Source organism: Allobosea sp. GW821-FHT12C12, from assembly GCF_058807355.1.
This window is the reverse complement of record NZ_JBXAQP010000005.1, coordinates 1-106,903: the sequence shown is the minus strand read 5'-3', so window position 1 is coordinate 106,903 and position 106,903 is coordinate 1. Positions and strand designations below refer to the sequence as shown.

General features: G+C 67.9%; 116 protein-coding genes, 3 tRNA genes and 2 pseudogenes (1 of these 121 cut by a window edge). 50 read left to right on the top strand and 71 right to left on the bottom strand.

From position 1 onward, the window contains the following. Positions 1 to 956, bottom strand: the 5' portion of a protein-coding gene (locus AC1RRW_RS09020) for a 4-oxalomesaconate tautomerase (RefSeq protein ID WP_492900364.1). 154 nt of this gene lie to the left of the window's left edge; 956 of the gene's 1,110 nt are visible here — the first part of the coding sequence; its start codon is at positions 954 to 956; its stop codon lies beyond the left edge, outside the window. 140 nt (positions 957 to 1,096) lie between these two features. Beyond that, positions 1,097 to 2,002 (bottom strand): LysR family transcriptional regulator, encoded by a 906-nt coding sequence (locus AC1RRW_RS09015; RefSeq protein WP_492900363.1) that lies wholly within the window; start codon positions 2,000 to 2,002, stop codon positions 1,097 to 1,099. Between the two features lie 139 nt (positions 2,003 to 2,141). On the opposite strand from AC1RRW_RS09015, the gene AC1RRW_RS09010 reads away from it, so the two are divergent. After that, on the top strand, positions 2,142 to 3,044 hold the full coding sequence (locus AC1RRW_RS09010; RefSeq protein ID WP_492900362.1) for an NAD(P)-dependent oxidoreductase: 903 nt from the start codon (positions 2,142 to 2,144) through the stop codon (positions 3,042 to 3,044). Here the strand turns inward: AC1RRW_RS09010 and AC1RRW_RS09005 are convergent. The 7 genes from AC1RRW_RS09005 to AC1RRW_RS08975 all read right to left on the bottom strand — a co-directional run bounded on the left by AC1RRW_RS09005 (position 3,002) and on the right by AC1RRW_RS08975 (position 9,863). Next, entirely contained in the window at positions 3,002 to 4,417 is a 1,416-nt protein-coding gene (locus AC1RRW_RS09005; protein ID WP_492900361.1) for an MmgE/PrpD family protein, read from the bottom strand. The genes AC1RRW_RS09010 and AC1RRW_RS09005 overlap by 43 nt on opposite strands. Next, positions 4,414 to 5,271 carry a nitrilase-related carbon-nitrogen hydrolase gene (locus tag AC1RRW_RS09000; RefSeq protein ID WP_492900360.1) on the bottom strand — a complete coding sequence of 286 codons (858 nt, stop codon included), beginning with the start codon at positions 5,269 to 5,271 and terminating at the stop codon, positions 4,414 to 4,416. Before AC1RRW_RS09000 ends, AC1RRW_RS09005 begins: the two co-directional genes overlap by 4 nt. 46 nt (positions 5,272 to 5,317) lie before the next feature. Then, positions 5,318 to 6,208 (bottom strand): glycine betaine ABC transporter substrate-binding protein, encoded by an 891-nt coding sequence (locus AC1RRW_RS08995; protein ID WP_492900359.1) that lies wholly within the window; start codon positions 6,206 to 6,208, stop codon positions 5,318 to 5,320. 36 nt (positions 6,209 to 6,244) lie between these two features. Continuing rightward, positions 6,245 to 6,997: an ABC transporter permease gene (locus AC1RRW_RS08990; RefSeq protein ID WP_492900358.1), complete on the bottom strand. Its 753-nt coding sequence runs from the start codon at positions 6,995 to 6,997 to the stop codon at positions 6,245 to 6,247. A gap of 1 nt (position 6,998) precedes the next feature. Next, positions 6,999 to 8,105 carry an ABC transporter ATP-binding protein gene (locus AC1RRW_RS08985; protein WP_492900357.1) on the bottom strand — a complete coding sequence of 369 codons (1,107 nt, stop codon included), beginning with the start codon at positions 8,103 to 8,105 and terminating at the stop codon, positions 6,999 to 7,001. After that, complete coding sequence (locus tag AC1RRW_RS08980; RefSeq protein WP_492900356.1) at positions 8,102 to 8,761, bottom strand: ABC transporter permease; 660 nt, start codon at positions 8,759 to 8,761, stop codon at positions 8,102 to 8,104. The genes AC1RRW_RS08985 and AC1RRW_RS08980 overlap by 4 nt, the downstream gene beginning before the upstream one ends. 106 nt (positions 8,762 to 8,867) lie before the next feature. After that, on the bottom strand, positions 8,868 to 9,863 hold the full coding sequence (locus AC1RRW_RS08975) for a GlxA family transcriptional regulator (RefSeq protein WP_492900355.1): 996 nt from the start codon (positions 9,861 to 9,863) through the stop codon (positions 8,868 to 8,870). A 236-nt stretch (positions 9,864 to 10,099) separates the two neighbouring features. On the opposite strand from AC1RRW_RS08975, the gene AC1RRW_RS08970 reads away from it, so the two are divergent. Then, positions 10,100 to 11,338 carry an aromatic ring-hydroxylating oxygenase subunit alpha gene (locus AC1RRW_RS08970; protein ID WP_492900354.1) on the top strand — a complete coding sequence of 413 codons (1,239 nt, stop codon included), beginning with the start codon at positions 10,100 to 10,102 and terminating at the stop codon, positions 11,336 to 11,338. Further along, complete coding sequence (locus AC1RRW_RS08965; protein ID WP_492900353.1) at positions 11,335 to 12,387, top strand: FAD-binding oxidoreductase; 1,053 nt, start codon at positions 11,335 to 11,337, stop codon at positions 12,385 to 12,387. Before AC1RRW_RS08970 ends, AC1RRW_RS08965 begins: the two co-directional genes overlap by 4 nt. 23 nt (positions 12,388 to 12,410) lie before the next feature. Here the strand turns inward: AC1RRW_RS08965 and AC1RRW_RS08960 are convergent, their stop codons facing one another. Then, a complete protein-coding gene (locus AC1RRW_RS08960) occupies positions 12,411 to 13,814 on the bottom strand; it encodes a sensor histidine kinase (protein WP_492900352.1) in 1,404 nt (467 codons plus the stop codon). 72 nt (positions 13,815 to 13,886) lie between these two features. Here AC1RRW_RS08960 and AC1RRW_RS08955 point away from each other — a divergent pair, with 72 nt between their 5' ends. After that, entirely contained in the window at positions 13,887 to 14,096 is a 210-nt protein-coding gene (locus AC1RRW_RS08955; RefSeq protein ID WP_492900351.1) for a hypothetical protein, read from the top strand. 156 nt (positions 14,097 to 14,252) lie between these two features. Here AC1RRW_RS08955 and AC1RRW_RS08950 read toward each other — a convergent pair whose 3' ends face one another. The 7 genes from AC1RRW_RS08950 to AC1RRW_RS08920 all read right to left on the bottom strand — a co-directional run bounded on the left by AC1RRW_RS08950 (position 14,253) and on the right by AC1RRW_RS08920 (position 21,547). Next, the gene (locus AC1RRW_RS08950) at positions 14,253 to 15,419 is read right to left on the bottom strand and encodes an NAD(P)/FAD-dependent oxidoreductase (RefSeq protein ID WP_492900350.1); all 1,167 of its coding nucleotides are present in this window, start codon (positions 15,417 to 15,419) and stop codon (positions 14,253 to 14,255) included. Positions 15,420 to 15,428: 9 nt separating this feature from the next. Next, the gene (locus AC1RRW_RS08945; protein ID WP_492900349.1) at positions 15,429 to 17,060 is read right to left on the bottom strand and encodes an FAD-dependent oxidoreductase; all 1,632 of its coding nucleotides are present in this window, start codon (positions 17,058 to 17,060) and stop codon (positions 15,429 to 15,431) included. 103 nt (positions 17,061 to 17,163) lie between these two features. Then, positions 17,164 to 17,916, bottom strand: a complete 753-nt coding sequence (locus AC1RRW_RS08940) for an amino acid ABC transporter ATP-binding protein (RefSeq protein WP_492900347.1) — start codon at positions 17,914 to 17,916, stop codon at positions 17,164 to 17,166. 4 nt (positions 17,917 to 17,920) lie between these two features. Then, the gene (locus AC1RRW_RS08935) at positions 17,921 to 18,775 is read right to left on the bottom strand and encodes an amino acid ABC transporter permease (RefSeq protein WP_492900345.1); all 855 of its coding nucleotides are present in this window, start codon (positions 18,773 to 18,775) and stop codon (positions 17,921 to 17,923) included. Continuing rightward, positions 18,772 to 19,512: an amino acid ABC transporter permease gene (locus AC1RRW_RS08930; protein ID WP_492900344.1), complete on the bottom strand. Its 741-nt coding sequence runs from the start codon at positions 19,510 to 19,512 to the stop codon at positions 18,772 to 18,774. The genes AC1RRW_RS08935 and AC1RRW_RS08930 overlap by 4 nt, the downstream gene beginning before the upstream one ends. A gap of 158 nt (positions 19,513 to 19,670) precedes the next feature. After that, positions 19,671 to 20,492, bottom strand: a complete 822-nt coding sequence (locus AC1RRW_RS08925; RefSeq protein WP_492900342.1) for a transporter substrate-binding domain-containing protein — start codon at positions 20,490 to 20,492, stop codon at positions 19,671 to 19,673. An 86-nt stretch (positions 20,493 to 20,578) separates the two neighbouring features. Then, complete coding sequence (locus tag AC1RRW_RS08920) at positions 20,579 to 21,547, bottom strand: GlxA family transcriptional regulator (RefSeq protein WP_492900341.1); 969 nt, start codon at positions 21,545 to 21,547, stop codon at positions 20,579 to 20,581. 100 nt (positions 21,548 to 21,647) lie between these two features. Between AC1RRW_RS08920 and AC1RRW_RS08915 the strand changes: the two genes are divergently transcribed. The 5 genes from AC1RRW_RS08915 to purU all read left to right on the top strand — a co-directional run bounded on the left by AC1RRW_RS08915 (position 21,648) and on the right by purU (position 27,852). Then, positions 21,648 to 22,898, top strand: a complete 1,251-nt coding sequence (locus AC1RRW_RS08915) for a sarcosine oxidase subunit beta family protein (protein WP_492900340.1) — start codon at positions 21,648 to 21,650, stop codon at positions 22,896 to 22,898. 114 nt (positions 22,899 to 23,012) lie between these two features. Next, positions 23,013 to 23,288: a sarcosine oxidase subunit delta gene (locus tag AC1RRW_RS08910; protein WP_492900339.1), complete on the top strand. Its 276-nt coding sequence runs from the start codon at positions 23,013 to 23,015 to the stop codon at positions 23,286 to 23,288. After that, complete coding sequence (locus AC1RRW_RS08905; RefSeq protein ID WP_492900338.1) at positions 23,285 to 26,275, top strand: sarcosine oxidase subunit alpha family protein; 2,991 nt, start codon at positions 23,285 to 23,287, stop codon at positions 26,273 to 26,275. The genes AC1RRW_RS08910 and AC1RRW_RS08905 overlap by 4 nt, the downstream gene beginning before the upstream one ends. Further along, positions 26,268 to 26,906 carry a sarcosine oxidase subunit gamma gene (locus AC1RRW_RS08900; protein WP_492900337.1) on the top strand — a complete coding sequence of 213 codons (639 nt, stop codon included), beginning with the start codon at positions 26,268 to 26,270 and terminating at the stop codon, positions 26,904 to 26,906. The genes AC1RRW_RS08905 and AC1RRW_RS08900 overlap by 8 nt, the downstream gene beginning before the upstream one ends. Positions 26,907 to 26,988: 82 nt before the next feature. After that, a complete protein-coding gene (gene purU / locus AC1RRW_RS08895) occupies positions 26,989 to 27,852 on the top strand; it encodes a formyltetrahydrofolate deformylase (RefSeq protein WP_492900336.1) in 864 nt (287 codons plus the stop codon). A 71-nt stretch (positions 27,853 to 27,923) separates the two neighbouring features. On the opposite strand, the gene AC1RRW_RS08890 is transcribed toward purU, so the two are convergent. From AC1RRW_RS08890 to AC1RRW_RS08865, 6 genes are all read right to left on the bottom strand, one after another. Beyond that, positions 27,924 to 28,014, bottom strand: a tRNA-Ser gene (locus tag AC1RRW_RS08890). Positions 28,015 to 28,134: 120 nt separating this feature from the next. After that, positions 28,135 to 28,341, bottom strand: coding sequence for a hypothetical protein (locus AC1RRW_RS08885; RefSeq protein ID WP_492900334.1), 207 nt, complete (start codon positions 28,339 to 28,341; stop codon positions 28,135 to 28,137). A 195-nt stretch (positions 28,342 to 28,536) separates the two neighbouring features. Then, positions 28,537 to 28,612 (bottom strand) — tRNA-Phe (locus AC1RRW_RS08880). Positions 28,613 to 28,760: 148 nt separating this feature from the next. Further along, entirely contained in the window at positions 28,761 to 28,970 is a 210-nt protein-coding gene (gene yacG, locus AC1RRW_RS08875; protein WP_492900332.1) for a DNA gyrase inhibitor YacG, read from the bottom strand. Then, positions 28,963 to 29,784, bottom strand: a complete 822-nt coding sequence (locus tag AC1RRW_RS08870) for an SDR family NAD(P)-dependent oxidoreductase (protein WP_492900331.1) — start codon at positions 29,782 to 29,784, stop codon at positions 28,963 to 28,965. The genes yacG and AC1RRW_RS08870 overlap by 8 nt, the downstream gene beginning before the upstream one ends. A gap of 109 nt (positions 29,785 to 29,893) precedes the next feature. Next, positions 29,894 to 30,502 (bottom strand): Maf-like protein, encoded by a 609-nt coding sequence (locus AC1RRW_RS08865; RefSeq protein ID WP_492900626.1) that lies wholly within the window; start codon positions 30,500 to 30,502, stop codon positions 29,894 to 29,896. A 309-nt stretch (positions 30,503 to 30,811) separates the two neighbouring features. Here AC1RRW_RS08865 and AC1RRW_RS08860 point away from each other — a divergent pair, with 309 nt between their 5' ends. After that, complete coding sequence (locus tag AC1RRW_RS08860; protein WP_492900330.1) at positions 30,812 to 31,192, top strand: hypothetical protein; 381 nt, start codon at positions 30,812 to 30,814, stop codon at positions 31,190 to 31,192. 13 nt (positions 31,193 to 31,205) lie between these two features. Here the strand turns inward: AC1RRW_RS08860 and AC1RRW_RS08855 are convergent, their stop codons facing one another. From AC1RRW_RS08855 to AC1RRW_RS08845, 3 genes are all read right to left on the bottom strand, one after another. Then, positions 31,206 to 32,042 carry a CDP-alcohol phosphatidyltransferase family protein gene (locus AC1RRW_RS08855; RefSeq protein WP_492900328.1) on the bottom strand — a complete coding sequence of 279 codons (837 nt, stop codon included), beginning with the start codon at positions 32,040 to 32,042 and terminating at the stop codon, positions 31,206 to 31,208. Between the two features lie 103 nt (positions 32,043 to 32,145). Beyond that, positions 32,146 to 32,547 (bottom strand): DUF2059 domain-containing protein, encoded by a 402-nt coding sequence (locus AC1RRW_RS08850; protein WP_492900327.1) that lies wholly within the window; start codon positions 32,545 to 32,547, stop codon positions 32,146 to 32,148. A gap of 140 nt (positions 32,548 to 32,687) precedes the next feature. After that, positions 32,688 to 33,389, bottom strand: a complete 702-nt coding sequence (locus AC1RRW_RS08845; protein WP_492900326.1) for a phosphatidylserine decarboxylase — start codon at positions 33,387 to 33,389, stop codon at positions 32,688 to 32,690. A 238-nt stretch (positions 33,390 to 33,627) separates the two neighbouring features. Here AC1RRW_RS08845 and AC1RRW_RS08840 point away from each other — a divergent pair, with 238 nt between their 5' ends. Next, positions 33,628 to 34,671: an SDR family oxidoreductase gene (locus tag AC1RRW_RS08840; RefSeq protein ID WP_492900325.1), complete on the top strand. Its 1,044-nt coding sequence runs from the start codon at positions 33,628 to 33,630 to the stop codon at positions 34,669 to 34,671. 151 nt (positions 34,672 to 34,822) lie between these two features. Continuing rightward, a complete protein-coding gene (locus tag AC1RRW_RS08835) occupies positions 34,823 to 35,188 on the top strand; it encodes a hypothetical protein (RefSeq protein ID WP_492900324.1) in 366 nt (121 codons plus the stop codon). Positions 35,189 to 35,272: 84 nt separating this feature from the next. Here AC1RRW_RS08835 and AC1RRW_RS08830 read toward each other — a convergent pair whose 3' ends face one another. Continuing rightward, a complete protein-coding gene (locus AC1RRW_RS08830; protein ID WP_492900323.1) occupies positions 35,273 to 37,186 on the bottom strand; it encodes an ABCB family ABC transporter ATP-binding protein/permease in 1,914 nt (637 codons plus the stop codon). Positions 37,187 to 37,363: 177 nt separating this feature from the next. Here AC1RRW_RS08830 and AC1RRW_RS08825 point away from each other — a divergent pair, with 177 nt between their 5' ends. Further along, a complete protein-coding gene (locus tag AC1RRW_RS08825) occupies positions 37,364 to 37,714 on the top strand; it encodes a hypothetical protein (protein ID WP_492900321.1) in 351 nt (116 codons plus the stop codon). A gap of 28 nt (positions 37,715 to 37,742) precedes the next feature. Here AC1RRW_RS08825 and cimA read toward each other — a convergent pair whose 3' ends face one another. The 3 genes from cimA to cysS form a co-directional block, all read right to left on the bottom strand. Next, positions 37,743 to 39,341 (bottom strand): citramalate synthase, encoded by a 1,599-nt coding sequence (cimA, locus tag AC1RRW_RS08820; protein ID WP_492900320.1) that lies wholly within the window; start codon positions 39,339 to 39,341, stop codon positions 37,743 to 37,745. A 103-nt stretch (positions 39,342 to 39,444) separates the two neighbouring features. Beyond that, complete coding sequence (locus tag AC1RRW_RS08815) at positions 39,445 to 40,062, bottom strand: hypothetical protein (RefSeq protein ID WP_492900319.1); 618 nt, start codon at positions 40,060 to 40,062, stop codon at positions 39,445 to 39,447. Further along, the gene (gene cysS, locus AC1RRW_RS08810) at positions 40,059 to 41,585 is read right to left on the bottom strand and encodes a cysteine--tRNA ligase (RefSeq protein WP_492900317.1); all 1,527 of its coding nucleotides are present in this window, start codon (positions 41,583 to 41,585) and stop codon (positions 40,059 to 40,061) included. The genes AC1RRW_RS08815 and cysS overlap by 4 nt, the downstream gene beginning before the upstream one ends. Before the next feature lie 302 nt (positions 41,586 to 41,887). Between cysS and AC1RRW_RS08805 the strand changes: the two genes are divergently transcribed. Further along, the gene (locus AC1RRW_RS08805; protein WP_492900316.1) at positions 41,888 to 42,217 is read left to right on the top strand and encodes a hypothetical protein; all 330 of its coding nucleotides are present in this window, start codon (positions 41,888 to 41,890) and stop codon (positions 42,215 to 42,217) included. Positions 42,218 to 42,224: 7 nt separating this feature from the next. Here AC1RRW_RS08805 and AC1RRW_RS08800 read toward each other — a convergent pair whose 3' ends face one another. The 4 genes from AC1RRW_RS08800 to AC1RRW_RS08785 form a co-directional block, all read right to left on the bottom strand. After that, positions 42,225 to 42,707: a CreA family protein gene (locus tag AC1RRW_RS08800; RefSeq protein WP_492900624.1), complete on the bottom strand. Its 483-nt coding sequence runs from the start codon at positions 42,705 to 42,707 to the stop codon at positions 42,225 to 42,227. 111 nt (positions 42,708 to 42,818) lie between these two features. Continuing rightward, the gene (locus AC1RRW_RS08795; protein WP_492900315.1) at positions 42,819 to 43,352 is read right to left on the bottom strand and encodes a hypothetical protein; all 534 of its coding nucleotides are present in this window, start codon (positions 43,350 to 43,352) and stop codon (positions 42,819 to 42,821) included. Positions 43,353 to 43,388: 36 nt separating this feature from the next. Continuing rightward, positions 43,389 to 43,607, bottom strand: a complete 219-nt coding sequence (locus AC1RRW_RS08790) for a DUF2783 domain-containing protein (RefSeq protein WP_492900314.1) — start codon at positions 43,605 to 43,607, stop codon at positions 43,389 to 43,391. Then, the gene (locus tag AC1RRW_RS08785) at positions 43,604 to 45,220 is read right to left on the bottom strand and encodes an FAD-dependent oxidoreductase (RefSeq protein ID WP_492900312.1); all 1,617 of its coding nucleotides are present in this window, start codon (positions 45,218 to 45,220) and stop codon (positions 43,604 to 43,606) included. The genes AC1RRW_RS08790 and AC1RRW_RS08785 overlap by 4 nt, the downstream gene beginning before the upstream one ends. 51 nt (positions 45,221 to 45,271) lie before the next feature. Between AC1RRW_RS08785 and AC1RRW_RS08780 the strand changes: the two genes are divergently transcribed. Continuing rightward, complete coding sequence (locus AC1RRW_RS08780) at positions 45,272 to 45,553, top strand: type II toxin-antitoxin system RelE/ParE family toxin (RefSeq protein ID WP_492900623.1); 282 nt, start codon at positions 45,272 to 45,274, stop codon at positions 45,551 to 45,553. Positions 45,554 to 45,567: 14 nt separating this feature from the next. After that, complete coding sequence (locus AC1RRW_RS08775) at positions 45,568 to 45,849, top strand: HigA family addiction module antitoxin (RefSeq protein WP_492900622.1); 282 nt, start codon at positions 45,568 to 45,570, stop codon at positions 45,847 to 45,849. Between the two features lie 404 nt (positions 45,850 to 46,253). Here AC1RRW_RS08775 and AC1RRW_RS08770 read toward each other — a convergent pair whose 3' ends face one another. Both AC1RRW_RS08770 and AC1RRW_RS08765 read right to left on the bottom strand, forming a co-directional pair. Next, positions 46,254 to 47,231 carry an MBL fold metallo-hydrolase gene (locus tag AC1RRW_RS08770; protein ID WP_492900311.1) on the bottom strand — a complete coding sequence of 326 codons (978 nt, stop codon included), beginning with the start codon at positions 47,229 to 47,231 and terminating at the stop codon, positions 46,254 to 46,256. Then, entirely contained in the window at positions 47,221 to 48,234 is a 1,014-nt protein-coding gene (locus AC1RRW_RS08765; protein ID WP_492900310.1) for a fumarylacetoacetate hydrolase family protein, read from the bottom strand. Before AC1RRW_RS08765 ends, AC1RRW_RS08770 begins: the two co-directional genes overlap by 11 nt. Positions 48,235 to 48,297: 63 nt before the next feature. Between AC1RRW_RS08765 and AC1RRW_RS08760 the strand changes: the two genes are divergently transcribed. Further along, positions 48,298 to 49,383 carry a TRAP transporter substrate-binding protein gene (locus AC1RRW_RS08760; protein WP_492900309.1) on the top strand — a complete coding sequence of 362 codons (1,086 nt, stop codon included), beginning with the start codon at positions 48,298 to 48,300 and terminating at the stop codon, positions 49,381 to 49,383. Between the two features lie 143 nt (positions 49,384 to 49,526). On the opposite strand, the gene hmgA is transcribed toward AC1RRW_RS08760, so the two are convergent. Next, positions 49,527 to 50,885, bottom strand: coding sequence for a homogentisate 1,2-dioxygenase (gene hmgA / locus AC1RRW_RS08755; RefSeq protein ID WP_492900307.1), 1,359 nt, complete (start codon positions 50,883 to 50,885; stop codon positions 49,527 to 49,529). Positions 50,886 to 50,999: 114 nt separating this feature from the next. On the opposite strand from hmgA, the gene AC1RRW_RS08750 reads away from it, so the two are divergent. Next, the gene (locus AC1RRW_RS08750) at positions 51,000 to 51,476 is read left to right on the top strand and encodes a MarR family winged helix-turn-helix transcriptional regulator (protein ID WP_492900306.1); all 477 of its coding nucleotides are present in this window, start codon (positions 51,000 to 51,002) and stop codon (positions 51,474 to 51,476) included. 97 nt (positions 51,477 to 51,573) lie between these two features. Here AC1RRW_RS08750 and AC1RRW_RS08745 read toward each other — a convergent pair whose 3' ends face one another. Beyond that, on the bottom strand, positions 51,574 to 52,533 hold the full coding sequence (locus AC1RRW_RS08745) for a phosphoribosylaminoimidazolesuccinocarboxamide synthase (protein WP_492900305.1): 960 nt from the start codon (positions 52,531 to 52,533) through the stop codon (positions 51,574 to 51,576). Between the two features lie 324 nt (positions 52,534 to 52,857). On the opposite strand from AC1RRW_RS08745, the gene AC1RRW_RS08740 reads away from it, so the two are divergent. Further along, the gene (locus AC1RRW_RS08740; RefSeq protein ID WP_492900304.1) at positions 52,858 to 53,997 is read left to right on the top strand and encodes a DUF2865 domain-containing protein; all 1,140 of its coding nucleotides are present in this window, start codon (positions 52,858 to 52,860) and stop codon (positions 53,995 to 53,997) included. Here the strand turns inward: AC1RRW_RS08740 and gltX are convergent. After that, positions 53,994 to 55,334 (bottom strand): glutamate--tRNA ligase, encoded by a 1,341-nt coding sequence (gene gltX, locus AC1RRW_RS08735; RefSeq protein ID WP_492900303.1) that lies wholly within the window; start codon positions 55,332 to 55,334, stop codon positions 53,994 to 53,996. The two genes, AC1RRW_RS08740 and gltX, sit on opposite strands and share 4 nt — an antisense overlap. Before the next feature lie 172 nt (positions 55,335 to 55,506). Here gltX and AC1RRW_RS08730 point away from each other — a divergent pair, with 172 nt between their 5' ends. Beyond that, the gene (locus AC1RRW_RS08730; protein WP_492900302.1) at positions 55,507 to 56,349 is read left to right on the top strand and encodes an outer membrane protein; all 843 of its coding nucleotides are present in this window, start codon (positions 55,507 to 55,509) and stop codon (positions 56,347 to 56,349) included. 82 nt (positions 56,350 to 56,431) lie between these two features. Here AC1RRW_RS08730 and AC1RRW_RS08725 read toward each other — a convergent pair whose 3' ends face one another. Further along, the gene (locus AC1RRW_RS08725) at positions 56,432 to 57,814 is read right to left on the bottom strand and encodes a class II 3-deoxy-7-phosphoheptulonate synthase (RefSeq protein ID WP_492900301.1); all 1,383 of its coding nucleotides are present in this window, start codon (positions 57,812 to 57,814) and stop codon (positions 56,432 to 56,434) included. Between the two features lie 123 nt (positions 57,815 to 57,937). On the opposite strand from AC1RRW_RS08725, the gene AC1RRW_RS08720 reads away from it, so the two are divergent. The 3 genes from AC1RRW_RS08720 to AC1RRW_RS08710 are packed head-to-tail and all read left to right on the top strand — an operon-like array spanning position 57,938 to position 58,883. Then, complete coding sequence (locus tag AC1RRW_RS08720; protein WP_492900300.1) at positions 57,938 to 58,240, top strand: hypothetical protein; 303 nt, start codon at positions 57,938 to 57,940, stop codon at positions 58,238 to 58,240. After that, on the top strand, positions 58,237 to 58,476 hold the full coding sequence (locus tag AC1RRW_RS08715) for a type II toxin-antitoxin system Phd/YefM family antitoxin (protein ID WP_492900299.1): 240 nt from the start codon (positions 58,237 to 58,239) through the stop codon (positions 58,474 to 58,476). The genes AC1RRW_RS08720 and AC1RRW_RS08715 overlap by 4 nt, the downstream gene beginning before the upstream one ends. Then, complete coding sequence (locus AC1RRW_RS08710; protein WP_492900298.1) at positions 58,476 to 58,883, top strand: type II toxin-antitoxin system VapC family toxin; 408 nt, start codon at positions 58,476 to 58,478, stop codon at positions 58,881 to 58,883. The genes AC1RRW_RS08715 and AC1RRW_RS08710 overlap by 1 nt, the downstream gene beginning before the upstream one ends. A gap of 3 nt (positions 58,884 to 58,886) precedes the next feature. On the opposite strand, the gene gor is transcribed toward AC1RRW_RS08710, so the two are convergent. Both gor and AC1RRW_RS08700 read right to left on the bottom strand, forming a co-directional pair. Next, positions 58,887 to 60,254, bottom strand: coding sequence for a glutathione-disulfide reductase (gene gor, locus AC1RRW_RS08705; protein ID WP_492900297.1), 1,368 nt, complete (start codon positions 60,252 to 60,254; stop codon positions 58,887 to 58,889). After that, positions 60,254 to 61,540: an O-antigen ligase family protein gene (locus tag AC1RRW_RS08700; RefSeq protein ID WP_492900296.1), complete on the bottom strand. Its 1,287-nt coding sequence runs from the start codon at positions 61,538 to 61,540 to the stop codon at positions 60,254 to 60,256. Before AC1RRW_RS08700 ends, gor begins: the two co-directional genes overlap by 1 nt. 211 nt (positions 61,541 to 61,751) lie before the next feature. On the opposite strand from AC1RRW_RS08700, the gene AC1RRW_RS08695 reads away from it, so the two are divergent. From AC1RRW_RS08695 to AC1RRW_RS08675, 5 genes are all read left to right on the top strand, one after another. Further along, positions 61,752 to 62,717: a Bug family tripartite tricarboxylate transporter substrate binding protein gene (locus AC1RRW_RS08695; RefSeq protein WP_492900294.1), complete on the top strand. Its 966-nt coding sequence runs from the start codon at positions 61,752 to 61,754 to the stop codon at positions 62,715 to 62,717. A gap of 114 nt (positions 62,718 to 62,831) precedes the next feature. After that, positions 62,832 to 63,311 carry a tripartite tricarboxylate transporter TctB family protein gene (locus AC1RRW_RS08690; RefSeq protein WP_492900293.1) on the top strand — a complete coding sequence of 160 codons (480 nt, stop codon included), beginning with the start codon at positions 62,832 to 62,834 and terminating at the stop codon, positions 63,309 to 63,311. A 14-nt stretch (positions 63,312 to 63,325) separates the two neighbouring features. Then, positions 63,326 to 64,825 carry a tripartite tricarboxylate transporter permease gene (locus AC1RRW_RS08685; RefSeq protein WP_492900292.1) on the top strand — a complete coding sequence of 500 codons (1,500 nt, stop codon included), beginning with the start codon at positions 63,326 to 63,328 and terminating at the stop codon, positions 64,823 to 64,825. A 34-nt stretch (positions 64,826 to 64,859) separates the two neighbouring features. Continuing rightward, positions 64,860 to 65,273: a VOC family protein gene (locus tag AC1RRW_RS08680; protein ID WP_492900291.1), complete on the top strand. Its 414-nt coding sequence runs from the start codon at positions 64,860 to 64,862 to the stop codon at positions 65,271 to 65,273. Between the two features lie 42 nt (positions 65,274 to 65,315). Beyond that, entirely contained in the window at positions 65,316 to 65,810 is a 495-nt protein-coding gene (locus tag AC1RRW_RS08675) for an amino acid permease (protein ID WP_492900290.1), read from the top strand. A gap of 24 nt (positions 65,811 to 65,834) precedes the next feature. Here AC1RRW_RS08675 and AC1RRW_RS08670 read toward each other — a convergent pair whose 3' ends face one another. The 4 genes from AC1RRW_RS08670 to AC1RRW_RS08655 all read right to left on the bottom strand — a co-directional run bounded on the left by AC1RRW_RS08670 (position 65,835) and on the right by AC1RRW_RS08655 (position 69,094). Beyond that, positions 65,835 to 66,356, bottom strand: a complete 522-nt coding sequence (locus AC1RRW_RS08670) for a DUF2059 domain-containing protein (RefSeq protein WP_492900289.1) — start codon at positions 66,354 to 66,356, stop codon at positions 65,835 to 65,837. 74 nt (positions 66,357 to 66,430) lie between these two features. After that, entirely contained in the window at positions 66,431 to 67,147 is a 717-nt protein-coding gene (gene rpiA / locus AC1RRW_RS08665; RefSeq protein WP_492900288.1) for a ribose-5-phosphate isomerase RpiA, read from the bottom strand. After that, positions 67,144 to 68,595, bottom strand: a complete 1,452-nt coding sequence (locus AC1RRW_RS08660; protein WP_492900287.1) for an NAD-dependent succinate-semialdehyde dehydrogenase — start codon at positions 68,593 to 68,595, stop codon at positions 67,144 to 67,146. The genes rpiA and AC1RRW_RS08660 overlap by 4 nt, the downstream gene beginning before the upstream one ends. A 118-nt stretch (positions 68,596 to 68,713) precedes the next feature. After that, positions 68,714 to 69,094 (bottom strand): hypothetical protein, encoded by a 381-nt coding sequence (locus tag AC1RRW_RS08655; RefSeq protein ID WP_492900286.1) that lies wholly within the window; start codon positions 69,092 to 69,094, stop codon positions 68,714 to 68,716. Between the two features lie 160 nt (positions 69,095 to 69,254). Between AC1RRW_RS08655 and gph the strand changes: the two genes are divergently transcribed. After that, a complete protein-coding gene (gene gph, locus AC1RRW_RS08650) occupies positions 69,255 to 69,935 on the top strand; it encodes a phosphoglycolate phosphatase (RefSeq protein WP_492900285.1) in 681 nt (226 codons plus the stop codon). 258 nt (positions 69,936 to 70,193) lie between these two features. Here the strand turns inward: gph and AC1RRW_RS08645 are convergent. Then, positions 70,194 to 70,268: transfer RNA gene (locus AC1RRW_RS08645), tRNA-Val, on the bottom strand. Positions 70,269 to 70,404: 136 nt separating this feature from the next. Here AC1RRW_RS08645 and AC1RRW_RS08640 point away from each other — a divergent pair. Continuing rightward, on the top strand, positions 70,405 to 70,764 hold the full coding sequence (locus tag AC1RRW_RS08640; protein WP_492900284.1) for a RidA family protein: 360 nt from the start codon (positions 70,405 to 70,407) through the stop codon (positions 70,762 to 70,764). A gap of 352 nt (positions 70,765 to 71,116) precedes the next feature. After that, complete coding sequence (locus tag AC1RRW_RS08635) at positions 71,117 to 71,695, top strand: L,D-transpeptidase (RefSeq protein WP_492900283.1); 579 nt, start codon at positions 71,117 to 71,119, stop codon at positions 71,693 to 71,695. A 63-nt stretch (positions 71,696 to 71,758) separates the two neighbouring features. On the opposite strand, the gene AC1RRW_RS08630 is transcribed toward AC1RRW_RS08635, so the two are convergent. Then, complete coding sequence (locus tag AC1RRW_RS08630; protein WP_492900282.1) at positions 71,759 to 72,058, bottom strand: EamA family transporter; 300 nt, start codon at positions 72,056 to 72,058, stop codon at positions 71,759 to 71,761. A 193-nt stretch (positions 72,059 to 72,251) separates the two neighbouring features. Between AC1RRW_RS08630 and ilvD the strand changes: the two genes are divergently transcribed. Further along, positions 72,252 to 74,093, top strand: a complete 1,842-nt coding sequence (ilvD, locus tag AC1RRW_RS08625; RefSeq protein WP_492900281.1) for a dihydroxy-acid dehydratase — start codon at positions 72,252 to 72,254, stop codon at positions 74,091 to 74,093. 17 nt (positions 74,094 to 74,110) lie between these two features. Here the strand turns inward: ilvD and AC1RRW_RS08620 are convergent, their stop codons facing one another. Continuing rightward, the gene (locus AC1RRW_RS08620; protein ID WP_492900280.1) at positions 74,111 to 74,476 is read right to left on the bottom strand and encodes a gamma-butyrobetaine hydroxylase family protein; all 366 of its coding nucleotides are present in this window, start codon (positions 74,474 to 74,476) and stop codon (positions 74,111 to 74,113) included. A gap of 163 nt (positions 74,477 to 74,639) precedes the next feature. Between AC1RRW_RS08620 and moaA the strand changes: the two genes are divergently transcribed. The 4 genes from moaA to AC1RRW_RS08600 all read left to right on the top strand — a co-directional run bounded on the left by moaA (position 74,640) and on the right by AC1RRW_RS08600 (position 78,615). Continuing rightward, entirely contained in the window at positions 74,640 to 75,641 is a 1,002-nt protein-coding gene (gene moaA, locus AC1RRW_RS08615) for a GTP 3',8-cyclase MoaA (protein WP_492900621.1), read from the top strand. A 142-nt stretch (positions 75,642 to 75,783) separates the two neighbouring features. Then, positions 75,784 to 76,383 (top strand): hypothetical protein, encoded by a 600-nt coding sequence (locus AC1RRW_RS08610; protein WP_492900279.1) that lies wholly within the window; start codon positions 75,784 to 75,786, stop codon positions 76,381 to 76,383. Then, positions 76,373 to 77,854, top strand: a complete 1,482-nt coding sequence (locus AC1RRW_RS08605; RefSeq protein WP_492900278.1) for a hypothetical protein — start codon at positions 76,373 to 76,375, stop codon at positions 77,852 to 77,854. Before AC1RRW_RS08610 ends, AC1RRW_RS08605 begins: the two co-directional genes overlap by 11 nt. After that, positions 77,851 to 78,615 carry a hypothetical protein gene (locus AC1RRW_RS08600; protein ID WP_492900277.1) on the top strand — a complete coding sequence of 255 codons (765 nt, stop codon included), beginning with the start codon at positions 77,851 to 77,853 and terminating at the stop codon, positions 78,613 to 78,615. Before AC1RRW_RS08605 ends, AC1RRW_RS08600 begins: the two co-directional genes overlap by 4 nt. Before the next feature lie 18 nt (positions 78,616 to 78,633). Here the strand turns inward: AC1RRW_RS08600 and AC1RRW_RS08595 are convergent, their stop codons facing one another. Then, positions 78,634 to 80,409, bottom strand: coding sequence for a methyl-accepting chemotaxis protein (locus tag AC1RRW_RS08595; RefSeq protein ID WP_492900275.1), 1,776 nt, complete (start codon positions 80,407 to 80,409; stop codon positions 78,634 to 78,636). A 170-nt stretch (positions 80,410 to 80,579) separates the two neighbouring features. On the opposite strand from AC1RRW_RS08595, the gene AC1RRW_RS08590 reads away from it, so the two are divergent. From AC1RRW_RS08590 to AC1RRW_RS08580, 3 genes are read left to right on the top strand one after another with little or no spacing between them, the layout of a single operon-like run. Continuing rightward, positions 80,580 to 80,882: an FAD-dependent oxidoreductase gene (locus AC1RRW_RS08590; RefSeq protein ID WP_492900274.1), complete on the top strand. Its 303-nt coding sequence runs from the start codon at positions 80,580 to 80,582 to the stop codon at positions 80,880 to 80,882. A gap of 28 nt (positions 80,883 to 80,910) precedes the next feature. Then, positions 80,911 to 81,813, top strand: coding sequence for a DMT family transporter (locus tag AC1RRW_RS08585; RefSeq protein ID WP_492900273.1), 903 nt, complete (start codon positions 80,911 to 80,913; stop codon positions 81,811 to 81,813). Beyond that, entirely contained in the window at positions 81,810 to 83,012 is a 1,203-nt protein-coding gene (locus AC1RRW_RS08580) for a multidrug effflux MFS transporter (protein WP_492900272.1), read from the top strand. The genes AC1RRW_RS08585 and AC1RRW_RS08580 overlap by 4 nt, the downstream gene beginning before the upstream one ends. A 14-nt stretch (positions 83,013 to 83,026) precedes the next feature. Here AC1RRW_RS08580 and AC1RRW_RS08575 read toward each other — a convergent pair whose 3' ends face one another. The 7 genes from AC1RRW_RS08575 to rocD form a co-directional block, all read right to left on the bottom strand. Then, positions 83,027 to 83,893 (bottom strand): NAD(P)-dependent oxidoreductase, encoded by an 867-nt coding sequence (locus tag AC1RRW_RS08575; RefSeq protein WP_492900271.1) that lies wholly within the window; start codon positions 83,891 to 83,893, stop codon positions 83,027 to 83,029. Positions 83,894 to 84,017: 124 nt separating this feature from the next. After that, the gene (locus AC1RRW_RS08570; protein WP_492900620.1) at positions 84,018 to 84,269 is read right to left on the bottom strand and encodes a type II toxin-antitoxin system RelE/ParE family toxin; all 252 of its coding nucleotides are present in this window, start codon (positions 84,267 to 84,269) and stop codon (positions 84,018 to 84,020) included. 26 nt (positions 84,270 to 84,295) lie between these two features. Beyond that, entirely contained in the window at positions 84,296 to 84,568 is a 273-nt protein-coding gene (locus tag AC1RRW_RS08565; protein WP_492900270.1) for a CopG family ribbon-helix-helix protein, read from the bottom strand. A 64-nt stretch (positions 84,569 to 84,632) separates the two neighbouring features. Further along, a complete protein-coding gene (locus AC1RRW_RS08560; protein ID WP_492900268.1) occupies positions 84,633 to 85,349 on the bottom strand; it encodes an ABC transporter permease in 717 nt (238 codons plus the stop codon). After that, positions 85,346 to 86,074: an ABC transporter permease gene (locus AC1RRW_RS08555; RefSeq protein WP_492900267.1), complete on the bottom strand. Its 729-nt coding sequence runs from the start codon at positions 86,072 to 86,074 to the stop codon at positions 85,346 to 85,348. The genes AC1RRW_RS08560 and AC1RRW_RS08555 overlap by 4 nt, the downstream gene beginning before the upstream one ends. Before the next feature lie 77 nt (positions 86,075 to 86,151). Further along, a complete protein-coding gene (locus AC1RRW_RS08550; RefSeq protein ID WP_492900265.1) occupies positions 86,152 to 86,928 on the bottom strand; it encodes a transporter substrate-binding domain-containing protein in 777 nt (258 codons plus the stop codon). 223 nt (positions 86,929 to 87,151) lie between these two features. Further along, positions 87,152 to 88,372, bottom strand: coding sequence for an ornithine--oxo-acid transaminase (gene rocD / locus AC1RRW_RS08545; protein WP_492900264.1), 1,221 nt, complete (start codon positions 88,370 to 88,372; stop codon positions 87,152 to 87,154). Between the two features lie 175 nt (positions 88,373 to 88,547). Between rocD and AC1RRW_RS08540 the strand changes: the two genes are divergently transcribed. After that, positions 88,548 to 89,219, top strand: coding sequence for a spermidine synthase (locus tag AC1RRW_RS08540; RefSeq protein WP_492900263.1), 672 nt, complete (start codon positions 88,548 to 88,550; stop codon positions 89,217 to 89,219). Positions 89,220 to 89,229: 10 nt separating this feature from the next. Here the strand turns inward: AC1RRW_RS08540 and AC1RRW_RS08535 are convergent, their stop codons facing one another. Continuing rightward, positions 89,230 to 89,715, bottom strand: coding sequence for an Lrp/AsnC family transcriptional regulator (locus AC1RRW_RS08535; RefSeq protein WP_492900262.1), 486 nt, complete (start codon positions 89,713 to 89,715; stop codon positions 89,230 to 89,232). After that, positions 89,712 to 90,764, bottom strand: a complete 1,053-nt coding sequence (speB, locus tag AC1RRW_RS08530) for an agmatinase (protein ID WP_492900261.1) — start codon at positions 90,762 to 90,764, stop codon at positions 89,712 to 89,714. The genes AC1RRW_RS08535 and speB overlap by 4 nt, the downstream gene beginning before the upstream one ends. Positions 90,765 to 91,095: 331 nt before the next feature. On the opposite strand from speB, the gene AC1RRW_RS08525 reads away from it, so the two are divergent. The 3 genes from AC1RRW_RS08525 to AC1RRW_RS08515 all read left to right on the top strand — a co-directional run bounded on the left by AC1RRW_RS08525 (position 91,096) and on the right by AC1RRW_RS08515 (position 94,123). Beyond that, positions 91,096 to 92,181, top strand: a complete 1,086-nt coding sequence (locus AC1RRW_RS08525; RefSeq protein ID WP_492900260.1) for a TRAP transporter substrate-binding protein — start codon at positions 91,096 to 91,098, stop codon at positions 92,179 to 92,181. 316 nt (positions 92,182 to 92,497) lie between these two features. Next, a complete protein-coding gene (locus AC1RRW_RS08520; RefSeq protein ID WP_492900259.1) occupies positions 92,498 to 93,592 on the top strand; it encodes a TRAP transporter substrate-binding protein in 1,095 nt (364 codons plus the stop codon). A gap of 138 nt (positions 93,593 to 93,730) precedes the next feature. Further along, positions 93,731 to 94,123 (top strand): hypothetical protein, encoded by a 393-nt coding sequence (locus tag AC1RRW_RS08515; protein WP_492900258.1) that lies wholly within the window; start codon positions 93,731 to 93,733, stop codon positions 94,121 to 94,123. On the opposite strand, the gene AC1RRW_RS08510 is transcribed toward AC1RRW_RS08515, so the two are convergent. From AC1RRW_RS08510 to AC1RRW_RS08490, 5 genes are all read right to left on the bottom strand, one after another. Continuing rightward, a complete protein-coding gene (locus AC1RRW_RS08510; RefSeq protein WP_492900257.1) occupies positions 94,114 to 94,752 on the bottom strand; it encodes a uracil-DNA glycosylase family protein in 639 nt (212 codons plus the stop codon). The genes AC1RRW_RS08515 and AC1RRW_RS08510 overlap by 10 nt on opposite strands. Beyond that, complete coding sequence (locus AC1RRW_RS08505; protein ID WP_492900256.1) at positions 94,749 to 95,222, bottom strand: hypothetical protein; 474 nt, start codon at positions 95,220 to 95,222, stop codon at positions 94,749 to 94,751. The genes AC1RRW_RS08510 and AC1RRW_RS08505 overlap by 4 nt, the downstream gene beginning before the upstream one ends. 8 nt (positions 95,223 to 95,230) lie before the next feature. Beyond that, positions 95,231 to 95,698: a hypothetical protein gene (locus tag AC1RRW_RS08500; RefSeq protein WP_492900255.1), complete on the bottom strand. Its 468-nt coding sequence runs from the start codon at positions 95,696 to 95,698 to the stop codon at positions 95,231 to 95,233. Continuing rightward, a complete protein-coding gene (locus tag AC1RRW_RS08495) occupies positions 95,698 to 96,309 on the bottom strand; it encodes a glutathione S-transferase family protein (protein WP_492900254.1) in 612 nt (203 codons plus the stop codon). The genes AC1RRW_RS08500 and AC1RRW_RS08495 overlap by 1 nt, the downstream gene beginning before the upstream one ends. Positions 96,310 to 96,418: 109 nt before the next feature. Then, the gene (locus tag AC1RRW_RS08490) at positions 96,419 to 96,892 is read right to left on the bottom strand and encodes a thermonuclease family protein (RefSeq protein ID WP_492900253.1); all 474 of its coding nucleotides are present in this window, start codon (positions 96,890 to 96,892) and stop codon (positions 96,419 to 96,421) included. Positions 96,893 to 97,055: 163 nt separating this feature from the next. Between AC1RRW_RS08490 and AC1RRW_RS08485 the strand changes: the two genes are divergently transcribed. After that, positions 97,056 to 98,573: a sensor histidine kinase gene (locus AC1RRW_RS08485; protein ID WP_492900252.1), complete on the top strand. Its 1,518-nt coding sequence runs from the start codon at positions 97,056 to 97,058 to the stop codon at positions 98,571 to 98,573. A 19-nt stretch (positions 98,574 to 98,592) separates the two neighbouring features. On the opposite strand, the gene AC1RRW_RS08480 is transcribed toward AC1RRW_RS08485, so the two are convergent. Next, the gene (locus AC1RRW_RS08480) at positions 98,593 to 99,177 is read right to left on the bottom strand and encodes a TetR/AcrR family transcriptional regulator (protein ID WP_492900251.1); all 585 of its coding nucleotides are present in this window, start codon (positions 99,175 to 99,177) and stop codon (positions 98,593 to 98,595) included. A 24-nt stretch (positions 99,178 to 99,201) separates the two neighbouring features. Between AC1RRW_RS08480 and AC1RRW_RS08475 the strand changes: the two genes are divergently transcribed. Continuing rightward, positions 99,202 to 99,594 carry a hypothetical protein gene (locus AC1RRW_RS08475; RefSeq protein WP_492900250.1) on the top strand — a complete coding sequence of 131 codons (393 nt, stop codon included), beginning with the start codon at positions 99,202 to 99,204 and terminating at the stop codon, positions 99,592 to 99,594. Positions 99,595 to 99,600: 6 nt separating this feature from the next. Here AC1RRW_RS08475 and cobT read toward each other — a convergent pair whose 3' ends face one another. Next, positions 99,601 to 100,623, bottom strand: coding sequence for a nicotinate-nucleotide--dimethylbenzimidazole phosphoribosyltransferase (gene cobT / locus AC1RRW_RS08470; protein WP_492900249.1), 1,023 nt, complete (start codon positions 100,621 to 100,623; stop codon positions 99,601 to 99,603). A gap of 65 nt (positions 100,624 to 100,688) precedes the next feature. Here cobT and cobS point away from each other — a divergent pair, with 65 nt between their 5' ends. Together cobS and AC1RRW_RS08460 are read left to right on the top strand one after the other, a co-directional pair. Further along, positions 100,689 to 101,567, top strand: a complete 879-nt coding sequence (gene cobS / locus AC1RRW_RS08465; RefSeq protein ID WP_492900248.1) for an adenosylcobinamide-GDP ribazoletransferase — start codon at positions 100,689 to 100,691, stop codon at positions 101,565 to 101,567. Next, positions 101,564 to 101,737 (top strand): DUF1289 domain-containing protein, encoded by a 174-nt coding sequence (locus AC1RRW_RS08460; protein WP_492900247.1) that lies wholly within the window; start codon positions 101,564 to 101,566, stop codon positions 101,735 to 101,737. Before cobS ends, AC1RRW_RS08460 begins: the two co-directional genes overlap by 4 nt. Here AC1RRW_RS08460 and AC1RRW_RS08455 read toward each other — a convergent pair. Further along, complete coding sequence (locus AC1RRW_RS08455) at positions 101,734 to 102,567, bottom strand: sulfite exporter TauE/SafE family protein (RefSeq protein ID WP_492900246.1); 834 nt, start codon at positions 102,565 to 102,567, stop codon at positions 101,734 to 101,736. The genes AC1RRW_RS08460 and AC1RRW_RS08455 overlap by 4 nt on opposite strands. Before the next feature lie 325 nt (positions 102,568 to 102,892). Between AC1RRW_RS08455 and AC1RRW_RS08450 the strand changes: the two genes are divergently transcribed. After that, positions 102,893 to 104,119: an SMP-30/gluconolactonase/LRE family protein gene (locus AC1RRW_RS08450; protein WP_492900244.1), complete on the top strand. Its 1,227-nt coding sequence runs from the start codon at positions 102,893 to 102,895 to the stop codon at positions 104,117 to 104,119. Between the two features lie 43 nt (positions 104,120 to 104,162). On the opposite strand, the pseudogene AC1RRW_RS08445 reads toward AC1RRW_RS08450, so the two are convergent. The 3 genes and pseudogenes from AC1RRW_RS08445 to dusA form a co-directional block, all read right to left on the bottom strand. Further along, positions 104,163 to 104,378 (bottom strand): annotated as a pseudogene (locus AC1RRW_RS08445) (DUF1428 domain-containing protein); the annotation flags it as partial. Positions 104,379 to 104,490: 112 nt separating this feature from the next. After that, positions 104,491 to 104,943 carry a PaaI family thioesterase gene (locus AC1RRW_RS08440; protein ID WP_492900243.1) on the bottom strand — a complete coding sequence of 151 codons (453 nt, stop codon included), beginning with the start codon at positions 104,941 to 104,943 and terminating at the stop codon, positions 104,491 to 104,493. A 9-nt stretch (positions 104,944 to 104,952) separates the two neighbouring features. Further along, positions 104,953 to 105,954: a tRNA dihydrouridine(20/20a) synthase DusA gene (gene dusA / locus AC1RRW_RS08435; RefSeq protein ID WP_492900241.1), complete on the bottom strand. Its 1,002-nt coding sequence runs from the start codon at positions 105,952 to 105,954 to the stop codon at positions 104,953 to 104,955. 112 nt (positions 105,955 to 106,066) lie between these two features. On the opposite strand from dusA, the gene AC1RRW_RS08430 reads away from it, so the two are divergent. Together AC1RRW_RS08430 and AC1RRW_RS08425 are read left to right on the top strand one after the other, a co-directional pair. After that, positions 106,067 to 106,210, top strand: a complete 144-nt coding sequence (locus tag AC1RRW_RS08430; RefSeq protein ID WP_492900240.1) for a hypothetical protein — start codon at positions 106,067 to 106,069, stop codon at positions 106,208 to 106,210. 31 nt (positions 106,211 to 106,241) lie between these two features. Continuing rightward, positions 106,242 to 106,493, top strand: a complete 252-nt coding sequence (locus AC1RRW_RS08425; RefSeq protein WP_492900239.1) for a hypothetical protein — start codon at positions 106,242 to 106,244, stop codon at positions 106,491 to 106,493. A 323-nt stretch (positions 106,494 to 106,816) separates the two neighbouring features. Here AC1RRW_RS08425 and AC1RRW_RS08420 read toward each other — a convergent pair. Continuing rightward, positions 106,817 to 106,903: pseudogene (locus AC1RRW_RS08420) on the bottom strand (amino acid ABC transporter ATP-binding protein); the annotation flags it as partial.

Sequence of the window (106,903 nt, the reverse complement as noted above, 5' to 3'; positions counted from 1 at the left end):
CCGGTCGGGTGCTCGACCGAGATTTCTCGCTCGCGGCCTTCCGGCATGACGACGACGGAGGCGGCGGGCGTGCCCGGCAGCGCGGCGGCCGTCGCGACCGTGACGGCGGCGAAGACGCCGATCGAGGCGTGGCACTCATGCGGGATGAAGCTGCGCGTCGCGATCGCCCCGCCCGCCATGGGCGCCGCGACCAGCGCGATCTTGGGCACGACCTTGGCCGACACGTCGCCGAGATTCATCAGCGGGCCGGCGGCGAGCCTGATGCGCTCGATCCGCGACTTGAGTTCCACATCCTTGTCCAGTTCGTCGCGCGGCTCGTGGCCGGTGCGGCCTATGTCGCTCGCGCGCAGCACAATCACCGGCATGCCGTTGTCGATCAGCGTGCATTCCACGCCGTCGACGATGTCGACGGCGTTGCCGGTCGGCAGCAACGCGCCGCAGACCGAACCTTCGGCGCCCAAAAAGCTGATCGCGATCGGCGCGGAGGTTCCGGGCACGCCGTCGATACGGGCCCGACCCTCGACGCTCGCCTGGCCGTCGTCCGTCTCGATCACCAGGTCGGCGATGGTGCCGGTGTTGAGCGTCCGGACCCGAACCGTGGTCGAGGCGCCCTTTGCCGCGAAAAGCCCGCGCGCGATGGCGAAGGGGCCGATACCGGCGAGGATGTTGCCGCAGTTCGGCGTGGTGTCGACGCTCGCGGTCTCGATGCCGACCTGCGCGAACAGGAAGTCGATGTCGCAGCCGGCCAGCGTCGAGCGCGAGACGATCGCGACCTTGCTGGTCAGCGGATGCGCGCCGCCGAGCCCGTCGACCTGGCGCTTGTCGGGCGAGCCCATCAGCGCGAGCAGGACCGCGTCGCGCGCGGCAGGGTCGGCCGGGAGGTCGCTTGCCAGAAAATAGGCGCCCTTGGAGGTGCCGCCCCGGATCAGCATGCAGGGTATGGCGCTTTGCGGCATCGGCTACGTCTCCGTCCGCGACGCTGGGGGCGGATGGTCAATCTCGCGGCGGCTCTCGACCCTGAACACCATGCCGACGAATGATTGTGCGATCAAATGACTAGAATGCAGCGATTGATGAGAGCGATGCAGGATTTCGTTCAGCCGTCGAGCCGTTCTTCCTTCAGAGCCGCGATCACCAGATCGAGCAGGTCGCGGGCCGCCGGCCGCAGCGGCAGGCCTTTGCGGGTGACGAGGCCGACGCTGCGCGAAACCGTCGGCGAGCGCAGCGGGATCGCGACAATGTCGGCGCCCGAGACCGTGTCGAGCGCAAGTTGCGGCACGATCGTACAGCCTATCCCCGAGCGCACGAAGCTGATGGCGGTGATGACGCGCTGCACCTCGTAGCGCCAGTTCAGCATCTCGCGACGTGAGCCGAGCGCGTCGTCGATCAGGATGCGGTTGCCGGTCTCGGCGCTGATCCGGACCAGCGGCACGTCCTGCAGTTGCGCCCAGGTCAGCGAGGCGGAGGTCGCCAGCGACCAGCCGCGCGGGCAGGCCAGCACGAAGGGCTCCTTCAGCACCGGCCGCAGATCAAGGTCCCAGCGATTGGCCGAAACGATGGTGACGCCGAATTCTGCCTCGCCGGACTGGACCTTGTCGGCGATCTCGGAAGCCGAATTGTCGAGCACCTTGACCTGGATGCCGGGCCGGTGGCGGACGAACTCGGCGATCACCGCCGGCATGCAGCGCATCGCGATCGTCGGCAGGCAGCCGAGCACGACGCGTTCCTCGGCGTCGCTCGCGCCGATCCGGAGTTCGTCGAGCGCGCTGCCGAGATCCTCGAAACTGCGCTTGGCGCGCGGCAGCAGCGCGACGCCCGCCGGCGTGAGCGAGACCTTGCGCGTCGTGCGCAGCAGAAGCGGCGTCGCCAGCGATTCCTCCAGCTTGCGGATGCGGTGGCTGAGCGCCGTCTGCGACAGGTTGAGATGCGAGGCTGCGGCATGGAAGCTGCCGCGTTCGGCGATGCTGACGAAGGCCTGCAGCCCGAGGACGTCGATTCTCATGATGGCTCGCTCGACAGCGGATCGAAACCGCCAAATGCAGCCGAAGCGGCGGCTTCCGCAACCCTGTCGAAAGCCCCCTCGCCCGGCGAAGCCTCGGCGGTCTATGGTCGTTCGAGCGACGCCCGATCAGGAATGCGACATGAACCAGCTCGCCGAGAGCCGCAGCAACCCGCCGCGCCTGTGCTTCGTCGGTTTCGGCGAGGCGGGCCAGGCCTTCGCCGGCGGCTTTCGCGAGGCCGGCATCGTCGAGATCGCCGCCTTCGACATCGCGCCCGATCCGTTGCGGGTGGCGGAACCGGCGAAGCGACTCGGCGTCAGGCTCGCGGCGGACCTGCCCTCGGCCCTGCGCGGGGTCGATGTCGTGTTCTGCGCCGTCACAGCCGCATCGAGTCTCGACGCGGCTGGCGCGGCCGCCCCGCATCTGTCGTCCGACCAGATCTTCGTCGACGTCAATTCGGTCTCGCCCGGCCGCAAGCGCGAGGCCGCCGCGACGATCGGCCAGGCCGGTCGCTATCTCGATCTGGCGATCATGGCTCCTGTGCATCCGCGCGGCCATGCCACGCCTTGCCTCGTCGCCGGACCGGACGCGGCGGCGTTCATGGAGATGTTCCAGCCCGTCGGCATGGCGCTGAAGCTGGCCGGGCCCGAGATCGGCGCGGCGACGATCATCAAGATGGTCCGCAGCGTCATGGTGAAGGGGCTGGAGGCGCTGAGCTATGAATGCTTCATGGCGGCGCGCGCGGCCGGCGTCGACGGGACGATCCTCGCCTCGCTCACGGACAGCTATCCCGGCCTCGATTGGCCGCAACTCGTGCCCTACAATGTCAGCCGCATGCTCCAGCACGGCGTCAGGCGCGCCGCCGAGATGCGCGAGGTCGCGGCGACGCTGCGCGAGCTGGGGATCGATCCTGCCGTGACCGAAGGCACGGCGATCCATCAGGAGCGACTCGGGCGGCTCGGCCTGCCCGGCGACCCCGGTGACGGGTTCTTGCTGCTCGATCAGGTCGCGGGCGCGCGGGCGGAGGCTGGCAAGAGCCGGTGAGCTTCATCGCGCGGACCATCGAGCGACGCGCCGCCGGAACGGGCTGCGTCGCCGGCCAGGCAAAGTTCGAGCAGCTCACTCACCGAGCCGCCGGTCGCGGTCCCAAGCTCCGTGCAGGCCTCGAAGAGCCGCCGCGACCGCTCCGCGCCCAGCCGTTCCGTCAGCGCCATGAACTTGTCGCGCAACTCAGCATCGCCGAGCGGGCGATCCGGATCGCCGGTTACGCCCGTGACGCTCGCCTCGAACGCCTCGCCCGACTGCATGACGATTCGCACCGAGGCCTGCCGGGAGGCAGGAAACAGGCGCGAGAACGCCTCGCGCTCCCGCAGGACGATCCGGCCCAGCATCGCGGCGATGGCGGGATCGCCGAGCCCGTCCGGCCCGATCTCATCGGCGCCAAGCCTGCCGCGCAGCAGAAACGCCGCGAGCGGGAAGCCGAGCGCGTATTGCGCCGCCTCGGTCGATGCCGGCATCGCCGTCCCGAGCCTGACGGCCTGATGGAAGGTCTCGACTGCGACGCTTGCGATGTCTTCTGGCGCGATCGCGTGGGTCGCCAGCAGGTGCGCGGCCGCCTCGACCGCCGGCTGGGCCCAGCGGCAAACCGGCCACGGCTTGACGTACTGCTCCAGGATGCGCCAGCGCGCGCCGAGGTCGGACCAGAGCCCGGCCTGGTCTTCAGCCTGCATCGTGATCGCGGGCGCGCCGGTAAAGCCGTCCTGCGCCAGATAGGCGGCGGAGACGCCGGTGAAGGCCCCCCAGCCCGAACCGTCCTTCAGCATGGTGGGATGGTCGATGCAGCGCATCATCTGGCTGCGCGGGCCATGATACTCGGCGATGCCGAGCGCATGGCGCGTCTTCTCCTCGTCGAGACCGAGCAGCCGTGCCGTGACGGCGGCGCAGCCGAGCGCGTTCCAGGCCCCGGAGGTGTGATAGTCGCTGACGCTGGCATGAAGCGCGATGCCGGCCCGGGTCGCGATCTCGTAGCCGATCACGAGCGCGGTGAGCAGTTCGCCGCCAGCGAGCCGCAGCCCCTCGGCATCGACGACCGCCAGCAGCGCCGGCAGGATCGCGACGCCGGCATGGCCCTTGGTCAGGGCGTGGCCGTCATGGGCGTCGAAGGCGTCGATCGTCGAGGCGCCGGCGAAGGCAGCCCCTGACGCACTCGCCCGGCGGCCGTCGAACAGGAGCCGCGCGCCGCCTTCGCTCGCGCCCATCTGCCGGACGGCGAAGCCATGGACGATGCGCGACAGCTCCGTCGTCCGGCCGCTCGCCGCGACGCCGACGAGATCGAGCAGGCAGCGCCGCGCCGGGGCGACGACATCCTGCGGCAGGTCGGCGAAGCGCAGGGCATGGATGAAGGCGAGCGGCGTCATGGGTCCGGGTCCGGAGCGCGCGAAAGATGCCCGACGAGCAGGCGCCGGATCAGCTCCGGCGCGCTGTCGCGGATGGTCGGCAGCGTCGCGCGCGCCGCGACGCCGTCGTTGAGATCGATCTCGGCGACGACAAGCTCGGGCTGCGCCCCTGCTTGCGCCAGCTCGCAGCCCTTGGCGTCGAGGATGCGCGAGCCGCCCCAGAAATCGACCTGGCCGCGCCGGCCGCAGTGGTTGGCGAAGACGACCGGCAGGCCGTAGCTCAGCGCGGTATGGGTGAGATTGATCTCCCAGCCGCGCGGATTGTCGAAGCCGCCGCCGACCGCGTCGCGCGCGGACGCGGTCGGCTGGAGCAGCAGGTTCGCGCCCGAGAGCGCCGCGAGCCAGGGCAAGGCCGGGTTCCAGCTATCGGCGCAGATCAGCGTCGCGACCTGCCAGCCGCCCGCGAGCGGGACCATTTCGAGCGTGTCGCCAGCCTCATAGACCTCGGTCTCGCGTAGATTCCCATAGCTCGGCAGGTTGAGCTTGCGATGCACCCCCGCGATCTCGCCTCCGGCCAGCAGGGCCTGGGCGTTGAAAAAGCGCCCATCCTCGCCGCGCTCAATGAAGCCGACGGAGACCGCCATCGCGCCGGCCATCCTTGCGATCAGCGTCAGCGTGGCCTCGTCGCGCGCCATCGCCAGCGCCGCGCAATCGGGCGCGGCGAGATAGTCGGTCAGCGACAGCTCGGGAAAGACGAGAAGATCGACGCCGCGCAGTCGCGCCTGTTCGATCATGGCGAGATGGCTCGCCAGATTGGCCTGCAGGTCGCCCGGCCGGCAGGCGATCTGGCCCGCGGCCACGGTCAGCATCGTCATGGCGAGAGACATGCGGCGGAGGCGCGAGGCCTCCGCCGCGATCCGGTCAGACCAGCGCCTGCGCCTTGAGGAAGCCGGCGGCGACCTCCTCGACGCTCTTCTTGTCGACGTCGACCGAGGCGTTGAGCCTGGCCATCGTCGCATCGTCGAGCTTGGCGGAGAGCCCGTTCAGCAGCTCGGCGAGCTTCGGGTTCTTGTCGAGCGTCTCCTTGCGGACGACCGGCGTCATCGCATAGGTCGGGAAATAGCCCTTGTCGTCGGTCAGGATGACGAAGTCGAAGGCCGGCACGCGCCCGTCCGTCGCGAAGACGAGGCCGACATCGACCTGGCCGTCGCGCAGCGCCTGATAGACGAGGCCCGTGTCCATGCGCACCGTGGCCTCGCGACCGAACTCGAAGCCATAGGTCGTCTGCAGCGGCCCCAGTCCGTCCGGCCTCGCATAGAACTCGGCGTTGCATCCGAACTTGACCGCCTGCCCGCCCTTGACCTTGCCGGCGAGGTCCGAGAGCGACTTGATGCCCTTTGCGTCGGCGTCCTTCTTGCGCATGGCGAGCGCATAGGTGTTGTTGGCCTTTGACGGGTTGAGCCAGACGAGGCCCTTGGCGGCGTCGAGTTCCTTGACCTTGGCGTAGGTCGCGGCCGAATCCATCTTCTCGGTGACCTTGTTGAAGGTGATCAGCGAGGTGCCGGTGTATTCCCAATAGAGGTCGATCTGTCCGGCCTCCTGCGCCTGGCGCAGCGGCGCGGTGCCGAGGCCGGCGCGCTTGTCGACGGTGAAGCCCTTGGCCTTGAGCAGTTGCGTCGTCATCTCCGACATGATCTGCTGCTCGGTGAAGTTCTTGCCGCCGACGACGATGGTCTGGGCCTGCGCGGCGAGCGGCGTCAGCGAGAGCGCGAAGGCGGCTCCGGCCAGTCCGAGAAAAGTGCGTTTCAGCATGGATAGTCCCCTTTTGCCTGGTTGATGGACCGCTGTTCAGCGCAGCGGGTTGACGCCTTTCGGGACCAGCCAGAACTGGATCTGGCCGATCAGGAAATCGACGAGGACGGCGAGCAGCGCGGTCGGGATCGCGCCCGCGAGCAGCATGCTCGGCTCCATCAGGTCGATGCCGGTGAAGATCAGCTCGCCAAGCCCGCCGCCGCCGATCAGAAAGGCGAGCGGCACCGTGCCGATATTGATCGCGAGCGCGGTGCGGATGCCGGCGAGGATGACGAAGACGGCGTTGGGCAGTTCGACCCGGCGCAGGATCTGGCCGGGCGTCATGCCCATCCCGCGCGCGGCCTCGATCAGCGGCTGCGGCACCGAGCGCAGGCCGGCGATGGTGTTGAGCACGATCGGCAGCAGCGTCAGCACGAACAGCGCGAAGATGACGGGCGGCGCGCCGATGCCCAGGATCGACATCGACAGCGCCAGCAGCGCCAGCGTCGGGATCGTGGTGCCGAGATTGACGACCTGCGTGACCGCGTCGGCGAACATCTCGAAGCGCGGCCGCGTCAGCAGCACGCCGAGCGGAATGCCGACCGCGATCGCGATCGCGCCAGACATGGCGACGAGCGCGAGATGCTGGCGCATGAGATAGAGCACGTCGCCGCGATGCTTCAGGATCGAGGGCAGCAGTCCGGTCGACTGCAGCCAGGCTCCGCAGGCGAACACGCCCGCGATCAAGAGCAGGCGCCAGGCGGTCTGGAGGCCCGTCGCCACGGATCTGCCCGTCGCGGCCGCGGCCATCTCAGCGATCCCTGTAGGTCGCGCCGAGCACCTGGGTGATGCTCTTCTGGGTGATGTAGCCCTTGTAGAAGCCGTCGTCGTCGACGCAGGCGAGCCAGGTCACGCCATGGGTGAACATCTGCGAGACGGCCGAGCGGAGATCGTCCTTGACGTTGACGACGCCCGGCAGCGGCTCCTGGTGCTCGCCGACGGCGCCCTTCAACTCGCGCGCGATCTCGACGCGCACGACGCCCCGCGCCCGGCCGCGCGGGCCGACCATGACGATCGAGACATGGCCGTGCTCCTCCATCAGCTTCGCGGCCGTATCCAGCGTATCCTCGGCGCGGACCCGCGGCGGTTCGGCCATCATCGCGTCAGCCACCCTGATCAGGCGCAGGCGCTTCAGCGTCCGGTCGGAACCGACGAACTCCTGGACGAAGGCGTCGACCGGATGGGCGAGGATGTTGTCGGGCGTGTCGTACTGGATCAGCTTGCCGTCGCGGAAGATCGCGATCCGCGTCGCCATCTTCACCGCCTCGTCGATATCGTGACTAACGAAGACGATGGTTTTCCTCAGCTCCGCCTGGAGCTTCATGAACTCGTCCTGGATGACCTCGCGGTTGATCGGGTCGATCGCGCCGAAAGGCTCGTCCATCAGCAGCACCGGCGGATCGGCCGCGAGCGCCCGCACCACGCCGACGCGCTGCTGCTGGCCGCCCGAGAGCTGCTTGGGATAGCGCTTGAGGAAGACCGAAGGGTCGAGATTGACCATGTCGAGCAACTCGGCGGCGCGCTTGCGCGATTTCGTCGCCGGCCAGCCGAGCAGGTCCGGCACCACGCAGATGTTGTCCTCGACCGTCATGTTCGGGAACAGGCCGATCTGCTGGATGACGTAGCCGATCGAGCGCCTGAGCGTGACCTCGTCGACGCCGGTCGTATCCTTGCCGTCGACGAAGATCTTGCCGGATGTCGGCGGGATCAGCCGGTTGATCATCTTCATCGTCGTGGTCTTGCCGCAGCCGGACGGCCCGAGCAGCACGCAGACCGCGCCGGCCGGCACCTCCATGTCGACGCGGTCGACGGCGACCATCGTGCCGAAATGCTTCGAGACCTGGTCGAGACGGATCATCGCAGCCTCAATCCCGGCGACGTCATCAGGCGCTGGGCGAAGAGCAGCGCGTAGTCGGCGACGATCGCGAGCAGGCTGACGAAGAGCGCGCCGGTCAGCAACTGGCGGATGTCGGTCTGCGAGATTCCGCGCGAGATGAAGGCGCCGAGTCCGCCGGCGCCGATATAGGTCGCGATGGCGCCGATCGCGATGTTGAGGACGACGGCGCTGCGCACCCCGTTGATGATGACGGGCAGGGCGAGCGGCAGCTCGACCCGGCGCAGCCGCTCCAGCGTCGTCATGCCCATGCCGCGCGCCGCCTCGCGCAGCGCCGGATCGACGTTCATGATCGCGGTGTAGGTGTTCCGGATGATCGGCAACTGGGCGTAGAGGATCAGCGCGATCACCGCCGGCAGATAGCCGATGCCCTGCCCGATCAGCGACAGCACCGGGATCAGCATGCCGAAAAGCGCGATCGAGGGGATCGTGATGATGACCGAGGCGACGTAGAGCACGCGATCGGCGGCCGCCTTGCTCTGGGTGATCGCGATGCCGATCGGCACGCCGGTCAGGATCGCGACGCCGACCGAGACGCCGACGAGGGAGACGTGCTCGAGCATGCGCTGCCCGATCACCGACAGATTCGCCATGATGAAGGCGATCGTCTCCACGCTCATCCCCTGGCGACGGTTATCCGTCTTGTCGAGGGAAAGTGTCGATCAGAACCGTTCCAGGATCGGGACGGGGATACGACATGGAATGTCGCGCTTGCGACGTCGCGGTTCAGATTCCGGCCGGGGCCGCCGGCATCGCTTCCGGCCCGCCCCTGCCCCGCAACTGGCTCGGCCTCACTCCCTGCAGGCGCTTGAACCAGTGCGCAAAATGCGAGGTCGAGGTGAAGCCCGTCGCGACCGCGACCTCGAGGATCGGGCGGTCGGAATACAGCAGCAGCTCGCGGGCGCGATCGATGCGCAGCGAGAGATAATAGCGCGCCGGCGACATCTCGACATAGCGCAGGAAGAGCCGCTCGATCTGGCGCGCGCTCATCTGGGTGCGGCGCGCGATCTCGGCGATCGGGATCGTGTCCTCGACATGGCGCTGCATCAGGCGGATCGCGGCGCGCACCGGGGGCGGCAGGTTGGCGAGGCGCTCCTGTCGGCCGCCCGACTGGTTGTCGCGCTCGTCGCGGATGCGGTCGTGATGGAACTGGTTGGCGACGCGGCGGGCGAGGTCCGCGCCGTGGCGCTCGATGATCAGGTGCAGCATCAGGTCCATAGCCGCCGTGCCGCCCGAGCAGGTCAGGCGGTCGCGGTCGATCTCGTAGATCTTGTCGGTGCAGACGAGTTCGGGAAACTCCTCCTGGAAGGCCGGGCGGTTCTCCCAATGGATCGTCGAGCGATAGCCGTCGAGCAGCCCGGCGCGCGCCAGCAGCCAGGTGCCGGTCGAGAGCGAGCCGACCGCGACGCCGCCGCGCGAGGCCCTGCGCAGGACCGCGAGATAGCGCCGCTCGTCGACCGACTGGATGCGCAACCCGCCGCAGACGAAGAGGTAGTCGGCGCCGGCGAGCGCGCTCTCGGCCGTCTCGGTCGGCAGCGGGATGCCGTTCGACGCCGCCAGCACCGCGCCGTCGAGGCTCGCCAGCCGCCAGCGCCAGGCCTCGCGGTCGATCAGCCGGTTGAGCGAGCGCAGCGGCTCGATCGCCGAGGCGACGCTCATCATCGAGAAGCCCTCGACGAGAAGCAGCGTGACGATGCGCGTGCCGGCCGCCTGATCCCTCATCGCTGTCTCCGCTCAGTGTAGGCTTCCGACCGTCGCCCCGCGGCTTGTCCGGGACGACAGCGTGGCGGTTCAGACAGCATCATCGCGAACGCCGATCGCAGAAAAGCGCCTTTCCGACATTGTTACAATAAAAACGACGCAAGCCGTCGCAAAGCTCGTGCCCGGTGTCGCAGAACTTTCGCCCTTGCGCCGCGATCCGGCGGATGATGCCGGCTCCACGGGATCGAGGTCCGCCCATGATCGACCGCGAGCGCATCAGCCGCCTGCTCGCCGAACGCCGCGAGGGCTTCAGCCTGCCGCAGGCCTTCTATATCGACGAAGCGTTGCACGAGGCGGACCTCAAGGCCGTGTTCGAGACGCAATGGCTCTTCGCCTGCAGCACCTGCGAGATCAGGAACCCCGGCGACTACCTGACGCTCAGCGTCGGCGACAACCCGGTCGTGATCCTGCGCGACCGCGACGGCCAGATCCGCGCCTTCCACAACTCCTGCCGGCATCGCGGCTCGCGCATCTGCGCCAAGGAGAAGGGCCGCGCCACGCGCCTGGTCTGTCCCTATCACCAATGGGTCTACGAGCTCGACGGCTCGCTGATGAACGCCCGCCAGATGCCGGCCGATTTCGACCGCGGCGGCTATGGGCTGCACCCGGTCCATGTCGAGGTCATGTGCGGCATGGTCTATATCTGCCTCGGCGAGAACCCCCCGGATTTCGCGCGCTTCAAGGCGGCGGTGACGCCCTATATCGCGCCGCATAGGCCCGATTGCACCAAGGTCGCCTATGAGAAGACCATCATCGAGGAGGCGAACTGGAAGCTCGTCATCGAGAACAACCGCGAGTGCTATCACTGCGCCGCGAACCACCCGGAGCTTCTGGTCTCGCTGGTCGAGTTCGCGCTGCCGGACGATCCGCGCGGGCCGGCGCAGTTCCAGGAGCTGATCGCGCGCAAGACCGCGAAATGGGATGCGCTCGGCCTGCCGCACCAGCCGGCCGATGGCGGCGACGAGTTCCGCTGCATCCGCCTGCCCTTCCACGAGGGCGCGCTGTCCTTCACCATGGATGGCGGCTCGGCCTGCAACAAGCTGTTGGGCGATTTCACCGATCCCGATCTCGGCTCGGTCAGGATGTTCCGCGCGCCCAACAACTGGAACCACTTCCTCGCCGACCACATCATCCATTTCCGCGTGCTGCCGCTATCGGCCGGGCGCACCGCGCTGCGCACCACCTGGCTGGTGCATGAGGACGCGGTCGAAGGCGTCGACTACGACGTCAAGCGCCTGACCGAGGTCTGGACCGCGACCGACGCGCAGGATGCCGAGCTCGCGGCGGTGAACCATGTCGGCATCCGCTCGATGGCCTATCGGCCGGGACCCTATGCGCCGTCCGAGTTCATGCTGACGCAGTTCACCAACTGGTATGCCGGCAGGATGGAAGACTTCGTCGGCGCGCCGACGCCGCTGCGGATCGCCGCCGAATGAGCCTCTCCGCGACGCTGGAAGCCCCGCGCACCGCGCCGGCGAGCGACCTCCTCAGACTGACCGTGGTCGCCATCGAGCCGGAGACCGCCGATGTGAAGACCTTCGTCCTTCGGCCGGAGGGCGGCGTGCCGGCCTACCGGGCCGGCCAGTCGATGACGCTTCGCCTGCCCATCGAGGGCGAAATCCTGCACCGGACCTTCTCGCTGGCGTCGGCCCCCGGCGGCGACACGCTCGCCATGACGATCAAGGCGCATGCGCAGGGCCGCGCCACGCGCTGGCTGCATGAGAGGCTGGCGGTCGGCGATGCGATCGAGGCGCGCGCTCCGCGCGGGCGCTTCACCCTTGATGACCGCACGACGGACAGGATCGCGCTCGTCTCGGCCGGCTCGGGCGCGAGTCCGCTGATGGCGATGCTGCGGCATCTGGCGGCGACCGCGCCCGAGACCGATATCGCCTGGCTGCACGCGGCGCGGACGCCGGCCGACATCCTCTTCGCCCGTGAACTCTCGGCTCTGCAAGCCCAAATGCCCCGCCTCGCGGTCGCCATGCTGGTCAGCCGGCCGGCCCCGGGCTGGTTCGGCTTCACCGGCCGCCTGACCCGGCGCATCGCCTCCGTCGCCCTACCCGATCTCGGCCGGCGCGAGGTGTTCTGCTGCGGCCCGGCCGGCTTCATGGACGAGGCGCGCCTGATCCATGCGGCCGAGGGCGGCGAGCGGGCGCATTTCCACATCGAGCACTTCGGCGCGGTCGCACCGGCAACGCCGCCTTCCGTCCCAGCGGATGCGCCTGAAACTGGTTTTGCCATCCGGCTCGGCGACAAGCGCTTCAGCGCGCGCGCCGACGAGACCCTGCTCGAGGCCGCGACCCGCCAGACCATCGTCATCCCCTGCGGCTGCGCGTCCGGCATGTGCGGCACCTGCCGCGTCAGCCTCGTCTCGGGCGAGGTCGCGATGCGTCACGAGGGCGGAATCTCGGCCGAGGAAGAGGCGCAGGGCTATATCCTGGCCTGCTCCTCGCGCCCGCGCAGCGACGTGACGATCGCGCTCTGAGGCCGGCTGGCAAGCGCTCGCGTTCAGCCGTACCTCCTGCGCGGAAACGCCATCTCCACGGCGAAGGCCTCGTTCGCGTCATGCCGCCGGACCGCCTCCTGCGCGCCAGACCCCGCGGCCGCCGCGGCCGGGCGCGCCGCGGCCGGACGCCCGATCCGGAGCTCAAGCATGAAGCCGTCATCCGTCGGCGTTCGGACGACCGAGCCGCGCAGTTGTCTCGCCATCGCGCCGATCAGCGTATTTCCGAACCCTTTGCCGGCGAAGACGCTGACCGGAGCGCCGCTATGCTCATGCCAGTGGACCATGTAGCCGCCTTCCGAGCCGGTCATGACGATATCGATGCGGCCGCGCTCGTGCGACAGGGCGCCATGCTTGACGGCGTTCGTGAAGAGTTCGTGCAGGATCAGCCCCAGGGCGATGCTGTCGTTCTCGTTGAAGACAGGGTCGTCGCCCGTCACATGCACCCTGCCCTCACGGCGGAACGGCTCCGCCACGACCTCGATCAGCTTGCCGAACGGCGCCGCGCTGCCGTCCCGCTGCAACAGCAGGTCATGCGAACGGCCGAGCGCGGCGATCCGTTCGGAAAAGGATTCCTGGAACGCCGCGATAGAAACGGCATTCTTGCCGCTCAGGGACGCGATCGACTGCACGGTCATCAGGCTGTTCTTCAGCCGGTGGCTGAATTCGCGCAACAGCAGGTCCTGTTCGCCTGCGTGCTGCCTGATCTGGCCGAAGGCCGCGACGAAGGCGTCCGAAAGGACGTTGAATTCGCTGACCGAGGTCTCGATGCCCTTCGTGTCCTGCCGGGCCGCGCCGGCCGCCGCCATCCGCTTCAGTTTCGCCAGCGGCTCGGTGAAGCGCCGTCCGTAGAACAGCGCCAGCATCGTCGCGAGCGCCCATGCGAAAAGCGATGTCCCGCCGAGTTGCCACAGGGTCCGCGACAAAGGCAGTTCCAGCGTCGCCATCGGCACGGCGGCCGCGACGATCCAGCCGCTATAGGGCGATCTGACATAGGCGTTCATGACCGGGACGCCGTCGAGCGTCCTGCCGACGAAGCGGCCTGAATCGTCTTTCGCCTTATCGGCGAAGGCGTCCGATGCGCGCTTGCCGGCATAGACGTCGTTCTCCCGCGTCCTGGCGATGACATAGCGGTTGCGATCGGTCACGGCGGCGACCCAGCTCGGCCCGAGCGAGGCCTGCGTCATGATCGCCGCGACGCGGTCCGAACTCAGCGCAAGACTCAGGACAAGGCATCTGTCCCCGACCATGACCGGCGTCTGCACGTTCACGTAGCGCTCGCCCGTGGTCGAGCCGAGATAGAGATCGGCGACGATGGTCTTGCGGGTGGCGCAGGCTCGCTCGTCGGCCTGCCTGAGCCGCGGATCGATCGTTCCAAAGGCGAAGTCGGGCGGCCGGGACGTCGCCATGAGAATTTTGTCCTGATCGCGCAGACCGATGATCGAACCGGGCACATCCTTGGAAACACGGACAGCCTGCTGGTGAAAGGCGGCAATGTCGAGATTGGCAAGATGTGGCGATGTGCTCAGCGCAAGCAGAGCGAGCTCGCCGCCGCGCAGGACCTGATCTATCCTCGAGGACAGATCGGCGGCGACTGCCATGGTGCTGTCGGCGAGCCAGTCCTTCTCTCTCTGTGCGTATTGATACAGAAAGAAAGCTTGCACGGCCAAGAGCGGCAGAACTATCAGTAGGCCGAAGATGGCGATGTGCCATCTGATCGGTAGCGCGGTTATTCGCATCCCGAATCCTCTCCTGATTCGGGTAGGCTAGCGGCATTTTCCGTTTTTCGCCAATAGGCTACGGTTTGACGTCGATTGCCGGCCTCGCTCCGCGGCGCGCGGCTGCGCTCAGTGTCCCAGAGCTTCCTGCGCGACCGCCGCCTGCCAGCCCTGCAATCTGCGCCAGTCCGGCTCCAGCTCGGCGAAGCGCGCCAGCCTGAAGGAGGAGATATCGGCGAAGGAGCAGGCGCCATCGACGACGAGGTCGCGGATGGCGCGGCCGCTCGCCGGCGAGAGGCCGAAGCCCACGCTGGAGAGCGTCGCCACGACCGCGTTGTCGTGGCTGTCGAGCCGGTCGATGACAGGCCGGCCGTCGGGCGTGTTCTCGATCACGCCGGCCCAGGAGCGGATGATGCGGGCATGCGACGCCCCGGGCAGAAGCTCGGCGAGCCTGCGGCCCATATGCCCCATCAGCGGCGTCGTCGGCTTGGCGGGCGCGGCATTGCCGTCGATTTCCAGCCATTCATGCGGCCCGCCGCCATAGGCGAGGTTGCCGCGCAGGGTCTGGCGCCCGTAGAGGCCGTTCCCGTCGACGCCGCCATAGGGCATCAGCGGCAAGGGCTCGGTGACGATCATCTCGCAACGGGCGGACGCCACCGGCACTTCCTGTCCGAGCAGGCCCGACAGGATGCCGGTCTGCGGGCCGGCGGCGATGACGAGATGGTCGCAGGCGACGAGCCCGCGATCCGTCTCCACCCCGGCGACGCGGCCGCCTTCCGTCTGGAAGCCGGTCACGTTGCAATGCTGCAGCACCCGGCCGCCATGGTCCTGCATCGCCCAGGCATAGGCCTGCAAGGTGCGGTGCGGATTGGCGTGGCCGCCGAACTTGTAGAAATAGCCGCCGACCATGGTGTCTCCGGCGAGCGGCACCAGCTCCTTGATCTGCTTCACGTCGAGGATCTCGGATGCGAAGCCCTGGCGCGCGGCGTTGCGCAGCGCCCGGCCGTAGAGCGCCATCTGCTGCTCGCTCGCGGCGAGCCTGATGCGGCTGCCGCTGAACTCGGTCGGATAGCCGAGAAGTTCGTCCATCTGCGGCCAGAGCCGCTGCTCCTCCAGGAAGAGCGGCGAATGGTGATGCGAGCAGCCGCCGCCATTGCGGCCCGACGCCTCCCAGCCGATCATGCCCTTCTCGATGACGAGCACGTCGACGCCCTCGCGCGCCAGCCACCAGCCGGCGCTGAGGCCGGTGACGCCACCGCCGACGATGACGACCGAGGCTCCCTTTGGCTGTCCCATGGCCTCTTCTCACTCGCTCGCGACGGGGCCGGTCGCGTCGTTGCCAGCCACCGTGTAGAGCGTCGGCACGTCCCAGAACGGGCGCCATTGCGCATGCATGCCGAACCAGGTGTCCCAGTGCTCAGCCTGCTCGGGCGTCTCAGGGATCTGGCCCGCGACCGAAAGCGGCAGCGGCCGGACTGGGGCGCGGTAGCCAGCGAGCGGGATCGAGGCGAGCGGCACCGCCGCGCCCAGCGCCAGCAGGGCCGCGACCTGCTCGCGGCAGCGACGGCCCTGGCAGGGACCCATGCCGGCCCGCGTCAGACGCTTGACCTGATCGGGATTGGGCGGCTCCTCGCCGAGCAGCGCCGAGAGCGAGCGATCGTTGCGGCGCTCGTTCCGCCAGTCGAGATAGCGCGGCGGGCGGACTTCGAGGATCTCGCGGGCCGTGACCTCCTCGCACTGGCAGACATGGAACTCGGCGCGCGCCTCGATCACGCTGGCCCGCACCCAGGCGAGTCGGTAGGCGGAGACGTCGTGGGTCGGAGCGGGAGGCAGCGAGACCCCCGGGACAGGCCGGCCGTCGTCGATCGCGAGGTCACGCGCGATCGCCGCGACGGCGCGACGCGCTTCGCCCTCGGCGATGCCGCGATCCAAAGTCTTGGCCGGCCAGATGCCGGCGGCGTCGCCGACGACGAAGATGCCCGGCCGGCCGGTGCGCTGGTCCGCGTCGATAACGGGCGCGTAGCCGCCGCGCGCGGTCTGGAAGGCGATCCTGCAGCCGAGCGCATCGAGCAGGTCGACCACCGGCGTCGCGCCGACGGCGAGCACGATGCCGTCGCAGGCGATGACGCGTTCCGTTCCGACGGCCCTGCCGGCAGCGTCGATCTCGCTGACCAGCGCCGCCTCGACATGGTCGCGCCCGGCGGCCTCGCGAACGACATGGCCGGTCAGGATTTCGGCGCCGCCGGCACGCAAGTCCGCGAGCAGATCGGGCGCACCGAGCACCGAATCGGCCTGCTCGACGATGACCGCGATCGTGACCCCGGTCTCGCGCAGCGCGAGCGCGGCGGCCAGCGCCTCGGTCGAAGAGCCGAGCATGACGACCTTGCGCGGTTCCAGCGCGCCATAGCGCTGCGCCAGCGCGAGCGCCGCCGTCGCGCCGAGCACGCCGGGCTTCTCCCAGCCGGGGAAACCGAGGCCCATGTCGCGACGGCCGGCCGCGACGATCACATTCTCGGCTCCAAGCATCCAGGAGCGCTCGTCGTCGTTCAGTCCCGCGACGATGCCCGGAAGCCAGCTCAGGCTCGGGCCGTTGGCATAGAGGCCCCAGCAGGCCGTGCCGAGCCGGACGTCGACGCCAGCCTCGAAGGCGGTCTCGATGAGGGGCTCGGAGGCGATGAAGGCTTCCATCATGGCGTTGCGGTTGCGCGCCTGCCCGGACATGGCCTGCCCGAAATGCAACGGGACCTCGTCGCCCATCGTCCTGAACGAGACCGGGTTCTCGTCGATCAGCACGACGGAGAGCCCACGCCCGGCCGCATCGATCGCGGCAGCGAGCCCGGCAGGGCCTGCGCCGATCACCAGAAGCTGCGTGCGCTCCGCGACAGGCAGGCCCTTGCCGGCGACGGATTTCGGATCATGCGGGGGATAGGAGGCCATGGCGTGCTTCGGCTCCGACGGGACGGACAACAATGTTTCGTGCCGAAGTCCGCGCCGGCTGCCGGTTTGCGACGGGCGCTTGCCGGAATACGACACCTGTGCGTCAGAGAACCTTGTCGAGAAACGCCCTCGTCCGTTCCTCGCGGGCCGCGCCGAACAATTGCTCGGGCGGCCCGTGCTCGACGATCAGCCCGCCATCGGTGAAGTAGACATGGTCGGCGACCTCGCGGGCGAAGCCCATCTCGTGCGTCACGAGGATGCAGGTCATGCCCTCGGCAGCGAGATCCTGGATCGTGACCAGCACCTCCTTCTTGGTCTCCGGGTCGAGCGCGGCGGTGACCTCGTCGAACAGCATGACCTTGGGGTTCATCGCCAGCGAGCGGGCGATGGCGACGCGCTGCTGCTGGCCGCCGGAGAGTTCGCCCGGATAGGTCGCGATCTTGTCGGACAGCCCGACCTTGGCGAGCAGCTTTCGAGCCCGCGCCTCGACCTCGGCCCTGTCCTGCCTGAGCACATGCAGCGGCGCCATCATGACGTTCTGCAGCGCGGTCTTGTGCGGGAACAGATTGTATTGCTGGAAGACGATGCCGACGTCGCGTCGCAGCGCCAGCTTGTCGAGGCCCGGGTCGTTGACCTGCCGGCCTGCGACCTTGATCGAGCCCCGGCTGATCGGCGCCAGCGCGTTGATGCAGCGCAGCAGCGTCGATTTGCCGGAGCCGGACGGGCCGATGATGCAGACGGTCTCGCCGCGCCGCACGGTCAGCGTCACATCCTTCAGCACGGTCAGCGCGCCGAAGGACTTCTCGACGCCCTCGACCACGACGACGGGCTCGCCCAGTTGATGCCGGCTCGCCATCCCGTCAGGCCTTCATGGTGAAGCGGCGTTCGAGCGCCAGCGTGGCGCGCGCGATCGGATAGCAATAGGCGAAGAACAGCAGCAGCAGCATGAGATACATCGGGATCATCAGCTCGGGCCGGCTTTCGGCGACGAGCGCGGCGCGGGTGATGGTCAGCCCGTCCTGGATGCCGACGACCGAGATCAGCGTCGTCGCCATGGTCAGGATCGCATAGAGGTTCATCCAGGGCGGGATCATCCGCTTGAAGGCCTGCGGCAGGATGATCATCCACATCGTCTGCCTTCGCGTGAAGGCGAGCGATTCGGCCGATTCCCACTGACCCGAGGGAATCGAGCGGATGCCGCCGCGGACGATCTCGGAGACATTGGCCGCGACCGGCAGCGCCAGCCCGATGATCGCCTTGACCCAGGCCGGGAAGGCGATGGTCAAGCCGAAGATCCTGAACTCGAAGGGCAGGAGAAACATCGCGTAGAACAGCAGCACCAGCCAGGGCGCGTTGCGGAAGAACTGCGTCAGGCCCCAGGCTAACTTGCGAACGGGCGCGACGAGCGAGACCTGGGCGATGCCGACCAGCACGCCGACGAGCGTTCCCAGCGCCATGGCGAGGAAGCTGATCAGGATGTTGAACAGGAAGCCCTGAAAGATCAGCGGCGCCCAGCGCAGCAATACGGTCACGGCGCTCTCGCCCGCGGGCAGCGCCGTCATCTGCGCGATGGCGAGCGAGGCGCCGAACAGGACGGCGAAACAGGCCAGCGTCGCGCCGCCGAGGAGGGCCGGCGCGGCGAGCCCCGTCGGGCCGATCGGCGCCGGCGCGCGGAACGGCAGCAGGACGGCGAAGTCGGTGGACGAGGCTCTCATGTCGAATAGCCGGGAATGCGCATCGCCTTCTCCCAGCGCCCCATCACGAAGACGAGGATCGCGACCAGCAGGACATAGGTGACCAGCAGCACGTTCATCATCTCGCGGACGTTGAAGCTCTCCGACCAGATCTGCGAGGCGGCATAGAGCAGTTCGGGCACGCCGATGGCGTAGGCCAGCGTCGTCGTCTTCACGAGGTTGATCAGGTTGTTGTTCAACGCCGGCAGGCAGATGCGGAAGGCCAGCGGCAGCACGACATGGATGTAGAGCTGGAGGCGGGTGTAGCCGAGCGATTCCGCCGCCTCGACCGTGGTCGAGGGCACCGCCTCGATGCCGGCGCGGAAGATCTCGACGTTGAAGGCGCCGGCGAAGAGCGAGAAGGCGATGATCGCCCAGCCGGCGCCGGAGACCAGCGGCGAGCGCCCGCCGAAGCCGTCCGGGACCGTGGGCAGCAGACTCGCCACGGCGAAATAGAAGAACGAGAGCTGCACCAGCGGCGGGGTGTTGCGGAAGAACTGGACATAGGCCCGCACGACGAGCCGCGCGAGGCGCGAGTTGCTGCCGGCCATCCAGACGCCGAGGAGGCCGAGCGCCAGCGACGCCACGATGGCGATGACGCAGATATAGCTCGTGGTCCAGAGCCCGGTCAGGAAGCGGGCCCGGTCGAAGGCGTCGTAGAAGACCGAGAAGTTCAGCCCACGGGTGTCGTTCAGGCGCTCGAAGAAGGCAGCGATCATGGCGCAAGCCTCGCCGGCTCGATCCCTCGCGCCGTCATCCCGGACGCGGCGAAGCGGAGGTCCGGGATCCATCCCAGCGCACGGAGGCGCTCGATGATGGAGCCCGGGTCAAGCCCGGGATGACGTGGAGGGTGCTGCATCGGTCGCGGCTGATCGGCTTACGACCCCGCCTTCAGCTTCTTGTTCGTCTCGATCAGATAGGGGCTCTGCTTGATGCCCCATTTGGTCTCGAGCTCGAGCAGCTTGCCGCTCTTGTGCCAGTCGATCGACATCTCCTTGACCAGTTTGCCGAAGGGCGCGTCCATGTCCTCGAGCCGGATGCCGATCGCCCAGAGCTGCGGGTCTTCCGAGACCAGGGGCATCTCGTAATTCGCCCATTTCGGATCGCCGCCCGAGAGCGTCGAGACGATCAGCGTGTCGTCGAACAGGAAGGCGACGCAGTTGCTGCCGGCGAGCGCGTTGAGCGCGTCCGGCACCGACGGGAACACGACGAGTTCGGGCGCATACATCTGCGTGACGCGGCGGTTGTAGTAGGCGCCCTGCACGGCGCAGACTTTTCGGCCCTTGAGGTCGGCCCATGTCTTCAGGCCGGCGCTCTTGGGCGCCATGACGTTGGTGGCGCCGGCATAGTAGTTCGGCTCGACCATGCCGACGATCTTGCGACGCTCGGCCGTGTCGCCCATCGTCGCCACGACCATGTCGATGCGGCCCTGCCGGAGAAACTCCATCCGGTTGGCGGCGATGACCGGCACCATCTCCAGCTTGACGCCGAGCTTGTCGGCGACGGCCTGCGCCAGGTCGATCTCCAGCCCGACGATCTTGCCCGACGGCTCCAGGAAGCCCCAGGGCTTGTAGTCGTTCTTGACGCCGACGGTGATGACGCCTTTTTCCTTGATCTTGGCGATCGTGTCCTGGGCGGCGGCGGGGAGCGCGGCGAGGCCGGCGGCGCAGGCGAGCGCGAAAGCGAGCAGGCGTTTCATGACGGTGGTTCCCCGTTATTGTCGATCCTCTAGAGTTCGCGCGCAGGCGAAACACGAATTGTCGCCCAGCGACGGTTTCTTGACGCTCAGCGCCAAAACGGGCTCGCTGACGGCGTCCGTTCGGCGCGCGGGGCGTGGCCGAAGCGGCTGCGATAGGCCCGCGAGAAGTGGCTCGCGCTGGCGAAGCCGCAGGCGAGCGCGATCTCCAGCACCGAAAGCGTCGTCTGGCGCAGCAGGTCGCGGGCGCGGTCGAGCCGCAACCCCAGATAGTGTTCGCCGAGCGAGCGCCCGAGATGGAGGCGGAACAGCCGTTCGAGCTGGCGCAGCGAGACGTTCGCCGTACGCGCCAGCTCCTCGCGCGGGAGGGGATTCTCCAGGCTCTGCTCCATGCGGCCGACGACGCGCAGGAGCGGCGCATGGCTGATGCCGAGCCGCTCGCGCAGCGGCATGCGCTGCGGGCCCGCGCCCTCGCGGACATGGGTCTGCAGGAACCATTCGCTGACCGCCAGCGCCAGCTCGCTGCCGTGCTCGCGGGCGATGACGGCGTGCATCATGTCGAGCGGGGCGGTCCCGCCGCTGCAGGTCAGGCGGTCGCGATCGATCTCGTAGAGCGAGCGGCGCAGGTCGAGACCGGGATATTCCTCCAGGAAGGCCGGGGCGTGCTCCCAATGGAGGGTGAAGCGATAGCCGCCGAGCACGTTGGCGCGCGCCAGCACATAGGGGCCGCCGGAGACGCCGCCGAGTTTTACGCCGCGCCGCGCCAGCTGCCGCAACCAGGCGAAGGTCGGCGCGTGCTGGAATGCCGCCGGATTGCCGCCGGCGCAGACGAAGAGATAGTCGAAGCGCGTCGCGTCCCCGACGCCGCAATCGGCCCTGATGCCGACGCCGTTCGAGGCCTGCGCCGGCGACCCGTCGATCGAGACATGGCTCCAGCGATAGAGGCCGCGGCCCGAAAGCCGGTTGGCGGCGCGCAACGGCTCGATCGCCGATGCATAGGCGAGCAGTGAGAAATCCGGCACGAGAAGAAAGCCGACATGGGTGGGACTGTCGCTCATGGTCAATCCGGCGTCGCTGGCAGTCATGTCGGCGAGCCTATGTCCGGCAATCTCGCGAAGACAAGGCCCTTCCTTCGCCTTGACCGAAACCGGAGCGCCGATGCGCTATTCCATCTTCTCGCTCGCCGCGCAGACGCTGAAGGGCCATCGCGGCTGGACGCCGGCCTGGCGCGACGCCGCGCCAAAACCCGAATACGACGTGCTGGTGATCGGCGGCGGCGGACATGGGCTGGCCACCGCCTACTACCTGGCGAGCCGGCACGGCATCACCGATGTCGCGGTGATCGAGAAGGGCTGGATCGGCTCCGGCAATGTCGGCCGCAACACCACGATCATCCGTTCGAACTACCTGCTGCCCGGCAATACTCCCTTCTATGAGCTCTCCCTGAAGCTGTGGGAGGGGCTGGAGCAGGAGATCAACTACAACGCCATGGTCAGCCAGCGCGGCGTGCTGAACCTGTTCCATTCCGACGCGCAGCGCGACGCTTTTGCCCGACGCGGCAACGCGATGCGGCTCGCCGGCGTGGATGCCGAACTGCTCGACCGCGAGCAGGTCAGGGCGATGGCCCCGTTCCTGAACTATGTCGACGGCCGCTTTCCGATCCAGGGCGGGCTGCTGCAGAAGCGCGGCGGCTCGGTGCGCCACGACGCGGTCGCCTGGGGCTATGCGCGCGCCGCCGACACGCGCGGCGTCGACATTGTCCAGAACTGCGAGGTCACGGGACTGTCGATCGCGAACGGACGCATCACCGGCGTCGAGACGACGCGCGGGGCTATCAAGGCGAAGAAGGTCGCGCTCGCCGTCGCCGGAAACTCGTCGCGTGTCGCCGCCATGGCCGGGATGCGCCTGCCGATCGAAAGCCATGTGCTGCAGGCCTTCGTCTCGGAGGGCCTGAAGCCGCTGATCGACACGGTCGTCACCTATGGCGCCGGCCATTTCTACATCAGCCAGTCCGACAAGGGCGGGCTCGTCTTCGGCGGCGATGTCGACGGCTACAACTCCTACGCCCAGCGCGGCAACCTGCCGGTGATCGAGGATGTGATGGAATCGGCCATGGCGCTGTGGCCCGGGCTTGGCCGCGTGCGGATGCTGCGGCACTGGGGCGGCATCATGGACATGTCGATGGACGGCTCGCCGATCATCGACCACACCCCGGTCGAGGGACTCTATCTCAATGCCGGCTGGTGCTATGGCGGCTTCAAGGCGACGCCGGCCTCGGGCTTCTGCTTCGCCCATCTGATCGCCCGCGACGCTCCCCACGAGGTCGCGGCGGCCTACCGGCTCGACCGCTTCGCGACAGGACGCGTGATCGACGAAAAGGGCGTCGGCGCCCAGCCGAACCTGCATTGAGGCGGGCGTCATGACCGGCATCGTTTTCATCGAGCGCGACGCCCGCCGTCCCCCTCCCCCTGGTGGGAAGGGAAGAGCTTACCCTGCGCCGTCGCAACCCATTCGAGCCTGACCATGCGCATCCCCTGCCCCCATTGCGGACCCCGCGACGCCCAGGAATTCTCCTATCTCGGCGACGCCAACCCCAGGCGCCCCGACGGCATGGACGCGACCGAGGCCGCCATGGCGACTTACGTCTATCAGCGCGACAATTCGGCCGGGCCGCATCGCGAGCTCTGGTATCACGGCGCCGGCTGCCATGCCTGGCTCGCGGTGACGCGCGACACGCGGACCCACGCGATCGCCGCCGTCGCGACCATGGCGCAGGCGAAAGCCGGAGATCCGGCATGAGCGCGCTGTCGCAGCCCTTCCGCCTCGGCGATGGCGGCCTGATCGACCGCGGCCGGCCGCTCGATTTCAGCTTCGACGGCAAGCGCCATCAGGGCTTTCCCGGCGATACGCTCGCCTCCGCCCTGCTCGCCAACGGCGTCAGGCTGGTCGGTCGCTCGTTCAAGTATCACCGGCCGCGCGGCATCCTCTCGGCCGGTCCGGAGGAGCCCAACGCGCTGGTCGAACTGCGCTCCGGCGCCCGGCGCGAGCCCAACACCCGCGCCACCGTCGCCGAGCTCTTCGACGGGCTCGAGGCGCAAAGCCAGAACCGCTGGCCCTCGCTCGCCTTCGACCTGCTCTCGGTCAATTCGCTGCTCGGGCCGGCGCTGCAGGCCGGCTTCTACTACAAGACCTTCATGTGGCCGGCTTCCTTCTGGGAGAAGCTCTACGAGCCGCTGATCCGCCGCGCCGCGGGCCTCGGCCGCGCCGCCGGACAGGAGGATCCCGACCATTACGAGAAAGCCTTCGCCTTCTGCGACGTGCTCGTCATCGGCGGCGGGCCGGCCGGGCTCGCGGCGGCGCTGGCGGCCGGCCGCGGCGGGGCGCGCGTCATCCTCTGCGACGAGGATTTCCGGCTCGGCGGCAGGCTGCTCAGCGAGAAGCGCGAGATCGATGCGCGCGCGTCCACCGAATGGATCGCCGATGCGCTGGCCGAACTCGCGAGCCTGCCGGACGTCACGATCATGCCGCGCAGCACGGTCTATGGCGTCTATGATCATGGCGTCTACGGCGTCGTCGAGCGCGTGTCGGACCACCTGCCGGTCCCCCTGCCCCATCAGCCCCGGCAGCGCGGCTGGCGCATCACCGCCAAGCGCGCCGTGCTGGCGGCAGGCGCGATCGAGCGGCCGATCGTGTTCGCCGGCAACGACAGGCCCGGCGTCATGCTGGCCGGCGCGGTCAGAAGCTACATCAACCGCCATGGCGTTCTGCCGGGCCGCGAGGCCGTGGTGTTCACCGCCGGCGACGACGGCTGGGCGACGGCGCGCGATCTCGCCGCGGCCGGCGCGAAGGTGGCGGCGATCGCCGATCCGCGGACCGACCTCGACGCCGGCCTGACGGCGCTGGCCGCGAAGATCGGCGCGCGCGTCTTCGCCGGCGGGGTCGTCGGCGCGGCCTCGGGCGGCCGGGCGCTCTCATCCGTCACGATCCGCGACGCTTCCGGCCGCGAGGAGCGGCTCGCCTGCGACCTGCTCGCGGTCTCGAACGGCTGGAACCCGACCCTGCACCTGACCTCGCACCAGAACACGCGGCCGGTCTGGGACGACGCCATCCAGGCCTTCGTACCGGGCGTCATGCCGGCAGGCCTCAGCGTCGCCGGCAGCGCGGCGGGGCGGTTCTCGCTCGGGGATGCGCTGGCGGACGGGGCGCGGCTGGGCGCCGAGGCCGCCGCCGATTGCGGCTTCGCGACAAAGCCCGACACGCAGCCTCCGAAGACCGATCCGGAAAGGCTCGGGCTCTCGGCCGTCTGGCAGGTCCAGGGTGGGAAAGGCAAGGCCTTCGTCGATTTCCAGAACGACGTCACCGACGCCGATATCGAGCTCGCCGCGCGCGAGGGCTTCAAGCCCGTCGAGCATCTCAAGCGCTACACCACGCTGGGAATGGCGACCGACCAGGGCAAGACCTCCAACATCGCCGGGCTCGCCATCATGGCCGGGCAGACCGGCAAGACGATTCCGGAGACCGGCACCACGATCTTCCGGCCGCCCTATACGCCGGTCGCGATCGGCGCGCTCGCCGGACATCATCGCGGCCGCGACTTCCGGCCGACCCGCCTCGCGCCGACCCATGCCTGGTCGCAAGGACAGGGCGCGGTCTTCATCGAATCCGGCGCGTGGATGCGGGCGCAGTATTATCCCAGGCCCGGCGAGGCCGACTGGCTGACCACCGTCAACCGCGAGGTGCTGGCCGTGCGCAACGGCGTCGGGCTCTGCGACGTCTCGACGCTCGGCAAGATCGACATCCAGGGCGCGGATGCGGCCGAATTCCTCGAGCGCGTCTACATCAATGGCTGGAAGGCGCTGCCCGTCGGCAAGGCGCGCTACGGGCTGATGCTGCGCGAGGACGGCTTCGTCATGGACGACGGCACGACCTCGCGTCTCGCCGAGACGCATTTCCTGATGACGACCACCACGGCCAACGCCGGCAAGGTGATGCAGCATCTGGAATTCTGCCATCAGGTGCTGTGGCCCGACCTCGACGTGCGGATGGTCTCGGTCTCGGAGCAGTGGGCGCAGGCCGCGATCGCCGGGCCGAGGGCGCGAGATGTGCTGCGCGGCGTCGTCGATGCCAGGCACGACATCTCGAACGAGGCCTTCCCCTATCTGGCGGCGCGCGCGGTCACGGTCGGCGGCGGCATTCCGGCGCGGCTGTTCCGCATCTCGTTTTCGGGCGAGCTCGCCTACGAACTCGCCGTCCCGGCCGATTTCGGCGGCGCCATGATGGAGGCGCTGATGGCGGCTGGCGCTTCTCACGGCATAACCCCCTACGGGACCGAGGCGCTCGGCGTCATGCGGATCGAGAAGGGCCACGTCGCCGGCAACGAGCTGAGCGGCCAGACCACCGCCCGCGATCTCGGCCTCGGCAAGATGATGTCCTCGAAGAAGGACTATCTCGGCCGCCTGATGGCCGGGCGCGCCGCGCTGGTCGAGCCGGAACGTCCGGGCTTCATCGGCTTCAGGCCGGTCGATCCGAGCCAACGCCTGCGCGCCGGCGCGCATTTCATCTCTGTCGGCAAGGCGGCGGCGATGCAGAACGACGAGGGCTACATGACCTCGGTCGCCTATTCGCCGGTGCTCGGACACTGGATCGGGCTCGGCCTGCTGAAGAATGGCCCGCAGCGCATCGGCGAACGCGTCCGTGCGGTCGATCCGGTGCGCGACGGCGACATCGAGGTCGAGATCCGCCCGGCCTGCTTCGTCGATCCGGAAGGGACGCGCCTCCATGGCTGAGCTTGCGACGACTGGACCTGCGGCCAAGAACTGGCGCCCGGCCAGCGCCTGGAGCGGCATCCTCGCGGCCGGCCATCAGGGCGCGGCCGGAGCCGGCGTGAGCGTGACCCCGCGCGAAGGCCTCGGCATCGCCAGCATCCTCGCCGGCGACGACGATACGAGCGCGCTGTCCGAGGCCATCAAAGCCCGGCTCGGCCTCGACCTGCCGGCGACGCCGCTCGCCGCGATCTCGGAGACGCGCAGCCTCGTCTGGTCCGGCCCGGGCCAGTGGCTGCTGGTCGCGGCCTCCCGCGCGGACCTTGCCGACGACCTCGCGGCGCTCGCCCCGCTCGCCGCGGTGGCCGAGCAGAGCGACGGCCGCGCGGTCCTGCGCCTGACAGGACCGATGATCCGCCGCGCGCTGGCCAAGGGCTGCATGGTCGACCTGCACCCGGCGGCTTTCCCGGTCGGGATGACGGCGCTGACCAGCATCGCCCATATCGGCGTGCAGCTCTGGCGGGCCGAGGATGGCCCCGATGGATCGGTGTTCGAGATCATGGTCCCGCGCAGCATGGCCGGCAGCTTCTGGTCCTGGCTCTCCGCCTCGGCGGCGGAGTTCGGCTGCCGGGTCCAGACGACCGGCCGAGGTTGAGCGCAGCGCGTCGCGCGCCGCCTGCCTCGCTGCTTTCGATCCCATTCATTGTGAAGGGCCGCCCTCACAGGCGGCATCGGCCATGCTCGATCAGACCGCGATCCTCACCCTCTCCTGCCCCAACCGCCCCGGCATCGTCGCCGCCGTCTCGACGCTTCTGTTCGAGGCCGGCTGCAACATCCTCGACGCCCAGCAGTTCGACGACACCGAAACCGGCCGCTTCTTCATGCGCGTCGTCTTCAACCGGCTCGAACAGAGTGAGACGAAGGAGGCGATCGCGGCCTCGGTCGGCGAGCTCGCCAGGCGCTTCGCGATGAGTTTCACCCTGCGCGAGGTCACGGCGAAAAAACGCGTCATGCTGCTGGTCTCGAAATTCGATCATTGCCTGGCCGACCTGATCTATCGCTGGCGCATCGGCGAACTGCCGATGGAGATCGTCGGCATCGTTTCCAATCATGGCCGCGAGCATCTGAACTCGATCGATCTCGACGGCCTGCCCTTCCACCACCTGCCGGTGACGCGCCAGACCAAGATGGAGCAGGAGGCCGAGATCTGGCGGCTGGCGCAGGAGACGAAGGCCGATCTCGTCGTGCTGGCGCGCTACATGCAGATCCTGTCGGACGGGCTCTCGGCCAAGCTCTCCGGGCGCTGCATCAACATCCACCACTCCTTCCTGCCCGGTTTCAAGGGCGCGAAACCCTACCACCAGGCGCATGAGCGCGGGGTCAAGCTGATCGGCGCGACGGCGCATTACGTGACGCCCGATCTCGACGAGGGTCCGATCATCGAGCAGGACGTCGAGCGCATCTCGCATCGCGACACGCCGGACGCCCTCGTCCGCAAAGGTCGCGACATCGAGCGCCGCGTGCTGGCGCGCGCCGTGCTGCATCATCTGGAGGACCGCGTCGTGCTCAACGGCAAGAAGACGGTGGTGTTCACCGACTGAATTGCGACGACGGCCGATCGACCGGCCCGGCTGAAGCGGCGCGCGAACGAACTCTCGTGGGATCAAGTGAGTGGCGGAGACGGAGGGATTCGAACCCTCGATACCCTTGTGGGGTATGCTCATTTAGCAAACGAGTGCCTTCAGCCTCTCGGCCACGTCTCCGTTGCAAGCTCTATGCCCGATCGCCTGTCGATTTGACAAGCGCCGGCCAGGACATTTGCGCGAATTTCGGCGGAGAGGCGGGCATCGCTCGATCGCGCTCCTCCTGAGTGGCCGGAGGCTTCAGACGCGGCGCGCGCGCAGCCGGTCGATCTCGTCGATCCAGGCCAGCGCCTCAGGCAACGTCTCGAAGACCGGACCTTTCAGCAAGGCGTCCTCGGCCTCGGTCAGGCCGAAGCGAATGCCGAAACCCTGCTCGTCGCGCCGGATGGCGATGACATGGGGAACGAAGCCCAGGCCTGTGGCCGGAGCGGGCGGAACGTGGAGCATCGGCGGAATCCGAAAGCGGAATGGTCGCCTGTCGAAACGCCGACCGAGGCGGACGGTTCCGGCGTCCGGACGAGAGATCCGCCAAGCGCTCCGGATCGTCGAAAGTCATATCGACACGTCTCGACCGGAGCGATCCGGAAACGCCCGAACGCCCCAAGCTGAAAACGCTGCATATCGGCAAGATGAAGGAGAGGATGGTGCCCAGAGCTGGAATCGAACCAGCGACACTGCGATTTTCAGTCGCATGCTCTACCAACTGAGCTATCTGGGCGCCGGGCGCGCTGGCGCTTGGCCCGCGTTCCTGTTGGTGGGCGCGGTATAATCGGTGCGGCGGGGGCTGTCCAGTCGGTTGAGCCGGCTTTGCACGATAAGCCCAGGGTCGGCTCGCCGAGACGACGGCGCGCGGAACTCGGGCCGGCTCAGCCGTCCTCGTCCTGCCGGCTTCCCGGCTTGCCGGCCTCGTCGAGCGGCGCACCCGGGATGACATAGCTGCCCTTGAGCCAGCGGCCGAGGTCGATATCGGCGCAGCGGGACGAGCAGAACGGCCGGTATTTCGGCAAAGCGAGCTTGCCGCACACCGCGCAGGGGCGTTGCCGGAGGATCGGCGCGGGATCGGTGTCTTCAGCCATATTTCAGCGTGATGCCTCCGTCGACGACGAGTTCGAGGCCTGTGACATAGCGCGCTTCGTCGCTGGCGAGAAACAGCGCGGCATAGGCGACGTCCCAGGCCTCGCCCATATGGCCCATCGGCACCTGCGCGTCGCGAGCCGTCCACATCGCCTCGACATCGCCGTCGCCATAGATCCGGGCGAGGCCGCTGGAGAGGGCGACGCGCGGCGTCTTGATCAGGCCCGGCAGCACGGCGTTGACGCGGATGTTCTGGCCGGCGAACTCGACCGCGGTGTTGCGGGTGAGCTGGTTCAGCGCGGCCTTCGTGGCCGCGAGGCTGGCATAGGGCACGCCGGTATGGCGCATCGAGGCGGTCGAGGAGATGTTGACGATCGAGCCGCCCTGCCCGGCCTCGCTGAACTGGCGCTGCATCACCGGGATGACGTGCTTCATCGCCAGCACCGCGCCGGTGAGGTTGAGCCGGAAGGCGCGCTCCCAGGCGGCCTCGTCGAGATCGAGCACGCTGCCGATCTCGGCCAGGCCGACATTGTTGTTGAGGATGTCGATGCGGCCATAACGCCCGAGCGTGCGGCCGACGAGATCGGCCACCGCCTCGCCGCGGGTGACGTCGGTCTCGACCGCGAAGGCCTGCCCGCCCTCGTTCTGGATGATCGCGGCGGTCTCCTCGGCGGCGGCGAGGTCGATATCGGCGCAGATCACCTTCGCGCCCTCACGCGCGAAGACCACGGCGGTCGCCTTGCCGTTGCCCCAGCCGGGCCCGACCGAGCCGGCGCCCGCGACGATCGCGACCTTGCCCCTGAGACGTGCCGACATGCGTGGCCCTCCTGCGCCCCCGTTTTCCCGTTTTTCAAAGTCGGGCGCTCGTTGATGGCAGGATCGGGCTTTGCGCCGGCCGGAGCAACCCCATGGCGGCCGGCCATGCTCAGGCGGAGTTCATCCAGCCGAACCGGATCGGAAAGCCTTCGCCGCCGAGGAGGTTGACCGTCTCGTAGAGCGGCAGGCCGACGATCGCCGTATAGGAGCCGGCGAGCTTGACGACGAAGGAGCCGGCGATGCCCTGGACGGCGTAGCCGCCGGCCTTGCCGCGCCATTCGCCCGAGGCGAGATACATCTCCAGATCGTCGCCCGAGAGCCGCTTGAAGCGCAGCCGCGTCTCGACGATGCGGTCGCGGATCGCGCCCGCGGGCGTAACGACGGCGACGGAGGTGTAGACCCGGTGCGAACGGCCCGACAGCAGCCGCAGGCAGGCGGCGGCCTCGTCGACGATCTCGGCCTTGGGCAGGATGCGCCGGCCGACCGCGACGACCGTGTCGGCGGCGACGATGTAGCAGCCTTCGAGATCGGAACGTGATTTCGCGCCCTCGCGCGCCGCTTCCGCCTTCTCGCGGGCGAGCCGGCGCGAGAGGTCGCGCGGGCGTTCGCCCTTGAGCGGCGTCTCGTCGAGATCGGACGGAAGCATCGCGTCCGGCTTGAGGCCGGCCTGCTCCAGGAGCGCGAGACGACGCGGCGAGGCCGAGGCCAGCACCAGCATGGGCCGCCAGCCCGGCGGTTTGGGGGTGGAGAAGATGCTCAAGGACGGCCTGTCGGACTCGGTCGGCGCGGCGAGCCCGCGCGCTTCCCACTGGCTCTAACGCATTTTGCGGCAGGGAGAAATCCGCACCGACCGCAATGCGTCCAGCGCAGGCGCTTGGATTATTTTTCTTCGTGCCATTCACCAAGCGCATAAAATTGTTCGCAGCCATGCGTCATATTGCATTGCACAATGAAACGGGCCCCGCCACATTGCGGGGCGACGGCGGCCTTCCGCTCGTCCGTGAGCGATGCACCGGAGTCACAGGCCATGCCGATCTCGCGCAAGCAGTCGCGTTCCATCACCGGCGCGGGGGTCGAGGCGCAGGCGCTCACGACGAAGATGCTGACGATGCAGGCCGATGCAGGCCTGACGATCGCCATGCGCATGCCGATCCTGATGCGGGGCGACAGCCGGAGCCAGCGCGAGGCCGCCAAAGCGGTCAGCGAGAAGATGTCGGCGGTGATGGAGAGCGGTTTCGCCGCCGGCCAGGCGGCCGCGATGTTCTGGTGGGGCATGGCGCTGAACCCGCTCGCCCATGTCGACTATGCCGAGGCCGCCGCCAAGGTCGCCAGCAGCACGCTGGAGCCGTTCTCGAAGCGCACCAGCGCCAATGCCGCGCGCCTGACCGGGCGTGGCAGGAAGCGCTGAACGGGCGTCTCGCTCAGAGGCTCTCGGCAGGCTTCTCCGCCACGACGACCGGGGCTGTGTCATGTTCGCGCTCCAGCCTGCGATAGCGCGCGACGCTGAGCGGGATCAGCGCGAGATAGGCGACGACGACGAACGCCAGCACCTCGAACGGGTAGGCGAAGAGCAGCCCCGCCACCACGACGACGGCGACGAAGATCAGGAGCACCTTGTCTCGCGGCACGCGCGTTCCCAGCGTCTTGCCGGCGTAGCAGGGGATGCGCGAGATCGTCAGGAAGGCGATGAACAGGATGTAGAGGCCGACCGGCAGCGCGCCGTATTGGGCCACCGGCACGCCGATGAACTGCAGGTAGAGCGGCAGCATCGCGGTGATGGCGCCGGCGGGCGCGGGCATGCCGACAAAGAAGTTCTTCTGCCAGTCCGGCCGGTTCGGATCGTCGATCATCACGTTGAAGCGCGCGAGCCGCAGCGCCATGGCGCAGGCCAGCGTCAGCACGATGATCCAGCCGAAGGATTTCAGGTCGTTCAGGACGAAGATCCACAGCACATAGCCAGTCGCCACGCCGAAATTGACGAAATCGGAGAGCGAATCGAGCTCCGCGCCGAAGCGAGAGGTGCCCTTCAGCAGCCGCGCCAGCCGCCCGTCGACGCCGTCGAGCGCGGCCGCGATCAGGATGCAGATCGTGGCGGTCTCGAGCTTGCCCTCGACGACGAGGCGCATGGCGGTGAGGCCGAGGCACAAGGCCAGCAGCGTCACGACATTGGGGGCGAGCAGCCGGAACGGGATCGGCTTGAAGCGGGCGCGCCTCGATTCGATGCGCTCGGGCTCGAAGGGGGGAAACAGATCGCTCATGGCAGCGGGGATACGCGGTTTTGACTGGTGAGGCTAGATCGCCCTGCGCCCTGCCTCGGTTCCCTTCCGGAAGCGGCGTCCGCTCTTTGCCCGGAAGCGCCGGCTAGTCGTTCACGCCCTCCTCGGCAAAACGGAACCCGTCGGATGTTCTGGTGAAAAGGAACAACGCCTCTCCACAGAAGAGGGTGTAACTGTCCTCGCCCAGCGGATTGCGGGCGTAGGCGCCCTTGCCGCGGGCAAGACAGCCGCGGACCCTCGGCGTGAAGATCTTGCTGTACAGGTTTTTCTGAAAATAGGCAGCGTCGCGCATTTCACCCCAGTAGAACGGAAATTTGGTCATCGCGGTGACTGCCGCCGCGTCGTTCGCCTTGAGGGCGCCGCGAAACCTGGCGATAAAAAGCTCATAGTCCTTCTTGACTTCCGCGGGCGGCGAATTCTGCGCATGAGCCGGCGTGCCGACGACGATCGCGCCGAGAATGAGAGCGCCTAGCCAGACATGCTTCACGGCATGGCCTTTCCGTTCACCCGGACACCCACGCCGATTAGCGGGTCGCCGCGGTCGCAAGTCAACACGGCATCCGCCCGACTGTCTCCGCGCCATGCAGCCATCCGGACGGCCCGCCGGCTCGGGAAGAGCGGGAAAGCTCAAATGCCCTTGAACAACCGCGCGGCCGGCTCGCTGCCAGCAAAATCCGCCAGCACGGTCTCGCCGGCGATCGCGGTCTGGCCCTCGCCGACCAGCGGGATCACATGGGTCGGCAGGTAGACGTCGACGCGCGAGCCGAAGCGGATCAGGCCGAAACGCTCGCCGGTCGCGATCATGTCGCCTTCCTTGACGAAGGGGACGATGCGCCGCGCGATCAGCCCCGCGATCTGGACGACGCCGACGGCGCCGCCCGGCGTCTCGATCGCCAGCGCGTTGCGCTCGTTGTCGTCGCTCGCCTTGTCCAGTTCTGCATTGAGGAAGAGGCCTGGCGTATAGGCCATCCTGACGATGCGCCCGGACACGGGCGCGCGGTTCACATGGCAATCGAAGACGTTCATGAAGATCGAGATGCGCGTCATCGGCTCGGCCGGCAGATTGAGTTCCGGCGGCGGCAGCGCCGAGGCGACCTGGCTGACGCGGCCATCGGCCGGCGAGATCACCAGCCCCTCGCGCACAGGCGTGACGCGGATCGGATCGCGGAAGAAATAGCAGACCCAGAGCGTGATGATCGCGCCGATCCAGCCGAACGGCGTCCAGAGATGGCCGAGCACCAGCGTCGCCACCAGCGCGATGGCGATGAAGACGTAGCCCTCCCTGTGGATGGGCACGATCACCTTGCGGACGGAATCGACGAGCGACATGGAGATTCCTGTTGGTCTTGGCCGGCGCGGACGATCGTGCCGGAGCCGGCCTTTGCGCGGATGTGACGGGTCTCTGCGGCGCGAGTGAGGCGCAGCCATCGCGGGTGCTTTAGGGGTTTCGGCGCGCATGGGAAAGGGGTCACACCGCCGACGCGGACGATCGGCCGGCGATCCTGGAACCCTGGCGCGCCTGCCCGGTTGCCGGTCAGACAGTCATACGACCGGCAGGAGGCAAGCCATGGCGAAATCATCCGCGAAGGCCAAGACATCGGAGACGAAGCGGCGCGGGAAGGCACGCGACAAGGAAAACGCCGGCAAGGCTGTCAAGGCCGCCGCCAAGCAGCAGCGGCGCATCCAGAAGCAGGTCGCGCGGGGCGAGGCGCGGTCTGCCGCGAAGAGTTCGGGCGCGATGCAGGCCGGCGCCCGGCTCTATCCGGAGCCGCCGTTCAAAAGGCAGCATCAGTCCAAACCCGGCTCGGAAGCGGCGCTCGATCCGGCCCCGCTCTACGACGCGCCCTACTATCGCGGTTCCGGCAAGCTCGAAGCCAAGGTCGCGCTCGTGACCGGCGGCGATTCCGGCATCGGCCGGGCTGTCGCGGTGCTGTTCGCGCGCGAAGGCGCCGATGTCGCGATCCTGCATCTCGGAGAAGGCGGGGACGCCACGCAGACGCTGGCCGCCATCGAGGCCGAAGGACGACGCGGCCTGTCGATCTCCGGCGATGTCCGCGATGCGAAGTTCTGCCGCAAGGCCGTGGCGCAGGTGGTCAAGGCTTTCGGAGGTCTCGACGTGCTGGTCAACAACGCCGCCTTCCAGGTCCATGCGTCCAGTTTCGAGGACCTGACCGAAGAGCATTTCGACACGACGCTGAAGACCAATCTCTACGGCTATTTCCACATGGCTCAGGCGGCGCTGCAGCATATGGAGCCGGGCGGCGCGATCGTGAATTCGGGCTCGGTGACCGGCCTGATGGGCAACAAGGATCTGATCGACTATTCGACCACCAAGGGCGGCATCCACGCCTTCACGCGCTCGCTCGCCACGCATCTCGTGCCGCGCGGCATCCGCGTCAACGCGGTCGCGCCCGGCCCGGTCTGGAGCCCGCTGAATCCGTCCGACAAGACGGCGGAGGATGTCGCGCAATTCGGCGCGCGCACGCCGATGAAACGGCCGGCCCAACCGGAGGAGATCGCGCCGGCCTATGTCTTCCTCGCCTCGTCCCACTGCTCCAGCTACATCACCGGCGAGATCCTGCCGATCATCGGAGGCTATAGCGGCGGGTAGGCGATCATAACGCCGTCAAGACATGGTCTCACTCGTGCCGCCACCGTGATGAAACGCGGAATATCGTCACGAAGATACCTTTTTCCATGCCGGAACGGCTCTGAAGGCGCCGCGTTGTTCATGTAGCGACATTAGGAAGAGGAGACTCATCATGCTGTCCTACAAGCCTCTCGTTTTGTCCGGCTTGCTTGCGCTGGGCATGGCCGGCGCGGCCGGCGCGCAGGGTGTCGATCCGAGGCCCGAGAACAACGAACCGTTCCGGACCCAGGAGAGCATGCAGGAAAAGCGCGATTGGCGCGATAGCGTTCGCGACGGCGTGCGCGGCGAGTTGCGCGGCGACGCGCGAATCAGCCAGCGCGAGGCGGTCAGGATCGCCCAGCGTCAGGGCGTCGAGGATGTCGACCGCGTCCGTCTGACGCGCGGCGCCTACGTCATCGACGGTTCCGACCGGCGCGGCGACGACATCGTGGTCAGGGTCAGCACCAGCGGAGAGGTTCTGGACGTGCGCCGCGACTGACGAGAGCGCATTCCAAACCGAGGGCGGCCGGAAGGCCGCCCTTTTTTTGTCGCAGCCCGGAACCCACGCGAGCGCTTCGCGTGTTCATGGCGTCAGGCTGATCCGCACGCTCTCGCCCTCTTCCTCGGCCGCCTGCTTCAGCGTCGCCTTGGCCTCGTCGACCTGGCGCTGGCGGTTCCAGAGCGCGGCGTAGACGCCGTCGGCGGCAAGCAGCCGCGGATGGCTGCCGCGCTCGGCGATCAGGCCCTTGTCGAGCACGATGATCTCGTCGGCGTTGATCACGGTCGAGAGCCTGTGGGCGATGACCAGCGTGGTGCGGCCTTCGCTGATCCGGTCGAGCGCATCCTGGATTTCCTTCTCGGTGAAGGAATCCAGCGCCGAGGTCGCCTCGTCCAGCACCAGCACCGGCGGGCCCTTCAGAATTGTGCGGGCGATGGCGACGCGCTGCTTCTCGCCGCCCGACAGCTTCAGCCCGCGCTCGCCGACCGAGGTGGCGTAACCCTCGGGCAGCGATCTGACGAAGCGGTCGATCTGGGCGAGGCGCGCCGCCTCCTCGACCTCGGCCTCGCTCGCCTCGGGCCGGCCATACTCGATGTTGTACCGGATCGTGTCGTTGAACAGCACCGTGTCCTGCGGAACCATGCCGATGGCGGCGCGCAAGCTCGCCTGCTGGACGTCGGCGATGGGCTGGCCGTCGATCAGGATGCGGCCCGCCTGAGGTTCGTAGAAGCGGAACAGCAGCCGAGAGATGGTCGACTTGCCCGCGCCCGACGGCCCGACGATGGCGATGGTGCGGCCCGGCGGCACGGTGAAGGAGATGCCCTTCAGGATCGGCCGCTCGGGGACGTAGGCGAAATGCACGTCCTCGAAGACGACCTCGCCGGCGTCGACCCGCAAGGGCGGCGCGCCCGGCTTGTCCCGGATCTCCGGATCCTTGCCGATCAGCGAGAACATCTGCTCGATATCGAGCGTCGCCTGCTTGATCTCGCGATAGACGGTGCCCATGAAGTTCAGCGGCTGGTAGAGCTGGATCAGCATGGCGTTGATCAGCACGAAGTCGCCGACGGTGTGGGTGCCGGCGCGAAAGCCCTGCACCGCCATCACCATCGAGATCGTCAGCCCGAGGGCGAAGATCGCGGCCTGGCCGAAATTGAGCCAGGCGAGCGAGGTGTAGGCCTTGACCGAATTGCGCTCGTAGCGCGCCATCGAGACGTCGTAGCGGGCGGTCTCGCGGGCTTCGGCGCCGAAATACTTCACCGTCTCGTAGTTCAGCAGCGAGTCGATCGCCTTGGAATTGGCGTCTGTGTCGCTCTCGTTCATCCGGGTGCGGATGGCGATTCGCCACTCGGTCGCCCTGATGGTGTAGGCCATGTAGGCCGTCACCATCAGGGCGAGCACGACGACGTAGAGCCAGTCGAACAAGGTCAGCAGCACGGCGATGATCAGCACGAGCTCGACCACGACCGGGACGAGCTGGTTGAGGCCGAGCCGGACCATCTCCTCGATGCCGTTCCGGCCGCGCTCGAGCACGCGGGTCATCCCGCCGGTCTTGCGCTCGAGATGGAAGCGCAGCGAGAGATGGTGGAGATGGCCGAAGGTCTGCAGCGCGAGCGTGCGCACCGCATGCATGAAGACCGGCGCGAACAGCGCGTCGCGAAGCTGGATGAAGGCCGATGAACCAACGCGCGCCAGGCCGTAGATCACCGTCAGCGCCAGCGGCGCGCCGACGAGCCAGGGCAGCCAGTTCTGCAAGGTGGAGGGCGTGTTGGCGAGCGCGTCCGTCGCCCACTTGAAGGTGAAGGGCACCCCCATCAGGACGACGCGGCCGGCGACCAGCAGCGCGAAGGCGAGCACGACGCGCCGGCGCAGATCGGCGCGGTCCGCCGGCCAGAGATAGGGCCAGAGCGCGCGGAAGGTGGCGACGAACCCGGAGCCCGGCTGGAGCACGGCGGAGCGGGCGAAGATCGGCGACGGAGGCGGCGCGGCAGGCGGGGGCATCTTGAAACGATTCCAGTTCGAAGGCGGGTATAGGCGCTTTCGCGCGCGAATGCATGCAACCTCGCATGGCCGGGCGGGCGAACCGGCGCATCCGTGAATCGCCTTGTTCTCGTCCCAAGCCCGGTGTCAGATGGGGCGAGGGCCGGGGAAGGTCCGCATTTTGGGGAAGAGACGACGATGCGAGTTCAACGCGTTACGACCGCCGCCCTCGTCGCGGCATCGGCAGCCATCACGTTTGCCGCCTGCCCGGCACTCGCCCAGCGCGCCGAGAAGCCGCCGGCGCAGATCACCGTGACCAATGCGAGGACCGTGCCCCTGACCGGCTTCGAGATCGCCACCACCGGCGAGCAGCCGCGCCTCGTCGCCAAGCTCGCCAAGCCCTTGGCGCCCGGCAAGAGCGCGACCCTGAAGCTGAACAAGCCGGCCGGCTGCAGCTATTACGTGCTCGCCAAGTTCGGCGACGAGGTCGAGAGCGACAACGAGGGCATGGACCTGTGCCGCGACAAGGTCATCCGCCTGACCGAGTGAGGCGCTCCATGATCGCGAGGGCGCGGCGTCACGCCGTCGCGCCCTCGCGCATCAGCTTGTAGATGATCGAGTCGGTCAGCGCCTGGAACGAGGCGTCGATGATGTTGGCGCTGACGCCGACCGTGGTCCAGCGCTCGCCCGTCTCGTCGGCGGATTCGATCAGCACGCGGGTCACGGCATCGGTGCCGCCCTGGAAGATGCGGACCTTGTAGTCGACCAGCCGCAGGCCGCCGATCAGCGACTGGTATTTGCCGAGATCCTTGCGCAGCGCCACGTCGAGCGCGTTGACAGGACCGGCCGCGCCCTCGGCCGCCGAGATCAGCACCTCCTCGCCGACCTTCACCTTCACGATCGCCTCCGAGAAGGTGACGAGTTCGCCGATGGCGTTGTAGCGGCGCTCGACATTCACCTTGAAGCGCTCGACGGCGAAATAGCCCGGCACCTCGCCGAGGATGCGCTTGACCAGCAGGAAGAAGGACGCGTCGGCGCCCTCGAAGGCGTAGCCCTGCGCCTCCTTGTCCTTGACCTCCTCCAGCACGCGTCCGAGGCGCGGATCGTCGCGGCCGAGCGTGACGCCGATGCGCTCGAGCTCCGCGACGAGGTTGGACTTGCCGCCCTGGTCGGAGACCAGCACCTTGCGGACATTGCCCGTCGCCTCGGGGGGGACGTGCTCGTAGGTGCGCGGATCCTTCAGCACGGCCGAGGCATGGATGCCGGCCTTCGTCGCGAAGGCGGAGGCGCCGACGAAGGGCGCGTGTCGATTGGGCGCGCGGTTCAGCATCTCGTCGAGCGCGCGCGAGACATGGGTCAGCTCGGCGAGCCGCCTGTCGTCCACGCCGATGGCGAAACGGTTGCTGTAGCGCTCCTTCAGCCTCAGCGCGCCGATCAGCGTGACGAGATTGGCGTTGCCGCAGCGCTCGCCGAGGCCGTTCAGCGTGCCCTGGATCTGGCGCGCCCCGGCCTCGATCGCGGCCAGCGAATTGGCGACGGCGCAGCCGCAATCGTCATGGGCGTGGATGCCGAGATGGTCGCCGGGGATCGATTTCGCGACCTCGGCGACGATGGCCGAGACCTCGTCGGGCAAGGCGCCGCCATTGGTGTCGCAGAGCACGACCCAGCGCGCGCCCGCCTCGTAGGCCGCCCTCGCGCAGGCCAGCGCATAATCCGGATTGGCCTTGTATCCGTCGAAGAAATGCTCGCAATCGAGCATGACCTCGCGGCCGGCCGCCTTCGCCGCCTCGACGCTCTCAACGATGCCGGCGAGGTTGTCGTCGAGCGAGATCTCGAGCGCGACATGGACATGATAGTCCCAGCTCTTGGCGACGAAGACGATCGCGTCCGCATCGGCGTCGAGCAGGCCCCTGAGCCCCGGATCGTTGGCGGCCGAGCGCCCTGCCCGCCTGGTCATGCCGAAAGCGGCGAACCTGGCCTGCTTCGTCGGCTTGCGCGCGAAGAAGGCCGTGTCGAGCGGGTTGGCGCCGGGATAGCCGCCCTCGACATAATCGATGCCGAGCCTGTCGAGCATGCCGGCCACGGCGCGCTTGTCGTCGAGCGAGAAATCGACGCCGGTGGTCTGCGCGCCGTCGCGCAACGTCGTGTCGAAGAGATGGATGCGGGCAGGCGTCACGGTTCGCGCCTCAGCTTGAAGCGCAGCAGGCGCGGCACCACCATCGCCAGCATGACGAGCTTGACGGCGACGGAGAGCGTGCCGGCGGGGCGGATTTCTGGGGTCATCGGTCGTCGTCCAGCGCAGTCGGGAGCCGCCGGAGATCGACGGGCGTTTCGGGATCGATCTCGCCGATCATGGCCGGCTTGAGATCGTAGATGGCAGCGACCGCCTCCAGCGCGGCAGGCGCATCGAGGTTGACGCCCCAGGAGGCGACCATCCGCACGAAGGCGCGTGTCGTCATCAGAGTTACGGGATAATCGACCTCCAGAAAGAGGTTGGGCACCTTGCGGTCTTCGTAGAGCACGACGGCCGAGGAGACGGCGTCAGGCCGCCACTGATCGACGAATTCGCGCAGCGCCAATTCGCCCGAGTTACGCAGCCCGGATTTGAGGCGGGCGTCTTCGTCAGGCGTCCGGGAGCGGGATTTGAGCGAGGCGATGCCCTCCCCGATGATCGTCGAGACGCGCAGCAGCGCGTCGCCCTCATCCTCAATCCACTGCCGGATATCGGCCGCATAGGGCCTGGTCTCGTCGCCGACGAGCTCGTCCTCGACGCGATCCACCAGCACGATGCGCCGGTTGAGCCGGGCGAGCATCGGCAGGAGTCCGGCGGCCGCCAGGCGCAGGATCGGGCCGGCGTCGGCGACGATGATGGGTTCGCGGGAGGCGAGCGACATCATCGCTTCACCTCCCAGGTCGTGGTCGGCTGCCCGTCGGCGTTCTTGCCGTCCTTGAGAGCGATGCCCATAGCGGCAAGTTCGTCGCGGATGCGGTCTGATTCGGCGAAGTTTTTGGCGAGGCGGGCGTCGAGCCGGGCGGCGATGAGAGCTTCAACCTTGATGTCAAAGGTTTCGTCGGAAGCGATTTTGAACGTCAATGCCTGATCGTCAGCGTCCCACGCGTGGCGTCGAAGGCCCAGAAAGTCGGCTGTGCCAGCGAGCGTTGACGCCGCATCGCCGTCGCCGCTCCTTGCAGCGCGTGCAAGCGCATGAAGAGCCGCCATCGCCTTTGCTGTGTTCAGGTCGTCAAGAAGAGCCTCCACAACATCAACACTGATGCGTTTTGGTGCTTCAGCGGGATGGTTTGAGATGTATCGAACTAGCGGCTCCCAACTCCAGATCGTGGCTTGCGCTTCCTCCAGCGCCTTCACCGTCCAGTCGACCGGCTGCCGATAATGCGTCTTCAGCATCGCGAGCCGCAGCACTTCGCCGGGCCATTTCCGCCCCCCGAACGTCTCCGTCTCCAGCAGTTCGTTGATCGTGACGAAGTTGCCGAGCGATTTCGACATCTTCTCGCCCTCGACCTGCAGGAAGCCGTTGTGCATCCAGTAGTTCGCCATGCGCGGAGCGCCCGCCGCGCCGCCGAAGGCGCAGCAGCTCTGGGCGATCTCGTTCTCGTGGTGCGGGAAGACGAGGTCGATGCCGCCGCCATGGATGTCGAAGAGGTTCTTCCCGGGATCGTCGCAGGCGAGGCCGCCGCCGAACGGGGCGAGCAGCGTCGCCATCGACATGGCCGAGCACTCGATGTGCCAGCCGGGGCGGCCGGGCGTCGCGATGCCGGCGGGCGAGGGCCAACCGGGATCGACGCCGTCGCGGCTCGGCTTCCAGAGCACGAAATCCATCGCATCGCGTTTATAGGGAGCGACATCCACTCGTGCTCCCGCGATCATCTCGTCGAGCGGGCGGCGCGCCAGCGAGCCGTATTTCGGCGCGTTCTTCAGATGCGCGACCGCCGGCACATGGAACAGCACGTGCTCCTCGGCGACATAGGCGACGCCGCGCGCGATCAGGCGCTCGATGATCGCCTTCATCTGCCCGATATGATCCGTCGCGCGCGGTTCGGTCGTCGGCGGCAAGCAGCCGAGCGCGGCGATATCCCGATGGAACCGCGCCGTCGTGCTCTCGGTCACCCTGCCGATCGCCTCGTTCAGCGGCAGCCCCGGAAAATCGCGGGCGGCGCGGGCGTTTATCTTGTCGTCGACGTCGGTGAGGTTTCGGGCATAGGCGACGTGCTCGGCGCCGTAGAGATGGCGCAGCAGCCGGTAGAGCACGTCGAAGACGATGACCGGGCGGGCATTGCCGATATGGGCGTAGTCGTAGACCGTCGGGCCGCAGACATAGATGCGGACGTTGCGCAGATCGATCGGAGCAAAGACCTCCTTCGTCCGCGTCAGCGTATTGTGGAGCCTGAGGGTCGGCGACATCGTAACGTCCTGCGAAGAACAGCAATAGGCATATCACGGCCGCTGGCCGGGGCGCTGTTGTCAGGTCTGTTCGGACGAGGACGTGAGCAGCCGGCCAGCGAAAGCTAGCGGCAAATCCGACAAATCAGGGTGGCGGCTCGCGTCATGACGTTCTGCTTGCCTGTGCGCGGGCTTTGCGTCAAGAGGGCGCCCCGCCGCGCCGCGGCATGGAGCGCGAGCGAATTCATTCAAACTTAACCGGCCGGAACCATCCTTCCGATTCGAAGGTTGTGAGCCGAACCCCTCATGAGGAAATTCTGACAATGCGCCGCGCCGTCGCCCTTCTCGGCCTTTTCGGCATTCTCGGAGCCGGCCTGTCGCTTTCGGTGCTGCCGACCTCGCGCACGGTCGCCGCCTCCAGCGACCCGCGCACCTTCCTGATCCCGGCGAGCGACGGCTACGGCGTCGCCGACTGCATCTCGAGCAAGTCGGAATGCGGCAGGATCGTCGCCAACGCCTGGTGCGAGGCGCAAGGCTACAGGCAGGCGAGCGCTTTCGGCATCGCGGCGCGCGAGGACTTCACCGGCTCGGCGACGAAGAGCGACGCAAGCACGCCGCCGGAGCAACCGCTCGTCATCACCTGCAGCGGCTGAGGCTCCCTCACCTCACCCACTCGCCACACTTGGCCGCCTCGCCCGTGCCGCCCCAGGGCATGATCGGAACGCTGGAGGTCGAGTTCTTCGGCGAGCCGTCGATCAGCTTGTCGGTGTAGACCATGTAGATCAGCACGTTGCGCTTGGCGTCGCAGCCGCGCACGATCTGCATCTTCTTCCAGATCAGCGAACGGCGCTCGCGGAAGACGACATCGCCCTGCTGGGCCTTTTCCTTGAAGCGGATCGGGCCGATCTGGCGGCAGGCGAGCGAGATGTCGGAGAGTTCCTCGGCCAGGCCGAACATGCCCGAGACGCCGCCCTTCTCCGGCACGGTGTAATGACAGGCGACGCCCTCGACCGCGGGATCGTCGACGCCGTAGACGGCGAGCTTGTCGTCGGGCGTCAGCATCTTCCACACGGTCGACTTCCGGAAGATCAGGTCCTCCTGCGCGGAAGCAGGCAGCGACATGGCGGCACAGGCGAAAGCCATCAGCGTGGCGAGCGGAACGAAACGGAAGCCCATGGCGATCTCCTCGGCGGCGCGGCATGACGCGGCGCGCCCGATATGGCTGCAAGCGCGCGGTTTCGCCAGAGCGTCGGACTAAGCCGCCAGCGGCCTGAACACGAGCCAGGCCGCGACCAGCGCGCCGACCAGCCCGGCCGGGAACAGCACCAGCTTGACCTGCGTGATCCGGCTGGCGAAGGCGACGTTGCCGGCCTCGAGCCTGGGATAGCTGTCGAGCAGCCGGGCGATCGACAGGTTCTCGGCGATGTCGGCGAGACCGCCGAGCAGCCAGCCGCCGCCGCATAGCGCCGCCACCCACCAGGGCTGGCCCCGCATGTAAAGCCCGGCGATCAGCGTCGCGCCGACGATCGCATAGGTCGCGGCGCAGGCGACATCGGCCGGGAGCACGCGGGTCCGGTATCTCGCACGCCGCTCCGGCCCGTAGGCCGCGAACAGCTTGTCGACATCCTCGACCGTGAAGCCGTTCCAGTCGTTCTCCAGGAAGCGGGCCACGCCCTGCCGCCCGGCCCAGACGCCGACCAGCCAGAACAGCACGACGACCAGCACCGGCCCCCAGATGAAGAAGGCGAGCGGGATCGCGGTCGGGTAGAAGGTCAGCGGTTCGATCATGGCTCGCTCGGCTCGTTCGGCATCCTGCCCTAACGCTTAGCCTGCCTCGCGGGCGAGCGCCAACGCTTCGCGCAGCACCTCGAGATCGCCGGCCTGGGTGGCGAGGATCAGGACGAGCCGCGCGTTGAGGGAAGCGCTTCCGGCCTCGTCGAGGCCGCGGTGGCCGAGCGCGATCAGGCGGTAGGCTGCGTCCGGGTCGGCAAGGCGCTGCTCCAGGCGCGCTTTCGCGGGAGCGACAGGGTCCGGCTCCGTCATGACATGCGACCCTCGAGCCTCTCGACCGCGCCCGCGATGTCGACCCGCGTCGCCCGATGGAAGCGGGCGGCGACATGACCGTCCGGCCGGAGCACGACCGCGTCGCCGGCGCTCAGCGCATAGCGTTGGACGAGCAGGCCGGCGGCATCGGAATTGTCTCCGGCCGTCTGGGCGCAGGGTGCGGCGACGTAGCCGACATCGGGCGGCGCCAGTTGCCCGCCATCCCCGCCCGGCGCGATGACGAGGGGCCGGCCCGGCCGCAGCGCCTCGCTCAGCCAGGCTCGGCCGCCGTCGACCGCAGGCAGCGGCGCGTCCTTGAACGGCGCTCCGGGCGCGAGGCCCCCCTGCCAGCCGCGATCGGGCGTCGAGAGCGGCGAGGCCGCATAGCTGGTGGGCCGGGAGAGCCGGCCCGAGTTCACGAAGGGCCGTCCCAGCGCGGAGGCGGATGCCAGCGACAGGGCCGCATCGCGCAGGATGCGTTCGCCCGGCGAGCGCGGCGCGATGAACTCGGCGGCGCGCGTCGAGTGCAGGATGTTCTCGTCGGCGGCCTCGACGCGCTCGGAATCGTAGCTGTCGATCAGCGAAAGCGGACTCTTGCCCTGCACCACGAGGGCCAGTTTCCAGCCGAGATTGTCGGCGTCCTGGATGCCGGAATTCGCGCCGCGCGCGCCGAAGGGCGAGACCTGATGGGCGGCGTCGCCGGCGAAGATCACGCGGCCATGCAGGAAGCCGTCGAGCCTGCGGCACTGGAAGCGGTAGATCGAGACCCATTCGAGCGAAAAATCGTCATGGCCGAGCATCTGCGCGATGCGCGGGCGCACGCGCTCGGGCCGCTTTTCGGCCTCGGCGTCGGCGTCCGGGCCAAGTTGCAGGTCGATGCGCCAGATGTCGTCGGGCTGCTTGTGCAGCAGCGCCGACTGGCCGGAATGGAACGGCGGCGCGAACCAGAACCAGCGCTCGGTCGGGAACGCGGCCTGCATCTTCACGTCGGCGATCAGGAACTTGTCCTCGAAGGCCTCGCCCCGGAACTCCAGCCCCAGCATCGCCCGCGTCGGCGAGCGCGCCCCGTCGCAGGCGACGACCCACTCGGCCTCGATCCGGTAGTCGCCGTCGGGCGTCGCAATGGTCAGCAGCGCGCCGTCATTGCGCGGATCGAGCGCCGTCAGACGGTTGCTCCAGCGCAGGTCGACCAGCGGCTCTGCCAGAACCGCCTCAGCCAGCGCCGCCTCGACGTAATATTGCTGGAGGTTGATGAAGGCCGGCTGCTTGTGCCGGTCCTCGGGCAGCAGATCGAAGGCGTAGAGTTCACGCTCGCCGCGAAAGACCTTGCCGCGCTGCCAGGTCACGCCCTTCTCGACCATCGCCTCGGCCAGGCCCAGCCGGTCGAAGATCTCGAGCGTGCGCTTGGAAAAGCAGATCGCGCGCGAGCCCTCGCCGATGCGATCGCTGTCGTCGAGCAGCACCACGGGCACGGCGCGGCGCGCCAGATCGAGCGCCAGCGTCAGTCCGACCGGGCCGGCGCCGACGATGACGACCGGGTGATGCGTGGGGGCGGCTGCGTCCTGATCGGGTGAGCGGCGATAGGCGAATTGGCGCTGGGCTTGTGGCTGCATCAACAGGCCTCGCGCTTGACTGATATGCGATACGCATCACATATTGGCGAGATGATCGCGAGCTTTGCCGATCGGGCGACCGAAGACGTTTTCCGGGGGCGGGCGACCAAGGCCGCTTGGCGGAGCATCGAAAGGATTGTCAAGCGCAAGCTGGACGTTCTCGATGCCGCGACAGGGTTACGCGATCTGCGTTCACCGCCAGGCAATCGTCTCGAAAGCCTGAAGGGCGACCGTAAGGGACAATGGAGCATTCGCGTCAACGACCAATGGCGCATCTGTTTCCGCTGGGATGGAGACTGGCCTGAAGAGGTCGTCATCGTCGATTACCACTGACAGGAGATTGCTTGATGTCTAGGATCAGAACGCACCCCGGAGAGGTGCTGCGCGAGGAATATCTCGAACCGCTCGGCCTCAGCGCACGCCGTCTGGCCAGCGCCCTCGGCGTTCCCAGCAACCGTATCAGCGATCTCGCGCGGGAACGACGCGACGTGACGGCCGACACGGCGATCCGTCTTGGCCGCTATTTCGACACCGACCCACGCTTCTGGCTGAACCTGCAACTGGCGCATGATCTGTCGAAGGCGGAGGCCGGCGGGGATTACTCTGCGATCCGGCCGCGAGCGGCGTGACAGAGGCGCGATCGCGAGCCACTGCGTCATTGCGAGGAGACCCCTGTCGGTGCAGGGCGGCCCCTGCACTTGTTGATCGAACAAAAATCCTTTGAAATGAGTGGCCAGATCAAAATGAACAGCATCAGTACCCACATCACTTTGAAAAGAATCCGCGTTCGATAATGTCTATTTCGAATCAGCCAACGGTTAAAGCTCTCACCTGTCTTATTGTGACTTGACTCGTCGAGATTAAAATAGCGAAACTCCCGATCTGTCGACCATTGCCGAGTTTCGATCAGCCATTTTCTCCGCAGCGGATGCACTATAGCGACCAAGATCAAGACCAAGAGAAAAGTCGCGAAGAAAACCCACAAATAGATATGATCCAATTCGTGAGCCGTGACGATCTTCAATGCTGCCTCCTAACCCCGCAGTTCCGCCCACATCTGGCGATCCCGCTCGTCGGTCCAGATTCGCGGATGGTCCAGCCCGTTCGCCTCGTCATAGGCGCGGCTGACGTTGAAGGGCAGGCAGTGCTCGAAGATGACCCAGTCGCCATAGGACGGCTTCAGCGTCGCATGGACGCGCTCGAAGGTCTCGCGCAGCGAGCGGCCGGCCGCGGCGTTCCGCATCACCGCCTCGAACAGGTCGCTCAGAAAGGCGCGCGTGCCGCCTATGCCGTCCGCCACCATCGTTTCGCCCACCAGCGCCGCCCCACGTCCCGGCACCATCGCGACCGAGCCTAAACCGGCGAGATTGTCGAGCGTATCGGGCCAGTCGGTGAAATGCGCGTCGCCGCAATACGGCGTCGCGCCGTATTCGACCAAGTCGCCGGCGAAGGACACGTCGGCATCGGGAATCCAGGCGACGATGTCGCCGGCTGTGTGGCCCCGGCCGAGCGACATCAGCCTGACCTCGCGCTGGCCGAGCCAGAGCGAGCAATCCTCCGAGAAGGTCGTGGTCGGCCAGGTCAGGCCCGGCCGGATCGACTCGGCGCCCTGGAACAGTCGCGGAAAGCGGCCGATCTCGCTCGCCTTGTCCTCCTCGCCGCGCTCGACGATCATGGTGCGCGCCGCATCCGAGCAGATGATCTCGCTCGCGCCATAGGCCGGCGCGCCGAGCACGCGCACGGCGTGGTAATGCGACAGCACGACATGGCGGATCGGCTTGTCGGTGACGGCCCGGACCCGGTCGATCACGGTCTGCGCCATCTTCGGCGTCGCCTGCGCGTCGAAGACGAGCACGCTGTCGTCGCCGATCACGACGCCGGTATTGGGGTCGCCCTCGGCGGTGTAGGCGTAGACGCCCTTGCCGATCTCCTCGAACGAGATCGTCTTCTCGCCGAGATCGGCACTGGAGGCGAAGGCGGGTTTTCCTGTTTGGACGGCGTCATTTTGCATGAGGCAGGATGTCCTGTTCGATCGCGCCGAAGATGGAATGGCCGGCGGCGTCCTTCATCTCGATGCGGACGCTGTCGCCGAAATGCAGGAAGGGCGTCGCGGCCGCGCCGTCGAGAATCGTCTCGACCATGCGCTGCTCGGCGATGCAGGCGTAGCCGAGCCCGCCCTTGGCCACCGGCAGTCCCGGCCCGCCGGCCTTGTCGCGATTGGAGACCGTGCCCGAGCCGATGATGGTGCCGGCCCCGAGCGGGCGGGTCTTCGCGGCATGCGCGATCAGCGCGCCGAAGTCGAAGGTCATGTCGGCTCCGGCGTCGGGCTTGCCGAAGGGCTTGCCGTTGACCTGCGTCAGCAGCGGCAGGCCGAGCCTGCCGCCCTGCCAGGCGGACCCGAGTTCGTCAGGCGTCACGGCGACCGGCGAGAAGGCGGTCGGCGGCTTCGACTGAACGAATCCAAAGCCTTTGGCCAGTTCGCTCGCGATCAGATTCCGCAGGCTTACGTCGTTTGCGAGCATGACGAGGCGGACATAGGCCAGCGCTTCGGCCGCGCTCACGCCCATCGGCACATCGCCGGTGACGACCGCGATCTCGGCCTCGAAATCGATGCCGTGCTCCTCGCCGCCGGCATGGACGGGAGCGCGCGGGCCGAGGCTCGCGTCGGAGCCGCCCTGATACATCAGCGGATCGGTCCAGAAGCTCTCGGGCATGGTCGCGCCCCGCGCTTTCCGCACCAGATCGACATGGTTCACATAGGCCGAGCCGTCGAGCCACTGATAGGCGCGCGGCAGGGGCGCGGCGCAATCATGCTCGTGGAAACGGAAGGACGGCACCGAGCCGTGCTCCAGTCCCTCGGCGAGGTCGGAAAGGCGCGGCGCATGACGCTCCCAGTCGTCGAGCGCGGCCTGCAGGGTCGCCACGACCGGGAAGGCGTCGGTGGCGCGCGTCAGGTCCCTGGAGACCACGACGAGCCGGCCGTCCCGGCCATGTGCGAGCGACGCGAGCTTCATGTCTTTTCATTCCTTCCCGGACGCGCCAGAAATGGCGCAAGAGTCTTTTGGGGAGGTGACCATATGAAACGCCGCGACTTTTTGAAAACAGGCGCTCTCGCAGCCGTCGCCGCCCCCGTCGCCATGCCCGCGATCGCGCAGGCGATGCCGGAGGTGCGCTGGCGGCTGACATCGAGCTTTCCGAAGTCGCTCGACACGATCTACGGCACCGCCCAGCAGTTCGCGAAGTTCATGGCGGACGCCACGGACGGCAAGTTCCAGGTCCAGGCGTTCTCGGCCGGCGAGATCGTGCCCGGCCTGCAGGCGCTCGACGCGGTGACCTCGGGCACGGTCGAATGCGCGCACACGCCGACCTATTTCTACACCGGCAAGGAGCCGGCGCTGGGGCTGGGCACCGGCATTCCCTTCGGCCTGAACGCCCGCCAGCAGCATAGCTGGTGGTATTTCGGCGGCGGCGAGCCGATCGTCAACGAGGCTCTCGCCAGGTTCGGCGCCTATTCGATCCCCTGCGGCAATTCCGGCTGCCAGATGGGCGGCTTCTTCCGCAAGGAACTGACCAGCCTCGAGGACCTCAAGGGCCTGAAGTTCCGCATCGGCGGCATGGGCGGGGCGGTGCTGTCCAAGCTCGGCGTGGTGCCGACGCAGATCGCGGCCGGCGACGTCTATCCGGCGCTGGAGCGCGGCGCCATCGACGCCGCCGAATTCGTCGGACCCTATGACGACGAGAAGCTCGGCTTCGTGCGCGTCGCGAAATACTACTACTATCCCGGCTGGTGGGAGGGCGGCGCGATGCTGCATCTCGTCATCGGCCAGGCGGCCTGGAACAAGCTGCCCAAGCACTACCAGGCCATCGTCCAGCACGCCTGCGAGGCGGCAAACAACTGGATGCTGGCCAAATACGACGCCGTGAACCCGGGCGGCCTGCGCCGGCTGGTGCAACAGGGCGCGCAGCTCAAGGCCTTTCCGCTGCCGATCATGGAGGCCTCGCTCAAGGCGGCCGAGGAGTACTACGCCGAGACCTCGGCCAAGAGCGAGCTCTTCAAGAAGGGCTACGAATCGATGGTCGCCTTCCGCGGCGAGAACCTGCTCTGGTGGCAGGTGGCGGAACTGTCCTACGACACGTTCATGAACCGGCTCAGGTCGCGGTGAATCTGCCTTGTCATTCCGGGGCAGGCCATCGGCCTGAACCCGGAACCCACGACGGGGCTCCGCCCTGGAAGCGTTGCCGGAAGGTCGCGCCCGGTCGTGGGTTCCGGGTTCTCGCTGCGCGAGCCCCGGAATGACGAACGCGGTCACCACGCCTCTTTCTTCGCCGGGTCGAAGCGTTTCCTCAGCCCGTCCCAGCAGGCGGCATAGTCGGGCTGGAGCTGCGGCAGGCGCGCCGCATAGCCGGTGACGCGCTGGGGAAAGCGCGTCTCGAACATGAAGGCCATGGTGCCGGTGAGCTTCACCGGCCTCAGCTCGACGGTCGAGGCGTGCTCGTAGGCCTGGGCGTCGGGACCGTGCGGCAGCATCATGTTGTGGAGCGAGAAGCCGCCGGGCGTGAAGCCCTCGGGCTTGGCGTCGTAGACGCCGTAGATCAGGCCCATGAACTCCGACATGATGTTGCGGTGGTACCAGGGCGGGCGAAAGGTGTTCTCCGCCACCATCCAGCGCTCGGGGAAGATGACGAAGTCGATGTTCGCGGCGCCGGGCGTCTCGGAGGGCGCGGTCAGCACCGTGAAGATCGACGGATCCGGATGGTCGAACGAAATCGCCCCGACCGGCGAATAGGTCCGCAGGTCGTATTTGTAGGGCGCGTAGTTGCCGTGCCAGGCGACGACGTCGAGCGGCGACTGGCCGATCGGCGTCGCATGAAGCTCCCCACCCCATTTGGCGTAGAGCGTGGACGCCTCCTCGATGTCCTCATAGGCCGCGACGGGCGTCAGGAAATCGCGCGGATTGGCCAGGCAGTTGGCGCCGATCGGCCCGCGATCGGGCAGCGTGAAGGCGCCGCCATAGTTCTCGCAGAGATAGGCCCGCGCCGGCCCGTCGATCAGTTCGCAGCGGAAGACGACTCCGCGCGGGATGATCGCGATCTCGCCGGGCTCGATCTCGATGACGCCGAACTCGGTGAAGAAGCGAAGCCGCCCCTCCTGCGCGACGACGAGATATTCGCCGTCGGCGTTGAAGAGGTATTCGCGCTCCATCGATTTGGTGACGAAGAGCATATGGGCGGCCATGCCGCTCTGCGTATCGGCGTCGCCGGCGGTGGTCAGCGTGGCGAGGCCGGTGACGAAGGTCGTCGGCGCGGTCGGCGGCGGGATCGGGCTCCAGCGCATCTGGCCGATCGGAAGATCGGCCTCGTCGCGGCAGGGCGCGGTCCGCATCAGGCCCTTGTCGACCCTGGCCCAGCGCCCGCCATGCTTGACGCTCGGGCGGATGCGATAGAGCCAGGAGCGCTCGTTGGAAGAACGCGGCGCGGTGAAGGGCGAGCCCGAGAGCTGCTCGGCATAAAGCCCGTAGGCCGGCTTCTGCGGCGAGTTGCGGCCGACCGGCAGCGCGCCGGGCAGGCTCTCGGTCTCGAAGGAGTTGCCGAAGCCCGACATGTAGCCGAGCGTTCCGCCGGTCGTCCTGGCATTGGCGGGCTCGACTTTGGCCTGGATGTTCATGCGCCTGACCTCCTGCGTTCCAACCCGGCTTTGACAAGCGCGACGTTTATGGATTGATCGCCCGAACCCGGTTCGCTGACCGACCCGAATTAGTTGCAAATGAAACCAATGTCAATGAAGGCGCCCGAACCCGCGCTGCATCTCGAGCAGTTCCTGCCCTACCGGCTGAACGTGGTCGGCTTCTTCGCGAGCCGGGCGCTGGGGCGGATCTATGGGGCGGATTTCGGCATCGACATCCCGCAATGGCGGGTCGTCGCGCAGCTCGGCGAGTTCGGCAAGCTGACCTCGCGCGACATCGGCGAACTGGCTCAGATGCACAAGACGAAGGTTTCGCGAGCGGTGCGCGATCTCGAATCGCGCGGGCTGGTCTCGCGCGCCGAGAACCGGCAGGACCGGCGCGAGGCCTTCATCGCGCTGACGCCGGCGGGGCTGCGCATCTACGCGCGGATCGTGCCGCTGGCGCTGGCCTTCCAGGCGCGCTGGACCGAAGGCATCGCGGCGGACGAACTCAAGGTGTTCGAGCGCGTGCTGGCGACGCTGACCGAACGCGGCCGGCATCTGGCGGGCGGCTATCGCGAGGAGGAGGCGTGATGGTCGATCGCGTCCGTAGAGAGCCTCCCATTACCCAACGCCGTCGCCCCTGGACGACGGCGCGAATGTGAAAGGTTCCAGTGAACGGCGAGACTATTCAGAAATACCGCGCCAGGTTGCGCCTGATCCGCTCCAGCGGCGGCTCTCCGGCGGGCGGAGCCTCGAATGCCCGGCCGGTGATCGTCTCATAGGCGCGGACATAGACCTGCGAGGTCTGCGCGATCAGCTCCGGCGGGATCGGCGGCAGCTCTTGCGTGTAGGGGTCGCAGCGGGCGACGACCCAGTTGCGCACGAAATCCTTGTCGAAGGATTCAGGCTTCTCGCGCTTGGCGAAACGCTCGGGATAGCTCTCCGCGAACCAGTAGCGGCTGGAATCGGGGGTATGGATTTCGTCGGCCAGCAGGATGCGGCCCTCCCCGTCCGTGCCGAACTCGTATTTCGTGTCGGCGAGGATCAGCCCGCGCGCCGCGGCCATCGCCTGCCCACGCCCGAACAGCGCCAGAGCATGGCTCGAAACCTCGTCCCATTGCGCCTGCGTCAGCAGCCCCGTCGCGACGATCTGCGCGGCGGACAGCGGCTCGTCATGGCCGCCGTCGAAGGCCTTGCTCGTCGGCGTGATCACGGCTTCTGGCAGCGCCTCGTTGTCGCGCAACCCGTCGGGAAAGCACATCCCGTACATCTCTCGCGCGCCCTGCTTGTAGAGCGTCAGGATCGAGGTGCCGGTCGTGCCGGCGAGATAGCCGCGCACGATGATCTCGACGGGAAGGATATCGAGCCTCTTGCCGACGACGACGTTGGGATCGGAATATTCGAGCACATGGTTGGGGCAGATGTCGGCGGTCGCCTCGAACCAGTAGCGGGCGCTCTGCGTCAGCACCTGCCCTTTCAGCGGGATCGCCGCGATGGCGCGGTCGAAGGCGCTGAGCCGGTCGGTCGAGATCAGGACGCGGCGGCCATCGGGCAGGTCGTAGTTCTCGCGGACCTTGCCGCGATAGTAATTCGGCAGCTCCGGGATGAATGCGTCTTCGAGAGGCTGGAACGGGGTCTGGACAGACATCGGGTCATCGCGCAGGAGGAGCGTCCGGCGCGAGTGCCGGCAGCCTTGCCGTTCTAGCGAGAAGGCGAGCCCCGCACCACTGCGCGCCTGCGATCACGAATCCGACAACAATTGCCGCACGGCGTCGAATCTGCCATTTCGGAGCGGCCTGAAGAGGCATCATGGCCTCCAGCCATGGCCTTGCCTGTGGCCGTCCATAGTTCCGTCGCGTTCTTGGGCTGTGGTGCCGGCAGTATCGACGGCCCGCGGGCCAATCCAAACTCGGGTGATATGGCCGCAACGGCGATGAAGTCAGCCTTCTCAAGACGTGTCGCCGCAATCCTGGTGGCTTTCTCTTCCATGGCCGGCGCGGCGCTGGCGCAGTCGCCGGCCTGCAATGCGTGGCGTTCCGAACTCGCGAGCCTGCAGGGACAAGGCGGCGATCCGCGAGCGACGGATGCGGCTCGCCGCGTCGGCGGCCAGTTGTCCCAGGCGAGCGGCCAGTATCGCGCCATGGGCTGCGACCGCGGCGGCTTCCTGTTCTTCGGCGAGCAACCGCCCCCGCAATGCGCCGGCCTGCGCGCGCAGATCGGCCAGTTGCAGGCGCAATACGGCGCGCTCCAGCGTCAGGCGCAGGGCGGCGGCGATCCGCGGCGCCGGTCGCAGCTGATGGCGGCGATCGAGAACAACTGCCGCGCCCAGCCGCAGCAGCGCGGCTTCTTCGAGACCATCTTCGGACTGGAGCCGCGGCGCGGTCAGCTCGATTCGACTTTCCCGGAGCTCGATCCCGAGCAGCCCGTGGAACCGGAGAAGCCGCGCGCCGGCGGGCCCTACACCGTCTGCGTTCGCGGCTGCGACGGCTACTTCTTCCCGCTCGCCAACAATCCGGGGGGACGCGAAGGCGGCGACGAGATGTGCCAGGCGCTCTGCCCGGGCGCGGAGGCCTCCGCCTTCGGCATGACCAGTGGCGGCGACATCCAGAACGCCGTCTCGCGTAGCACCGGCCAGCCCTACACGTCGCTGCCGAACGCCGGCAAATACCAGCGCAGCTTCGATTCCACCTGCACCTGCAAGGCCCAGGGCCAGACCTGGTCGCAGGCGCTGAAGGAAGCGGAATACCTGCTCGACAAGCGCAAGGGCGACGTCATCGTCACCGAGCAGCGCGCCGCCGAGCTGTCGCGGCCCAAGGCCGAACGCCAGACCGAGCGGCCCGACCCGCGCAAGCGCGGCACGCAGCCTGCGCCGACCGTCCAGCCGACGGCCGCGCCGGCCGCCGCCGACGAGACGCCGATGCCGTCCGAGAACTCGCCGACGGCGGGCACCGAATCGGCCGGCGTCGGACCGAAGTCAGTCGGCGAGAAGGTGATCGAGAAGGGGGACGGCCTGAAGCGCGAGAGCCAGAGCGTCACCGGCGAGAAACGCATGGTCCGGATCGTGGCGCCCAACCTTGCGCCCAATCTCGGCCCCTCGGCGACGGGGCCTTAGGCCGCCTCGCCGGCCAGGCGCTTGAGCGCCTTCTCGCGGCCGATCAGCGGCAGCAGCGCCGCCAGCTCCGGCCCATGGTCGAGCCCGGTCAAGGCCTGTCGCAGCGGCATGAAGAGCGCCCTGCCCTTGAGCCCCGTCGACGCGGCGACCGCGCCGGCCCAGCTCTTCCAGGTCGTGGCGTCGAACGGCTCGGGGGGCAGCAATGCGGCAGCCGTCTCGGCGAGACCGGCGTCGCCGACGATCGGCCCGATCGGCCCCTCGACCACCCGCCACCAGATTCTGGCCTCGTCGAGCCTGGCGAGATTGCCGCGCACCGCCAGCCAGAACGGCTCGGTCGCCGGCACATCGAACGCGGCCAGCCGCTCGGCGACGGCCCTCAGCGGGAGCTGATGCAGCGTCCGCGCGCTCAGCGTCTCGAGCTCGTGCTCGTCGAACTTCGCCGGCGCGCGCGAGACATGGGCGAGATCGACCAGCTCCGCCAGTTCGTCGAGGCTCGCGACCGGCCGCACGGCATCCGACGAGCCGGTCAGCGTCGCCAGCGCCGCGACGGCCAGGGCCTCGACGCCGGCCTCGCGCAGACCCCGCAAGGAGAGATGGCCGAGCCGCTTGGAGAGGCCTTCGCCGCCGACCGTGGTCAGCAGATTGTGGTGGGCGAAGATCGGCGGCTTTGCGCCCAGCGCCTCGAAGATCTGGATATGAACCGCCGTGTTGGTGACGTGATCCTCGCCGCGGATGATATGCGTGATGCCGGTCTCGGCATCGTCCACCACCGAGGGCAGATGATAGAGATAGCTGCCGTCCTCGCGGATCAGCACCTGGTCGGAGAGCGAGGCGCAATCGACATGGGCCTCGCCGCGCACGAGATCGGTCCAGGCGACCACGCGCGCTTCGAGCTTGAAGCGCCAATGCGGCCTGCGGCCCTCGGCCTCCAGTTTCGCCCGATCGTCGTCGGTCAGGCCCAGCGCGGCGCGGTCGTAGACCGGCGGCAGGCCGCGCGCGAGCTGGCGCTTGCGGCGGCGGTCGAGCTCGTCGGCGGTCTCGTAGCAGGGATAGAGCCGGCCCATCGCACGCAGCCGGTCGGCCGCCGCATCGTAGAGGGCGAGCCGCCGGGACTGGCTGATAATCGCATCGGGTGCGATCCCGAGCCAGGCGAGGTCTTCCGTGATCGCGGCGGCGAATTCCGGCGTCGAACGGCTCAGATCGGTATCGTCGAAGCGCAGCAGGAACCGGCCGCCATGCTTGCGGGCGAAGAGCCAGTTGAACAGCGCCGAGCGGGCATTGCCGATATGGAGATGCCCCGTCGGCGACGGGGCGGAGCGGACGAGCGGCGTTGTCATGGGCTGGGCTTATGACGGGTTTGCCGAAGGGCGGCAATCGGGAGCCGGCCAGGGCCGCCGATCATCCGCTGTCGGGCATCCTGAAGGCTTAACCGACCGTTAGGGTTAATCGCGCATGAATCAGGGCAGGCCGCGCTCGAAGCTGCGCCGGCCGTCGCCCGGAGAAGCGAAGATGCGTAACCCGTCCATCGCCGCAGCCGCCCTGCTCGCCTGCAGCCTCAGCGCCGCATCGCAGGTTCTGGCGGCCGATTATCCCGTCCTGCGCGGCTCGCAGATCGAGGACGCGCCGCCGCCTCCTTCGGACTATTTCAGCGAGCGCTTCAGCTGGACCGGCTTCTATGCCGGCGGTTTCGCCGCGCAGAGCCAGAGCCGCTTCGAGACGGACAAGGGCGTGGACGACCTCGTCCGCATGGCCTATCGCGGCACGACCATCTCCGGGGCGTTCAACCCGGCCGATCTCGTGGCCACACAGCCTCGCCGCGACAGCGGCACGAGCTTCGGCGTCTATACGGGCTATAACTTCGCCTTCGGCGACGCCGTGCTGGGCCTGGAAGGCGACTACGGCCGCGTCGGCCAGGGCGCGGGCGCTTCCACGTTTCAGGCACGCCGCTTCGGCAACGAATACATCACCGTCGCAACGCGGCAGGACGGCAAGCTGAACGACATGTTCAGCCTGCGCGCCCGCTTCGGCTACGCCTTCGGCAAGATCATGCCCTATTTCACGATCGGCGCGGCCGTGGGCCGCTTCGACACCAATGTCGGGGTCAACGCCGATTGGGGCCCGACCAACGATGCCGGCGTCCGCCTCGGCAGCTACCTCGGCTTCCCGCGTGTCCTGGGCGGGCCGAAGAGGGACGTCTGGGGCTATGGCGGCGTCGTCGGCGGCGGCGTCGAGGCGGCCCTCGCCGACAACATCATCCTGCGCGCCGAATACCTCTACACGCGCTTCAACGACGTCGAGGGCCTCACGGTCGGCGTGAACACCGCCCGCGTCGGCGCCGCGCTGAAGTTCTGATCGAGACGGGCCCGCCAAAAAGAGGGCGCGTCTCACGCCGCGCCCTCCTGCTTCGATCAGCCGCCGGCCATTCGGCCAAGGCTCATTCCGCCGCCTCGACCGCCGGCCTTGCTCGCCCGGCCCGCTCGCGCTTGACCAGTTCGGCGACGAGGAAGGCGAGCTCGAGCGCCTGCTCGGCGTTGAGGCGCGGATCGCAGACCGTGTGGTAGCGGTCGTTCAGATCGGCGTCGGTCATGCCGCGCGCGCCGCCGGTGCATTCGGTGACGTTCTTGCCGGTCATCTCCAGATGCAGGCCGCCGGCATGCGTCCCCTCGGCCTGATGCACGGCGAAGAAGTTCTTCACCTCGGTCAGGATCAGGTCGAAGGGCCTCGTCTTGTAGTTGCCGGCCTTGACCGTGTTGCCGTGCATCGGATCGCAGGACCAGACGACGTTGCGGCCTTCGCGCTTGGTGGCCCGCACCAGAGCGGGCAGGTTGTCGAACACCTTGTCGGCGCCGAAGCGGCCGATCAGCGTGAGCCGGCCCGGCTGGTTCTGCGGATCGAGCACATCGATCAGCTTCATCAGGCCATCGACCGTGGTCGAAGGCCCGCATTTCAGGCCGATCGGATTCCTGATGCCGCGGAAGAACTCGACATGGGCATGGTCGAACTGGCGCGTCCGGTCGCCGATCCAGACCATGTGGCCGGAGGTGTCGTACCACTCGCCCGTGGTCGAATCCGTGCGTGTCATCGCCTGCTCGTAGCCGAGCAGCAGCGCCTCGTGGCTGGTGTAGAAATCCGTCATCCGCATCTCGGGATGCGTCTCGGGATCGATGCCGATGGCGCGCATGAAGTCGAGCGCCTCGGTGATGCGCCCGGCCACCTCGGTATAGCGATGCGACTGCGGCGAGTCCTTGACGAAGCCCAGCATCCAGCCGTGGACGTGGTCGAGATTGGCGTAGCCGCCGGTCGCGAAGGCGCGGATAAGGTTCAGCGTCGCGGCCGACTGGCGATAGGCCTCGAGCTGACGTCGCGGATCGGGAATGCGCGCCTCTTCGGTGAAAGCGATGTCGTTGACGATGTCGCCCTTGTAGCTCGGCAGCTCGACGCCGCCGATGGTTTCGTTGGGAGCCGAGCGCGGCTTGGCGAACTGGCCGGCGATGCGACCGACCTTCACCACCGGCGAGCCGCCGGCGAAGGTCAGCACCACCGCCATCTGCAGGAAGAGCCGGAAGAAATCGCGGATGTTGTCGGCCGAATGCTCGGCAAAGCTCTCGGCGCAATCGCCCCCCTGCAACAGGAAGGCCTCGCCGGCGGCGACCTTGCTCAACGCCCGTTTGAGCTTTCGCGCCTCGCCTGCAAAAACGAGCGGCGGAAAGCCGGCGAGCTGCTGCTCGACCGCCTTCAAGGCTGCCTGGTCCGGATAGTCCGGAATCTGCTGGACGGGTCTGGCCCTCCAGCTGTCTGGCGTCCACCGCTCGGACATGGGTCTGCTCCTGCTTCGACGATCGCGCGCTCGTTAACCTCGTGTCGGCGCGAAAGCGGGCCTATACACCCAAGACGGCAGGCTGGCCACTGTCGCGACGGGCCCGCGACGAGGCGCGGATAGGTGCGTGCGATCGCAATCCCGAGCGTTCCAGAAAATCTGAATCGGCCCAACGCGATGTCGCCGGCCGCGAAGATTGCGATTCAAGCCTATGCGATCCCGATTCAAGTTGTTCCAGCGCCGCCTCGGAGCGCTGCGATTTTGAATCATGCGAGACAGGGAACGCGGATGACGGCGGTCGCCTTCCAGAAGCGGACTGCATCGTTCCATAAGCGCTGCCCGGCGGAAGTCAGCGGACTTGCGGATATCCGCAATCAGTCCTATTTTTTCAACCAGTCTGAAGTTCTGGTTGAAAGAATGCCATGATCTCCGTTGGCGCCTTCGAGGCCAAGACCCATCTGTCCGCGCTGCTGGAACGCGTCGCCGCCGGCGAGGAGGTGGTCATCACCAAGCATGGCCGGCCGCTGGCGCGCCTGATCGGGGCCGCCGATCTCAATGGCAGCCGCAGCGGAGACGCGTTCGAACGCCTGAAGCAGTTGCGCAAGGGCGTGACGCTCGGCGGTCTGTCATGGCAGGCACTGCGCGATGAAGGCCGGCGCTGATGCTGGTGATCGACGCGTCGATCGCGCTGGCCTGGTGCTTCGAGGACGAGGCCTCTCCGGAAACCGACGCGATCGCCGAGACGGTTCGGAGCGATAGCGCCGTCGTACCGGGCCTGTTCCAGCTTGAGATCGGCAACATCCTGCTTCAGGCAGGGCGCAAGGGCCGGCTCACACCTTCGGATGTCGCCATCAGGCTGACGCTCCTTGGCGAACTGCCGATCGCCACGGACCCCGAGACGGCTGGTCGCGCCTGGCGTGATATCACGGCGCTGGCGCGAAGCCATTCGCTGACGACTTATGACGCCGCCTATCTCGAACTGGCCCTGCGCAAGGGGGCCGGCCTCGCGACGCGGGACAAGGCGCTCGCCACGGCAGCCAGAGGGCTCGGCGTCGTCGTCTCGCCCTGAGCGTTAACCTGCCCTCGCCGTCCGCATCGTCACCAATTCCTCCGCCGCGCTCGGATGCAGCGCGATGGTGCGGTCGAAATCGGCCTTGGTCGCACCCATGGTCACGGCGATCGCAACCGCCTGGATGATCTCGCCGGCGTCGTGGCCGAGGATGTGGACGCCGAGCACCTTGTCCGTCTCCGCATCGACCACGAGCTTCATGTAGATGCGTTCCTGGCGGCCCGAGATCGTCGCCTTCATCGGGCGGAAGCCCGATTCGAAGATGCGCAGCCGGTGGCCCGCCGCCAGCGCCTGCTGCTCGCCGAGGCCGACCGTGCCGACTTCCGGCGTGGTGAAGACGGCCGAGGCGATCAACCCGTGGTCCACATGCCAAGGCTTGCCGCCGAAGGTCGAATCCGCGAAGGCGTGACCTTCCCGGATCGCGACCGGCGTCAGGTTGACCCGGTTGGTGACGTCGCCGACGGCGTGGATCGACGGCACGCCGGAGGCCGATCTCCTGTCCACGATGACCTGACCGATGGGGCCAAGCTCGACGCCTGCCGCCTCCAGCCCGAGGCCTGCCGTATGCGGCCGCCGCCCGGTCGCGACAAGAATCGCCTCCGCATCGATCGGCGCGCCCGAGGCGCAATGGGCGCGCTTCACGCCGCCGCCAAGATCCTCGACGCGGTCGACGGTGCAGCCGAGCCTGAGCGCGATGCCGGCATGGCCGAGCGCGTCGCGCAGGCGCGTCCGGATGTCCTCGTCGAAGCCGCGCAGGACGTTGTCTCCGCGATGCAGCAGCGTCACCGCGACGCCGAGCCGCGCGAAGACGCTGGCGAATTCGAGCGCGATGTAGCCGCCGCCGACGACCAGCACGCGCGGCGGCAGGCTCGGCAGATGGAAGACCTCGTTGGAGGAGATGGCGAGTTCGCCGCCGGGAATCGGCGGATCGAAGCCCGGCCAGCCGCCGGTCGCGACGAGAATATGCCTGGCGCGGACCAGTTCGCCGCTCTTCCGCAGGCGCACCTCATGCGGTCCCTCGACCACGGCACGCTCCTCGCGGATCGCGACGCCGGCGCCTTCCAGCCCCTTGCGGTAGAGGCCCGACAACCGCGTCACTTCGTTCGCGACGGCGTCGCGCAGGGTCGGCCAGTCGAATGTCGGCTTCCGCACGCTCCAGCCGAAGCCGGCGGCGTCCTCGAAATCCTCGGCGAAACGGCTGGCATAGACGAAGAGCTTCTTGGGCACGCAGCCGCGGATGACGCAGGTGCCGCCGATGCGGTCCTGCTCCGCGATCATGACGCGCGCGCCATGCCCGGCCGAGACGCGGGCGGCGCGGGTTCCGCCGGAACCCGCGCCGATGACGAAGAGATCAACGTCGAATTCGCTCATCACGGGCCTCTGTTCGCTTGATGGTCCCGGCCGAGCCCTGTCCAGAGCCAGGCCGCGCCTGCGGCCAGCGCCGCGATCCACCAGCCCTGCCAGGCGCCATGCGCCACCGAGGCTACGCCGAACGCCATCGCAAACAGCGCCAGACGAGGCGCAAGCTCGCGCGCAGGCAGCTTTCGCAACCTCGCCAGCAGCCCAAGTCCGGCGAAGGCGAGAAGCGCCGCGCCGACGATCCCGGTTTCCACCCAGACCTGCATCGGCGCGCTGTGAGGATGGCCGACGGCGAGCATCTCGCGACGCTCGGGCGCGACGCTGGCGGCGACGGGGTGGCTGTCGAGCGCGGCCGATGCGCCGAAGCCCGAACCGAGCAGCGGGCGTGCGCGGATCGCCTCGCCGAAGCTCAGCCAGATCGTGACGCGTTCGCTGGTATGCGACCGGGCCAATGTCTTGTGCAAAGCCGCCGGCAGCGCAGCATTGGCGAGCAAGCCAAGGACGGGCGCGAGCGCCATCGTCGCGACGAAGCCGAGCGCAACGGCGGCCAGCGTCAGCCTTGGCGCAAGCAGCGCCAGGCTCCAGACCAGCAGCAGGATGCCGAAGCCGAGCACGGCCGCGCCGCTGTCGGCGACGATGGTCAGCACGCCGACCGTCGTCGCCAGACCGACGGCGAGGGCAAGGTCCGCGCGCCGCGCGCCGCCGCCATGCAGCAGCGGCGGCAGGGCCGCGGTCAGCAGCACGACGCAGGTGAGCACCGGCCGGTTGAAGATGAAGCCGTAGGGGCGGCCGATGCCGAGCTGGGCGCGCTGAGACAACCCGCTCGCGAGCTCGATCATGATCAGAACGGAGGCCAGGATGATCGCGATCGCGAGCGCGCGCGCCAGCCTGCGATCGGGCCGCAATCCGCCGCTGGCGGCGATGACCAGGCCGCAGATCAGCGGCAGGACGAGCTCGCCCCACATCGGCAGGCCCTGCATGGGGCGATGGCTCCAGCCGAGCGAGATCAGCGACCAGAGCAGGAAGGCGACGAGCGCCAGCCCGATCGGGCTCAGCAGCGCGCGGCGCAGGCGCTCGAGCAACCCGGGAAGCCCGCCGCGCTGCCAGAGCGCCGCCAGGAAAGCCGATGCGGCGAGGCCGAACAGCAGCGGCGCGGATCGGTTTGCGAGCCACATCGCCAAAGGCAGCGCCACCAGCAACCCGGCTCCGATCGTTTCGAGCGCGCGGATGCGGCGCTCGCGGGGAGCGTCGGCCTGCGTGTCGTGCGAGGGATCGAGCGTTGCCGGCGAGAGGTTCATGGCGGAGCGCTTACGCGATCCGCGCCCCAGCGGCAAAGCAAAAGCCGCGCGACGGGAGCGCGGACCGACCTTCCGCGCATCGTTCCAGGACATGCGCGCCCCGCGAAAGACCTTGACTTGGGATTATGCAATCGCGAGCAATTGACTGGGGCCGCGTCATAGCGCCACTGCCGGCACGAACGAGCGGAGAATCCGCGATGGGAGGACTGACATGCTGACATCCATTCTGAAGCGCACCGCCATGACGGCGGTCGCGCTGGCCAGCCTGACGACGGCGGCTTTCGCCCAGCTCGAGCTGAAGATCATGGCTCCGGCCGCGCCCGGCGGCGGCTGGGACGGCACGGCTCGCTCGATGCAGCAGGCGCTGACGGCGTCGGGCATCGCCAGGAGCGTGCAGGTCGCCAATGTGCCGGGCGCCGGCGGCACGATCGGCCTCGCCCAGCTGATCAACAGCGGCAAGGGCGACGGCAGCCAGCTGATGGTCAACGGCTTCGTCATGGTCGGGGCCATCCTGCTCAACAAGTCGCCGGTCAACCTGACACAGACGACTCCGATCGCACGTCTGACGGCCGAGTCCCTGGTCGTCGTCGTGCCGCCCGAATCGCCGATCAAGAACGCCAAGGATCTGGCCGACCGGATCAAGGCCGATCCGGGCAAGGTGACCTGGGCCGGCGGCTCGGCCGGCGGCGCCGACCACATCCTGGCCGCGCTGATCACCAGCGCGGTCGGCGGCGACACCAGCAAGGTCAACTACATCGCCTTCTCCGGCGGCGGCGAGGCGCTGGCCGCCATGCTCGGCGGGCGCGTCACGGTCGGCATCTCCGGCTATGGCGAGTTCGAGGGCCAGATCAAGGCCGGGAAGCTGCGCGTGATCGGCATCTCCTCGTCGAAGCGCCTCGACAATGCCGCCGACGCGCCGACCTTCAAGGAGCAGGGCGTCGATCTCGAACTGCTGAACTGGCGCTCGGTCGTCGCCCCTCCCGGTCTTTCCGCCGAACAGCGCAAGACGCTCGGCGACGCCGTCGACAAGATGGTGAAGTCGAAGGAATGGGCCGAGGTTCTGAAGGCGCGCGGCTGGGACGACGCATATCTCGCCAGCGCCGAATTCGAAACCTTCCTCAAGGCGGAGGAGGCGCGCGTCACCAAGGTGATGAAGGACGTCGGTCTCGTGAAATAGGCTGGCGCGGAAGGATCGAAGGGGCCGGGCGACCGTTCCCTTCGATCCTTTGCGCAACGCCGCGGTGACGGAATTGGCCAGACGAGAGCTGGCCGGGACAGGACAGGCATCAGCATGGCCAACGAAACCATCGCGCGCAGGGTCGACAGGCCGGCGCTCGCCGTAGCGGCGCTTCTGCTTGGCCTGGCGGCCATCATCGCCCGTGACGCCTCGAAACAGACCATCGTCTCCAATTACGGGCTCGGGCCCACGGCGATGCCCTATGTCGTCTGCTTCGGGCTCGTGCTGCTGGGGCTCGCCCATCTCGTCGTGGCGTTCCGCGACGGCATCCCGAAACCGGAGTCAGCCGATACCCGCGCCATCCTCTGGATCGTCGGCGGACTCGCCGGTCTCGTCGCCTGCATCGCTTTCGGGGGCGGCTTCATCGCAGCCACCGCGATCCTCTTCGCCTGCACGGCGCGCGGATTCGGCCGCGAGGCGATGCCGGTCGACATCGGCATCGGGCTCGCGCTCGGCCTCGCCATCTTCCTGATGTTCTCCAAGCTCCTGACGCTGATATTGCCGTCGGGCCCGCTCGAACGCCTGTTCCTGTAAAGGCCGCCAAGACGATGGACACGCTTGTCGCCCTGATGAACGGCTTCTCGGTCGCGCTCGAACCGTCGAAGCTGCTTTTCGCCCTGATCGGCGTCTTCCTCGGCACCGCCGTCGGCGTCCTGCCCGGCATCGGCCCGGCGCTGACGGTGGCGCTCCTGCTGCCGGTCACCTTCAAGCTCGACCCCGGCGGCTCCCTGATCATGTTCGCCGGCATCTATTACGGCGGCATGTACGGCGGCTCGACCACCGCGATCCTGCTCAACGCGCCGGGCGAAAGCGCCTCGCTCGCGACCGCGCTCGAAGGCTCGAAGATGGCCAAGGCCGGGCGCGGCGGGCCGGCGCTGGCGACGGCCGCGATCGGCTCCTTCGTCGCCGGCCTTCTGGCGACGATCGGGCTTGCCTTTCTCGCACCCTGGCTGGTCGACATCGCGGTCAAGTTCGGACCGTGGGACTATTTCTCCCTGATGATCCTGGCTTTCGTCACGGTCTCCGCGACCTTCGGCGATTCGCCGCTGCGCGGCCTGACCAGCCTGTTCATCGGCATCTCGCTCGGACTGATCGGCATCGACAAGCTGACCGGGCAGGCGCGGCTGACCTTCGGCGTGCCGGAATTGCTCAACGGCATCGAGGTGACGACCCTTGCGGTCGGGCTGTTCGCGGTCGGCGAGGCGCTGTTCGTCGCGTCCAAGCGCTTCCGGGAGCCCGAGGAGATCGTGCCGATCAAGGGTTCGCTGTGGATGAGCAAGCAGGACTGGAAGCGCTCCTGGGCGCCCTGGCTGCGCGGCACCGCCTTCGGCTTCCCGATCGGGGCGCTGCCGGCCGGCGGCGCCGAAGTGCCGACCTTCCTGAGCTATTCGACCGAGAAGCGGCTCTGCAAATATCCCGGCGAATTCGGCAAGGGCGCGATCGAGGGCGTCGCCGGGCCGGAAGCCGCCAATAATGCTTCCGCGGCAGGCGTGCTGGTGCCACTGCTGACGCTGGGACTGCCGACCTCGGCCACGGCCGCGATCATGCTGGCGGGCTTCCAGCAATACGGGCTCAACCCCGGCCCGCTGCTCTTCGCCGAGAAGCCCGATCTGGTCTGGGGCCTGATCGCGTCGCTGTTCATCGCCAACCTCATGCTGGTGATCCTCAACCTGCCGCTGATCGGCCTCTGGGTCAGGTTGCTGGCGATCCCGCAGCCCTGGCTCTATGCCGGCATCCTCGTCTTCGCCACCATGGGCACGCTCGCGGTCAATCCCTCGCCGGTCGAACTCGGCATGCTCTTCCTGTTCGGCTATCTCGGCTATCTGATGCGGCGCTACGACTATCCGGTCGCGCCGATGGTGGTCGGGCTGATCCTCGGGCCGATGGCGGAGGCGCAGCTGAGGCGCGCGCTGCAGATCAGCCAAGGCGACCCGATGATCCTGCTGGAGAATCCGGGCTCGGCCACCCTGCTCGGCCTTTCCTTCATCGCGCTGGTCGCACCCTTCGTGATGAGCAAGCTCAGCCAGTTCAAGGCGGCGGAGGACTGAGCGCGGCAGCCTGCTGGCCAGCGACGGGCGAGACGTGAGCGAGCGAGACCCAAAGGCCGGTTCGGCTTTCACGGCTATCCGGGCGATCGACTACACGGTCATCTTCGTGCGCGACATGGAGGCGATGCGGCGCTTCTACGAAGACGTCCTCTGCTTCCAGCCGCACCGTGAGCTTTCGGGCGACTGGATCGAGTATCAGGTCGGCGGCAACACGCTGACGCTGGCCCGGCCGAGGCGAACGGCCACGGATGCGCCAGTACCGAGCGGTAGCGCATCGCTTCAGCTCGCCTTCAAGGTCACCGCGCAGCAGGTCGATCAATGCGCGGACGAGTTGACGCGCAAGGGCATCGCACTGGTGTCGCCGCCGACCGATCAGCCTTTTGGACACCGCACCCTGTTCTTTCGCGATCCGGACGGCAATCTGCTGGAGATGTTCGCCGATATCTAGCAGTGGCGGCGCCCCTCCATCGGGACGTTTCGCCGTCGCCGCATGGGCGCTGATCAACATGCCGATGGCGAGCCGGCCGGTCACGGGACGAGTCGCGAGCATGTGCTGCCGTCCATGCTCGGCAGGGTCCATGCGACGCGGCGCACGCCCTATATCGCGATCGGCTTCACCACGTTGCTGGCCTTCGCCCTCATCACCTTCGTCGGCGAGGTTCCGGCGCTGGGCGGCACGACGGCGCTGCTGCTGCTCTGCGTCTTCACGCTGGTCAATATCGCCGTGCTTGTGCTGCGCAATGACAAGGTCGGGCACGACCATTTCCGCACGCCGACCATCCTGCCGATCGTCGGCGCGCTGTCCCGCGTCTTCTTCGCCGGTCCGTGGACCGGCCGCGACGCGGTCCAGCACAACATCGCCGGGGCGCTGATCGGCGGCGGCGTCCTGCTCTTGATCGTCACTGTGACGGTCAACCGGGCGAGCGGGGCCAGGCCGAGCGACCCGACGATGGACGCGGTCGGCGGGCGCGGCCCGGTGAACTGACCCTCGAGGCCGGTCGCCAACTCGTCAGAGCTGATGGCCGCGCTTGCGCATTTCCTGCGCGAAGCGGTCGAACAGCATGTTGCTGGTCTGCAGGCTCCAGGGCGTGAGCAGCTTGAAGACCTCCTCGAGCGCCGTGTTGCGCAGCGACTGATAGCGCTGCCCGACCGGCGAGCGGAAGAAGACCGCGATCTCCTTGAGATCGGCTTCCGTGAAACGCTTGGCGAAGACCTCGGTGGCTGCGAGCGTGATGTCCTCTCGGCGCTTGTCGACCTCGGGCTTCAGCGAGTTCACGACCTCATCCATGTCCTTCGCCATCTCGGGACGGGTCGAGGTGACGAGCTGGCGGGTGTTGTCGCGGAACTCGGTGAAGATCTGCTCGAAAGTCTGGGTGATGCCGGTCAGTTCGAGCACGTCGCGCGCCGCCTGGACATGGGACGCGGAGAGCGGCGGCGCGACGGCGGCGGGCGCCTGCGCGAAGACGGGCATCCCGGCGGCACATGCGAATGCGAGCGCCGCGGCGACGAGACGATGACGGAACTTGGCCATGGCAACCTTCATGCGTGGGGCGGCGGGAGGGCCGCGTCGTCACGCCCCATAGCGCGGATTTTCGCGCGAGGGAATCATTCGATTGCGCCGAGCAGCCGCAGGCCGTCCTTTCCGGCCAGGATCGCGCCCGTCGCGATGCCGAGGAACAGGCCGTGCTCGACCATGCCGGGCACGGCGTTCAGCGCGGTGGCGAGGGCCTCAGGCGCGGCGATCTTCCGCAGATGCGCGTCGAGGATGTGATTGCCGTTGTCGGTCACCACCGCGCCGCCATCCGGACGCCGCCGCAGCACAAGCTCGCCGCTCTCGCCGGCGGATTCGATCGCCCTCGTCATGGCCCGGCGCGTCGCCTCCAGCCCGAACGGGAGCACCTCGACCGGCAGCGGGAAGCGGCCGAGCTGCGCGACGAGCTTGGTGTCGTCGGCGATGACGATCATGCGTTTCGAGGCGCAGGCGACGATCTTCTCGCGCAGATGGGCCGCGCCATTGCCCTTGATCAGCCGGAGTTCGGGATCGACCTCGTCGGCGCCGTCGACCGTCAGGTCGAGCTCGGGCGTCTCGTCCAGCGTCGACATCGGGATGCCGAGCGCGAGACCCTGGGCCTGCGTCGCCTCGGAGGTCGCGACGCAGACGATATCGAAGCCCGCGGCGACGCGCGCGCCGAGCAGATCGACGAAATGCTTCGCCGTCGAGCCGGTGCCGAGGCCGAGCCGCATGCCGGGCCCGACCAGCTCGAGGGCGCGGGCCGCGGCGAGCTTCTTCAGATCGTCCTGCCTGGAAACGGTTTGGCTCACGCTCCCAGCCCCCCGACGAGCATGTATTTGATCTCGACGAACTCATCCATGCCGTGGAGCGAGCCCTCGCGGCCGAGGCCGGATTCCTTGACGCCGCCGAAGGGCGCGACCTCGGTGCCGAGGATGGCGGAGTTGATCCCGACCATGCCGTATTCCAGCTCCTCGGCGACGCGGAAGGCGCGGCCGAGATCCTTCGTGTAGAAATAGCTCGCCAGGCCGAAGGGCGTGTCGTTGGCCATCGCCACGACCTCGTCCTCGGTGGTGAAGCGGTAGACCGGGGCGATCGGCCCGAACGTCTCCTCGCGGGTCACCAGCATCTTCGTCGTCACGCCGGAGATCACGGTCGGCTCGTAGAAGGTGCGGCCGAGCGCGTGACGCCGGCCGCCGACCACGACCTTCGCCCCGTTGGCGACGGCGTCCGCGACGTGGCGCTCGACCTTCTCGACCGCCCGCTCGTTGATCAGCGGGCCCTGCACCACGCCGACCTCGACGCCGTCGCCGACCTTCATCCTCGCGACCTCGCCGGCGAATTTCCGGACGAAATCGTCGTGGATTCCGTCCTGCACGAAGAGGCGGTTGGTGCAGACGCAGGTCTGGCCCATGTTGCGGTACTTGGCGATGATCGCGCCCTCGACCGCCTTGTCGAGATCGGCGTCGTCGAAGACGATGAAGGGCGCGTTGCCGCCGAGCTCCAGCCCGACCTTCTTCACGGTCGAGGCGGCCTGCTGCATCAGGAGCTTGCCGACCGGCGTCGAGCCGGTGAAGCCGACGAAGCGCACGGCGGGATGGCCGGTCATCACCTCGCCGATCGCCTTGGCGTCGCCGGTTACGATGTTCAGCACACCCTTCGGGAAGCCGGCGCGATGAGCGAGCTCGGCCAGCGCCAGCGCGGTCAGCGGCGTGTCCGGCGCGGGCTTGACCACGAAGGCGCAGCCGGCGGCGAGGCCCGGGGCGCATTTGCGCGTGATCATCGCGGCCGGAAAGTTCCAGGGCGTGATCGCGGCGCAGACGCCGACCGGCTGCTTCTGGACGATGATGCGCGAGTTCGGGAAGGGCGAGGGAATCGTCTCGCCATAGATGCGCTTGGCCTCCTCGGCGTAGAACTCGACGAAGGAGGCGGCATAGGCGACCTCGCCGCGCGCCTCGGCGAGCGGCTTGCCCTGCTCGGCCGTCATGATCCGCGCGATGTCCTCCTGGTTCGCCATGATCAGCTCGAACCATTCGCGCAGGATCGCGGAGCGCTCCTTGGCGGTCTTCCTCGCCCAGGGCTTGAAGGCGCGGCTCGCGGCCTCGACCGCGGCGGTCGCCTCGGCTGCCCCGAAGCGCGGCACCTTCGCCAGCACGACGCCGGTCGCGGGATTGTCGACCGCGTCGACGCCCGCGCCGATCCAGGCGCCATCGACATAGCACTGTGACTTCAGCAGCGAGGGATCGGTGAGCTTCGGCATGGCGGCCTCCGGGCGGATCGTTCGCCGGGGTCTAGCACGCCGGCGCGGCGCTTGCCGACGCCATTTTGGGCATGCCGCGACGACTGGCGGCGCAGGACGATGCGCCGGGCGCGTCCGCTTATTTCGCCTGAGGCGTGCAGACCACCTTGTCGTCGAAGACGTAGCAGATGCTCATCTCGCCGGTGCGGAGATTGACGCGAAAAATACCGCCCTCGCGCTCGTGGCGGGAGGGCACGAGCAGATAGTCGCTCGGGGCCTGCGGGCCAGCCCCCTCGCCGGGCGGGAAGCAGATCGTGACGCCGACGCCGCCATCCTTGAGCTGGAACTGGCAGGCCCCGACCTCTCCGGTCGGCCGGTCGATGCGATAGACGCGGTTGAGGTCGGTCTGCGGGGCAGGCGCGAACTCGAACGGCGCAGCCAGGGCCGCGCCCGTGAAGGACTGGCAAAGCCCTGCGATCGCGGCAAGCCGGCAGAGACCGTCGAAACCCTTTGTGACCACGCTCAACCCCTCCGCGACGGCCGCGCCGCCGAATCGACGCCAGTGTATCACCGCATCGGCGACGGTTCGATGCGCGATCGATCGTCCAGCCGCTTGCCGGTTGCGCTTGCCAAGCCGAAGCCGACGGCCTTTATGCGGGCAAGCCCATCCGGAACCCGCCATGAGCCTGTCTCCTATCGTCGTGTTCGATCTCGACGGAACGCTGGCCGAGACCGCGCCCGACATCATGCGCGTGCTCAACGTCATCCTCGAACGGGAGCAGCTTGCGGCCTTGCCCCTCGAGCGGGCGCGCGAACTGGTCGGCGCCGGCGCGCGCGCTCTGATCGAGCGCGGCTTCCGGGTTTCCGGCAAACCGCTCGATGCGGAGACGCTGGAGCGGCTGTTCGAGGATTTCCTGCTGATCTACGCCGAGGACGTCGCCTCGCACAGCTTCATCCACGACGGCGCGCTGGAGGCGATGGCGGCTTTGCAGGCCGAGGGCTTCAAGCTCGCGGTCTGCACCAACAAGCCGATCCTGCACACACGGCTGATCCTCGACCATTTCGGCATCACGGACCACTTCGCCGCGCTGGCCGGACGCGACAGCTTCGCCTGGCACAAGCCCGATCCGCGCCATCTGACCCTGACGATCGAGGCCGCGGGCGGCGATCCGAGGCGCGCCGTGATGGTCGGCGATTCGCGCACCGACATCGATGCGGCGCGCGCCGCCGGCATTCCCTCGATCTGCGTGCCGTTCGGCTATACCGACGTCTCGATCGAGAGCCTGAATCCGGACCGCGTGATCCGGCATTTCGACGAGCTGGCAGGGGCCGTGCGCGAGGTGCTGGCCCTGCCGGCCTGAATTTGCCTCAGAGCGACATCACCCCGACGAGCAGCGCGATCGACGCGAGCAGGCCGGCGACGACCTGAAAGGTGGTCGGTTCGGTTGTTTCCCTGACATGCATGACGGATCTCCTCCGTTGCCCAGCTTCCTCCAATATGGACAGGCCATCGTGGCCGAGGAAGGGCTTAAGGCCTGCAAACGGATACGGGCAGCCATGCGGTCGGCGCCGAATCGGCCAATGCCGACCGGAGCCGGTTCGCTTCGCGGGAAACGAGGTGGTGGGCGACACAGGGATCGAACCTGTGACCACTCCCGTGTGAAGGGAGTGCTCTACCGCTGAGCTAGTCGCCCGGTCGCGCTGTCCTAGTGGGCGCGCCCTTTGTCGTCAAGGCGAGGCGGCCGCGCCGGCGGCTGCGAGGCGACGTTCTCGACGGCCGTGCGGACAGGTTATGCTGAGGCTCCCTTCCCCGGCAGCGAGCCTGACACCATGACCATCGAACGAACCGGCCTCACCGCGCGCTGGTGCGACGCCGCCGCCTTCAACGGCATCGTCTTCCTCGCCGGCCATGTCGCCGAGACGACGCAGGGCGCGCCGCTGGCGGAGCAGACAAAGGAGGTTCTGGCCCTGCTGGAGGACACGCTCGCCCAGGCCGGAAGCGGCAAGGAGCGTCTGCTCAGCGTCCAGATCTTCCTGACCGACATCGCAAGGATCGCCGAGATGAACGCGGTCTGGGACGCCTGGGTCGCGCCCGGCCATGCGCCCGCCCGCGCCACGGTGCAGGCGGCGCTGGCCTCGCCCGGCCATGCGATCGAGATCACGGCCGTCGCGGCCAAGCGGACCGGCTGACGAGCCGCCGCCTTGACAAGGCAGCCAGTCTTTATCGTGGCAGCGCTCTATTTCCCGCTGCTCGCGCCCGCGCGACCGGCGACAGCGCAGGACCCGCCCTCCTCCGGCGTCGACGCGGCCCTGTGCCGGCTCATCCAGGAGCGTGGCGGCGCCTGCGTCGTGCTGAAAAGCCGACCCTCGGGCAATCATGTTGCAGACGCGCAACGGGAGGCTGCAAAGCCCTTGCCTCGCACCGATGTGATGAGCGCGCACTAGCGGAGAGTGCGGGACTCTGACAGAAAATTGAGAGGATGTTGACCTTTTCGGGTCAATTTCATGATCCGCGTTTCCCCGCCGTCCGCCCGAGGTCCTGATGAACCGCTTTCTCCGCATGGCCACGCTTGCCGGCCTTGGCCTGCTCGCTCTCGCTGCTCCCGCCCAGGCCGAAATCGACCCTCTGACCCGCCAGCCGCTGTTCCCGACGGTCGATCCCGCCAAGGCGCAGGCGACCGCGATTCCGCGTGAAACCGTGGCCTATGCCGGCTCCTACCGTCCCGGCACGATCGTGATCAACACCAGCGAGCGCCGGCTCTATCTCGTGATGCCCGACGGCAAGGCGATACGCTACGGCGTCGGCGTCGGCCGTCCAGGCTTCGATTGGGCCGGCTCGCAGAACATCACCCGCAAGGCCGAGTGGCCGACCTGGACCCCTCCGGCCCAGATGCTGAAGCGCCGCCCCGACCTGCCGCGATTCATGCCGGGCGGCCCGGAGAACCCGATGGGCGCGCGCGCCCTGTATCTCGGCTCGACGCTCTATCGCATCCACGGCTCGAACGAGCCGGAGACCATCGGCCAGGCCGTCTCGTCGGGCTGCATCCGCATGCTGAACGAGGACGTCATCGACCTCTACGAGCGCGTCAAGGTCGGCACCCGCGTCGTCGTCGCGCGCTGAGCGATCCATCCCAGACACGTCGTGAGGCCGGCGGAAACGCCGGCCTTTTTTCGTTCGACCCCGTCAAGACTTTCGTCGCCATGGCGACAGCTCGGACGCGACGAGGATGCCGGCCAGCACCGCGACGAGGCCGCCGACAAGGCTCGGCTGGACCGCCTCGCCGAGCATGGCGAGCCCGAGCAGCGTCGCCGTGACCGGATTGACCGCGATCGTGACGGCCACGAGCGTCGGCGAGGTCTTGCCCAGGGCACAGGCCCGCAGGAAGAAGACCAGCGCGCCGCAGACCAGAGCGAGATAGAGCGCCGCGAGGACGGCAGGTCCGGTCAGGCGGGAAATACCGGCCGCGCCGCCCGTCGAGAACAAGACCGCCGTCAGGCAAATCGCCGGCGAGCATCCCCGTGGCGGCGAAGGACAGCGCGCCGGAACGCGGCACGAAGGGTCTCGACCAGACATTGTATCGGCCCCACCGGAGAAACCGATTATGCCAGAACAGCGCAAGCGATTAGAACCATCCAAAATCGCAACCCGGACCAGCCGCTTTTCGAGGACGACGCCGATGCCCGCCTATCGCTCACGCACCACGACCCACGGCCGCAACATGGCCGGAGCGCGCGGCCTCTGGCGCGCCACCGGGATGAAGGATTCGGATTTCGGCAAGCCGATCATCGCGGTCGTAAACTCCTTCACTCAGTTCGTGCCCGGCCATGTCCATCTCAAGGATCTCGGCCAGCTCGTCGCGCGCGAGATCGAGAAAGCCGGCGGCGTCGCCAAGGAGTTCAACACCATCGCGGTCGATGACGGCATCGCCATGGGCCATGACGGCATGCTCTACAGCCTGCCCTCGCGCGAGCTGATCGCCGACAGCGTCGAATACATGGTCAACGCCCATTGCGCCGACGCCATGGTCTGCATCTCGAACTGCGACAAGATCACGCCCGGCATGCTGATGGCCTCGATGCGCCTCAACATCCCGACGGTCTTCGTCTCGGGCGGCCCGATGGAGGCCGGCAAGTACATCGCCGAGGGCGTGCTCAAGAAAGTCGACCTCGTCGACGCGATGGTCGCCGCCGCCGACAGCAAATACTCCGACAGCGAAGTCGAGGCGATCGAGCGCTCGGCCTGTCCGACCTGCGGCTCCTGCTCGGGCATGTTCACCGCCAACTCGATGAACTGCCTGACCGAGGCGCTGGGTCTGGCCCTGCCGGGCAACGGCTCGGTGCTCGCGACCCATGCCGACCGCAAGCGCCTCTTCATCGAGGCCGGGCACCTGATCGTCGACATCGCGCGCCGCCATTACGAGCAGAACGACGAAAGCGTGCTGCCGCGCAACGTCGCGGGCTTCAAGGCCTTCGAGAACGCGATGACGCTCGACATCGCCATGGGCGGCTCGACCAACACGGTGCTGCATCTGCTCGCCGCCGCGCACGAGGCCGAATGCGACTTCACCATGGCCGACATCGACCGGCTGTCGCGGCGCGTCCCGGTGCTGTGCAAGGTCGCGCCCTCGGTCGCCAACGTGCATATGGAGGACGTCCACCGCGCCGGCGGCATCATGGCGATCCTGGGCGAGCTCGATCGGGCCGGGCTGATCGACGCCTCGCTGCCGACCGTGCATTCCGCCACCATGGCCGAGGCGCTGTCGCGCTGGGACGTCGCGCAGACCCAGAGCGAGAGCGTTCGCTCCTTCTACAGCGCCGCCCCCGGCGGCGTGCCGACGCAGGTCGCGTTCAGCCAGGAGCGGCGCTACGAGGAGCTCGACCTCGACCGGCAGGGCGGCGTGATCCGCGACAGGGCCCATGCCCATTCGCAGGATGGCGGGCTCGCCGTGCTCTACGGCAACATCGCGCTCGACGGCTGCATCGTGAAGACGGCCGGCGTCGACGCCTCGATCCTGAATTTCTCCGGCCCCGCCGTGATCTTCGAGAGCCAGGACGCGGCGGTCGACGGCATCCTCAACGGCAAGGTCAAGGCCGGCGAGATCGTGCTGATCCGCTATGAGGGGCCGCGCGGCGGGCCGGGCATGCAGGAAATGCTCTACCCGACGAGCTATCTGAAGTCGAAGGGGCTGGGCAAGGCCTGCGCGCTCGTCACCGACGGGCGTTTTTCCGGCGGATCATCCGGTCTCTCGATCGGCCATGTCTCGCCGGAGGCGGCCGAGGGCGGCGCGATCGGGCTGGTCGAAAGCGGCGACGTCATCGCGATCGACATCCCCAACCGCTCGATCTCGCTGCAGGTCTCCGACGAGGAGCTGGCGCGCCGCCGCGCCGCGATGGAGGCCAGGGGCAAGGACGCCTGGAAGCCGGCCGCGCCGCGCAAACGCAAGGTCACCACGGCGCTGAAGGCCTATGCCGCGATGGCAACGAGCGCGGCCAAAGGGGCGGTGCGCGTAGTGGAGTGAGCGCTCCCGACGCCAGATCAGCGCCGGGAGCGCTCACGCGACAGCCCCTGACGTTCCAGCTCGTCGCAATAGGCCCGCATCTTCGCCTCGCCGGTCTCGCCGAGCTCGCGCAGGTAGTCCCAACCGTAGATGCCGGTATCGTGCATGTCGTCGAAGGTCAGCTTGACCGCGTAGTGGCCGACGGGCTCGACCTTGAGGATCTCGACCTCGCGCTTGCCGGGCACGGTCTTCTTCTGGGTCGGGCCGTGACCCTGGACCTCGGCCGACGGGCTTTCGACGCGCAGGAGTTCGGCCGACAGCGCCAATGACGCGCCGTCCTCGAAGGCGACATGGAGGGTGCGACGGTCCTTGGAAAGACGCAGTTCGGTCGGCCAGGCTGACATGATCGTGCGATATCCCCGATGACTGCGACCTTGGCCGCGCTTGACGTGCGCCCTCGCAATGCCAATGTCTTGCGGCTCTATACAGGACAAGGCGGCCGCAGCCACTCACAACGCGGCGGCCCGAGGATAGCCCGGCGTGCTGATCGAGACCCAGAATCCGCTGATGCGCGCGCCGCTCGTCGATCCGTTCGACCGCGCCATCTCCTATCTGCGCATCTCGGTGACGGATCGCTGCGATTTCCGCTGCGTCTACTGCATGTCGGAGGACATGACCTTCCTGCCCAAGCGCGACCTGCTGACGCTGGAGGAGCTCGACCGGCTCTCGACCGCCTTCATCCAGCGCGGCACCCGCAAGCTGCGCATCACCGGCGGCGAGCCGCTGGTGCGGCGCGACATCATGAGCCTGTTTCGCTCGCTGTCGCGTCATCTGGCCTCGGGCCAGCTGCAGGAGCTGACGCTGACGACCAACGGCTCGCTGCTCGAGCGCTACGCGCAGGAGCTGGCGGATTACGGCGTGCGCCGGATCAACGTCTCGCTCGACACGCTCGACCCCGACAAGTTCCGCAGGATCACGCGCTGGGGCGATCTCGGCAAGGTGCTGGCCGGCATCGAGGCGGCGCGCAAGGCGGGCCTGCGGGTCAAGCTCAACGCCGTCGCGCTCAAGGGCGTGAACGAGGGCGAGATCGAGAGCCTGATGACCTGGTCGCACGGACTCGGCATGGACCTGACCCTGATCGAGGTGATGCCGCTCGGCGAGATCGAGCCCGGCCGGATCGACCAGTTCCTGCCGCTCTCGGTCGTCCGGGCGCGGCTGATGGACACATACTCGCTGGTGGACGATCCCTACCGGACCGGCGGGCCGGCGCGCTATGTCCGCGTCAAGGAGACCGGCGGGCTCGTCGGCTTCATCACGCCGATGACGCATAATTTCTGCGAGAGCTGCAACCGCGTGCGGCTGACCTGCACCGGCACGCTCTATATGTGCCTGGGCCAGGAGGACGCCGCCGATCTGCGCGCGCCGATGCGGGCTTCCGCCGACGACGCGCTGCTGCACCGCGCCATGGACGAGGCGATCGCGCGCAAGCCGAAAGGCCATGATTTCATCATCGACCGCAGGCGCGGGACGCCGGCCGTCGGCCGCCATATGAGCGTCACCGGCGGCTGACCGTCCGTTGTTGGGACGGGCAGGCATGTCGGCGCAGCGTCTCGCCGCATGCGCGCGCCACAGCTCCGCCGCAACTTGACGCTTCGATGCGATGGACTAACGTTCCAGCAGGTGAACCATTTCCTTTGCGTCTGATGTCGGGATGATGCTTGCGCGGCTCAAGGCAATCCCGCGATCCGCCTCGCTGGCCGTCCGGCGAACGGTGGTCGAGAGCCGTTTCGGGCACCTGTTCCGCATGGCCTTCGCGCTGCGCCGGCGCGCGCCGCTGCCGGCGGTCCTGCTCGGGCTTGCGCTGCTGGCCTGCCTCTATCTCGCGGCCGTCTCGATGGCCGCCGTCTTCGGCTGGCTCGGCGGCTGGGGCTGGCCGCATCTCCTGCTGGCGGTCCCGGCCGCTCTCCTCGTCGGCATCGTCCTCGTCGAAATCTGGGCGAGCGCGATCCTCGCCGCGATCGGCCTCGTGCTGCGGCTCGGCTACGATATCGGGCGCGCCCGTTTCGGTGCGGTCCTGGCGCTCGCCGCCGTCCTGGCGGTCGCCATGGCGGGCGTCCGGCTCTGGTCGGAGCGTGACGCGACGGCTCCGTCCGGACCGCTGATCGCGGCCGCGATCGCCTGCGTGCTGGCCGGGCTCGCGCTCTGGTTCGCGCGGACCTATCTGCGGCCCGCGGCGCGCGGCTTCCGCAGCTTCCATGTCGATCTGGTCGAGGCTCGCCGCTCGCTCGAAAGCGCACGCCATGGCGCGTGACGAGGAGGAGTCCGATCCCGGCGGGCAGCGCATCTCGGCGCATCATCTCGCCGAGACGACGCAGGCCGGCTGGAACGGCGCGCATGACGCGCTCGACAACATGCCCGCCGCGTATGCGACCGTGCCGTCCCGGACCGAGCAGGACGTGCTGGCGCGCGTCGGCGAATTGCAGTCGTCGATCCGGCGCGAGACCGCCGCCCGGCTGAACGCGCTCTATGCCGAGGTGATCGGCCGGCGCGAGGCCTTCACCGCCGAGCGCTACGAGGCGCGCATCCGCGGGGTCGACGAGACGATGCGGGCGCTGCTAGCCAAGGGCGGCGGCGCGCTGAAGCAGAAGGTCCATGACTGCCTGCGCGCCAAGCGCGAATACGACTTCTTCTGCCATGTCCACCAACGCCCCGCCGATCCGAAGCTGGAGAAATGGCAGTTCACCCTGCTGTTCCTGATCGTGCCGCTGGCGATCGAGAGCCTGCTCAACGGCACCTTCTTCGCCGAGGCGAGCGAGTTCGGGCTCGTCGGCGGGGCCGCCACCGCCGTGATCATCTCCGGTCTCAACATCGCGCTCGGCTTCATCCTCGGGCTGGGCCCGGCGCGCTACACCCAGCATGCGCGCGCCTCGCATCTGTTCTGGGCGCTGCCGGCCTATGTCGGGATGATCATGGTGATCCTGCTGTTCAACCTCGCGGTCGGGCATTACCGCGAATTGCTGCTCGCCAATCCCGACGCGACCTCGGTCCAGGTCGCGCCGCGCATGGCGGCCAATCTGCTCGCCATCAACGACCTGAAGTCGATCGCGCTCGTGATCATCGGCGTCATCGTCGCCTTCATCGCCGCGACCAAGGGCTATAGCGCTTTCGGCAGCTATCCCGGCCACGCCGCCTCGTTCAAGCGCTGGCGCCAGCGCTGGCGCGAGGTCGAGCAGGAGCAGCAGGCGCTCGACGCCAGCCTGATGCCGGAGCTGCTGACCATCCGCACGCAGATCGACGGTTTCCGCTCGGAATGCCAGGCCGAGATCGACAGGCTGCAGTTGACCAAGGCCTCGGCCGACCAGGCGCGCGATCTCGACCAGATCCGGCTCGCGCAGCTGCGAGCCGCTCGCGACGGGGCGCTGATGCAGTATCGCGAGGCCAATCTGAAGGTGCGCAGCGACGTCCCGCCGGCCTATTTCTCGCAGGGCCTGTCGATGCCGGAACTCGACCACGCGACGGCGCCGCCCGAGCACGCGCTGGTGAAAGGCGCGATCGCCGATTTCGAGCGCCAGCTCTCCAATCTGCCGGCGCTGATCGAGGCCAAGCTCAAGGACCAGCTCGCCATGCTGCGCGGCGTCGACTGGCCTGACGAGGTCGCGCGCGCCAAGGCGGCGGCGATCAAGGCCGGCGAGGACGCCTTCGCGCGGGACGAGGCGACCCGGAAAGCCTTCTCGGCCGGCATGCCGCCCTCCGCGTCAAGCTCCGGCGGCGCACCGGCATGAAGGGCGAGCACTGGGCGATCGTCGGCTCGCTGGCGGCGGGTCTCGTGCTGGCCGGCTTCTTCCTCGCGCCGACGCTGCTGCGCGGACCGCCGCGCGACGCGGAGACGCTCTGCCCGAAGACCGGCGCGGTCGGCCATACGCTCGTGCTGGTCGACAAGAGCGACCCGTGGAGCGAGGTCCAGGCCGGACGGCTGAAGCGGCTGGTCAAGCGCATGGGCGACGAGCTGCCGGCCGACCGGATGATCTCGATCTATGCCTTCAGCGACGCCTTCGAGCCCGGCTTTCCGCCCCTGCTGTCCTTGTGCAATCCCGGCCGCACGGTAAGCGAGCTGATCGGCAATCCGCGCCGCGACTATGTCCGCTGGGTCGAGAAGTTCGGCCGGCCGCTCGACGACGCCCTGGCGCAGCTGAGCCAGCCGGCGCGGGGCAATCTCTCCCCGATCGCGGAGGCGATGGGCGACGTGATGGCGCGTCGCGAGACGCGCGTGCCCGCGGGCGACAAGGCGCTCGTGCTCGTCTCCGACATGCTGCAGAACTCGGCCCAATACACCGTGTTCGGGACGAACGCGGCGGCGCGCGAGCCGGAGCGGTTGCGAAGGCTGGTCGACAAGGTCTGGAAGGATGCGGACGGGCCCAGCTGGGCGCTCAGCGTGCATCAGGTCCAGGGCGGCTATGACGCGCAGCGGCTGGAGCAGGCATCGACCCTGTGGCGCGACGTGCTGCGGCGACTGAACATCCCGTTCACCTGGGAGCGGCTGTGACGCGCCGCTCGTCGGTCGTCACATCTCATAGGCCATGCGAACGCCGCCCCAGTGGCGACCGTTGACGCGCAGGGGCGCATCGACCTCGCGCACCAGATCGGTCACGCCGCCGCCCATGTCGCGCCGGTAGGCCTGGACCAGGAAGGGGCGCAGCGAACGCCCGGCCATGATGCCGGCGCGATCGTCGAAAATGCGCTGGTTGCGGCTGTGGACGGCGTTCCAGACGACGTCGCCCGGCCGCTGCGGCTGCGAGAACGCCGCGTTGTGCACGGGAATGTAGCCATTGCGGTCGATCGGCAGCGCGAAGACCAGGCGTTTGTCGCTCGCCAGTATCTCGGCCAGCAGCGGCGGCAGGATCGCCAGCAGGGCCGGCAGGGCGCGATTCGTGTATTGCGGCGGATCGCTGCCTTGCACCGGCCTGTAGTCGATGTCGAACAGCTCGTCCTCGCTCAGCCGCGCCTCGCGCAGCGTCTGCTGCATCAGGTCGGAGACTCGGGCCGCGAAGATCTGGGCCGGCTCGATCAACGGCCGATAGGACAGCTCGATCTCGCTGAGCAGCGCCTTCAGCCCGTCATGGCCGGCAGCTTCGGCCGAAGCGAAGGCGATGTGCAGCCCAAGGTCGCTGATCGCGACCACGCGGGCGCCGAGCGGCTCCAGCGTGCCGATCCGGATCTTGCCGCTCGCACCCACGGGCGGCGGCGAAGCGCCGTGATTCGCGATCAAGGCTCCGCCGAGGCCGAGATCGATCGTCTGGCTGGCGACGGAGGCGCCGGAACCGGTGAATTCCGCGCGATGCTCGGTCGGAAAGCGATCGTGCTGGCGGCGATCCGCGAACGCCGTGTGGCGCAAGGTCGGGATGAACCGCCGCAGCATGCTGTCGGCCTGGCGCGCGCCGTCCGAGAGGGATTTGCGGGCGTTGGCGCTTTCGTCGGCGGCGGAGAGCGCGACGCGGTCGATCTCGTCGACGCGCTGCAATACGGTGCCGATGAAGCGCGCGGTCTCGCCGGCGCTGCGCGACAGTTCGGAGGCCGCCGCCGCCTGCTCCTGCGAAGCCCCGCCGATTGCGGCGATGACCGGATTGACCTCGCGAACCATCTGCAGCGCTTCGTTGACGATCAGCGCCGAGCCCTGGGCCGTCTGCGCCAGATTGTCGACGCGGCCGCGGATGTGGTCGACCGCGTCGCGCACCTCGACCGAGAGCGTCTTGACCTCCTGCGCCACGACGCCGAAGCCGCGCCCGGCCTCGCCCGCGCGCGCGGCCTCGATCGTCGCGTTGAGCGCGAGCAGGTTGGTCTGTCGCGCGATCTCGGCGATGGAATCGACGATGCCGCGAATTTCGACGGTCGCCAGCGCGAGCCCGTCCATCATCGCGGTCGCCTCGCCGGCGCGCGTCGCGGCCGCGTCGAGACGGTTGCGCGCGCTGCTCATCGAGCTGCCGACCTGCTCGGCCGCATCGGAAACCTGCTGCGTGGCCGTGGCCAGCGCGGAGGAATGGGTATTGGCCGTGAAGGTCGCGGCGCGAAGATCGACGATGCTCTCGTGGATGGTCCGGGAGCGCGCCTCGGAATGCGCCGAATACTGTTCGGCGCGACCAAGCCCTCCGGTGACGCGCCGCATCGCGGCGACCACGTCCTGCTCGAGCGTGCCGACGGCTTCGCAGAGCGTATCGTCCACGACGATGGCAGAGGCCAAATCGGTCCGCGCCGGCGCAATCGGCGGCGCGCCATCGGGCGTCGGATCGGCGGCGCCCTGACGGTCTCGACTGCCGAACCAGCGCCGAACCCTGCGGAACATAGCCAATCCTGTAGAGGTGGAACCTTATGACAATCGGACAACAGCGTTAACGAAACGTCACCGGCGCCGGCTGCGCATCAGGCCAGACAATTGCAGGCATGGACCCCCGCGGGGACGCCCTGTAAGGCTCTGGCGCCCGCCGCTTCGCCGCCTGTCCCAGAGCCATGCCCATGTCCAGCCAAAGCTACGACGTCATCGTCGCCGGAGTCGGCGCCATGGGCTCGGCCGCGTGCTGGCGCCTCGCCAGGCGCGGCCTCAAGGTGCTCGGGCTGGAACGCTTCGATCTCGGCCACGCCATGGGCTCCTCGCACGGCATGACGCGGATCATCCGGCTGGCCTATTTCGAAGGCTCGCACTCCGGTCACGGCTTCAAGTTCGCCAGCGCCATCGGCGAAATTCTCGCCGATCTCTCCACGACGGGGCGGTCCGCCTTCGACCTCGCGCCGTTCTCGCTTTCCCGCTTCGCGGCCTGAGCGACCGCGCCGACAGGATTCTCGAGCCTTGGCCAGTGCAGCCGAAAACAGACGCGGCATCGTCGCCATGGTCGCGGCGATGGCGCTCTTCGTCGGCAACGACACGCTGATGAAGCTCGCCCGCGAGGTCTATCCGGCCGGCCAGGCGGTCGCGATCCGGACCATCTTCGCCGTCCTGACCGGGCTCGCCATGGTCTTCCTGCTCAGGGAGGGCGGCAAGCTCAGGATGGCTTTCAGACCGCCCGTGCTGCTGCGCGGGTTGATCGAGAGCGCGGTCGCCCTCTCCTTCATCTGGGCATTGGGCCTCCTGCCGCTCGGCAACATCACCGCGATCGTGCTGACCTCGCCGCTGATCATCGTCGCGCTCGCCGTGGCGTTGCGGATCGAGCGGATCGGCTGGCGGCGAACGGTTGCCCTGGGCGTCGGTTTCTGCGGCGTGCTCCTGATCGTGCGACCGGCCGCCGACGGCTTCAACGCGGCCGCGATCGTCGCGTTGATCAGCGCCATCCTGGGCGGCTGGCGCGACCTGCTGACCCGCGGCATCGGCAACGACGTGCCCTCGACCGTGATCTCGCTGACCACGACCATAATCGTCGGCATGGCCGCTCTCGGCTACGGCCTGTTCGAGACCTGGCAACCCTACTGGCGCATCGAGACCGTCTATGTGGCGCTCGCGGCGGTCCTGGTTTCGACCGGCGGCTTCTTCATCGTCAGCGCCTTACGCAACACCGATCTCGGCGTCATTTCGGGCTATCGCTACAGCGTCGTCGTCTTCGCCGTGCTGATCGGCTACGTCGTCTGGGGCGAGGCGCCGGACGCGCTTGCCGTCGCCGGCATCGCGCTGATCGTCGGCAGCGGCCTCTACACCATGCACCGACAGCGGGTCCGGCCCGATTCCAACCTCAAGCTCCCGGGCGGCCCGCCGACATGAGCGCGAGCCCGCTTCCGGCCAGGCCGACGCTGATGATCCTCGTCGCGATCTCGACGCTGCAGCCGATCGCGCTCAACCTGCTCGCGCCGGCGACGCCGACACTGGCGCGGCATTTTTCGACGAGCTACGCCACGATCCAGCTGACGCTGACGCTGTTCCTCGTGGCGGTGGCGCTGACGCAGCTGATCATCGGCCCGCTCTCCGACCGCTTCGGGCGCCGCCCCTGCGTCAATGGCGGCATCGCGCTGTTCGTGGCCGGCTCGGCGCTCGGGGCGCTGGCGGAGACGACCGGCGTGCTGCTGGCGGCGCGGCTGCTGGAGGGCGCCGGCGCGGGCTCGGCCTTCGCGCTCTCGCGCGCCATCATCCGCGACACGGCGAACCGCGACGAGGCGGCGAGCCTGATCGCCAGTGTCACCATGGTGATGGTCGTCGCCCCGATGATCGCGCCTTATCTCGGCGGCCATATCGAGACCCGGTTCGGCTGGCGGATGATCTTCTGGTTCATGACGGCCGCGGGCGTCGTCGTCCTGATGATGACGAGTCTGCGCCTGCCAGAGACCGCGCCGCGGATCGGCGTCGGCGCCTCGTTCCTCGGGATATTCCGGGCCTTTCCGGCGCTGATCGTCGACCGTGGCTTCGTCGTCAACGTGATCGCGGTGTCGATGACCTCGGGCGCGTTCTTCGCCTTCATCGCGGCCGCCCCCTACATCGTGGTCGAGACCATGGGCCGGGGACCGGACGTCTACGGCGCCTATTTCATCCTCAACGCCTTCGGCTACATGGTCGGCAACTTCGCCATGTCGCGGCTGGCCGTGAAGCTCGGCACGGCGCGCATGGTCCGCACCGGGCTCGCCATCTCCGTCACCGCGATGACCGTCGCCATGGCGCTGTCCCTGACGCCCTACTGGACGCCGCTGGCGCTGTTCCTGCCGCTGGCGATCAGCGCCGTCGGCAACGGGCTGACCATTCCGGGCGCGACGGCCGAGTCGCTCTCGGCGCGGCCCGAGCTCGCCGGCTCGGCCGCCGGGCTGATGGGCGCGATCCAGCTCGGCTCGGGCGCGCTCGCGACCATCCTCGCGAGCTGGGCGGTCACGCTCTGGCCGCAGGCTCTGGTCCTGCTGATGTGGCTGATGATGGCCGTGGGCCTCGCCGCCGTCTCGCGCGCGCCGGCGCGAGACGCAGCCGAACGGCGGCCGTAGCTCGCCCGCGCGGCTCAATCCTCGAGGCGCGCGATCAGGCTGGAGGTGTCCCAGCGCCGCCCGCCCATCTTCTGGACCTCGGCGTAGAACTGGTCGACCAGCGCGGTGACCGGAAGCTGCGCGCCGTTGCGGCGGGCCTCGTCCAGCACGATGCCGAGATCCTTGCGCATCCAGTCGACGGCGAAGCCGAAATCGAACTTGTTCGCGTTCATGGTCTTGCCGCGGTTCTCCATCTGCCAGGAACCGGCCGCGCCCTTGGAGATCACCTCCAGCATCGCCTCGACATCGAGGCCGGCGCGCTTGGCGAAGTGGATGCCCTCCGACAGGCCCTGGACGAGGCCGGCGATGCAGATCTGATTGACCATCTTGGTGAGCTGACCGGAGCCGGCCGGGCCCATCAGCTTGCACATGCGGGCGAAGCTCGCGATCACCGGCTCGACACGGGCGTAGACGGCGGGATCGCCGCCGCACATCACCGTGAGCACGCCGTTTTCCGCCCCGGCCTGGCCGCCCGAGACCGGCGCGTCGACGAAGCCGAAGCCGCCTGCCTTCGCGGCCGCGTCGAGTTCGCGGGCGACGCCGGCCGAGGCCGTGGTGTGGTCGACGAAGATCGCGTCCCTGGCCATCCCGGCGAAGGCCCCGCCTTCGCCGAGCGTGACCGAGCGCAGATCGTCGTCATTGCCGACGCAGCAGAAGACGATTTCCTGGTCTTTCGCGGCATCGGCAGGCGTCGCCGCCGAGACGCCGGCATGCCGCGCGACCCATTTGGCCGCCTTGTCGGGATTGCGGTTGTAGACCGTGACCTCGTGGCCCTTGGCCTTGAGATGGCCGGCCATGGGATAGCCCATGACGCCGAGACCGATGAAGGCGACCTTGGTCATTGTTCCGCTCCGCTGGCACCATGCTGCTTCGGGTGGGGTTTAGCGCGGCGGGACGCCGGCGCAAAGCGGCGCCGATGCGATGTCGGCTTGCGCGAAACGGGAGGAATGCGTGGGGGCAACGGCGTCAATAGCCCGCTTCGCGCCGATGGCGGAAGGCCAACACGACGATCTTGTCGTCAAGCGGCTCATATCGATAGCGAGCGATATGGCCGGAGTCGCCAAAGGCGATTATTAGCTCCCGCTCGCCTTCGGCGTCGTGTGCCAAGCGGCCGATATCTGGGTGCAAGCGCGCCGAAATCTGACGCCTGATCGTAGAAGAGGCTTTGTCAGCCGCTTTGGAATTTCGATTTTCGAGAAAGCGTCTGCACCGCCGAATACCTAAAAGCGCTTCTTATGAAACGACTAGGTATGGCAAGCTGGCGGATCTTTTTCAGCATCGGTTCCCCACGTATCAAGCCAAGCGAAGAGTTCATCGCCTGTGATATGGAGCCCTGTCTCCTGATAGTGCCTCCAGGAGTCCGCCGCCTCCTGAGCAAAGCTCAGGCGAGCCTCCTCGCGCGTCACATAATGCTCGATCGCTTCGGTCACGACAGAGTCTGAAGATCGCTGCTGACGTTCCGCCAAATCGCGGATGCGCGCTTCGAGCTTTGAGTCGATGTCGAGCGAGGTGTCCATGCCAGCCTCGTCAGGCGAAATCGTCATGAGCCTAATCTAGGCCCGGCGCGGCCGCTGTCCAACCTCAGCGCAGCGCCATATGCCGCGTCAGCCTGAGCTCGAACCTGTCCCAGACGCGCCGGATGATCTCGACCAGCACGAGGTAGATCAGCGCGGCATAGATGTAGATCGACAGGTCGAAGGAGCGCGAGAAGGCGAGCTTGGTCGCGCCCATCAGGTCGTAGATCGTCACCAGCGAGGCGATGGCGCTGACCTTGATCATCACGATCAGCTCGTTGCCGAGCGGGCGCAGGCCGAGGATCATCGCCTGCGGCATGATGACGTGGCGCAGGCTCGCCCAGCGGTGCAGGCCGAGCGCCAGCGCGCCCTCGAACTGCCCGCGCGGGATCGACTGGATCGCGCCGCGCAGGATCTCGGCCTGATAGGCGGCGGTGTTGATGGTGAAGGTGAAGACCGCGCAATAGAACGGCTCGCGGAAGAACCACCACAGCCCGACATCCTGCCAGAACAGGCGGAACTGGCCGAAACCGTAATAGACCAGGAAGAGCTGGCAGAGCAGCGGCGTGCCGCGGAAGAAGGTGGTGTAGCCGTTGATCGAGACTTGCGCCCAGCGCGGCCCGTAGAGCCGCGCGATGGCGAGGCCGACGGCGAGCACGAAGCCGAGCGAGGACGAGATCGCGACCAACTCGATGGTGATCCAGAGGCCGCTGGCCATCCGGCAGCCATAGTTCTGGAAGACCTCGCTGCCGACGAGATAGCCGGGATACTCGCACCAGTTCATCGCGTCGCGCCCCCGAATGCGGCGATGCCGCGATTGGTGCGCGCCTCGAGCTTGCCGATGCCCCAGGCCGAGGCCAGCGAGAAGGCGAAATAGATCAGCATCGCCGCGCCGAAGAACAGGAACGGCTCCTTGGTCGCGACATTGGCCCGGGTGGTGATGAACATGATGTCCTGCAGGGTGATGACCGAGACCAGCGAGGTCTCCTTCAGCAGCACCATCCAGTTGTTGCCCAGTCCCGGCAGCGCAACGCGGATCAGTTGCGGGAAGACGACGAGGCGAAAGGCCTGGGCCTTGGACAGGCCGAGCGCCGCGGCCGCCTCGCGCTGGCCCTTCTGGATCGAGTTCAGCGCGCCGACCCAGACCTCGCTGGAAAAGGCCGAGAGCACGACGCCGAGCGCGACCATGCCGGCCACGAAGGGCGGCATCGAGAAGGCGCCGGGCAGTCCGAGCGTCTGCCATAGCTCCTGCAGCAGGATCTGGATGCCGAAATAGATGATGTAGAGCGTCAGCAACTCGGGCACGCCGCGGAAAACCGTGGTGTAGACGGTGGCGAGCCAGCGCAGGACCGCGTTTTCCGAGCGCTTGCCGAGCGCGACGACGAGCCCGAGCAAGAGCCCGAACGGCAACGTCGCCAGCGCGATCGAGATGGTGACGAAGGCGCCCTGAAGCAGCAGCGGCCCCCAGCCGCCGGGTCCGAAGCCGAGCAGTGCGAACTTGTCGAGCATGAGGCTCCCGGGCGGGCCGTATCCAAAGAAGCCCGCCGGCGCGGACGCCGGCGGGCCGACAGATCAATCCTGTCGCCTCACATGATGGCGATCTTGAACCACTTGTCCTGGATCTTCTTGTGAGAGCCGTCGGCGAGCGACTCGGCGATGGCCTTGTCCCACATCGCCTTCAGCTCGGCGTCGCCCTTGCGCACCGCGCCGCCGACGCCGGGTCCATGGATCGCCGGATCGCGCGGAATCTCGCCGGCCTGCTTGCAGCAGTCCTTGCCCTTGCCGTCGAGGAAGTCCTGCAGCGCCAGCGAATCCGCGACGATGTAGTCGAGGCGGCCGTTGAGCAGGTCGAGATTGGCCTCCTCCTGCGTCGGATAGAGCCTAATATTGGCGTCCTTGTAGTATTTCTCGAGAAAGTTGGCGTGGATGGTCGCGCCCTGCGTGCCGACGGCCTTGCCCTTGGCCAGCGCCGGCGTGAGCGGCCCGGCCGTCGTCTTGGCGCTGATCGCCCAGATCGGGGTCTTGGTGTAGATCGCGGTGAAATCGACGCGCTTCTTGCGCTCGTCGGTCGCGTTCATGCCGGCGATGATGATGTCGTATTTGTTGGCGAGCAGCGCCGGGATGATGCCGTCCCAGTCCTGCACCACCCAGGTGCATTTCACCTTCATCTTCTCGCAGATCATGTTGGCGTAGTCGATCTCGAAGCCTTCCAGCTCCTTCTTGGCGTTGAGGTTGTTGAAGGGCGGATAGGCCCCCTCGGTGCCGATCCGGATCTCCTTCCACTCCTTGGCCTGGGCCAGGGCGCCGGTCGCGCCGACGACCGTCAGAGCGGCCGCGGCGAGAAAACGAACGAAACCTTTCATGGTGCCTCCCTCAAGGTTCGACCGGGCGGGCGTTTCGAATTCCCGCTGCCGGCTTGTGCTTGCAGATTGGGCGAGGATGCGCCCTGCCCGCAAGTGGGGCGATGCAGCTTTTTCAAGCGGCCGCGCTCAAAGAACCGGCAAGAGAGAAAGGCCGATTACTGATGTTTTTCAGTGTATTGACCGCTCGACGCCCACGGCGCGCAGCACCGGCCGCCGCGTCATGTCAGGCTGCGACGGCTTCCGACGACGCGCCGGCCTTGCGGAAAACCGCCCCGCAGCGGGCCAGGCCCCAGTCGAGTTCGGCGCGGCTGATCGTCAGGGGCGGGGCGAAGCGGATGACCGTCTCATGGGTTTCCTTGGTCAGCACGCCGGCATCGGCAAGCTGCGCCACCAGCGCCCTGGCCGAAGCGACGTCCGGGTCGATCTCGACGCCGACCCACAGGCCGAGGCCCCGGACATCGCGCGCAAGCCCTCGCGTCATCGCCGCCAGACGCACCCTGAGATAGGCGCCCTGCCCGGCCGAGCGCGCGACCAGCCCCTCCTCCTCGATCACGGTCAGCGCCTCCAGCCCGATCGCGGCGGCGAGCGCGTTGCCCCCGAAAGTCGAGCCATGCGAGCCCGGCCCGAAGACCTGCATCACCGCCCGCGAGGACAGGAAGGCCGAGACCGGATAGACCCCGCCGCCGAGCGCCTTGCCGACGATCAGCCCGTCGGGACGCACGCCTTCGTGCTGATGCGCGAACCAGGCCCCCGTGCGGCCGAGGCCCGACTGGACCTCGTCGAGGATGAGCAGGACGTTGCGGGCGTCGCAGAGTTCGCGCAGGCGCGTGAGATAGCCCGCCGGCGGCAGGACGATGCCGGCCTCGCCCTGGATCGGCTCGATCAGGATCGCGGCGGTGTCGGGCGTGATCGCCGCCGCGGCCGCATCCGCATTTCCGAACGGGACGCGGTCGAAGCCCGGCGCGAAGGGACCGAAGCCGTCGCGATAGCTATCGTCCGAGGAGAAGCCGACGATGGTCGTGGTGCGGCCGTGGAAATTGCCGTCGGCGACGATGATACGGGCCCTGCCCTCGGCAATGCCCTTGACCTGATGGCCCCAGCGCCTTGCCGCCTTGATCGCGGTCTCGACGGCTTCCGCGCCGGTGTTCATCGGCAGCGCCATCTCCTGGCCGGAGACCGCGCAGAGCTTCGCCAGGAACGGTCCGAGCGGCTCGGTGTGGAAGGCGCGGCTGGTCACGGCGAGTCGCGCCGCCTGTTCCGAGAGCGCCTTCAGGATGCGGGGGTGGCCATGCCCGAGGCTGACGGCGGAATAGCCGCTCATCATGTCGAGCCGCCTGACGCCGGCGATGTCGGTGAGCCAGACGCCCTCGCCATGGCTCAGCATGATCGGCAGCGGCGCGTAGTTCCGCGCACAGACCTCGTTTTCGCGGACGATGGCGTTCATGGCGTCTCTCCCTCGCTCGCGACGAGGATAGCCGGGCGTCCACGGCCGGATGCGCTGACCTGGGGGCGAAACGGCAGCCGAATCTGTCGTTCAGGCAACAGATTCGGCGCGGGCGGCTTGCTCCTCGCCGTCGTCACGCATAGGCCAGCCTGCCATTCGCGGACGAGCGCCGGACATGATTCCTTGGGAAACCCTCGACAGCGCGCCCTTGCCCGGCGGCGGCGAACTGCGCCTGAAGCGCCGCGGAGCGGAGTTCTCGATCATGCTCGGGGCCAACGAGTTGATGAGCAGCCGCCTGAGCGGCTCGGAGGAAGCGCTCGCCAGCCTCGCCGCCGCGCGGCTGGCCGAACGAACAAACCCTCGCATCCTGATCGGCGGGCTCGGCATGGGGTTTACGTTGCGGGCGGCGCTCCTGGCGTTCGGCGCGGACGCGCGGATCGAGGTCGCCGAACTCGTGCCGCAGGTCGTGACCTGGGCGCGCGGGCCGATGGCCGCCCTTTTCGCCGGTTGTCTCGACGATGCCCGCGTGAGCCTGGCGGTGGCGGATGTCGGCGCGCCGATCGCCGCCGCGCCGTCGCGCTACGACGCAATCCTGCTCGATGTCGACAACGGCCCGGACGGGCTGACGGTGGCGGAGAACGACGCGCTCTACGGCGACGCCGGACTGGCGACGGCACGCGCGGCCCTGACGCCGGGCGGCATCCTCGCCGTCTGGTCGCAGGGACCGGATCGCGGTTTCACGCAAAGGCTGAAGCGCGCGGGGTTCGCCGTCGAGGAGGCGGTCGTGCGGGCTGGTCGCAACCGCCGCGGCAAGCGACATGTGATCTGGCTGGCGACGCGACCCTGATTATGCCCGCTCACCCCTCCCCGAGCGGATACCCACCGAATTCCTTCAACGCCTTGAGCGCGAACGTCGTCGCGATCTTCGCCACGCCGAGCTGCGCATCCGCCAGCCAGGCTCCCGTCAGCTCCTCGTAATCCGCCAGCGAGCCCGCGACAATGCGGGCGAGGTAGTCCGCGTCGCCGCTGACGACCTGCAGCTCGACGACATCGGGACAGGCCTTCAGCACCTTCTCGACCCGCTCGCGCCGGCCGACGGAATGGTCGCGCAGCGAAATCGAGGCGAAGGCGACGACGGCGTGGCCGGCGAGTTCGGGCGCGAGTCGGGCGCTGTAACCCTGGATCAGGCCGGACGCCTCGAGCTTGCGCACGCGCTCGAGGCAGGGCCGCGCCGAGAGGCCGACCCGCTCCGACAGCGCCTGGTTGGTGATGCGCCCCTCCTCGCGCAGGATCGCGACGATCCTGCGGTCGACGGCGTCGAGCTCGACGGCTTTCCGCGTCACGGCCGGCCTTGTCCACGCGCGCGGGCCTCGACGATGAGGCAGAGTTCCGTGAACAGCACCTGAGCCGCGCATTGGGCGGTGTTGGAGGTCGCGTCATATTGCGGCGCGACCTCGACGACATCGGCGGCGACGATGTTGGCGCCCTTGAGCCCGCGCAGGATGGCCAGCGCCTCGCGCGGCGTCAGGCCGCCGACCTCGGGCGTGCCGGTGCCGGGCGCGAAGGCCGGATCGAGCGAATCGACGTCGAAGGAGACGTAGGTCGGGCCGTCCCCGATGACCGCGAGCGCCTTCGCGATCACCGCGTCGAGGCCGAGATCGTCGACCTCGTTGGCGTGGATCACCGTCATGCCGCTCTCATGGGAGAACTCCCAGAGATATTCGGCCCCGCCCCTGATGCCGATCTGGATGACACGCCGCGGATCGAGCACGCCGTCGAGCACCGCCTGACGGAACGGGCCGCCATGGTGGAACTTCGAGCCCTCATAGGGGCCGGACGTATCGCAATGGGCGTCGATATGGACCATGCCGACGGGCCGCTTCTCGCCGAGCGCGCGCATGATCGGATAGGTGATCGAATGATCGCCGCCGACCGCCAGCGGCGAGACGCCGGCCGCGACGATGGTCCTGAACGTCGCCTCGATGTCCTCGTGGCAGCTTTCCAGCGAATAGCGCGAGCGGAAAGGCACGTCGCCGATGTCGGCGGCCTCGAGCATGCCGAACGGCGCGGTGCCCAGCACATGGTCCATCGGCCCGATGCGCTCGACGGCGCGGACCGCGCGCGGCCCGAGCCGCGTGCCGGCGCGGTTGGTGACGCCGAGATCCATCGGCAGGCCGATGATCGCGACATCGAGGCCGCCGAGATCAGGCAGCGTCAGGGCATCGGGGCGATAAGGCGCGCTGATGAAGGTCGCGACGTCGGCGAAGGGCCATTTGCGCTTGTCGCCCTTGAACTGGCCGGCGGCGACCTTGGCGAAGCGCGGATCGTGGATATCGGCCCCGCTCGCGCCGGCATAGCGCGCGCGGAGTTCTGCCAGCTTGTCCCTGTCCATGGCGCGCTCTTTCGTCTCAGTCTGGCGGAATCGGCACGCGGAGGTTGCCCACGCGGAGGAAGCGTTTCATCTGCCTCGCGCGCAGCCGTGCCATGTTCCACGCGCAATTGTCGAGCCTGTAGAACTGGTTGACGGTCGTCGCATGTTTAGGGAGATGTGCGCAAAATCCATGCAAGTATACTATCCTCTCCGGCTCGCCATTGCACCAAAGAACAACGCATGCCGACCTTGAAGATCGCTGCGATCCGCAGCCAAGGTCCTGAAACATCGTCCAGCGGGACCAAACCCGTCTGTGCGTCGTTTTGCTGAAAATTCCAAGGAGAGAACCCTTATGAAGCGTCGTCAGTTCATCCAGACCGCCGCGATCGGCGCGGCCGCAGCCACGGTCGCAGCCCCGGCGGTCGCGCAGGCCAACCCCGAGATCAAGTGGCGCCTGGCGTCGAGCTTTCCGAAATCGCTCGACACGATCTTCGGCGGCGCCGAGGTCATGGCCAGGATGGTCTCCGAGCTGACCGAGGGCAAGTTCCAGATCCAGATCTTCGCGGCCGGAGAGATCGTGCCCGGCCTGCAGGCGGCGGACGCGGTGACCAACGGCACGATCGAGATGTGCCACACCGTGTCCTACTATTACGTCGGCAAGGATCCGACCTTCGCGATCCCGTCTTCCGTGCCGTTCGGTCTGAACGCCCGCCAGCAGAACGCCTGGCTGTTCCAGAACGGCGGCAACGACCTGTTCAACGAATTCTACAAGAAGTTCAACATCTACGGCCTGCCCTGCGGCAACACCGGCGCCCAGATGGGCGGCTGGTTCCGCAAGGAGATCAAGACGGTCGCCGATATCCAGGGGCTGAAGATGCGCATCGGCGGCATCGCCGGCCAGGTGCTGCAGAAGCTCGGCCTCGTGCCGCAGCAGATCGCCGGCGGCGACATCTATCCGGCGCTCGAGAAGGGCACGATCGACGGCGCGGAATGGGTCGGCCCCTATGACGACGAGAAACTCGGCTTCTCGAAGGTCGCGCCGTTCTACTACTATCCGGGCTTCTGGGAGGGCGGGCCTTGCGTCCACGCCTTCGTCAACCTGGAAAAGTGGAACTCGCTGCCCAAGCTCTATCAAGCGGCCCTGACCGCCGCATGCACCTACGCCAACACCCAGATGCAGGCGAAGTACGACGTGCAGAACCCGGCCGCGCTGAAGCGGCTCGTCGGCGCCGGCACGCAGCTTCGCCCCTTCCCGCAGGACGTGATGGAAGCCTGCCTCAAGGCCTCGAACGAACTCTATGCCGAAATCTCGGCCAAGAACGCCGATTTCAAGAAGGCGATCGATGCCATGACCGCCTTCCGCTCCGACCAGTATCTCTGGTGGCAGGTCGCCGAACTGACCTTCGACGTTTTCCAGGTGCGCTCGCGGGCGCGCTGAGGCCCTCTCCTTCGCGGGCGAACCCGTCCGTCATCCTGAAAGCCCGGCCCGAGCCGGGCTTTTTTGTTGGGCTACCCGCCGTTGCGGCGTGGAAGGCGCGCATCATCCCATCACTGACGACCGCATAAAATATGGCCTGCCCTGCCGCCAGATCAGGGCGTTGCGCGCAGTGGTGGCGGTTTGTCGCGAATCCATGCGATGAGCGCATGCATACCATGCTTTTTCGCTTGCACTTGCGATCAGACCTGCTTTGCTGCGCCGAAGCGACGGCGGCTGGAACCGGCGCGCGCCAGTCTTTGAGGGAGGACACACCACGATGAAGCGTCGTCAATTTCTGAAGGTGGCCGGCGCCGGCGCCGCGGCGGGGGCGATCGCCAGCCCCGCGATCGCGCAATCCGCGCCGGAGGTGAAGTGGCGCCTGACCTCCTCCTTCCCCAAATCGCTCGACACGCTCTTCGGCGGCTCCGAGGTGATGGCGAAAGCGGTGTCCGAGGCGACGGACGGCAAGTTCCAGATCCAGGTCTTCGCGGCCGGCGAGATCGTTCCGGGCCTGCAGGCGGCCGACGCCGTGACCAACGGCACCGTCGAGATGTGCCACACCGCGTCCTATTACTATGTCGGCAAGGATCCGACCTTCGCCTTCGGCACCGCGGTGCCCTTCGGCCTGAATGCGCGCCAGCAGAACGCGTGGTTCAACTATGGCGGCGGCAACGAACTGCTGAACGAATTCTACAAGAAATTCAACATCTATGCGATCCCGACAGGCAACACGAACTGCCAGATGGGCGGCTGGTTCCGCAAGGAAATCAAGACCGTCGCCGACCTCCAGGGCGTCAAGATGCGCATCGGCGGCTTCGCCGGGCAGGTCGTCAGCAAGCTCGGCATCGTGCCGCAACAGATCGCCGGCGGCGACATCTACCCGGCGCTGGAGAAGGGCACCGTCGACGCGGCCGAATGGGTCGGCCCCTATGACGACGAGAAGCTCGGCTTCAACAAGGTCGCGCCGTATTACTACTATCCCGGCTGGTGGGAGGGATCCGCCGGATTGCATTCGTTCATCAATATCGCCAAATGGGAAGCGCTGCCCAAGACCTACAAGTCGATCTTGACGACCGCCTGCCACATGTCGACCGTCGACATGATGTCGAAATACGACGCCCGCAACCCGGCCGCCCTGAAGCGCCTGGTCGGCGCGGGCGCGCAGCTTCGCCCGTTCTCGCAGGAAATCATGGAGGCCTGTCTGAAGGCGTCCAAGGAGGTCTATGCCGAGACCAACGCCAAGAACGCAGATTTCAAGAAGATCTACGATTCGATGGCGGCGTTCCGTAATGACGAATATCTCTGGTTCCAGATCGCCGAATACTCCTACGACAATTTCATGATCCGCGCGCGCGCGGGCAATCAGCTCTGAAGAGGGCGACCGGCCGGCTTTCCGGCCCAACTCGAAGCCTGTCGAACCCCGGCCGGAAGGCCGGGGTATTTCGTCTTGGCGCGTTGGTGCGACGGGACGACCATGGCGTTGCCGCATTCGCGGCACTATGGTGCGATCATGCGGATCCGTCCTGCCCTTCTTGTCGTCTCTTTCGCCATCGGCGTCGCGCCGGCGCTCGCCCAGTCGATCGGCGAACCGCTGCCGGGGCGCGGCCAGCCCCGCGCCGAGAAGCCGCGTCCGGCGCCGACCGATCGAGCGGCCCGGCCGTGCCCCGAATACGGGCCCGGTTTCATCAGGGTCGAAGGGTCCTCGCTGTGCGTTCGAGCCGGCGGCTCGGTGCAGGTCGAGTTCGGCAAGAGCGGTTCTCGCGGCGGTTACGGCTCCGGCGCGGGCGGCCGGCTCTATCTGGAAAGCAGGGGCGAAACGGGGGTGGGAAGCGTCCGCACCGTCATCAGCACGCAGGGGCGGATCGACCGCAATCTCGATTCCGGCAACTGGCCCTATCGCTGAACCCGGCCCATGAGCCGGGCGACTTCCGCCCGCAGAGCCGGCACGAGTTCGGCTTCGAACCAGGGGTGTTGCTTCAGCCAGGCGTTGTTGCGCCAGGACGGGTGCGGCAGCGGCAGGATGCGCGGACGGCGCGGCGCGGCCAGAACCGCCCGCCAATCCGCGACGCTGTCCGAAAGCCTCGCGCCAGGCCCGAGATGCCAGGCCTGCGCGTACATCCCGATGGCCAGCACGAGTTCGAGCGCGGGAAGCGCGGCGAAAACCGGCTCGCGCCAGATCGGCGCGCATTCGCGGCGCGGCGGCAGGTCGCCGCCCTTGGCGTCGAGGCCGGGAAAGCAGTGGCCCATCGGCACGATCGCGACCTTCGAGGCGTCGTAGAAGGCATCCTCGTCGAGGCCGAGCCAGTGCCGCAGCCTGATGCCCGACGGATCGAAGAACGGCAGCCCGATCGCATGCGCCCTCGTCCCCGGCGCCTGGCTCGCGATGCACAGGCGCGCCGTCGCGGCCGCCTGGACGATCGGCTTCGGCTGGTGCGGCAGGGCGGGCGGGAAACGCGGCGCATCCCGGCAGACGCGGCAGGCGCGCAACGCGGCCAGCACATCGTCGATCCCGCCGCAGGCTGGCGACGTCACCGTCCGGCCCCCGCCAGCGAAGGCGACATCCGCCGCTGCGACATCAGCCCGTCGCAGGTCCATTGGGCCGCGCTCGGCGAGAAGCCGCGCGGATCGCCGGGCTCGATCGCGGCGAGGCCGTTGATCTGACCGCCCGGCCGGCGCTTGATCACGATCAGCGCGCCGCTGCGTTCGATGTCGAAGCAATAGGTCCGGCGGCGCTCGGGCGGTCCGTAATAATAGCAGACGCCGTCGGGGACGACGGTCCAGCACGCATCCGTGTTCGGGACATCGCGGTTGTGGCCGCTGACACGGCCGTCGCGATGATGGAACTCGCTGAAGGGCAGGTTGCCGTTGGCGTAGCGGCCGGTGACGGTGTTCTCCTCGAAGGCCTGGCGGATCTGTTCGCCGCTCAGGCGCTCCGCCGCGCCCGCCGACGGAACGGCAGCCATGACGAGCGCGAGGCAGGCGAGGAGCAAGCGGATCGGCATCCTCGGCCTCACCGCCCCGCCAGGCGCCGCGGCGACATGGCGGGTGCGGGCGCCTTCGAGATCAGCCCATCGCAATACCAGGGCGCGCCGCCGTCGGAATGCCGGCGCGGATTGCCCGGCTCGACCGTCGCCAGCGCGTTGATCTGGCCGTTGGAGGCGTTGCGCAGGACATAGAGCCGGTCCGAAAGCTCGACCGTGAAGCAATGCACCGTGCGGTCGGTCTGCGGACCGTAATAGTAGCAGACCTCGTCCTCCCTGATGATCCAGCAGGCATCCGTATTGGGCTGCCAGCCGTTATGGCCGAGCGCCTGACCGTTGTTGGCGTGATATTCGGTGAAGAAGCCGCCATTGGTGTAGCGCCCGCTGACGGTGTTGCCGTCGAAGGCGCGCCTGATCGCCTCGCCGTTCAGCCGCTCGGCGGCGACGGCAGGCGCGACCGTCAGCACCAGCGCCAGCAGGGCAAAGGCGGGCCGCATCACGCCTTCCAGCTCGGCCGGGCCGCGAGGTCGGCATGCCAGCGCCTGATCTGGACGAAATCCTCCGGCAGCGGAATGCGCGATGGCTTCATGAAGTCGATCGCGATGCCGGCGGTGATGTCGGCCACTGTCAGCGCCTCGCCGCAGACGAAACGGTTTCCGGCGAGCTGGAGTTCGAGGATCCAGAGATGGTCGTCGATCAGCTCGCGATTGGCCTCGGCCCATTCCGGCACCTGGTCTTCCAGCTCGGCCATCGAGGGATGTCCATGCCGGAACACCGCCGCGACGCTGGAGAACAGGCCAAGCTCGACGCGGCGGTTCCACATCTCGACCAGCGCCTGCGTCCTGGCGTCATGCCCGAACAGGCGCGGCTCGGGATGCAGGCCCTCGAGATAGCGGCAGATCGCGATGGTCTCGGCCAGCGCCGTGCCGTCGTCGAGCTCCAGCACCGGCAGACGCCGCAGCGGATTGATCCGCGTGAAGGCCTCGGTCCTGTGCTCCTTGCGCGCGATGTCGATCGGCACGATCTCCGGCAGCGCGATGCCCTTCTCGGCGAAGAAGATCCGTACCCGGCGCGGATTGGGCGCCCGCCCGCCATCATAGAGCTTCATCGCATCCTCTCGGCATCAGCCACTGAGCCGACCATGCCGGCAAGGGCGCGGTCAACCATGTCCGGGCCTTCGTGATGGTTGTATGGCGGCGATGCAAGGAGCCGGCGATCTAACGTCCCTGCCCGCGCCGCCAGGTTTCGGGCCGCTCGAAACCAAGCGCCCAGAGCCCGCGCCCGGCCGCCTTCGCCTCGGCCTCCTCCGCGCGATAGCCGCCATAGGCGACCGCGTGACCCTGGCGCACCAGCGTCGCGTTGATGTCGATGTCGCCTCTGCGGCAGCGAGCGAGGCCACGACCGTAGCGGTCGACCTTGCCGATCTCGCAGGTGACGGGGCCGCTGGCCAGCAGATCGGCCAGAGCGCGCCGCGCGACCACGCCACAGGCGACGTTGACGCCCGATCTGGCGGTGCAGCCCTGGCGGTATTCCGGCGCGTCGAGTCCCTCCAGCCTGAGCTCCTCTCCGTTCAGCCTGAGCGAATCGCCGTCGATCGCCTGCGCCACGCCGCTCAGCTCGCGCGCGGGTCCGAGCCGATACTGCAGGGCGGCGCCGGCGATCGCGAGAAGCCCGATGATGCCGAGCGCCACGACAAGATCGACCGGACGACCGACGCGCCGCCAGCCGAAAGGCCCAAACCGTGAACGACCGAATCCGAAGCGCGCCATCAGGAAGAGCTTAACGATTTGCCGACCATGATGGCGAGCCGGTCGTGCGAGGTGCGCCGCCAGCTCAGGAGTTGCGTGCTACGCCATGGCGGAGGTGACGGCCGAACAGGTGCAGCGCGGGCGCGGGCCGGACCCGTCCGCGCTGGCGCGCCGCAAGCTCGTCACGCGCGAGGTCAAATCCGCGCGCGAACGGCTGACCTCCTCGACCGGGCTGGAGCGCGCCTTCGACTACGAATTGCTCCGCCTGTTCGCGCAGTACCGGATGAACGGCTCGGTCGGCACGCTGGTGCTGGCCTTCGGCGTCGCGGCCGCGGCCCTGCTCTGGGTGCCGGCCTACGCGGTCACGCCCTGGCTCGGCACGGTGGTTCTGAGCTCCATGATCATCATCATCCTCGGTCGCCGCTTCCTGGCGCAGGCGACCGGTGAGGTCGGGATCAAGGTGTGGCGGCGGCTGTTCACCCTGGCCGAGACTTTCCACGGCCTGTCGTGGTCGCTGATCCTGCTGCTCTTCGCGGACGGCGAGGCGCCGGGCGCGAAAGTCTTCGTGACGACGACGCTGCTGATCGTCGGCGCCCTGACGGTGATGCTCGCGGCCTCGATCCCGGCCGCGGTCTATGCCGGGCTGATCCCGATGACGGTCGGCATCACGGCCTTCTTCTGGGGCCGGACCGACATCGACAGCGTCACCATGGCGCTGATGGCGGCGGCCGCGCAGCTGCTCTTCATCTTCCTCGCCAACCGGCTTTATTCGAGTTCCGTATCGACCATCGAGTTCCGTGCCGAGAAGGACGCGCTGATCGCGGAACTCGAGACCGCGACGGCCAATTCCGACGAGGCCCGGAGGAAGGCGGAGGAGGCCAACCTCGCCAAATCGCGCTTCCTGGCGACGATGAGCCACGAGCTGCGCACGCCGCTCAACGCCATCCTCGGCTTCTCGGAGGTGATGAAGAACGAGGTCTTCGGCGGGCACGCCAACGCGGCCTACAAGGAATACTCATCCGACATCCATGGCTCCGGCCAGCATCTGCTCAACCTGATCAACGAGATCCTCGACCTCTCGCGGATCGAGGCCGGCAAGTACGAACTCAACGAGGAGGCGCTGTCGCTCGCCGGCATCGTGGACGATTGCAGCCACATGCTGAACCTGCGCGCCCGCGCCAAGGGCCAGACCATCCGCGAGGCGATCGAGCCCGAGCTGCCGAAGATCTGGGCCGACGAGCGCGCGATCCGGCAGGTCGTGCTGAACATCCTCTCCAATGCGATCAAGTTCACCCCGCAAGGCGGGGACATCTCGATCAAGGTCGGCTGGACCGCCAATGGCGGCCAGTATGTCTCGATCACCGATACCGGACCGGGCATCCCCGAGGACGAAATCCCGATCGTTCTGCAGACCTTCGGGCGCGGCTCGCTGGCGATCAAGACGGCCGAACAGGGCTCGGGCCTCGGCCTGCCGATCGTCAAGGGGCTGATCGACCTGCACAATGGCGGCTTCCACCTGAAGTCGAAGCCGCGCGCGGGGACCGAAGTCACCGTGACGCTGCCGGCCGAGCGGGTGATGGACACGCTCGCCGCCGTGCCGCAGCCGGAAGAGCGGGCGGCCTGAGGGCGGCCCGTTCAGGCCGTCAGCTTTCGAACAATCCGCCGATATCATCCAAATCCGCGGCCGCGATCGATGCGTGGCGGGGCTCCATGACGGTCGCCTGGCCGAGATAGGCCCAGTACATGAACGCCGCGCGGGACGAGGCCCGGCCGGGCTCGACCCCCGCCGCGACCAGCAAGCCCGCGATATAGTCGACCCTGCGGGCATCGACCGATGCGACGATCGTTGCGACAACAGCGCTGCTCGCGGCCCAGCTCCGGATCGCGCGATCCAGGTTGCGCGTCCCGCGGAAAGCCCGGCGCAGCAGGCGGTTCAGGCGCTCCGGCCCGGCGTTCCCGGCCTCGAGCTCGCGAATGACCTGCTCGGTCGCATGCTCCTGCCAGCTCTTCAGGATCTGCGCCTCGAAGTCGGCGATATCGGCGAAATGCCAGTAGAAGCTGCCGCGCGACACGTTCAGCTTCGCCGCCATCGGGCTGACCTTCAACGCGTTCGGCCCCTCGCCGGCCAGCGTCCGCAGGCCGTGCTTTATCCAGTCGGACTTCGTCAGGCGATCGGTCATGACGAGACCATACATATGTGTATTGACTCTGGCCAGCCGGCGCGCCATCTTTCCATGCAGAGGTGTATGGTCATGAACTGGCAAAATACTGCATTGGCTTTGGCGGGCGTCATCGGTAGCGGCGTCGCGATCGTGCACGGCGTCCTGGTGCAAAGGCTCATGGTCGCTCCCTTCGAGGCCATCGCCGTGGCGGACGGGCGGATGAGCGCCGCCATCAGGCGGCTGACGCCGCTGCTGCTGCATTTCAGCACCGTGGCGTGGTTTCTCGGCGGCCTGGCCCTGATCGCCGCGGCCAACTGGTTCGGACGGGACGCACGCTTCACGACCGGCCTGCTCGTCGGCGGCCTCTATCTCTATGGCGCGCTCGGCAATCTCTGGGGCACGCGCGGCCTTCATCCCGGCTGGATGCTGATGGCGGTCGCGCTGGCGCTGATCGCGTTCGGACTGAAGCCGTCAGCCGGCTGATCGGGTTTACGAGTCTTTCCCCGCCACGCCTGCCTGCGCGAATGTCGCCATGCCGTTGTGCATCGCGGCTGCCGCCTTGACCAGGCTCGCGGCCAGCGCCGCGCCCGTGCCCTCGCCCAGCCGCATGTCGAGCGCCAGCAGCGGCTGCTTGCCCAGCCGCGCCAGGACCTGCGCATGCGCGCCCTCGGCCGAGAGATGGCCGGCGAGACAGTGGTCCAGCGCGGACGGCTCCAACGCGTGCAGGACCGCGGCGGCCGCGCAGACGACGTAGCCGTCCAGGATGACGGGAATGCGCTGCAGCCGGGCGGCGAGGATCGCGCCGCAGATCGCCGCCGTCTCGCGTCCGCCGAAGCGGCGCAGCACCTCGAGCGGGTCGCCGAGATGGTTGGCGTGAAGCGCAAGCCCGGCCTCGACGGCTGCGACCTTGCGCGCGAGGCCGGCATCGTCGACGCCGGTGCCTCGGCCGCACCACAGCACCGGCTCGCCGCCATAGAGCGCGGCATAGATCGCCGCCGCCGAGGTGGTGTTGCCGATGCCCATCTCGCCGAGGCAGAGCAGGTCGGCGCCGCCGGCGAGCGCCTCCATGCCGAAGGCCATGGTGGCGACGCAGGCGCGCTCGTCGAGCGCGTCCTCTCGGGTGAAGTCTCCCGTCGGCAGGTCGAGCGCGAGATCGAAGACCTTGAAGCCCAGATCGAAGGCCGCGCAGATCTGGTTGATCGCCGCGCCGCCAGCGGCGAAGTTCTCCAGCATCTGGCGCGTCACCGCCTGCGGAAAGGCCGAGACGCCCTGCGCCGCGACGCCGTGATTGCCGGCGAAGACGCAGACGAGCGGCCGGTCGACGCGCGGGCTTGGCCGACCCTGCCAGGCGGCGAGCCATTCGGCGATCTCCTCCATGCGGCCGAGGCTGCCGGCCGGCTTGGTGAGCTGCCCGTCGCGGGCGCGCACGGCGTTGGCGGCGGCCATGTCGGGGCCGGGCATCCGCGCGAGCAGGCCGCGAATGTCGTCGAAGGGAAGGCCTGGGGCGGGCATGAATGTCTCTTTGTCTGATAGATCATAGCAGGCGGCCGAGGTGCTGCTATAGGCTCGGGATCGCGATGACAATTGAGCATGCAGGCCAGTCAGACGTCCTGGCGCAGCAGGACAACAGCATAAGCCCTACGCCGCCGGTCTGGCCCGGCTGGCTCGTGGCGACGGCGACATGCATTCGCTTTTATTCGCGTCTGCCAATGCCGCGCATGCCGGGCGAGGGCGACCCGCATGCCGCGCCCGATTTTCGGCTCATCCCGCGTGCGTTGCCTCTAGCTGCCCTGATCATCGCGATACCGGCCACGCTCGTTCTGTTCGGGGCAGGAACGGCAAAGCTGGGCGGCCTGCTGTCGGCCGCGCTCGCCATCGCGACCCTGACGATCACGACCGGCGCGCTCCACGAGGATGGGCTTGCAGATAGCGCGGACGGCCTGTTCGGCGGCGGCACGATCGAGCGAAGACTCGAGATCATGAAAGACAGCCGGATCGGCAGCTATGGCGCGAGCGCGCTCGCCCTTTCGATCTTGCTGCGCGTGGCGGCTCTCGCAGCTGTCGTGGACCGGGCCGGCCCCGAAGCGGCGTCCGGGGTGTTCTGGATCGCCGCCGTTTTATCCCGCCTGTCGGGTGTGAGTCTGCTGTCGGCGTTGCCGCCCGCGCGCGCCGGAGGTGCATCGGCTATGGTTGGACGTCCTTCCGAAGCCACGGTTGCAAATTGTGCGGGGCTAGGGATAGCGTTGACGGCGGCGATAGGAATGGTGCTTGCACTGCCGTTCTGGGGATGGAATGCGGCGCTGATCCTGTCTCTTTTGAGCGGCTGGCTGGTTCAAAGAACTTGCCGACGGCTGCTCGGCGGCCAGACCGGGGACGTTGCAGGCGCAACACAGCAACTGGACGAGTTGGCCGTCTATCTCAGTTTTGCGCTTGCGTTCAGCTTGAGATGGACATGAGCGTGGTATCCAGCCCCTGCGTAAATATCTGCTTGATCGATCCGGCCAGCAGGCGCTGCGAGGGTTGCGGCCGGACGCTGGCCGAGATCGCGCAGTGGGCTCGCATGAGCGAGAGCGAGCGGCTGGCGGTGATGGCGAAGTTGGCGGAGCGGCTGAAGGCGCTGCGCTAGCCGACCAGCGACCAGACGAACCGCCCGGCCACCACCAGCAGGAACAGGCCGAACGCCACCTCCAGCCGGCGCTTGGAGAGCCGGTGCGCCAGTCTCGCGCCGATCGGGGCGGTCCAGATCGAGGTCGGGATGAACAGCAGGAAGCCGATCAGCGAGACATAGCCGAGGGAGAGCGGCGGCAGGATCGCCATCCTGGGCCAGCCGGCATAGATGAAGCCGAGCGCGCCGGGGATCGAGATCAGCACGCCGAGACCCGACGAGGTCGCGACCGCCTGGTGGATCGGCCGACCGTAGAAGGTCATGAACAGGCTGGAGAGCTGGCCGCCGCCGATGCCCATCAGCGCCGAGAGCACGCCAATGACCGTGCCGTAGAGGCTCATCAGCACCTTGCCGGGCATCTCGGTCCCGAACTGCCAGCGGTCGGAGGCGAAAAGCAGGCGCAGGGCGCTGGCGACCGCGACGACGACGAAGACGATCTTGAACAGGTCCGGCGGGGCGAAACGCGCGATATAGCTCCCAAGCACCACGCCGACCACGACCGGCACGGCCCAGATCTTCAGGATGTCGAGATCGACGAGGCCCCTGGCGCGATGGGCGTTGAAGGAGCGGATCGAGGTCGGGATGATGATGGCGAGCGAGGTGCCGACGCAAAGCGGCATCCTCACCTCCTCCGGCACGCCGATGACGCGGAAGATCTCGTAAAGGATCGGCACGATGACCGCGCCCCCGCCGACGCCGAAGAGCCCCGCCAGGATGCCGGTGAAGGCGCCTGCGACCACGAGCGAACCAGCCAGGAAGGCGAGATCGCCCATGGGAATTGCGGCAAACATGAAATCCGGGGGTCCGATTGCGGCGCGAGCGCCCGCTTTGGGCGATTTCGCATGCCGCGGCAAGCTGTCGGCAGCAGATCGGCCATGCCGAAAAACTGCTGTTCCGGAAAGCAAAAGCCGGACCGCGCCGAACATTCATGCATGCTCTGATTGCAATGCCGACCTTCCGCGACAGAGACTCGACCGGCGCGCGCGCCGCTGCTGATCTGCCAGCCCTGCGTCAGGACGACGCGGCAACCCGAAAACGGCGCGGAGCGACGACAGCGAGAGACCATAGCCCATCGGATTTAAATCGTTTCAATGAGGAAAATCGAGGGAGGTCACCATGACAGGAAATGTAAAGGATCGAGGCGAGACGGGTGCGCTTTCGCGCCGGACACTGATCGGCGCGACCGGCATCGGCGCGCTCGCCGCCGCGGCGGGGCCCGTGCTGGCGCAGACCGCGGCCGCACCGGCCGGGCCGCCGAGCACGATCACGATCCCGCCGCGCGATTTCAGCCGGCGCGGCGCGCCCACGACCTATTTCTGGGATCCCGACATCCTGACGCTCGATCCGGCCTTCGGCGGGCTGGCGCAGCCCAACGCCTCGATCGAGCGGCTCTGGACCGGCGGGCTCTGGTGCGAGGGGCCGGCCTGGAACGCGCAGGGGCAGTATCTCGTCTGGAGCGACATCCCGCGCAACCGGCAGATGCGCTGGCTCGAGGATGACGGCCGCGTCAGCGTGTTCCGCAGCCCGTCCGGCAACAGCAACGGCAACAGCTTCGATTTCCAGGGCCGGCAGCTCTCCTGCGAGCACCTCAACCGGCGCGTCGTGCGCTACGAGCTCGACGGCTCGGCGACCGTGCTGGCGGATGCCTTCGAGGGCAGGAAGCTGAATTCGCCCAACGACATCGTCGCTCATCCCGACGGCAGCTACTGGTTCACCGACCCACCCTATGGCGGACAGCTCTACGAGGGCGCGCCGGATGTGGCCGGCGGCCCGAGCAACGCCAACGGCAAGATCAACCCCAGGCTAGGCCAGCCGCCCGGCATCGGCTTCGCCCGGCGCGAACTGCCGACGAACTGCTACCGGCTCGACCCAGGCGGGCGCCTCGACCTCGTCGTCACCGAGGCGCAGGTGCCCGATCCGAACGGCTTGTGTTTCTCGCCCGATTTCAAGAAGCTCTACGTCGCCTCGACCGGCAAGGGGCCGGGCGACACAGGGCCCGGCGGCAAGGGCGACATCCACGTCTTCGACGTCGGCACCGACAACAAGCTCTCGAACCAGAAGCTGTTCTCCGACTGCATGGTCGACGGCGTCAAATGCGGGCCGGACGGGCTGCGCTGCGATGTCGAGGGCAATCTCTGGGCGTCCAGCAATGCCGGCCGCTCGGTCGGCTACAGCGGCGTGCTGTGCTTCAACCCGGCCGGCAAGCTGATCGGCCGGATCAGGCTGCCGGAGGTCTGCGGCAATGTCTGCTTCGGCGGACCGAAGCGAAACCGCCTGTTCATGGCGGCGAGCCAGTCGCTCTACGCGGTCTATCTCGGCACCCAGGGCGCGGCTCCGGGCTGAACCGACAGGCCCCGGAGCCGGGCTCCGGGGCCTCGCCTCGCGCTCAGGCGTCGAGCATCGGCTGGAAGCCGCCATGGATCAGGCGCTTCCCGTCGAAGGGCATCTCGCGCCCATCTCATTCATGCGCGGATCGCTCATCATCTTCTTATTGGCCGTGTCGGCGACGGCCTTGTCGGGAAATTCGAGCCAGGAGAAGACGACGACCTCGTCGCTCTTTGCCTGCACCGCGCCCCTTGAAGTCGGTCAGCTTGCCGTCGGGTCCGACAGCGCGGCGAAGGCGAGGTCGAGCTGCGTCTCCTGAAACTTGACCATTGAGTTAGGTGCAGGAGCGCGGCGCGCCGGCGTCAGGAGGCATCGTGCCGGGACTTGAGTCAGTCCGAGACGCCGTCGCGGCCGGCGATGGTCATCAAGGTCGCGCTCAGCACGGCGCAGAGTTCTGGCGCGCCCTTCTTGATCGCGAAGACCTCGGCCGTCGCGAGCGTCAGGGTGCGGCCGGCCTTGACCACCCTGCCCCTGGCCAACAGCGTCTCGCCGGCGGCGGGCGCGAGCAGGTTGATCTTGAACTCGACCGTGAGCACGCCCGCGCCCTCCGGCATCAGGCTGAGCGCGGCATAGCCGGCAGCGGAATCGGCGATCGAGGCGACGACTCCGCCATGGGCGAAGCCATGCTGCTGATGCAGATGGACACCAAGCGGAAGCTCGATCTCGATCTCGCCCGGCGCGATACGCGTCAGCCGCGCGCCGAGCGTGGTCATGAAATTCTGCTTGCCGAAGCTCGTCCCGATGCGGCGGGCGAGCGCGGTCTCGGCCTCGGGCGCGGACATCGGTCGATCCTATTCGGCGGCGAGAACCATGTCGTCATGGCGCGAGACATGCGCCACCGCCGCGCGCAAATCCCCAAGGCCCGCATCCGGTCCAACGCAATGCTCGGCGAGATGGCGGCGGAACAGCCGCGCGCCGCGCCGGCCTGGAAACAGCCCGACGAGATGCCGCGTGAAGGCGTGCAGGCGCCCGCCGCGTTCGAGATGGGCGGCGATCGCGGGCTCCAGCGCCTCCAGCATGGCGAAGGCGTCCGGCAGCGGCGCGGCCTCTCCGAACAGCAGCGGATCGACCTGGAGCAGGATCTCAGGGTTCTGATAGGCCTCGCGGCCGATCATGACGCCGTCGAGCCGATCGAGATGCGACACCCACTCGGCCGGTTCCCTGATGCCGCCATTGATCGCGACCGGCAGGCCGGGATTGGCCGCTTTCAGACGGTAGGCGCGCTCATGGTCGAGCGGCGGAATTTCGCGATTCTCCTTCGGCGAAAGCCCCTGCAGCCAGGCTTTTCGCGCATGCACGATCAGGGCATCGACGCCGGCGGCGCGCACCGCGGCCGTCAGCTCGTCGAGCGCGGCCTCGGCATCCTGATCGTCGACGCCGATGCGGCATTTCACCGTGACGGGGATGGCCACCGCGGCCTTCATCGCCGCCACGCAGTCGCCGACCAGCGCCGGCACGCGCATCAGGCAGGCGCCGAAAGCCCCGCCCTGCACGCGGTCGGACGGGCAGCCGCAGTTCAGGTTGATCTCGGCATAGCCGAAATCCGCGCCGATCCGCGCGGCCTGCGCCAGCAGCGCGGGATCGTTGCCGCCGAGCTGGAGCGCGACCGGCTGCTCGACGGCGTCGAATCCGATCAGCCGCTCGCGATCGCCCCTGATCACGGCCTGCGCCGTGGCCATCTCGGTATAGAGCCGCGCCCGGCGCGACATCAGGCGATGGATGACGCGGCAATGCCGGTCGGTCCAGTCCATCATAGGCGCGACGGAAAATCTAAATTCTTGATATTGCTGCATTTTTGAGTAGTTTCAGATCGTTAGATCGCGTCGTGCGCACTCGGTTTTACGCCACGGCACGCCCCGTTTTCCGGTTTTTCGATGCCTCAGTGCACACGGAGCGCACACGAAATTGGCCACCTTCACTAGACTAAAATCTGGCTCATGGAGAGCCCAGATCCGCCGCAAGGGGCAATACCTCAACGAGACTTTTCTGCGGCGCAAGGACGCCGAGGATTGGGCGCTCGACATGGAGCGCCGCATCGATCGTCAGTGACGGCATTTGTGACTGCATCCGGCACTTGCAGATGGGCTTCCGGCGCGAGCGTCAGTGGATCGATCTCTCGATACACCCCGCCATTGCCGCCGAAGCCGACGACGCCGTTGTTCAGGATTCCGGCGACGTCGCCCTTGATCGTCTGCCGGCGTTCCGCAAGCCTTTCCGCCTGGCTCCCAATGTATTCCCGCCTGTGGGTCAGCCTTTGAACACGACAGTCAACCCACTGGCTGACCCTGCTCTTCATCGTCGAGATGATATAACCATGTCAATCGGCGTATAATCCGTCACTCCCTGCGAAAAATATCCGAAGACGATAGTCTTCATCGATTACTCCGGGAGGCAGAGGCTGAAAATATCGATGATTGAAATAAGCTATCTCCACTTGCGACAGGCCGTCAATTGGGATTCCGGCCTTGGGTCATCGGCATCTCGGATGCATTTTCAGCAGCTGACCGTGACGGATTTTTCATCCGCCAGTCACGGCCGTCGCGCTGAAATCCGTTCGTCCTCGGCGCAATGGCGACGATCCTGCCACGAGCATCGGCCAGACATGGATTTTGGTCGCTCGGCCGCCCCTCGATACGCCGACCGCCAAACTGATGTTCAGTGCAGGATCTGGCTGAGGAAGAGCTTGGTTCGCTCGTGCTGCGGGTTCTTGAAGAACTCGTTCGGCTCGTTCATCTCGACGAT

Excerpts from the sequence above, each read along its gene's own strand:
- AC1RRW_RS09015 (WP_492900363.1), bottom strand. The coding sequence starts at position 2,002 with ATGAGAATCGACGTCCTCGGGCTGCAGGCCTTCGTCAGCATCGCCGAA.
- AC1RRW_RS09010 (WP_492900362.1), top strand. The coding sequence starts at position 2,142 with ATGAACCAGCTCGCCGAGAGCCGCAGCAACCCGCCGCGCCTGTGCTTC.
- AC1RRW_RS09005 (WP_492900361.1), bottom strand. The coding sequence starts at position 4,417 with ATGACGCCGCTCGCCTTCATCCATGCCCTGCGCTTCGCCGACCTGCCG.
- AC1RRW_RS09000 (WP_492900360.1), bottom strand. The coding sequence starts at position 5,271 with ATGACGATGCTGACCGTGGCCGCGGGCCAGATCGCCTGCCGGCCGGGC.
- AC1RRW_RS08995 (WP_492900359.1), bottom strand. The coding sequence starts at position 6,208 with ATGCTGAAACGCACTTTTCTCGGACTGGCCGGAGCCGCCTTCGCGCTC.
- AC1RRW_RS08990 (WP_492900358.1), bottom strand. The coding sequence starts at position 6,997 with ATGGCCGCGGCCGCGACGGGCAGATCCGTGGCGACGGGCCTCCAGACC.
- AC1RRW_RS08985 (WP_492900357.1), bottom strand. The coding sequence starts at position 8,105 with ATGATCCGTCTCGACCAGGTCTCGAAGCATTTCGGCACGATGGTCGCC.
- AC1RRW_RS08980 (WP_492900356.1), bottom strand. The coding sequence starts at position 8,761 with ATGAGCGTGGAGACGATCGCCTTCATCATGGCGAATCTGTCGGTGATC.
- AC1RRW_RS08975 (WP_492900355.1), bottom strand. The coding sequence starts at position 9,863 with ATGAGGGATCAGGCGGCCGGCACGCGCATCGTCACGCTGCTTCTCGTC.
- AC1RRW_RS08970 (WP_492900354.1), top strand. The coding sequence starts at position 10,100 with ATGATCGACCGCGAGCGCATCAGCCGCCTGCTCGCCGAACGCCGCGAG.
- AC1RRW_RS08965 (WP_492900353.1), top strand. The coding sequence starts at position 11,335 with ATGAGCCTCTCCGCGACGCTGGAAGCCCCGCGCACCGCGCCGGCGAGC.
- AC1RRW_RS08960 (WP_492900352.1), bottom strand. The coding sequence starts at position 13,814 with ATGGCGACGTCCCGGCCGCCCGACTTCGCCTTTGGAACGATCGATCCG.
- AC1RRW_RS08950 (WP_492900350.1), bottom strand. The coding sequence starts at position 15,419 with ATGGGACAGCCAAAGGGAGCCTCGGTCGTCATCGTCGGCGGTGGCGTC.
- AC1RRW_RS08945 (WP_492900349.1), bottom strand. The coding sequence starts at position 17,060 with ATGGCCTCCTATCCCCCGCATGATCCGAAATCCGTCGCCGGCAAGGGC.
- AC1RRW_RS08940 (WP_492900347.1), bottom strand. The coding sequence starts at position 17,916 with ATGGCGAGCCGGCATCAACTGGGCGAGCCCGTCGTCGTGGTCGAGGGC.
- AC1RRW_RS08935 (WP_492900345.1), bottom strand. The coding sequence starts at position 18,775 with ATGAGAGCCTCGTCCACCGACTTCGCCGTCCTGCTGCCGTTCCGCGCG.
- AC1RRW_RS08930 (WP_492900344.1), bottom strand. The coding sequence starts at position 19,512 with ATGATCGCTGCCTTCTTCGAGCGCCTGAACGACACCCGTGGGCTGAAC.
- AC1RRW_RS08925 (WP_492900342.1), bottom strand. The coding sequence starts at position 20,492 with ATGAAACGCCTGCTCGCTTTCGCGCTCGCCTGCGCCGCCGGCCTCGCC.
- AC1RRW_RS08920 (WP_492900341.1), bottom strand. The coding sequence starts at position 21,547 with ATGAGCGACAGTCCCACCCATGTCGGCTTTCTTCTCGTGCCGGATTTC.
- AC1RRW_RS08915 (WP_492900340.1), top strand. The coding sequence starts at position 21,648 with ATGCGCTATTCCATCTTCTCGCTCGCCGCGCAGACGCTGAAGGGCCAT.
- AC1RRW_RS08910 (WP_492900339.1), top strand. The coding sequence starts at position 23,013 with ATGCGCATCCCCTGCCCCCATTGCGGACCCCGCGACGCCCAGGAATTC.
- AC1RRW_RS08905 (WP_492900338.1), top strand. The coding sequence starts at position 23,285 with ATGAGCGCGCTGTCGCAGCCCTTCCGCCTCGGCGATGGCGGCCTGATC.
- AC1RRW_RS08900 (WP_492900337.1), top strand. The coding sequence starts at position 26,268 with ATGGCTGAGCTTGCGACGACTGGACCTGCGGCCAAGAACTGGCGCCCG.
- purU (WP_492900336.1), top strand. The coding sequence starts at position 26,989 with ATGCTCGATCAGACCGCGATCCTCACCCTCTCCTGCCCCAACCGCCCC.
- AC1RRW_RS08885 (WP_492900334.1), bottom strand. The coding sequence starts at position 28,341 with ATGCTCCACGTTCCGCCCGCTCCGGCCACAGGCCTGGGCTTCGTTCCC.
- yacG (WP_492900332.1), bottom strand. The coding sequence starts at position 28,970 with ATGGCTGAAGACACCGATCCCGCGCCGATCCTCCGGCAACGCCCCTGC.
- AC1RRW_RS08870 (WP_492900331.1), bottom strand. The coding sequence starts at position 29,784 with ATGTCGGCACGTCTCAGGGGCAAGGTCGCGATCGTCGCGGGCGCCGGC.
- AC1RRW_RS08865 (WP_492900626.1), bottom strand. The coding sequence starts at position 30,502 with ATGCTGGTGCTGGCCTCGGCCTCGCCGCGTCGTCTCGCGCTCCTGGAG.
- AC1RRW_RS08860 (WP_492900330.1), top strand. The coding sequence starts at position 30,812 with ATGCCGATCTCGCGCAAGCAGTCGCGTTCCATCACCGGCGCGGGGGTC.
- AC1RRW_RS08855 (WP_492900328.1), bottom strand. The coding sequence starts at position 32,042 with ATGAGCGATCTGTTTCCCCCCTTCGAGCCCGAGCGCATCGAATCGAGG.
- AC1RRW_RS08845 (WP_492900326.1), bottom strand. The coding sequence starts at position 33,389 with ATGTCGCTCGTCGATTCCGTCCGCAAGGTGATCGTGCCCATCCACAGG.
- AC1RRW_RS08840 (WP_492900325.1), top strand. The coding sequence starts at position 33,628 with ATGGCGAAATCATCCGCGAAGGCCAAGACATCGGAGACGAAGCGGCGC.
- AC1RRW_RS08835 (WP_492900324.1), top strand. The coding sequence starts at position 34,823 with ATGCTGTCCTACAAGCCTCTCGTTTTGTCCGGCTTGCTTGCGCTGGGC.
- AC1RRW_RS08830 (WP_492900323.1), bottom strand. The coding sequence starts at position 37,186 with ATGCCCCCGCCTGCCGCGCCGCCTCCGTCGCCGATCTTCGCCCGCTCC.
- AC1RRW_RS08825 (WP_492900321.1), top strand. The coding sequence starts at position 37,364 with ATGCGAGTTCAACGCGTTACGACCGCCGCCCTCGTCGCGGCATCGGCA.
- AC1RRW_RS08815 (WP_492900319.1), bottom strand. The coding sequence starts at position 40,062 with ATGATGTCGCTCGCCTCCCGCGAACCCATCATCGTCGCCGACGCCGGC.
- cysS (WP_492900317.1), bottom strand. The coding sequence starts at position 41,585 with ATGTCGCCGACCCTCAGGCTCCACAATACGCTGACGCGGACGAAGGAG.
- AC1RRW_RS08805 (WP_492900316.1), top strand. The coding sequence starts at position 41,888 with ATGCGCCGCGCCGTCGCCCTTCTCGGCCTTTTCGGCATTCTCGGAGCC.
- AC1RRW_RS08800 (WP_492900624.1), bottom strand. The coding sequence starts at position 42,707 with ATGGCTTTCGCCTGTGCCGCCATGTCGCTGCCTGCTTCCGCGCAGGAG.
- AC1RRW_RS08795 (WP_492900315.1), bottom strand. The coding sequence starts at position 43,352 with ATGATCGAACCGCTGACCTTCTACCCGACCGCGATCCCGCTCGCCTTC.
- AC1RRW_RS08790 (WP_492900314.1), bottom strand. The coding sequence starts at position 43,607 with ATGACGGAGCCGGACCCTGTCGCTCCCGCGAAAGCGCGCCTGGAGCAG.
- AC1RRW_RS08785 (WP_492900312.1), bottom strand. The coding sequence starts at position 45,220 with ATGCAGCCACAAGCCCAGCGCCAATTCGCCTATCGCCGCTCACCCGAT.
- AC1RRW_RS08780 (WP_492900623.1), top strand. The coding sequence starts at position 45,272 with ATGATCGCGAGCTTTGCCGATCGGGCGACCGAAGACGTTTTCCGGGGG.
- AC1RRW_RS08775 (WP_492900622.1), top strand. The coding sequence starts at position 45,568 with ATGTCTAGGATCAGAACGCACCCCGGAGAGGTGCTGCGCGAGGAATAT.
- AC1RRW_RS08770 (WP_492900311.1), bottom strand. The coding sequence starts at position 47,231 with ATGCAAAATGACGCCGTCCAAACAGGAAAACCCGCCTTCGCCTCCAGT.
- AC1RRW_RS08765 (WP_492900310.1), bottom strand. The coding sequence starts at position 48,234 with ATGAAGCTCGCGTCGCTCGCACATGGCCGGGACGGCCGGCTCGTCGTG.
- AC1RRW_RS08760 (WP_492900309.1), top strand. The coding sequence starts at position 48,298 with ATGAAACGCCGCGACTTTTTGAAAACAGGCGCTCTCGCAGCCGTCGCC.
- hmgA (WP_492900307.1), bottom strand. The coding sequence starts at position 50,885 with ATGAACATCCAGGCCAAAGTCGAGCCCGCCAATGCCAGGACGACCGGC.
- AC1RRW_RS08750 (WP_492900306.1), top strand. The coding sequence starts at position 51,000 with ATGAAGGCGCCCGAACCCGCGCTGCATCTCGAGCAGTTCCTGCCCTAC.
- AC1RRW_RS08745 (WP_492900305.1), bottom strand. The coding sequence starts at position 52,533 with ATGTCTGTCCAGACCCCGTTCCAGCCTCTCGAAGACGCATTCATCCCG.
- gltX (WP_492900303.1), bottom strand. The coding sequence starts at position 55,334 with ATGACAACGCCGCTCGTCCGCTCCGCCCCGTCGCCGACGGGGCATCTC.
- AC1RRW_RS08730 (WP_492900302.1), top strand. The coding sequence starts at position 55,507 with ATGCGTAACCCGTCCATCGCCGCAGCCGCCCTGCTCGCCTGCAGCCTC.
- AC1RRW_RS08725 (WP_492900301.1), bottom strand. The coding sequence starts at position 57,814 with ATGTCCGAGCGGTGGACGCCAGACAGCTGGAGGGCCAGACCCGTCCAG.
- AC1RRW_RS08715 (WP_492900299.1), top strand. The coding sequence starts at position 58,237 with ATGATCTCCGTTGGCGCCTTCGAGGCCAAGACCCATCTGTCCGCGCTG.
- AC1RRW_RS08710 (WP_492900298.1), top strand. The coding sequence starts at position 58,476 with ATGCTGGTGATCGACGCGTCGATCGCGCTGGCCTGGTGCTTCGAGGAC.
- gor (WP_492900297.1), bottom strand. The coding sequence starts at position 60,254 with ATGAGCGAATTCGACGTTGATCTCTTCGTCATCGGCGCGGGTTCCGGC.
- AC1RRW_RS08700 (WP_492900296.1), bottom strand. The coding sequence starts at position 61,540 with ATGAACCTCTCGCCGGCAACGCTCGATCCCTCGCACGACACGCAGGCC.
- AC1RRW_RS08695 (WP_492900294.1), top strand. The coding sequence starts at position 61,752 with ATGCTGACATCCATTCTGAAGCGCACCGCCATGACGGCGGTCGCGCTG.
- AC1RRW_RS08690 (WP_492900293.1), top strand. The coding sequence starts at position 62,832 with ATGGCCAACGAAACCATCGCGCGCAGGGTCGACAGGCCGGCGCTCGCC.
- AC1RRW_RS08685 (WP_492900292.1), top strand. The coding sequence starts at position 63,326 with ATGGACACGCTTGTCGCCCTGATGAACGGCTTCTCGGTCGCGCTCGAA.
- AC1RRW_RS08675 (WP_492900290.1), top strand. The coding sequence starts at position 65,316 with ATGGGCGCTGATCAACATGCCGATGGCGAGCCGGCCGGTCACGGGACG.
- AC1RRW_RS08670 (WP_492900289.1), bottom strand. The coding sequence starts at position 66,356 with ATGGCCAAGTTCCGTCATCGTCTCGTCGCCGCGGCGCTCGCATTCGCA.
- AC1RRW_RS08660 (WP_492900287.1), bottom strand. The coding sequence starts at position 68,595 with ATGCCGAAGCTCACCGATCCCTCGCTGCTGAAGTCACAGTGCTATGTC.
- gph (WP_492900285.1), top strand. The coding sequence starts at position 69,255 with ATGAGCCTGTCTCCTATCGTCGTGTTCGATCTCGACGGAACGCTGGCC.
- AC1RRW_RS08640 (WP_492900284.1), top strand. The coding sequence starts at position 70,405 with ATGACCATCGAACGAACCGGCCTCACCGCGCGCTGGTGCGACGCCGCC.
- AC1RRW_RS08635 (WP_492900283.1), top strand. The coding sequence starts at position 71,117 with ATGAACCGCTTTCTCCGCATGGCCACGCTTGCCGGCCTTGGCCTGCTC.
- ilvD (WP_492900281.1), top strand. The coding sequence starts at position 72,252 with ATGCCCGCCTATCGCTCACGCACCACGACCCACGGCCGCAACATGGCC.
- AC1RRW_RS08620 (WP_492900280.1), bottom strand. The coding sequence starts at position 74,476 with ATGTCAGCCTGGCCGACCGAACTGCGTCTTTCCAAGGACCGTCGCACC.
- moaA (WP_492900621.1), top strand. The coding sequence starts at position 74,640 with ATGCGCGCGCCGCTCGTCGATCCGTTCGACCGCGCCATCTCCTATCTG.
- AC1RRW_RS08610 (WP_492900279.1), top strand. The coding sequence starts at position 75,784 with ATGATGCTTGCGCGGCTCAAGGCAATCCCGCGATCCGCCTCGCTGGCC.
- AC1RRW_RS08605 (WP_492900278.1), top strand. The coding sequence starts at position 76,373 with ATGGCGCGTGACGAGGAGGAGTCCGATCCCGGCGGGCAGCGCATCTCG.
- AC1RRW_RS08600 (WP_492900277.1), top strand. The coding sequence starts at position 77,851 with ATGAAGGGCGAGCACTGGGCGATCGTCGGCTCGCTGGCGGCGGGTCTC.
- AC1RRW_RS08595 (WP_492900275.1), bottom strand. The coding sequence starts at position 80,409 with ATGTTCCGCAGGGTTCGGCGCTGGTTCGGCAGTCGAGACCGTCAGGGC.
- AC1RRW_RS08590 (WP_492900274.1), top strand. The coding sequence starts at position 80,580 with ATGTCCAGCCAAAGCTACGACGTCATCGTCGCCGGAGTCGGCGCCATG.
- AC1RRW_RS08580 (WP_492900272.1), top strand. The coding sequence starts at position 81,810 with ATGAGCGCGAGCCCGCTTCCGGCCAGGCCGACGCTGATGATCCTCGTC.
- AC1RRW_RS08575 (WP_492900271.1), bottom strand. The coding sequence starts at position 83,893 with ATGACCAAGGTCGCCTTCATCGGTCTCGGCGTCATGGGCTATCCCATG.
- AC1RRW_RS08565 (WP_492900270.1), bottom strand. The coding sequence starts at position 84,568 with ATGGACACCTCGCTCGACATCGACTCAAAGCTCGAAGCGCGCATCCGC.
- AC1RRW_RS08560 (WP_492900268.1), bottom strand. The coding sequence starts at position 85,349 with ATGAACTGGTGCGAGTATCCCGGCTATCTCGTCGGCAGCGAGGTCTTC.
- AC1RRW_RS08555 (WP_492900267.1), bottom strand. The coding sequence starts at position 86,074 with ATGCTCGACAAGTTCGCACTGCTCGGCTTCGGACCCGGCGGCTGGGGG.
- AC1RRW_RS08550 (WP_492900265.1), bottom strand. The coding sequence starts at position 86,928 with ATGAAAGGTTTCGTTCGTTTTCTCGCCGCGGCCGCTCTGACGGTCGTC.
- rocD (WP_492900264.1), bottom strand. The coding sequence starts at position 88,372 with ATGAACGCCATCGTCCGCGAAAACGAGGTCTGTGCGCGGAACTACGCG.
- AC1RRW_RS08540 (WP_492900263.1), top strand. The coding sequence starts at position 88,548 with ATGATTCCTTGGGAAACCCTCGACAGCGCGCCCTTGCCCGGCGGCGGC.
- speB (WP_492900261.1), bottom strand. The coding sequence starts at position 90,764 with ATGGACAGGGACAAGCTGGCAGAACTCCGCGCGCGCTATGCCGGCGCG.
- AC1RRW_RS08525 (WP_492900260.1), top strand. The coding sequence starts at position 91,096 with ATGAAGCGTCGTCAGTTCATCCAGACCGCCGCGATCGGCGCGGCCGCA.
- AC1RRW_RS08520 (WP_492900259.1), top strand. The coding sequence starts at position 92,498 with ATGAAGCGTCGTCAATTTCTGAAGGTGGCCGGCGCCGGCGCCGCGGCG.
- AC1RRW_RS08515 (WP_492900258.1), top strand. The coding sequence starts at position 93,731 with ATGCGGATCCGTCCTGCCCTTCTTGTCGTCTCTTTCGCCATCGGCGTC.
- AC1RRW_RS08505 (WP_492900256.1), bottom strand. The coding sequence starts at position 95,222 with ATGCCGATCCGCTTGCTCCTCGCCTGCCTCGCGCTCGTCATGGCTGCC.
- AC1RRW_RS08500 (WP_492900255.1), bottom strand. The coding sequence starts at position 95,698 with ATGCGGCCCGCCTTTGCCCTGCTGGCGCTGGTGCTGACGGTCGCGCCT.
- AC1RRW_RS08495 (WP_492900254.1), bottom strand. The coding sequence starts at position 96,309 with ATGAAGCTCTATGATGGCGGGCGGGCGCCCAATCCGCGCCGGGTACGG.
- AC1RRW_RS08485 (WP_492900252.1), top strand. The coding sequence starts at position 97,056 with ATGGCGGAGGTGACGGCCGAACAGGTGCAGCGCGGGCGCGGGCCGGAC.
- AC1RRW_RS08480 (WP_492900251.1), bottom strand. The coding sequence starts at position 99,177 with ATGGCGCGCCGGCTGGCCAGAGTCAATACACATATGTATGGTCTCGTC.
- AC1RRW_RS08475 (WP_492900250.1), top strand. The coding sequence starts at position 99,202 with ATGAACTGGCAAAATACTGCATTGGCTTTGGCGGGCGTCATCGGTAGC.
- cobT (WP_492900249.1), bottom strand. The coding sequence starts at position 100,623 with ATGCCCGCCCCAGGCCTTCCCTTCGACGACATTCGCGGCCTGCTCGCG.
- cobS (WP_492900248.1), top strand. The coding sequence starts at position 100,689 with ATGACAATTGAGCATGCAGGCCAGTCAGACGTCCTGGCGCAGCAGGAC.
- AC1RRW_RS08460 (WP_492900247.1), top strand. The coding sequence starts at position 101,564 with ATGAGCGTGGTATCCAGCCCCTGCGTAAATATCTGCTTGATCGATCCG.
- AC1RRW_RS08455 (WP_492900246.1), bottom strand. The coding sequence starts at position 102,567 with ATGTTTGCCGCAATTCCCATGGGCGATCTCGCCTTCCTGGCTGGTTCG.
- AC1RRW_RS08450 (WP_492900244.1), top strand. The coding sequence starts at position 102,893 with ATGACAGGAAATGTAAAGGATCGAGGCGAGACGGGTGCGCTTTCGCGC.
- AC1RRW_RS08440 (WP_492900243.1), bottom strand. The coding sequence starts at position 104,943 with ATGTCCGCGCCCGAGGCCGAGACCGCGCTCGCCCGCCGCATCGGGACG.
- dusA (WP_492900241.1), bottom strand. The coding sequence starts at position 105,954 with ATGCAGCAATATCAAGAATTTAGATTTTCCGTCGCGCCTATGATGGAC.
- AC1RRW_RS08425 (WP_492900239.1), top strand. The coding sequence starts at position 106,242 with ATGGGCTTCCGGCGCGAGCGTCAGTGGATCGATCTCTCGATACACCCC.